The organism is Catenulispora sp. EB89 (assembly GCF_041261445.1).
Lineage (GTDB): Bacteria > Actinomycetota > Actinomycetes > Streptomycetales > Catenulisporaceae > Catenulispora.
Map to the genome: position 1 here is coordinate 229,265 of NZ_JBGCCU010000002.1, position 115,343 is coordinate 344,607.

A 115,343-nucleotide genomic window follows, 5' to 3' on the forward strand; every position below is an offset into this window, starting at 1 on the left:
GCCGAGGAGACCGCCGAGCCGAAGCGCACGCGTTCTCGCAGCCGGTCGACCGTCGTGGTCGCCGACGCCGTCGAGGCGGGCGCGGGCGACGCCGTCAAGCCGAAGCGCACCCGCCGCGCGCTGGCCGACGCCGAGGGCCTGACCGCCACCGGCGTCGCCGTGACCGGCAACTACAACTCGTAGTCGCGCCAACTGATCGCACCAACTGATCGCACCCGCCGACGGCCCGAGACCTCTCACGAGGCTCGGGCCTTCGGCTTCTTACGGCCCGTCGATGTCCCCGGAGCCGCGACGCACCTGCGGTACCGCGTCGTGAAACCCTGAAGCCGCCGGGCCGTTCGGCCACGTTCTTGAGTGGTCAACTACGCTCATCCCCATGAGCACGCCGCCCTTCGTCGACCTGCCGCCCCACACCGTCGCGGTCCAGCTGCCGACCGCGGGCGGACCGCTCGCCGCGCTCCGCGCCACCCCGCCGGCCGGGACGGCGCGGAACGGAATCGCGGTGCTGGTGCCCGGCTACACCGGGTCGAAGGAGGACTTCATCGCGGTCCTGGCGCCGTTGGCGGAGGCCGGGTACGAAGCCGTCGCGATCGACCAGCGCGGCCAGAACGAGTCGGCGGGCCCTGAGGATCCGGACGCGTACACGCTCCCGCGGCTCGCCGCAGACCTCGCCGACGTCGTCGATGCGCTCGCCGGCGCCGACACCGCCTCGCTGCACGTCATGGGCCACTCCTTCGGCGGCCTCGTGGCCCGCGAACACGCCCTGGCGCACCCCGACCGCGTCCGCAGCCTCGCCCTCCTGGACTCCGGCCCCGCCGCGATCCCCGGCCGCTCCGCCGAGCAGGCCAAGCTCCTGGCGGCCGCCGCCGGCTTCATGACCTCGGCCGAGATCTGGGCCGAGATGCAGAAGATGGCCGCCGCCGAAGGGGCCCCGCAGCACCCGGACCCGGACGTCCGCGCCTTCCTGCAGCGGCGCTTCGAGAACAACGACACCGGCATGCTGGCCGGCATGGGCACCTCGATCCTGACGGCCACCGACCGGACCGCCGAGCTCGCCGCCGCCGGGCTGCCCCTGCTGGTGGCGGCTGGCGTCGGCGACGACGCGTGGCCGGTCCCGCTCCAGAAGGAGACGGCCACGCGCCTGGGGACCGACCTGGTCCTGATCGAGGACGCCGCGCACTCCCCCGCCGCCGAGAATCCCGCCGCCACCGCCCGGCTGCTGGCCGGTTTCTGGGCTCGGAACGACTGAGGCCGAATCAGACCGCGAACGCGGAACGCGGTATCAGAACGCCCTGCCAGAACGCGGTGTCAGAACGGCCGGGTCCCGCTCGACCGCGCCACGAGCTCCTCGTACACGGCCGGATCCGTGGTCTCGTCGCCGAGCCGGATGTTCGGCTTGCGCGACCCGTGCCAGTCCGACGAGCCCGTGGTCAGCAGTCCCAGCTCCTTGGCCAGCGCGCGCACCTGGTCGCGCTCCTTGGGCCCGTGGTCCGCGTGGTTCATCTCGATACCGTCCATCCCGGCCTCGGCGAACGCCGCGATGTCCGCCTCGGACACCACCGGACCGCGGCGCCAGGCCATCGGATGCGCCATCACCGTCACCCCGCCGGCCGCCTTGACCAGACCGATCGCGCGGACCGGGTCCATGTCCAGCTTCTCCACCCGCGCGCGGCCGCCCTCGCCGAGCCAGTCCGGCGTGAACGCCGCGTCGACCGAGGCCACCACACCGGCCTCGACCAGCGCCGAGGCCACGTGCGGCCGGCCGACCACACCGCCGTCGGCGATCTCCTGCACGTGCTCCCAGGTGATCGGCGCGCCCAGCTCCCGTGCCTTCTCGACCATCGCCTCGGCGCGGTGCGTCCGGGAGTCGCGGATCTCGGCGAGCGCCGCGGCCAGGTCCGGGTGCTCGGGATCGAACATGTACCCGAGCATGTGCAGGCCGATCCCGTGGATCTTGCAGGAGATCTCCACGCCGGGCACCACGGTCTGGATGTGCGACCAGACCCCGGCCTCGACGCCGTAGCGCAGCGCCCGACGCGCCTCGGACCAGCCGGCCGTGCCGTCGTGGTCGGTGATCGCGACCACGTTCAGGCCGGCCGCCTCGGCCATCGCGACCAGTTCGGCCGGTTCGTACGTCCCGTCGGACGCCGTGGTGTGGGCATGGAGATCGATACGCATGCCCTCACGCTACTCACCTTGTGATGGTGCCGCCGTCCACGACCATCGACTCCCCGTTGACGAACGACGCCTCGTCGGAGCACAGCCACACCGCCGCCTCGGCGATCTGCTCCGGCTGCCCCATGAATCCCCCGGTGTTCTCCCGGGCCTGCATGTTCACCGCCGGCCGCTCCTCGGCCGACGTGCGGATCATCGGGGTGTCGACGACCCCGGGGCAGATCGCGTTGATCCGCAGCCCGGCGTTCCGGTACTCGCGCGCCGCGGTCTTCGTGAGCCCGAGCACCCCGTGCTTCGACGAGCAGTACGGCGACAGGTAGGGCACCGCCACCAGCCCCGCCGCCGAGGCGATGTTCACGATCGTCCCGGCCTTGTTCGGCAGCATCGCGCGGATCTCGTGCTTCAGCGAGAGGAACACCCCGGTGAGGTTGACGCCGAGAACCCGGTTCCAGTCCTCCAGCGCAGTGTCCGCGATCTTCGCCCCGGTCCCGGCGACGCCGGCGCAGTTCACCGCCGCGTCCAGTCGTCCGTACTCGGCGAGCGCCGCGGCGACAGCCGCCTCGACCTCCGCCTCCACGACCACATCCGCGCGCACGAACAACGCCGTGCCGCCGGCCTTGCGGATCAGCTCGACCGTCTCCGGCCCCGAATACTCTCCGGTGTCGGTCCGGTCCACGACCACGACCGCCGCCGCGCCCCGCGCCGCGAACATCTCCGCGGTCGCCCGGCCGATCCCGCTCGCACCGCCGGTCACCATCACGATCTTCCCTTGAGCCACCATGGCCGCACGGTAGGTCAGAGGGCGCCAAGCGTCCATGCCCACAGCGGTAATACGCTGGTCGGCGTGGATCAGGACCTCCCCACCGGGGACGACACCAGGGCCGCGCACGTCTTCAACGACCACCGCAGGCTGCTGACCTCGGTCGCCTACCGCGTCCTCGGCCGCTGGAGCGACGCCGAGGACGTGGTCCAGGACGCCTGGCTGCGCTGGAGCGCCGCCGACTACGCCTCGGTCGAGGACCCGCGGGCCTTCCTGGTCACCGTCACCACCCGGCTGGCCATCGACCAGCTCCGCAAGGCCCAGACCCGCAAAGAGTCCTACGTCGGCCCGTGGCTCCCGGAGCCGGTGCTGACCCGGGACGGCGCCGACACCGCCCCGGACGCCGCCGACCGCGTGGTCCTGGACGACACCGTCTCGCTGGCCATGCTGCTGGTGATGGAGACGCTGTCGCCGCTGGAGCGCGCCGTCTTCGTGCTGCGCGAGGCCTTCGACTACAGCTTCGCCGAGATCGCGGCGATGCTGGACCGCACCGAGGCCGCGGTGCGCCAGCTGCTGGTCCGGGCCCGCAACCACGTGCACGACAAGCGTCCGCGCTACCCGCTGGACGACGTCAAGCGGCAGAGCATCGCCGAGCGCTTCCTCGCGGCCTGCACCGGCGGCGACGTCGCGCCGCTGCTGGAGCTGCTCTCGCCAGACGTCACGGTCATCTCCGACGGCGGCGGCGTGGTCACCGCGGCGACGCGTCCCGTGGTCGGGCTGGACCACGTGTCCCGGTTCCTGCTGGGCATCGTCCAGAAGTACGCGAAGTACATCGAGGACGGCATGGACATCCGCATCGAGATCGCCCCGACCGCGGTCAACGGCGACCCGGCGCTCATCGCGTTCGCCGACGACAAGATCCTCTACGTCTACGCGCTGGATCTGGACGAGGACGGCCGGATCCGCACGGTCTTCGCCATGGCCAACCCGGACAAGCTCAGCGGGGTCCGAGCGTTGGAGGACAACGCGGACTGAGCCCGCGGTACGCCCTGTGGCGCGGGTCACACCGACCCGTGTCACAGATCCGGGAGCGGGCCCGTCCTTGCGGTCGAGAGCGGCGCCAAGACAGCCGCCGAGCCGATCCCAAGGAGCTCACGATGCGTATCCTGCTCGCCGGTGCCAGCGGCGTCTTCGGCCGCGTCCTCACCCCGGCCCTGATCGACGCCGACCACGAGGTGGTCGGCATCACCCGCACCCCCGACGGCGTCCGCGTGATCGAGGGCATGGGCGCCGGCGCTGTCGTCGCCGACGTCCTGGACCGCGACCGACTGCTCGCCGCGGTGAGCGGCCGGCGCTTCGACGCGGTCATCAGCCAGCTGACCGCGCTGAAGAAGCCGCCGATGCGCAACAAGGACATGGATGTCACCAACGTCCTGCGCACCGTCGGCACCGAGAACCTGATGGCGGCGGCCGAGGCGACCGGCGCCACGCGCTTCCTGACCCAGTCGATGATCTTCGGCTACGGCTACGGGGACCAGGGCGCGACCCCGCTGACCGAGGACGCGTTCTTCGGGCCCTCGCCCCGCAAGGCGTTCGCCCGGCACGGCGAGGCGATGCTGCGCAACGAGCAGATCGCCTTCTCCGAGCCCGGCATCGACGGCGTCGCGCTGCGCTACGGCCTGTTCTACGGCGGCCCCGCGACGAACGCCTACGTGGACGTCCTCAAGGCCGGCAAGCTGCCGCTGGTCAAGGCCGGCACCAACGGCTTCGTCCACCTCACCGACGCGGCGGGAGCGACCGTGGCAGCCGTGGAACGCGGCAAGGGCGGCGAGGCCTACAACATCGTCGACGACACCCCGGCGCCGTTCGCGGACGTGGCCATGGAGATCGCGAAGGACTTCGGGACGAAGACCCCACGCGTCGTCCCGGCCTGGTTGACGAAGCCGATGCCCTACCTGAACGCCTTCATCACCGGCCGCTGGATCGTCAGCAACGCCAAGGCCAAGGACCAGCTGGGCTGGCAGCCGCAGTACCCGTCGTTCCGCGAGGGTGTGAAGGCGGACGCCGACGCCGCCGGAGTCTGACGCAGGAGATCCGGCAAGACATTCGATCAGGACTTCCGGAAAGGGAAGCGCCCCTGACCCGGTGAGGGAGTCGAGTCAGGGGCGAGCACGTTCTGGTCTGCGGACCGGGGTCGCTACAGGTCGATCCCGGTCAACACCAGTACGCGCTCATATGTGTAGTCCTCCATGGCGTACTTGACGCCTTCGCGGCCCACGCCGGACCCCTTCACCCCACCGTACGGCATCTGGTCCGCACGGAAACTCGGGGCGTCGCCGATGATGACCCCGCCGACCTCCAGATCGCGGTGCATCCGGAACGCGGTGTGCAGGTCGTTGGTGAACACGCCGGCCTGCAGGCCGAACTGCGAGTCGTTGACCAGGCGCACCGCCTCGTCCGCGCCGCTGAACGCGTGCAGCACCAGGACCGGGCCGAAGACCTCCTCGGTCACCACCTTGGAATTCGCCGGGGCGCCGGCGATGACGGTCGGCTCGTAGCTGGCGCCGTCGCGGCCGCCACCGGTGAGCAGCGTGGCGCCGGCCCCGACAGCCTCCTCGACCCAGGCCTCGACGCGCTCGGCGGCGGCGGTGCTGATCATCGGGCCGACGTCGGTCGCGCCGTCGGCCGGGTCGCCGGTCTTCTGCGCCTCGACGGCCGCGACCACCTTGTCCACCAGCCGCTCGTAGACCGCGCGGTCGGCGAACACGCGCTGCACCGAGATGCAGGACTGGCCGGCCTGGTAGTTGGCGAACGCGGCGATCCGCTGCGCGGCCCAGTCCAGGTCCTTCTCCGAGGAGTAGTCGGCCATCACCACGGCCGCGGCGTTGCCGCCGAGCTCCAGCGTGACGTGCTTGTGCGGCACCTCGGCCTGGATCATCGAGCCGACCGGGCCGGAGCCGGTGAAGCTGACCACCGGCAGCCGCGGGTCGGTGGTGAGCCCGGCCATCCGGTCGTTCGGCACCGGCAGCACCGACCAGGAGCCGGCCGGCAGGTCGGTCTCGGCCAGCAGCTCGCCGAGCAGCAGAGCGCTGAGCGGGGTGGCCGGCGCCGGCTTCAGCAGGATCGGCGCGCCGACCGCGATCGCCGGGGCGACCTTGTGCGCCACCAGGTTCAGCGGGAAGTTGAACGGCGCGATGCCCAGCACCGGCCCGCGCGGGAAGCGGCGAGTGATGGCGGTGCGGCCGGCGGCGTTGGCGTCGGTGTCCAGGCGCTGCAGCTCGCCGTTGAAGCGGCGCGCCTCCTCGGCGGCCCAGCGGAAGACCGAGACGGCGCGGCCGACCTCGGCCTTGGCCCACTTCAGCGGCTTGCCGTTCTCGGCGGTGATGAGCGCGGCGATCTCGTCGGCGCGCTCGGCGATGCGCCGGGAGACGTGGTCCAGCGCCGCCGCCCGGCGATAAGCGGGCTGGTCGGCGGTCTCCTTGGCCGCCTCGGCGGCCGCCGCCACCGCCTGCTCGACCTGCTCCTCGGTGGGCACCGAGACGGTGGCCACCAGGCGGCCGTCGTACGGCGAGCGCACCTCGTAGCTGTCGGTCCCCGTGACCTGCTTACCCGCGATCCAGAACGGCGTTGCCTGCTCAGTCATGGCACTCACAGTAGGCGCGGGCGGCCGGTTCCGCCGGTGTACGCGATGGCCAGTCGACGGCGGCGGCTACGCCGTTCGGGCCAGAATGCGGCCGGACCGGCCGTGACTGGCGCTCAAGCAGGTGCGAGACAGGGCCTCCAGCCCTCGACACGCCGGCCGCGCACGTCGCCGAGAGCCCCGGCGGGGTCACCGCGCGGCCGGCCACAGGCTGAACTCGTTGCCGTCGGGATCCAGCATCAGCACCTCGCCGCTGCCCGGTCCGACACCGACCCAGGTGGCGCCGAGCGAGACCAGCCGGTCGGTCTCCGTCTGCTGCGAACTCTCGGCGACGGCGAGGTCGAAGCGCAGCCGGTTCCTGCCGTTCTTCGGCGTGACGGGCGGACCGCCCCAGGTGATCTTCGGGCCGCCGTGCGGCGAGCGGATCGCCGTCTCCTGGTCCTGGTCCCAGACCAGCGGCCAGTCCAGGGCCCGGCCCCAGAAATACCCGACCTCCTGCGAACCGTCGCTCGCCAGCGCCCCGATGAACCCGCACTCGGCGAGGAACACGTTGCCCGCCGCGATGACGCAGAACTCGTTGCCCTCGGGATCGGCGAGCACGACGTGCGTCGCTTCCGGGCCCTGCCCGACGTCGTGGTACCGGCCGCCGAGTTCGAGCGCGCGGGCCACGGTCTCCTTCTGGGCCTCGGGAGAAGCGCTGGTCAGATCGAAGTGCATCTGGTTCTGCCGGACCTTCTGCGCCTCCGACGGCAGGAACCTGATCCGGAAGCCGGTGTCGTCGGCGGGGACGAGGGCGACACCGTCGCCCTGATCCTCCGCTCGTTCCCAGCCAAGAAGGCCGGACCAAAACCGGGCGAGCAAGAGCGGATCGTGCGCGTCTATACACAGCGCGACAAGCTGGGCACCCATCTCTCGACTTAACCACTTCGAGAACTGCGACGCGACTGCATTTCGGCCTCAATGCCCCGCGAACGGCCGGCTACTGCCCCTCGCGCACCCGCAGCGCGAACCACAGCTCCATGCGCGCGTCCGCCGAATCGGCGGCCGTCAGGTCCTTGCCCAGCAGCTCACCGGCCCGCGCGATCCGCGCACGCACGGTGTGCCGGTGCACCCCGAGCTCCGCGGCCGCCGAGTCCCACTGGCCGTTGTGCGCCAGCCAGGCGCGCAGCGTCGGCACCAGTTCCGAGCGGTCCGCCTCGACCAGCGGCCGCAGCACACCGGCCGCGAAGTCCCGGACGCCCTGGTCCGCGAACAGCGTCGCGAGCCCCGAGCCGGACTCGGCGAAGTACACGGCGGGCCGGCCGCTCTTGCGCGCCGTCGCCAACGCCTCGCCGGCCTGCCGGTAGGCACGTCCGAAGTCCACGTAGCCGACCGCGTCCGAGACGCCGCCGGTGAAGCCCTCGTAGTCGGCGGAGGCGACCAGCACCCGCTCGTTGTCCTCTTCGAGCACGAACACCCGGTCCGAGACCGCCTCGTCGCGGACCGAGTCCCGCGCGACCCGCACCGGCTCGGCCGGCAGCGGCACCCGCAGCTCCCCCGCGGCCTCGTACGCCGCGTCCACGTACCCGGCCAGCAGCAGCCGGACCACCGCGCGGCGCAGCGTCAGCTCGGCGACGGTGACGTCCTTGGTGGGCTGCTCGACCCCGAGCGTGAGCAGCGTGAGCGCGACGGCCAGGATCTGGCGGCCGGTGATGTCCGGGCTGCTCGTACGGCCCAGCACCCCGACGGCCAAGAAACCCATCACGCGCTTGCCGGCCCCGAGCGCGTGCACCTCGACGTGCCCTGATTCGGTGAGGATCGACGAGCTGCTGGGCAGCGTCCGGCCGCGCAGCCGGGCCAGCTCCGGCGCCAGGTCCAGGTGGGGCACCGGGCCCGCGCTGTGCAGCACCGAGCCGTCGGCCCCGGCCAGCACCGCCCACGCGCCGGGCCCGAGGCCGCGCACCAGAGAGCGCACCAGGGAGCGCTGCGGCTCGTGCGCGAGCGCCGACTTCACCAGGTCCTGCTGCGTCCGGTACCCCTCGGTGATGGCGCGGTACTCCTCGGCGGCCAGCGCCTTCGACACGGACTTCGCGATCGCGATGAACGGCGTGGCCTTGGGCACCTCCAGCACCGGGAGGCCGTGCGCCGAGGCCGCGGCGACGAACCGCTCCGGCACCGAGGCGTTGTTCAGCCCGACGCCGAACCCCAGGCCCGCGACCCCGGCGCGCACCAGCCCCGACAGGAAGGCCTCCAGGTCGAATCCCGGGTCGGCCAGGCGCAGCCCGGTGGTCAGGAGCAGCTCGCCGCCCTCCAGGAACGGCGCCGGGTCGTTCAGTTCCGTGGTGTGCACCCACCGCACCTCGCGCGCGGTGTCCCCGGCCGGGCCCTCGGAGGTGAGCAGTCGCAGGCCCAGAGGTCGGTCGGCGAGCAGGGAGGCGATCGTCGGCGGCACAGCCCCAGCCTACGTCGCCGGTCCGCGGCGCCATCGCCGCTGATCGCCCTTCGAACAGCGGTGCGCGCGCCCCGTACCATGGAGCACGCCATGACGACCACCACCACGCCGGCCGAGGCCGCGCCCTCCGCAGAGGCCCCGCTCCGCCTCACCACCGAGGCCCCGCGCACCCTCTCCTTCAGCGACCAGTCCGCGTTCTGGGCGAACCTGGGCGTCAGCCTGATCGGGTTCTCCTCGGCCGCGGTCGTGCTGGTCCCCACCGGCTACTCGCCGCTGCCGGTCCCGGCCTCGCTGCTGGCGCTCGCGCTGGGCACCGTGGCCGGCATGGTGATGACCGCGCTGGCCGGCGTGGTCGGCACCCGCACCGGCGCCCCGGCGATGACGGTGCTGCGCGGGCTGTTCGGCACCAAGCTGTCCTGGCTGCCGAGCCTGGCGAACATCTTCCAGCTGATCGGCTGGGGGGTGTACGAGATCACCGTCATCGTGCAGGGCGTGGACGCCATGACCGGCAAGGTCCCGCGGCCGCTGGTGGTGGTCGCGGCCGGGGCGTTGTGCACGTCGATGGCGATCTGGCCGCTGGCGGTGCTGCGCGTGCTGCGCAAGTACGTGACCGGCGCGGTCGCCGTCGCCATGCTCTACTTCACGGTCCAGCTGCTGCGGAACCCGATCCCGCACCAGAGCGGCACGTCCTGGAGCGGCTTCTTCCCGGCCGTCGACGCCGCGCTCGCGCTGTCGGTGTCCTTCCTGCCGATGGCCGCCGACTACATGCGGCACGCGCGCAGCTCCCGCCAGGCCGGCGGCGCGGCGGTGCTGGGCTACAGCATCACGCAGTTCTGGTGCTACGCGATCGGCATCGTGGCGCTCTTGCAGGCCCCGAACGCCGACGTCTTCCACACCATGCTCGGCGTGACCGCCGGCTGGCTCTTCTTCCTGGTGCTGGTGCTGCGCGAGTCGGACCAGTCCTTCGCGAACGTGTACTCCACCGCGATGTCGATCCAGAACCTGCTGCCCCGCGTCGACCGCCGGATCCTGGCCGGCGGGGTCGGCGTGCTGGTCACGGTGATCGCACTGTTCGTCCACGACCTCGGCGGCTTCGCGAACTTCCTCGGGCTGATCGGCTCGGTCTTCGTGCCGCTGGCCGCGGTGGTCGGCGTCGACTACTTCCTGGGCCGCGGCCGCCAGGGCCGCTGGGACCTGTCCGAGCGCTCCCCGGCGCGGCCCGCGATGCTGCTGCCGTGGGCCCTGGGCTTCGTGGTCTACCAGGTGCTGAACCCGGGCTCGGTGGACTGGTGGGCGCACGGCTGGATGCACGTCCAGGACTGGGTCCACGTGCACCCGGGCTGGTGGGCCTCGGCCTCGCTGTACTCGTTCGCGGTGGCGGCGCTGGTCACCGGTGCGATCGTGGCGCTGGACCGGCGGCGCGCCCCGGGAGTCTCGATCCCGGCGCAGGCCGAGGGCTCTGCGTGAGCGACGACGACTTCGTCTTCGGCATGGGGGCGGAATCGATCGTGCGGCGCGACTGGCCGAGCCTGGCCGCGGAGGAAATCGAGGCGGTGCTCGGCGAGGAGATCGCCGGGATCGAGTGGCGCAGCCCGCGTCCGCTGTCGACGACCGCGCGCATCCGCCTGCCCGACGGCCGGCGGCTGATCGTGAAGCGGCTGCCCTCGGCCCTGCGCACCCCGGAGGCGCTGGCCGAGGAACACGGCTTCATGGACCATGTCCGCGAGCGCGGCATCCCGGTCCCCGCCGCCTGGACCGCCGGAGTCCGCGGCGACTTCGTCTATGAAGTCCAGGAACTCGGGATCGGCGAGGACCTGTATCAGAGCACCTTCTCCTGGTCCCCCTACTCCCCGAGTTCCCACGCCGCTCCCGCCGGAGCAATGCTCGGCCGCCTCCACATCGCCGCCGAGGGCTATTCAGCCCCACCCCGCCCCTGGCGCCCCCTGAAATCCGGCTTCTCGCTCTTCGGCTCGGCAGACCCGATCGCGGCCATCGAGCAGATCGCCGACGAGCGCCCACACCTCGCCGACTTCCTGGCCGCCCGCGACTGGCGCTCCGACATCGAGCGGTTCCTACTCCCCTTCCACCGACGCCTGAGCCGCGACCTCAGTCCGCTCTGGACCCACAACGACTGGCACGGCACGAACCTGCTCTGGTCCGCCGACCGCGACGACCTGTCCGTCACCGCGGTCCTCGACTTCGGCCTCTCCGACCGCACCGCCGCCGCCTACGACCTGGCCATCGCGATCGAACGCTTCGCCGTGGACTGGGTCGGCCTGCGCGACGGCGGACCCGCCAACGTTCCCCAGCGCGAACTCCGGTCCTTCCTGCGCGGCTACACCTGGGTCCGACCGCTCAGCGCCGCCGAGTCCGCGGCACTCCCGAACCTCTTCCCGCTCTGCCACGCCGAATACGAGCTCTCAGAGATCGACTACTTCCTCTCGGTCGTCCCCGGCGGCAGCGAGAAGAACGCCGAGATCGCCTACCGCGACTGGCTCCTCGGCCACGCGAAATGGGCGGAGTCCGAGGAAGGACAAACCTTCCTCGGACTCCTCGGAGGGGACACGCCGGCCTGAGACCGGCCCCTCTCAGTGCCCCTCAGCCTCCTGGGTGTGCTTCGACATCGTGAACGCGACGGCCCAGGCGACCACCAGGATCGCCGCGCTGATCGCGAACACCAGGGTCGCGGCGGCCGGGACGCTGGTCATCATCGCGCCCGCCTTGTCGAAGAACACCGTGCCCAGCGCGGCGATCCCGAAGGCGCCGGCGAGCTGCTGCATCGCGTTGAGCAGGCCCGAGGCCGAGCCGACCTCGGCGTCGTCCAGGTCGCCCAGCACGGTGCCGAAGATCGGGCCGAAGATCAGGCCCATGCCCATCCCGGAGACCAGCAGCGGGACGATCAGGGTCCAGCTGGTGGTGGTCGCGCCGTAGGTGTGGACCAGCAGCGCGGAGATCACCGTGCCCAGGGACATGACCAGCATGCCGGCCTGGAGCGTGCGGCGCGGGCCGACCTTGGGCATCAGGGCCTGCGAGGCGCCCATGGAGACGATCGTGCCGATCGACCAGGGCAGCATCGTCAGCCCGGCGTGCAGCGCGCTGTAGTGCAGGCCGACCTGCAGGAACAGCGTGTAGACGAAGAACACGCCGCTCATCGCCGCCGCGAAGGAGAACAGCACGGCGATGCCGCTGACGAACGAGCGCTTGCGGAACACGGTCGGCACCACGAACGGGTCGCGGCCGAGGGCGTTGCGGCGGCGCTGGTGCAGCGCCAGCACACCGAAGGTGGGGACGGACGCGGCCATCATGGCGAACATCCACGCCGGCCAGCCCGCCTCGCGGCCCTGGACCAGCGGGTAGACCAGCAGCATGACGCCGGCGGTGGCCAGCAGCATGCCGACGATGTCGAGCTTGGGCTTGGCGCCGTCGGCGGCGTGCTCGTCCCGGGGCAGCACCTTGCTGCCGAAGGCCAGCGCGGCGATCCCGACCGGCACGTTGACCAGGAAGATGGCGCGCCAGCTGAGCCCGAACAGGTCGGCGCCGACCAGCCAGCCGCCCAGGATCGGGCCGAGGGTCGCGGCCAGGCCCATCATCGGGCCGAAGATGCCGAAGACGGAGTTCATCTTCTCCGCCGGCACCATGGCCCGCAGCATGCCCAGGCCCTGCGGGATCATCACCGCGGCGAAGGCGCCCTGCAGGATGCGCGCGCCGATCAGCTCGCCCGAGCTCTGCGCCACCGAGCACAGGACCGAGCCGACCAGGAAGCCGCTGATGCCGACCTGGAACATCCGCTTGCGGCCGAAGACGTCGCCGAGCCGGCCGCCGGTGGTCAGCATCACCGCGAAGGCCAGCGTGTAGCCGGCGACGATCCACTGCAGGGCCGAGGTGGAGGCGCCGAGGTCGGTCCGCAGGACCGGGCTGGCGATGTTCATGATCGTGGTGTCGAGCAGGTCCATGATGTCGGCGCCGATGATCGCGAACAGCGCGAGGATCACGGCCTTGCCGAGCTTGGACTTGGCCGGACTTTGGGCGTCTTGTGAAGCCTGCCCGTCCGGTGAGCCGGGAGGCGCGCCGTCGGAGTGGTCGACGGTCTGGTTCGAGGTGTCGATCGTGCTGGTCATGGTGGTCCCCCTCCGGGACGGATCCGCGGAGAGTGGTCCGCAGATGACGGGAAAATCTGGTTGAACGTTGTTCGAGACGAGCGAACGCCGTTCGGTGGGTTGCGTCATCACGATATATCTCGTGTGCCGGATGTCAAGCTATATCGCGAACCTCGGATCTGCGTCCGATGTCCTCACGAACGCCGTTCGTGGTTCTACGAACACCGTTCTACACGCGAACATCGTTCGAGTCAAACGCCGTTCGAGCTTCCGAACGCCGTTCGTCAGGCGTACAGTGTTCGGAAGAAGGAAGGGAGCCAGACCCGATGGCGAATCCAGCAGCACCGAACGAGACTCCGGAAGCGCCGGTCCCCCCGTGGGAGCGCACGCGCAAGGTCAAGGCGACCGCGCGCACGCCGCTGAGCCAGGAGGCGATCGTCGAGGCGGCGCTGCGCATCCTGGAGTCCGACGGCTACGACGCGCTGTCCATGCGCCGCGTCGCCGCCGATCTGGGCACCGGCGCCGCGTCCCTGTACGCGCACGTCGCCAACAAGGACGAGCTGCTGAAGCTGGCCATCGACCGGGTGTTCGGCGAGGCCGAGATCCCCGAGCCGGACCCCGAGCACTGGATCGAGCAGCTGCGCGACGCGATGCGCCAGACCCGGCGGATCCTGCAGGCCCACCCCGGCCTGGCCCGCTCCATGCTCGGCCGGGTGCCGATGGGACCGAGCGGGATCCGGCTGGTCGAGGGCTTCATGGGCCTGCTGCGGGCCGGCGACCTGCCGGACAAGGTGGCCGCCTGGGCCGGGGACGTCGTCTCGCTGTACGTGGTCGCCAGCGTCTTCGAGGACGACGTCCGGTTCTCCGTCCACGGCGAGACCTCGCAGGAGGACGTCGAGAAGTGGGCCGGCGAGATGAAGTCCTACGTCAAGTCCCTGCCGGTCGAGACGTTCCCGAACATGGTGGCGCTGGCCGACCCGATGTTCGAGACCGGGGGCCCGGACGGACGGTTCGAGTTCGGCCTCGACCTGATGCTGCGCGGTCTGGCCTCGCACGCTCGGCACTGACTCCCAGGCTCGATACAGATCCGGCGCACCGACAGCGAAAGCAGGCGCGGCCTGGCGAATCAGGCTTTTGTGCTTTTCAGGGCAGACATCTTCAAAAGGGTTACCTAGTCTCCATCTCAGCACACAGAGATTGGAGACACAGGATGTCTTCTCCCCGCCGCCGGGCCGCGGCCGCGATAGCGCTCTCCGGAGCGATATCCGCAGCCCTCATCTCCACTCCGGCAGCGTCTGCGGGCATCGTGGAGGGCACCGCGCTGGCCGCGCGGCCGGCCACCCCCGATCTGCCCGACAGCACCTCCGCGAACTGGGCCGGCTACGTCGCCACCGGCGGCGGCTACTCCTCCGTCAGCGCCGCCTGGACGGAGCCGGGCGTCTCCTGCCGATCGCAGACCACGTACGCGTCGTTCTGGATCGGCCTGGACGGCGACGGCAGCAACTCGGTCGAGCAGATCGGCACCGAGGCCGACTGCTCCGGCGGCCGCGCCTCCTACTCCGCGTGGTACGAGATGTATCCGAACGGCCCGGTCGACGTCGCGGGCCCGATCTCCCCCGGCGACGCGATCCACGCCTCGGTCACTTACAACGGATCCGGCCGCTTCACCCTGGTCATCGGCGACCGGACCAGGGGCTGGTCGCACACGTTCACGCCGCACCTGGACAACCCGGCCCTGGCCTCCGCCGAGGTCATCGCCGAGGCCCCGTCGGACGCCTCCGGCGTGCTGCCGCTGTCCGACTTCGGGGCGGTGGGTTTCACCGGCGCGAGCGCCGACGGCAGGGCGCTGGGCGCGTTCCGCCCGGACCCGATCACCATGGCCGACGGCGGGACCACGAAGGCCGCTCCCAGCCCGATCTCGTCGGGCGGGGACTTCACGGTGACGTGGCACGCCGGTTGAGCGGGGGCGGCGGCAGCGGCAGCGGTACCGGCGACAGCGGTCGCGGCGGCGGCGACCGGTCCGGCCGCCGCCGGCCGCGCAGGTTCAACCGCGCAGGTCGACCAGCACCGGCGGCGTCCGGAAGCCCTCGGCCGTGGCCAGCGACACCAGGGCGTGGCCGGTCGGGATCTCGTTGATGATCTCCGAGGGCGACCAGACGTAGCGCTCCACCGGCCGGGTCGCCACCGAGCGCTGCTGCGTCACCGACGAGCCGCCGGTCAGCGCCAGCAGCTGGCCGGGCCGCCGGGCGTTGCGGCCCATGGACTGCACGCTGCGGCGCCGCTCCGGCGGCCCGGTGATGGTGCCGGAGCGGGTGGTGTTCTCCTGGCCGGTGGTCACCGTGGTCTCGGCGACCCATTGTTTGCCCCAGAAATCGGCGATGTAGGAGGCGTCCTGCGGGTCGATGCCCGCGAAGACCGCCTTGCAGCCGGTATTGGCGAAGACCGTGGCCCGCAGGTCCTCGGGGAACTCGCGCATCGACTGGGCCAGCAGGATCAGGCCCGCGTTGGCCGCCCGGGCCCGCTGCAGGCCCTGGACCACGTACTCGTCGACGAAGCGGCCGGCGTCGTCGACGATCAGGCCCTTGAAGATCGAGCGGTCGACGTCCGGCGCGGACACGGTCTGCACGAACTGCGAGACCGCCAGCCGCGCCAGGATCCGCGCGGCCTGCGGGTAGGCGCCCTCCGGGAGGGCGATGCGGACCCGCATCGGCTTGTCGATCTGCCGCATCGAGAACTTCTGCTCGCCCCGGCCGTCGAACAGCTCGATCAGCGCCGGCCGGTCCAGCAGCCGCAGCCGCTCCACGAGCAGCCGGGGTCCGCGGCCCTCGGCCAGTTCGCCGATCAGCTCCTTGAGCGTCGGGTAGCGGCTCTCCCGCTCGCGGAACCAGCTCAGCGCGGCGTCCAGGGCATTGTGCGCGGCGGCGTCGGCCTCCGGCTCCACGCCCGGCGGCAGCAGCGCGCCGGCCAGCCGGTCGGCGGCCTCGGCCGGGTTGCGCGCGCCGCCGTAGAGGTCGAAGCCCCAGCGCGAGTCCGGGTCCAGTGGGTCGATGTCGACGTCGAAGAAGCCCGGCAGCGCGTAGTCGCCGTGCGGGTCGATGACCACCACCGAGGCCATGTTGGTCAGCGTCTGCAGGCCCAGCAGCTCCACGATGGGCCGCGCGAAGCTGCGGGTCTTGCCGCTGCCGGTGGGCCCTATCACCAGCAGCGAGGTGCGCAGGACCTCGGCGTCCAGGGCGAAGGTCTGGCCGGCGTGGGTCGCCGGGTTCTTCGCCGAGGACGACGCCACACCCAGGCGCACCTGTCCGGTCATCAGGTCGTGCTCGCCGAGCCGGGCCGGCAGGTCGCGCTGGCCGGAGGGGTGCAGCCAGGCGTGCGGACCGGCGTCCTCGATCTCGGCGGCCACCGCGGCGAGGCGGTTGTCGTCGCCGCGCGCCTGCCGGATCACCCGGACCACGCGGACATAGTCGACGTCGGTGAGCTCGCCGTGGTCGGCGGCGGAGTCCAGCCGGCTGGCGGCCGCGACGTGGCCGGCCTGGCGCAGGTCCACCCACATGTCGGGCTTGGGCGGCGGCGGGGCCTTGCGCTTCTTGCCCAGGCCGGGCAGGGCGCCGAGGCGGTCGCCGTGCTGGGCCCACAGCACCCGGCCCACCGGCACCCAGCCGCCGGCCCACCCGCAGGCGCCGAGCACGGCGACGAGGTAGATCAGCCACAGCAGCGCACCGCTCAGGCCGATCGAGGTGAGGACTATCGACGCGGGCACCGCGAGCACCACGCCGGCCAGCGGCGCGTAGAGCAGGTATCGCAGGGCCCGCTGCCGGGCCTCGCGGGTGACCCGGACGGCGGCGGCCGCCTCGGGGTCGCGGCCGTAGGCGAAGACCCCCGGCACGTCCACCAGCCGCGGGCCGTGGACCCAGGACTGCACGTCGGGCCGGGTGCGCTCGGTCCATTTGGTCCCGGTCCAGTAGCGCACCTGCGGTGCTCCGGAAGGGTCGGCGTACCAGCCGGGCGGCAGCGGGCCGGGGCCCTGGCCTTCAGTCGTCACACGTTCTGTGTATCAGAACTACGACGCGGTGAAAGGGAACGGCGCCCGGCTGCTTCGCGGACGCTCGCCCGACGCTTCCGGCACGGCCTCGGCGCGGCGTTCCCACTCGCCAATTCGGCTCAACCCCGCCACCGGACCCGCCACCGCGTCCTGTGCCGGGCCGTCACGGCGCGCTTAGGCTGCGAGGGAACCGCGCGACCGATAACCACCCAGGAGGCACAGGGACAATGAACGAGCTCAAGCAGGAACGGCGTCTCGTCACCGAGATCCCCGGCCCGAAGTCCCGCGAGCTGTTCGAGCGCCGCAACAAGGTGGTCGCGCGCGGCATCTCCACGACGCTGCCGGTCTTCGTCACCGACGCCGACGGCGCGGTGCTCCTGGACGCCGACGGCAACCAGCTGCTGGACTTCGGCTCCGGCATCGCGGTGACCTCGGTCGGGCACGCGGACGCCAACGTCGTGCGCCGGGCCTCCGAGCAGCTGGCGAAGTTCACCCACACCTGCTTCATGGTGACGCCCTACGAGTCCTACATCGCGGTCTGCGAGGCGCTGGCCGAGCTCACCCCCGGCGACTTCGACAAGCGCTCGGCGCTGTTCAACTCCGGCGCGGAGGCGGTGGAGAACGCGGTCAAGATCGCCCGCGCGTACACCAAGCGCCAGGCGGTCGTGGTCTTCGACCACGGCTACCACGGCCGCACCAACCTCACGATGGCGCTGACCGCCAAGGTCGCCCCGTACAAGGACGGCTTCGGCCCGTTCGCCCCCGAGGTCTACCGCGTCCCCATGGCCTACCCCTTCCGCTGGCCCACCGGCCCGGACAACGCCGCGGCCGAGGCCCTGGAGCAGACCAAGACCCTGATCGAGAAGCAGGTCGGCGCGCACAACGTGGCCGCGGTCCTGATCGAGCCGATCCAGGGCGAGGGCGGCTTCATCGTGCCCCCGGACGGCTTCCTGCCGGGCCTGGCCGACTGGTGCAAGGAGAAGGGCATCGTCTTCATCGCCGACGAGATCCAGTCCGGCTTCTGCCGCACCGGCGACTGGTTCGCGGTCGACCACGAGGGCGTGGTCCCGGACCTGATCACCACCGCCAAGGGCATCGCCGGCGGCCTGCCGCTGGCCGCGGTCACCGGCCGCGCGGAGATCATGGACGCCGCCGGCCCCGGCGGCCTGGGCGGCACCTACGGCGGCAACCCGGTGGCCTGCGAGGGCGCGCTCGGCGCCATCCAGACCATGAAGGAGCAGGACCTCCCGGCCCGGGCCCGCGCGATCGAGGCGCAGATGGTCGGCCGCCTGACCAAGCTGGCCGCCGCCGACTCCCGCATCGGCGAGGTCCGGGGCCGCGGCGCGATGATCGCCGTCGAGCTGGTGCAGCCGGGCACGAAGGAGCCGGACGCGGCGCTGGCGGCCGCGGTCGCGAAGAAGTGCCACACCGAGGGCGTCGTGATCCTGACCTGCGGCACGTTCGGGAACGTGCTGCGCTTCCTGCCCTCGCTGGTGATGAGCGAGGCGCTGCTGGACGAGGGGCTGACGGTGATCGAGGGGGCGTTCGCCGCGGTCTGAGATCACACAGCGCGGCGGCACCGCGGCCGGTACGGAATCCTCCGTACCGGCCGCCTCCTTTTGCCGCCCCTCCTCCGGACCACCCAGCGCGCGCGGCCCGATACGCGGCGTTAGCGTCGCGATGTACCGCCGCACGATGAGGGGAGCCCTGAGATGCCCGACCTGGGTCGCGGTTCCGGCTCCCCGCTCGGTTCCGGCTCCCCGCTCGCGCCGAGTCGGGAGGCGGCGGTCTGGCTGGCCACCACGCCCGACGGGACGGAGCTCTTCCTCCGCGAGTGGACACCGGCCCCGGCCATCACCCCGCGCGGCTCGATCCTGCTGGTCCACGGCCTCGGCGAGCACAGCGGCCGGTACCGGCGCCTGGCCGGGTTCCTGACCGAGAACGGGTATCGCGTACGGGCCTACGACCACGCGGGCTTCGGCCGCTCGGACGGAGCACGCGGGCACATCCGGCGTCCGCTGTCGCTGGTCGACGACCTGGCGACGGTCTTCGAGGACTTCGACGCCGTGGTGCGCGGCGAGGACGCCACCGCACCGCCGCCACTGGTCCTCGGGCACAGCATGGGCGGCTGCGTGGTGGCGCGCGCGCTGAGCGGCGGACGGCTGCACCCGACGGCGGCGGTGCTGGCGTCACCGGCGGTCGGCCAGCACGCGGCGGGCATGCAGAACGCGGCACTGCGCATGGCGGAGTTCCTGCCGGCTCGCCTCACGGTGCCGAACGGCCTCCCGAAGAGCGCCCTGTCGCACGACCCGGCGGTCGCGGCGGCGATGCGCGAGGACCCGTTCTGCCACGACCGCATCTCGGCGGCCCTCGCCCACTTCGTCTTCGACGAGGGCGAGCGCGCCGTCGCGGACGCGGGCCGCGTCCCCTGCCCGGTCCTGCTCCTGATCGCGAGCGCGGACCGCGTGATCGACCCGGCCGGCGAACGCCGCCTGGCCGCGGCACTCCCGGCCGCGACGACCCGCGTGGAGGAGTTCCCGGGGGCGTACCACGAACTGTTCAACGAAGCGGAGCCGACGCGCGCGTTCGCACTGGACGCGCTGCGCGGGTGGTTGGAGGGGCTGAAGTGAGCGTGCGAGAGACGGAGGCCGGCTGGTGAGGGTTCTGAGGGTTCTGATGGCGACGGCGAGCGCCCTGCCGCTGGCGGTGGCTGTGGCGACGGGTACGGCGATTCCGGCGCGGGCCGAGGACAAACCCGCCAACCCGACAGTCCAACCCAACCCGGCCACCCCCGGCACCCAGGTCTGGGTCTACGACGCCAACGAATGCACAGCCCCCAGCGGCACCGCGACCTCCCAGGCCCTGACAGCCCCCATCGCCCTGGTCCCCCTGGCCAACATGACCGGCGGAGGCGGCACACTCCGCCAAGGCCTGCCCGCGGGCACGTACACCATCACCCTGCACTGCGGCAGCACCCTGACAGCCACCCTCCACGTCGACACCCACGGCACCACACACACCGCGGCCACCCCCACCGGCGCCGCCGCAACCGGCGACGGCTCCGCCGAAGACCACCTCGGCATAGGCGACGCAGCAGTCGGCAGCGCATTCCTCATAGGCGGCCTCGCCTTCGCCACCGCCTCCTTCATCCGCCGCCGCCGCGCCACCCCGCGCGGATGAGCGAACCCCCGGTGGTCGGCATCCCGATCGGCGGCGCCGTTACCGACCAGCAGCCCAAGCCGAGCCCGCACCCGGCATCGCGCGCCGAAGATACGCCGAGCCATTCACCAGCCAACTCCCGACCACGGGTGTCCAGCACCGGCAGCGGCACCGCGAGCCGCCTCCTTGCGGCCGCGCGCAACACCGGCGATCCACCGCAAGCCGCCGAGCCGCCTCCCGACAGCAGCCTGGCGCGAAGCCCGGGCACGCTCGCAAGCACGGGGCTACCAGGCGATGCTTCTCCGCACATCTCGCCAACGGCCGCACAGCCTGCCGAGCCCGGACGCCGCCCGGCCCGAGACCCTAGCTCGCTTGCACACACCGGACTGCCCAACGACACATTGCCCGACAGCTCACCAGCAGCCGCACAGCCCACCGAGCCCGGACGCCGCCCGGCCCGAGACCCCAACTCGCTGGCAGACACCGGACTGCGCAGCGACACATCGCCCGACAACTCGCCAACGGCCGCACAGCCCGCCAAGACCGGACGCAACCTGGCGGGCAGCCCCGGCACACTCGCAGACACCGGACTGCCCGGCGATGCCTTGCCGGACGGCTCTCCAGCAGCCGAGCAGCGCGCCGAGCCCAGCCGCAGCCTGGCGGGCGGCCCCGGCACGCTCGCAGACACCGGACTGCCCAGCAACACATCGCCCGACAACTCGCCAACGGCCGCACAACCCACCGAGCCCGGCCGCGGCCTGGCGCGAGCAGCCAAATCTCCTATCGGCCCCGAGCCGCACGGCGCGGCTCGCCTCAGTCGGCTGCCGCGAACAGATGACTCATTCGCCGGACCATCCACCTTCGCCGGCGCTTCTGGCCGCACCGAGCTGCTGTGCCCTGCCGGTTCGTCGCCCGCGAACTTGCCGGCCGTCGGGCTCCCCCCATCAGCGCCGATCTTCCACACGATCGGCGAGCCCGGCCAGACCGCGGTGTCGGGCGCCGGTGTCATTGCACCCGGCTCGCACGTCGAGGTCGGCGTCCACGGCAGGGCGCGGCCGTCCGGCGGGGCACCCGCGCAGCTGGACTGTGCGGCGAGCGAGGTGCGGCATCCGGGGCGGGCGCTGGCTTTCGCGTCGGTGGTCGCCGTGGTCATCGGGTCCGGCTTCCTCATCCGTGCGCTGACTCTCGCCGATCCTGTGCCGCCGCCGTTGCCTCCGGCGTGGGCGGGGCGGGCTGTGGGTGCTGTCGGGCATCGGGCTGCGCCGCTGGGGTACGCGCGGCCGACGCGGGTCACGGTGGGGCGAGTGGGCATTCACGCCGATGTGCTCGCGGTGGGGTTGGCGCGGGATGGTGAGGTCGGGGTGCCGCCGGCTCGGGAGCCGTTGAAGGCTGCCTGGTACGACCGGGGTCCGGCGCCGGGGCAGGCGGGGCCCGCGGTGATCACCGGGCATGTGGATTCGCGGTTCGCGCCGGGGAATCGGGCGGCCTTCTACGAGCTGGGGGCGGTGCGGCCCGGGGATGATGTCGAGGTGGCTCGGGCTGATCGGCGGGTCGCGGTGTTCCGGGTGGACTCGGTCGCGCTGGTGCCGAAGACCGGGTTTCCGACGCGCGAGGTCTACGGCTCCACCGGCTATGCGGCGCTGCGCCTGATCACGTGCGGTGGCCACTACGACCGGCGGACCGGCTACGCGGACAACGTCATCGTCTACGCGCACCTCGTCGGGTCGCGCTGAGCGATATCGCGCCGGCGGCCCGATAAGGCACCGCCGCCGCGCCCCGCCCTGCCCGGCCGCGCCCGCCATGCCCCGCCCCGCCTCGACATGCGGCAGCGGCGGCCCCGGCATAGCGTCGGTTGCATCGATCTGTCGCCCAGGAAGGGACCGACATGGCATCGCCGTCGGAGAGTGCGACGACCCCGTCCCAGGGCGCCGAGCAGGCCGTCGAGGACACCGAATACGGCCCGCGCGTCAACCACGAGTGGATGATCCTCGGCGTGGTCAGCCTCGCGCAGCTGATGGTGGTCCTGGACGCGACCGTGGTGACCATCGCGCTGCCGTCCGCGCAGCACGACCTGGGGTTCACCAACGCCTCGCGGCAGTGGATCGTCACCGCGTACGCGCTCGCGTTCGGCTCGCTGCTGCTGGTCGGAGGGCGGTTCGCGGACCTGTTCGGGCGGCGGACCGCGCTGATCGGCGGGCTGGTCGGGTTCGGGGTGGCCTCGGCGCTGGCCGGGATCGCGCCCAACGTGGGCATCCTCATCGGCGGCCGCGCGCTGCAGGGCCTGTTCGGCGCGTTGCTCGCGCCGGCCGCGCTGAGCGCGCTGACCACGACTTTCACCCGGCCGGCGGAGCGGAACCGGGCCTTCGCCGTGTACGGGGCGGTCGCCGGTGCCGGCGGTGCCATCGGGCTGTTGCTCGGCGGGCTGCTCACCGAGTACCTGAACTGGCGCTGGACGCTGTTCATCAACCTGGTCATCGCCGGTGTCGCGCTGCTCGGCGCGCTGGCGTACGTGCCCAACCACCGGCCCGCGGGCCGTCCGACGCTGGACCTGCCCGGCACGGCCTACGCCTGTTCCGGGTTGTTCCTGCTGGTCTTCGGCTTCTCGCGGGCCGAGGCGAAGGGCTGGAGCTCGCCGCAGTCCTGGGTCAGCCTGGTCGTCGGCTGCGTCCTGCTCGTGGTCTTCGTGCGATGGCAGCGCCGCGCGACGCATCCGCTGCTGCCGCTGCGGGTCGTGGGCGAGCGCAACCGCGGCTCCTCGTACCTCGGCATGTTCATCACCGGCGCCGGGATCTTCGGCGTCTTCCTGTTCCTGACGTACTACATGCAGCAGATCCTCGGCTATTCGCCGGTCAAGACCGGCCTGGCCTTCCTCCCGATGGTCGCCGCGCTGATGGTGTCCGCGCAGATCGCCACGATCACGCTGCTGCCGAAGATCGGCCCGCGGCCGGTGGTGCCGCTGGGCATGCTGCTCGGCGGGCTGGGCATGCTGTGGCTGACCCGGCTGGACCTGAACAGCAGCTACGCCCCGCACATCCTGCCGCCGCTGCTGATCCTCGGCTTCGGCATGGGCCTGATCTTCGCCCCGGCGATGGCCATGGCCACGTACGGCGTGAGCGCCGACGACGCCGGCGTCGCCTCCGCCATGGTCAACACCTGCCAGCAGGTCGGCGGCTCCATCGGCGTGGCATTGCTGTCCACCCTGGCGGCGAGCGCGGCGACGAACTACGCCAAGGGCAAAGCGGCCTCGGCGCAGGTCACCGCGCAGGCCAACCTGCACAGCTACGCGACCGCCTACCGCTGGTCCGCCGCGTTCTTCTTCGTCGGCATGGTGGTGTGCTTCTTCCTCTACCGATGGGGCGCGCCGAAGGGCGATCCAGAGCTTCAGAGCAGCGTGCCAATGTAGGAACATCTCAGGACCCTCAATTCGTGTCGCGTCGGGTGACGATCAGCAAAGGCACGGCGATCGAGATCGCCAGGTACAGCAGGCACACGCCCCACGCCGCCCCCGCACCGAGCACGTAGTCCGCCGCCAACCGCGGCGTCGTGCGCGCCGGCGTCGCCATCGCCTCGCCGACCTTGGTGAACGTCAACCGCACCGCGTCGGCCCGGACCCCGTCCGGCAGCAAGGCGGGGATCACCCCCATCCCCACGAACACGATCCCGACGAACGTCGCCACGGCCGCCGTCGTCCGCTGCAACACCACCCCGACGCAGAACCCGAACATGCCCACGAAGGCCATGTAGAACCCGCATCCGAGCACCGAGAACGCCATGTCGTGATCGGCCAGCGAGAAGTGCGCACCGCGCCGTCCGCACAGGATCTGCGCGGCGAAGAACGCGGCGAACGACACCGCCTCCCCCACGACCACCAACACCGCGAACAGCAGTCCGGCCTTCGCCGCGATCACCACACGCCGCCGAGGAACCGTCGCGAACGTCGTCCGGATCAGCCCGGTGGTGTACTCCGACGACACCACCAGCACCCCGAGCACGCCGAACGCCAACTGCCCGAACACCGCGCCCTGCAACGCGTTCGTCGGCTCCACCTCGCCGGGCTTGGCGACCAGCGCGTACGTGGCCGCCAGCCCGATCGTCCCGGCCACCGCCACATACAGCGCGCACCACGTGGACCGCACGCTCCACAGCTTGATCCACTCCGACCTGATCACGACTCCGCCCCCTGATTCCCCCGATACTCGACCGCCGCGTCGGTCAGCTGCAGATACGCGTCCTCCAACGACGTCGCATGCCGCGCCACCTCCAGCACCAGCACCCCGGCGCCGTGCGCCAGCCGTGCCACCGCATCGCCGTCCAGCCCGACCACGCGCAGCGTGTCCGGACCCTCCGGCGTCACCCGGGCTCCAGCGGACGCCAGCACCGTGATCAACCGGCCGGGCTCGTCCGTCCGCACGCTCAGGAACCCGCCGCCGTACCGCTCGATCAGCTCGCGAGCGGGGAGGTCGGCGATCAGCCGCCCCCGCCCGATCACCACCAAGTGATCGGCCGTGTTCTCCATCTCGCTCATCAAGTGGCTGGAGACGAACACCGTCCGCCCCTCGGCCGCCAGCGCCTTCATCAGATCCCTGATCCAGCGGATCCCTTCCGGATCAAGGCCGTTGACCGGTTCGTCGAACATCAGGATCCCGGGATCGCCGAGCAGGGCGGTCGCGATCCCGAGCCGCTGCCGCATGCCGAGGCTGAACCCGCCGACCCGGTGCCCGGCCACGTCGGTCAGCCCGACCCGCGCCAGCACCTCGTCCGCCCGCCGCCCCGGCAGCTTCCCGGCGGCGGCGACCGCCCGCAGATGCTGCCGCGCGCTGCGCCCGGGGTGCACTCCCCCGGCGTCCAGCAGCATGCCCACGTGGGTCAGCGGCCGCTCCAGCGCGGCGTACGGCCGGCCGTCGACCCGGATCCGGCCTGCGGTCGGCAGGTCCAGGCCGAGGACGGCGCGCATGGTGGTGGACTTCCCGGCGCCGTTCGGCCCCAGGAACCCGGTCACACGCCCCGGACGCACGCTGAACGTCAGGTCGCGCACGGCGTATCTGTCGCCGTAGCGTTTGCTCAGGTCCTCGATGTCGATCATGTCTCAATGGTCGGCAATGCCCGGAGCGCGCGCATCGGAGCAGGGGATGATCTTTCGGCCTCCTCCCACGGTATGGTTTTCGGCCCGCGACGTTGATCACCGTCCGTCCGCAGGCTTACGGTCGGCCCATGGCCGACATCGCGGCGCACTCCGTTCCGCCGCCGACCCGGAAACAGCCCGAGCCCGTCTCGTTCTCGCGGCGGATACGCCCCTGGCAGTGGGTGACGCTGGACGCCTTGGTCGCGCTGATGTTCCTGGTGCCGTTCGGATCGAGCCGATCGCGCGCGCCGGCGCATCAGAACCCGTGGCTGTCGCTGCTGGTCCTCGGCGTCACACTGGCTTTCCTGGCCCGCCGCCGCTTCCCGATGACCGTCTGCCTGCTCCTCACGGCCGCGACCGTCACCCTGGCCACCTCCGGCGCACCGTACGACTCCTACGGCCCCTTCGCGATGATGTTCGCGCTCTACACCGTCGCGACGACCCGCTCCGGCCGTATCACCACCGTCGCCTCTGCCGCCGTCCTGGCGGCAGCCCTGGCCGTCCTGACCAGCCTGCACTACCCGCCCTCGGTCACGACGCTCAGCGGAGTCGCCATCGGCGTGGCGCCGTCCTTGACCGGCTACGCAGTACGCCAACAGAAGCAGTACCGCACAGCGATGGCCGCCGCACGCGCGCGCAAGATCGAAGCCGAAGTCACCTCCAGGATGGCCGACGAACGGCTGCGCATCGCCCGCGAACTGCACGACGTGGTGGCGCACGCACTCAGCTTGATCACCGTCCAAGCCGGAGTCGCCGTGTTCCGCCGGCACGAAGCCGACCAGATGCGCGCGACACTCGCCGCGATCGAGGAGACCGGCCGCAGCGCGATGATCGACATGCGCCAGTTGCTGGGGGTTCTCCGCGACACCTCGACTCCGACGCCAGACACCGACGAACTCCCCGCACCAGACCGAAAGCCAGACCGAAAGCCACGCCAAGAACCAGACCGAAAACCACGCCAGGAACCAGACCAAGAGCCAGACCGCGAGCCAGACCGAGAACCGGACCGAGCACCGGTCCCCGACCTGCCGGACCTCGGCACCCTCATCTCCCAGGCGGCCCAAGCCGGCCTGCGCATCACCCTCCAGGAGGAGGGCGAGCGCCGCGTCATCCCCGCAGCCATCGGCCTCGCGGTGTACCGCACCGTCCAGGAGTCCCTGACCAACATCCTGCGACACGCCCGAACCACCTCCGGCTCGGTCCTGCTCACCTTCGCTCCGCACCAGCTGGCGGTCACCGTCGCCAATCCCCCACCGCCCGACGGCCTGCCACCGGCCCCGGCCGGAACGCCAGGACACGGCCTGCGCGGCATGGCCGAGCGCGCCACACTGTTCGGCGGCACCTTCTCCGCAGGGCTTACGGCGGAAGGCGGATTCACGGTCACCGCGAGGTTCCCCGCATGAGCCGCATCCTCATCGCCGACGACCAGGCACTGCTGCGTGCCTCACTCCGGGCCCTGGTCAACGGCTACGACGGCTGCGAAGTCGTCGGCGAGGCGGAAAACGGCGCGCAGGCGGTCCGCCTGGCCGCCGATCTGAGCCCCGACTTGGTGCTGATGGACGTCCGGATGCCCGTCCTGGACGGCATCGAGGCCACCCGCCGGATCACCGCGGCCGACCCCGGCGTCAGAGTCCTGATCCTGACCACCTTCGACCTCGACGAGTACGTCTACGAAGGCCTGCTCGCCGGGGCCAGCGGCTTCCTGCTCAAGGACTCGCCGCCGGCCGACCTGGTCAAGGCGGTCGAGGTGATCCGCGGCGGCGAAGCCCTGCTCACTCCGGCCGCGACCCGCAGGCTGATCACCGAGTTCGTCCGGGGCCGCAAGGCGAAAGGCCACGCGGCGGCGACTCCGAACGCCGCCCCCGACCAGGCGACCCTCGACACCCTGACCACCCGCGAGCGGGAAGTCCTGACCCTCGTCGCGCGCGGCCTGTCCAACACCGAGATCGGCACCGAACTCTTCGTCTCGATGTCGACGGTCAAAACGCACATGTCAGCATTGCTGGCCAAGCTCGGCGCCCGCGACCGGGCCCAGCTGGTGATCCGTGCCTACGAGAGCGGCGTCGTGCGAGCGGGATGAGACCCCGCCCGCACACACGCCTCAGTTGCCCCCGGCCACCCGCAGCACCGCACCAGTGGTGAAACTCGCGTCATCGCTCAGCAGCCACGCGATGGCCGCCGCGATCTCCTCCGGCTCGCCGGGCCGACCGAGCGGAAGCATCGCGCCGCGCTTCTCGGCGCGATCCGCGTCTCCCATGTCGGCATGGATACGGGTCCGCGTGACCCCGGCCTGCACCGAGTTCACCCGGATCCCCTCGCCTCCCAGCTCCTGCGCCAGGCCCACGGTGATCGAGTCGACTGCGGCCTTGGCACCGGCGTAGTGCACGTATTCGCCCGGCGAACCCCGGGTGGCCGCACCGGAGGAGACGTTCACGATCGCGCCACCCCCGCGCTTCGCCATCTCCTTGGCCGCGCGCCGGCAGCACAGCAGATAGCCGATCACGTTCACGTCGACGACCCGTCGGATATCCGCCACGTCGGCGTCCACGAGGCGGGTCAGCGGACCGGTCACGCCGGCATTGTTGACCAGCCCGGTCAACCCGCCGAGCTCGCCGATCGCGGTGTCGAAGAGGCGCTCCACGTCCGTCTCGTCGGTGGTGTCCATCTTGACCGGCACGCAGCGGCGGCCGAGGTCGCGGACCTCCTTGGCCGTCGCCTCGGCGGCGGCGTCGTCGCTGAGGTAGCTGAAGGCGATGTCGTGGCCGTCCCGGGCCAGGCGCAGGGCGGTGGCGCGGCCAATTCCCCGACCGCCGCCCGTGATGATGGTGACGCGTTCCATACCGGCACGCTAGCCGTTCGCGTATGCGAGAGTTGGTCTTGATGACTGACGCGAAGATCGCCGACACCGGTCTCGGGGCTGGATCCGGTCCGGCAGCGGAGCCCGGCAGGCCGCGCACCAGCCGCTGGCAGGCACTGCGGCAGCCGGAAGCCCTCATCCCGCTGATCCTGGTCGGCGTCTTCCTCGTGATGTGGGTCCTGGTGCTGGCCCGTCCGACGTTCCTGACCTCGTTCGACCTCTGGGCCCGGAACCACATCCAGAACGTGTCGCACGCGACGCAGGGGAAGAACCGCTGGCCGGTCTTCAAGAAGATCGCCGACCTCGGCGGCGGCGTCACCGTCCAGGGCGTGCCGTTCCAGATCCAGGTGCCGATGGTCGCGATGGCCGTGGTCGGCGTCGGCGCGGCGCTGGTCCGCCGCAGCTGGCGCCCGGTCCTGGCGATGGCGGCCGGCTACGCGGCACTGCTGGTCGTGCTGTTCCTGAAGGCCGTCGGCGACCGCCCCGGCCCGAGCATGGCCGGCCAGGCGATGTCCGGCGGCCTCGGCTACTTCCCGTCCGGGCACACCGGCAACACGATGCTGGGCTACGGCACCGCGGCCCTGATCCTGGCGTTCGTGTTCACCGGGCACCGGATGCGGATCGCGATCACGGTGGCGATGGCGCTGTGGGCGCTGACCGTGGGCTTCTCGCTGGTGTGGATGGACTTCCACTGGGTGTCGGACGTGCTGGGGTCGTACGCGCTGTGCGGCGCGATGCTGTTCGGGGTCGCGCGGGTGCTCGGGTTCCGGATCAGCGCGGAAAAGGAGACTCAGTCTCCGTCGACCGACGGCTGATCACCGCCGCGGCGCCAGAGCTTCAAAGCCTGCAAAACCGTCTCCCCGCGGATGGCCTCGCGCTCGCCGGCCAGCCGCAGCTCCTCGGCGGACGACGCGCCCGGACCGCTATAGCCGACGTAGACCAGCCCCACCGGTTTTCCGTCCTGCTGCGTCGGGCCGGCCACGCCGGTGGTCGCCAGGCCCACATCAGCCCCGAGAAGACGCCGGACGCCCTCCGCCATCTGCCGCGCCACCTCGGGATGCACGGCACCCTCGCGGGCCAGCAGGTCGGCGTCCACACCGAGCACCGAGGCCTTGATATCGGTGGCGTACGCGGTCACCGAACCACGGAAGACCGCCGAAGCGCCGGGAACCGAGGTGATCGCCGCGGCCAGCAGCCCACCGGTGAGCGATTCCGCGACCGCCACCGTGAAGCCCAGGGCCGTCCCGTCCTCGACCAGCTCGGTCGCGAGCCGGCTGATCTGCTCGGCCGCTACCGCTTCGTCCCGCTCCACCGCAATCTCACCGCTCGCATCACGTAGTCCACCCCGGTCGCGACCGTCAGCACCAGCGCGGCGGCCATCGTCACCACGCTCACCCAGTGCCACCACGTGGCCGAGGTCGGAATCAGATAGAAGAGAATCGCAAAGCCCTGCAGGAAGGTCTTGAGCTTCCCGCCCTGGCTGGCCGCGATCACGCCGTACTTCAGCACCCAGAACCGCAGCAGCGTGATACCCAGCTCGCGGGCGAGTATCACGATCGTGATCCACCAGCTCAGCTCGCCGAGCGCGCTGAGGATCACCAGCGCGGTGCCCATCAGGGCCTTGTCGGCGATGGGGTCGGCGATCTTGCCGAAGTCGGTGACCAGGTTGCGGGCCCGGGCGACCTTGCCGTCCAGGGTGTCGGTGATGTTCGCGACCACGAACACCGCGCACGCCATGGCCCGCCACGCGGTCGAGCGGCCGTGGTCGTGGGCGAGCAGGAAGCCGAAGAACGGCACCAGCAGCAGCCGCACCATCGTGAGGATGTTGGCCATGTTCCACAGACCCGCCGGGGACGCCTCCAGCGTCAGCGGGTCCGGGGCGGCGGCTTTCACCCGACCAAGCTTAGGGGAGTGATCGCCACGGCGTGCAGATCCACCCCCTCACTTCCCACCACCTTCGCGGGCACGATCGCGCCGGGCACGAGCTCCACCGCCGGCGCCCCCGGCTCCAGCGCCGGGACCAGCATGACCGAGCCGTCGACCTCCGGGCCCTGGAACGCCGCGCGGCCCTCGGCCACGCCGTCGTGCGCCACGGATTCCACCAGCACGTCGATCCGCTCGCCGATCCGGTCCTCCGCGCGCTGCGCGGTCAGCTCCTCGGCCAGGCTCGTCAGGTGCGCCACGCGCTCGGCGATCTCGTCCTCGTCGAGCTTGTCGTCGTAGCCGGCGGCCTCGGTGCCGTCCTCGTCGGAGTAGCCGAACACGCCGATCGCGTCCAGCCGCGCCTGCGACAGGAACGTCTCCAGCTCCTCGAAGTCCGCAGCCGTCTCGCCCGGGAAGCCGACGATGAAGTTGGAGCGGACGCCGGCGTGCGGGACCCGGGTCCGGATGGTCTCCAGCAGCTCCAGGAACGACTCGGTGCCGCCGAAGCGGCGCATCCGGCGCAGCAGGCCGGGGGCGGAGTGCTGGAAGGAGAGGTCGAAGTAGGGCACGACGCCCTCGGTCGAGGACATCACGTCGATCAGCGTCGGGCGCATCTCGGCCGGCTGCAGGTAGCTGACCCGCAGCCAGTCCACGCCGTCGATCGCGGCCAGCTCCGGCAGCAGCGTCTCAAGGAGCTTGAGGTCGCCGAGGTCCTTGCCGTAGGAGGTGGAGTTCTCCGAGACCAGGACCAGCTCGCGCACGCCCTGCCCGGCCAGCCAGCGGGCCTCGTCGAGGATGTCGTGCGGGCGGCGGGACAGGTAGGAGCCGCGGAAGGCCGGGATCGCGCAGAACGAGCAGCGGCGGTCGCAGCCGGAGGCCAGCTTCAGCGGGGCCGAGGGGCCGTCGTCGAGGCGGCGGCGCACGACGCGGCGCGTCGGCGGGGCGACCGGGGACAGGGTCGGGTCGTCGGGGCGCTCCGCGGCGGCCTGGGAATCGGCGGCCTGCGAATCGGCGCCCTCAACTACGTCGGCAGCGATGTCAGCGGCGTCAGCGGCGTCGCCATGACCCGGCACCGCCACGCCGCCCTTGGCGGACTGCCGGTCAGCCGGCGACAGCGGCAGCAGCGTGCGCCGGTCGCGCGGGACATGCGAGATCGGGCGCTCGCCGTGCAGGATCGCGGTCAGCCGCGAGCTGATGTCCTGGTAGTCGTCGAAGCCCAGGACCGCGTCGGCCTCCGGCAGCGCCTCGGCGAGCTGCTGGCCGTAGCGCTCGGCCAGGCAGCCGACGGCGACCACGGCCTTGGGGCCGGCACCTTCGTCCTTGGCATCGGCGGCGGCGATCAGCGTGTCGATCGAGTCCTTCTTCGCGGCCTCGACGAACCCGCAGGTGTTGACCACCGCGATGTCCGCGCCGTTGGGATCCTCGACCAGGTCCCAGCCGTCGGCGGCGAGCCGCCCGGCCAGCTCCTCGGAGTCCACGTCGTTGCGGGCGCAGCCCAGCGTGACCAGCGCCACCGTGCGGCGCGGGGACGTGGGCGGAGTGGCTGGGGACAGGGTGCCGGACATGGCCACCAGGCTACAGCGCGCGGAATAGTTAGCCAGACACAACAGTTGTGTGCTAACAATGATTGCATAAACACAACCTTTTCTTCGGGAGGCACCGTGCCCGAGATCGCGCAGCGCCGTCGCTACCTGATCCTCGTCATCTGCTGCATGAGCCTGTTCATCGTCGGGATCGACAACACCGCCGTGAACGTGGCCCTGCCGTCCATCCAGCGCGATCTGAAGGCCCCGGTCTCGGGGCTCCAGTGGACCATCGACGCCTACACCCTGACCCTGGCCTCCCTGCTGATCCTGGCCGGCTCGCTCGGCGACCGGTTCGGCCGGCGCCGCGTGTTCATGACCGGCACCTCGTTGTTCGTCGTCGGCTCCGTGCTCTGCGCACTGGCGCCGAGTCTCAGCGCGCTGGTCGGCTCGCGCGCCGTCCAGGGCGTCGGCGGCGCGATGATGAACCCGGTCGCCATGTCGATCATCACCAACGTGTTCACCGACGCCAAGGACCGGGCCAAGGCGATAGGCGTGTGGTCGGCGGCGTTCGGGGTGAGCATGGCGGCCGGCCCGGTGGTCGGCGGTCTGCTGCTGAGCGCGACAAGCTGGCGGTCCATCTTCTGGGTGAACGTTCCGGTCGGGATCACAGCCGTGGTGCTGACCGGGATCTTCGTCCCGGAGTCCAAGGCGCCGACCGCGCGTCGCTTCGACCCGGTCGGGCAGGCGCTCGGGATCGCGTTCCTGGCCGGCATCACCTACGCGATCATCGAGGCGCCCCGCGTGGGGTGGCTGTCGGGACGCACCGTCGCGGTGTTCGTCGTGGCGATCGCGGCGGCGGCCGGGTTCGTGGCCTACGAGCTGCGCCGCGAGCAGCCGCTGATCGACCCGCGCTTCTTCCGGAGCCTGCCGTTCTCCGGCGCCACGCTGATGGCGGTCTCGGGGTTCCTGGCGCTGTCCGGATTCCTGTTCATGAACACCCTGTATCTGCAGAACGCGCTCGGCTACAGCGCGCTGAAGGCCGGGCTGCTGACGCTGCCGATCGCGGTGGCCAGCGTCATCGTCGGCCCGCGCTCCGGGCGGTGGGTCGCCAACCACGGGCCGCGGGCGCCGTTGATCACCGCCGGCGTGCTGCTGGCGCTCAGCGCCCTACTGCTGACCGGGCTGAGCGCCACGACGCCGGTGGCCCTGCTGCTGGTCGCCTACGCGATCCTGGGCCTGGGCTTCGGCACCCTGAACCCGCCGATCACCAACACCGCGGTGTCCGGCATGCCGCGGGCGCAGGCCGGGGTCGCGGCGGCGGTGGCGTCCACCAGCCGGCAGGTCGGGCAGACGCTCGGCGTGGCGATCATCGGCTCCGTGGTGGTGGCGCGGGCGACCGGCCCGGCCCGCACCGGACTGCCGGCGGCCAGCCACGCGGGATGGTGGATCCTCTTCGGCTGCGGCCTTGCAGTGTTCGTACTAGGTATGCTCACGACCGGTAAGCGCGCGGCGGCGACGGCCGCGCGGACCGCGGCGCGGCTCACGGAGCCGAGCGAGCGCACCGACCCGACCGAGCCGACGACCGAACCCGGGATTGCCGCACTGCGATGAGCGACCACCCCAGCCACGACGCCTACCGTGCGCACGCCGCGATGCAGAAGCTGGTCCTGCACCAGCGCGACATCCGGCGCTCCGTGGAGGACGCGACCGGCGTGAGCTTCGGCCGCGCCCGCGCCCTGCGCCGGCTGGTGCACGGGCCGCTGCGGATGAGCGAGCTGGCGGCCCGCCTGGGGTGGGACAAGCCGTACACCACGAACGTGGTCGACGACCTCGAGGAGCGCGGCCTGGTGACGCGCAGCGTGGCCCCGGACGACCGGCGGGCGAAGATGGTCGAGCTGACCGCCGAGGGGCACGCCGCCGCGGTGACCGCGATCCGGATCCTGGCCGAGCCCGCTCCAGGGCTTTCGCGGCTGAGCGACGAGGAGCTGGCTGTGGTGGCGGAGCTGTTGGAGAAGGCTTCGGACGAGAGCGAGTGCTGAGGTTCTGAACGGCTGAGGGCGGCGACCGTGATGGTCGCCGCCCTCAGCTCTGTCCGCCCGCCGCTCGTCCCGCGCCTCAGCCGGTGACCGCGCCGGTCGGGTTCAGCGTCACGTGCACGACCTGGCCGCTGCCGCCGGCCGCGCCGAGGTCCTTGCCGTTGAGCGTCATGTGCACGGCCGCGGCGTTGCCGAGGGTCACGCCGAGCTGCTTGGGGTCCTGGAAGTTCTGCGTGCTGCCGGCCGGCAGGAGGTTGTCGAACAGGACCTTGCCGTCGGGGCCGGTGACGTTCAGCCAGCTGTCGGAGCCGACGGCGGCGATCCGGACCGCCACGCCCTTGGGCGCCGGCGGTACGGCCGGGGGCGGCGGCTTGACCGCGGCGGCCTTCGGCGCGGGCGCCGGGACCGCGGCCGCGGCGGTCTTGCCGTCGCCGCCGTCGCCGATCAGCTGCACGCCGGCGAAGACCACGAGGCCGAGCAGGGCCACCAGCATCGCGGCGGTCCAGTTGGCCGACTTGGGGTGGCGCTCGATCTTGCCGGGGTCGTCCTTGCGGGCCGGCTGGGGCGGGCGGACGGAGCCGCCGCCCTTGCCGGCGGCGAGCGCCGGCTTGCCCGCGTTCGAGCCGCTGCCGTTGCCGTTGCCGCCGCTCTTGCCTCGACCCGCGGCGACGAGTGTCGCGCCCTCGGCGGCGGGACGGATGACCCGGCTGGGCGCGCGTCCGGCGAAGCGTGCCGCGTTGTCGCGGGCGGCGCTGGTCGGGACGGCGTTGGAGGACGCGGTGCTCGTCCGCTTGCCCGGCTCGGGGCTGTTCTGACCGGCCGCCGCCGAAGCGGGACCCGACGCGGCCTCGGCGCGCGGCGTCACCCGCGACCGCCCCCGCACCGGCAGGTCGCTCGGCACGAACGGCGGATGCTCGGCGAGCAGCGGCTCCGGATCGATGCCGACGACCTTGGCGATGGCGCGGACGTGGCCGCGGGCGTAGACGTCGCCGCCGCAGTGCACGAACTCGCCGGCCTCGATCTCCCGCAGCATGCCCGGCCGAATACGCGTGGCCGCGACGACGTCCTCGATGGACAGCCCGGCGTGCTGGCGCGCGAGCGACAGGCGGCGGCCGACGATCTGGGAGTCGGTGAGGTCGACCGGCTCCGCCGGCACCGACCCGGGCACAGATCCCGGAACCGACCCCGGCACAGAACTCGGCACCGATCCCGGCTCCGAAGCCGCGGCCGGCACCGCAGGCACTGCAGGCACAGTCGGCGCAGCCGCCGCGACGTGCGCCGACGCCACAGCGTCCGCGTCGACCCCGGCAGCCGCCGCGACCTCCGTCGCGACCTCGCCGACGACCTCGGTGGCGGTGCCGGCGCGCGCCGCAGTCCGCGCACCGACACCGCCCCCGACGCCCCCGGCTACCCCGCCGCCGGCCACCTCGTCCCCGACGAAGCGCTCGCCGCGCAGCGAGTCCGCCTCGTCGAGCCCGACGCCCACGCCGTCCCGCTCGTCCTCAGCCCGCTGACCGCCCATGCGACACCGCCTCGATTCACCTGACCCGTAAGCCCGCCGGACCTCCCGCCGCGCACACCCCCACACAGACGGCTATGCCCTAGATCGAGTGGATTGAGGCGAGCCAACGCATGGATTCGCCCATATGTCGTATTGATAGGGCGCGCGGACCAGTTCCGATCGACTTGTCGACAAGGGATTCGGGGCGCGACTGATCCCTGCGAGTGGAACACTCGCGCGGTCATTCCTTCAGCGGTTGACGGCCGTCCCAGTGCCGCATCAGGCAACCTTCGCCCTGCTGACGATCTGCGTAGGTGGGCCGCCGAGCTCTGCCTTCTGCGCTACTTCGCCGGCGGCTTCCAGATGTACGGAGTGGTCGTCGTCACCGAACTCATGCCGAGCCGCTCGAGAATGGGCCGGGAGTCCTCCGTGCAGTCCACCTGGAGGAACTCGTATCCGCGAGCGAGCGCTACCTGCGCTCGCTGCGCCACCAGGGCTTTGTAGACGCCCCTGCCGCGCCACTCCGGCCGAGTGCCGCCGCCCCATAGAGAAGCGAACCGTCCGGGACCGAACCGCAGCCAGCCAGAACACACCGCCTGGTCGCCCGCCTCGGCCAGAACGACGAGCGTGCCCGTCTCGACCTCGCTCACCAGGTAGTCCACCATGCCGGGGAACTTCTCGCCGAACGCCGCCAGGTTCAGCTCGTCGATCTTCTCCAGGTCCACCCGCTCGGTGACCTCACGCAGCCGCACGCCGTCCGGCGGTCGCGGCGTCACCGCCAGCAGTGCGGCCCGGCCGATCACCACCGTCTCCCGCTCCTGTGCCACGAACCCGGCATCGAGCAGCAGGTCCGGCAGTTCGGGCGGGGCGTCGTGGCCGTAGGTCTTCCATTCGAACGCCTCACCGCGCTCGGCGAAGAACGCGACCTGGCGCGCGATCAGCGCCCTCAGTTCCCCGCCCCGCAAGCCGCCAAGGTGCGGGTACAGGACGAAGTTGCCGTTCCCTGCCGCGCCGGCCCGGCGGAAGAGCGGACCGTCCCGGTCCACCGTGGACCCGGGACCCCCGTCCGGGCTCGCGGTTCGTACCTCCGAGTCGAAGGCGTGCCGGAGTTCGTCAGCTTCAGTCATTGTCGGCACAGTACCGGCGCGCCGCCGCGCAGCACAGGGATATATCGCCGTTCCCTACCCGGCCCCCGCCTCAGCGCGAATCGAATCCAGCAGCCCTTCCAAATCATCAGGCCGCACCAGCACGTCCCGGGCCTTCGCCCCCTCCGAAGGCCCGACCACGTTCCGCGTCTCCAGCAGGTCCATCAGCCGCCCGGCCTTCGCGAACCCGACCCGCAGCTTCCGCTGGAGCATCGACGTCGACCCGAACTGCGTCGACACCACCAGCTCCGCGGCCTGCAGCAGCAGGTCCAGGTCGTCGCCGATCTCCTCCTCGACGACCTTCTTCGAGCCCGCCTGCCCCGTGACGTCCTCGCGGTACAGCGGCGTGAGCTGGTCGGTGCAGAACTTCACCACCGCCGCGATCTCGGTCTCCGACACGTACGCGCCCTGGAGCCGCTGCGCCTTCGACGCCCCCATCGGCAGGAACAGCGCGTCGCCCTGGCCGACCAGCTTCTCCGCGCCCGGCTGGTCCAGGATGACGCGGGAGTCGGCCAGGGAGGAGGTCGCGAACGCCAGCCGGGACGGCACGTTCGCCTTGATCAGGCCGGTCACCACGTCGACCGACGGCCGCTGGGTGGCCAGCACCAGGTGGATGCCGGCGGCGCGGGCGAGCTGGGTGATGCGCACGATCGAGTCCTCGACGTCGCGCGGGGCCACCATCATCAGGTCCGCGAGCTCGTCGACGATCACCAGCAGGTACGGGTACGGCTGGTACACGCGCTCCGAGCCCGGCAGGGGCTTGAGCTTGCCCGCCCGGACCGCGGCGTTGAAGTCGTCGACGTGGCGGAAGCCGGAGTCGGCCAGGTCGTCGTAGCGCAGGTCCATCTCGCGGACCACCCACTGCAGCGCCTCGGCGGCCTTCTTCGGGTTGGTGATGATCGGCGTGATCAGGTGCGGGATGCCCTCGTAGCTGGTCAGCTCGACCCGCTTGGGGTCCACCAGGATCAGCCGGACCTGGTCCGGGGTGGCGCGCAGCAGCACCGAGACGATCAGGGTGTTGATGCAGGTGGACTTGCCCGCGCCGGTCGCGCCGGCCACCAGCATGTGCGGCATGCGCGTCAGGTTGGCCACGATGTGCCGGCCCTCGACGTCCTTGCCCAGCGCCACCATCATCGGGTGGGTCTCGCCGGTGGCCTCCACCGAGCGCAGCACGTCGCCCAGCGCCACGTTCTCGCGGTCGGCGTTGGGGATCTCGATGCCGATCGCGGACTTGCCGGGGATCGGCGACAGGATCCGCACGTCCGCCGAGGCGACCGCGTAGGCGATGTTCTTCGACAGCGCGGTGATCCGCTCGACCTTGACCGCCGGGCCCAGCTCGACCTCGTAGCGGGTGACTGTCGGCCCGCGGGTGAAGCCCACGACCTTGGCGTCCACGTTGAACTGCTTGAACACCTCGACCAGCGCGGCCACCACGGCGTCGTTGGCCTTCGAGCGGGTCTTCGGCGGCGCCCCGACCCGCAGTATGTCCGGCGGCGGCAGCTTGTACTCGGCGTCCGGGTCGACCTTGGCCGCGTAAAGCTCCATCGCCGCCTGGACCGCGTCCTTGGGCGAGGTTCCCGTGGCCGCCGCCGAAGCCCCGGCCTTCTTGCCGCCGGCCTTCCGGCTGCGCGGCACCGCGACCGGGATCGACACCTGCGTGCCGTCGTCGACCTCGGGCACCGCGTCCACCACCGCGTCCGGCGTGACGTCCCCGGCCTCGTCCAGCATCGGGATGAAGATCGTCGGCTCGTTCTCCACCGTCTGCTGCAGGCGCTGGTTGCGCACCTCGTTGTCCGAGGGGTCGTCCTCGGGGAGGATCCCGTACGGGTCGTCCTCCTCGTCGGCCAGCACGTCCGGGTCCTCGCGCTCGCCGAAGATCATCCAGTGCAGGAACCCGCCGGCGTGCCCGCGCCCGGCCCGGATCCGGTCCGGGATCCGGTACACCGGCGTGGCGGTGATCACCAGGACGCCGAACAGCAGCAGCAGGATCAGCAGCGGCACCGCCACGAACGAGGACACCGTGGCGACCAGCGGCGCCGAGATCGCGTAGCCGACCCAGCCGCCGGCGTTGCGCATCGCCGTCGCGCCGTCCGTGGGGTGCGGCATGTGGCCGGCGATGTGGATCAGGCCGACCGCGGCGACGGTGAAGGCGCCCCAGCCGATGGACATCCGGTTGGTGTCGGCGGCCTCCTCCGGCCGCCGGATCACGCGCACCGCGAGGCCGAAGACCAGCAGCGGGGTGAACGCGCCGACCCGGCCGAAACCGCCGGCCACGATCGCGACGACGGCCTGCGGCACCGCGCCGGGGAACCCGTGCCACAGCGACGCGGCCATCACTATGCCCAGGCCGATCAGCGCGAAGCCGAAGGCGTCGCGCCGGTGGTCCGGATGCAGTGCCTTGGCCCCCTGGGAGGCGCGCCCGGCGCCCCGGCGCGAGCCGGTGGCCAGCTTGCCGATGCCCTTCTCCAGGGGCCCGGCGTTGCGCGCGGAGCGGGCGCGGGGATTCTTCGGCGGAGGTGCGGCGGAGTTCGCCGTGTCGGAGGCGGCAGCCTTGCCGCGCCCCTTCCTGGCAGCGGCGCCCCTGGCCGCTCCCGCCGAGCCGGCCGACCCCGAGGTCTTCGACGACGAGGCCTTCGAGCCGGACTTGGACGCGGATGTGGCTGCCGTTGCCTTGCTGTTCTTGGAGGGCGTACGGGTGGCCATGATGACCAGGCTACCGGTGATGTCCCACCGGTACCGCCCGCCACACGCAAGTCATCTGAGCGTACGGACCCGCGGCCGCCCGGACCGCCGATTCCCGTCTCGGCCGCCGTTCAGGCTAAAGTGGTTCGGTCGGCCCCTTGTGGGTGCCGCGCACGTGCACGCGTACGCGCCCTTTCCCACGTGGGCCGATCCCCAATTCATCAGCTGGTTCGTCCGCGTCGGCTCGACGCGCCGGGACTATCGAGGAGGGCCGTCGTGGCCGGTGCCAAGAAGGAAAGCAAGACAGCACGCGCATCCGTGCGGGCCGGTGCCGGTGGTGCCGGCGGTGGGCGTGTCTTCGGTGACATGAAGCGGTTCACGCCGCTGGGCGGTGGCTTCTGCTACTTCGCCGCCGGCGACGGCAAGAACATGCACCTGAAGGTGGACTCCGAGGAGCTGTTCGGCCTCCTGTCCGCCATCGAGGGCGCGGACCGCACGAAGATCGACGCCGAGGTGGCCGAGCTGGCCGCCAAGTTCGGCGACAAGGTCCCGGCGTGGAAGGCCCTGGCGGAGAAGCTGTCCGCCGGCGACCTGGCCGAGGCCGCCGCCTGAGGCGACACCGCGTATCGCCCGTAGTACGCACAGCGAGCCCCTGACCCGACCGGGTCGGGGGCTCGCGGCGTATCATTCCTGCGAAGGCGGCCCGTGGGGCCGTCAGGGTGCTGCCACCCGCGCCGGACGGTTCGGTCCGGCCGCCGGACGGCTGGTATGGGGAGGAAGGAGCGAGGCTGCGTGGTCGGAATCCCCATGAGCAGCGCCGACCTGGCTCGTGTGGGCTTCGAGACCTCACCGCTGGTGAATCTGGTCCGCGGTCTGGACCAGCTGGGCTCGACCCGGCCGCTGCGCCCGGCGCACCGGCGCTGGCTGGCCAGCGCGCTGCGGAACATCCCCGAACGCTGCCGGCCGGTGATGGAGCTGCTGAACGCGGTCCCCAACTACGCCCCGGCCTTCCTCATCCCCGACCTGCCGCCCAGCGGGAACCTGCACCGCTGCCTGGACGAGGAGCTGGACGCGCTGCGCTCGGTCCGGGACAGCGAACTGGCCCTGGACTTCTCGATCTTCGACACCTGGGAGCGCCGCCCCTCCCGCGCCTACGACGCCCTGCGCGACCGCGGCGAGCGGCTGATCCCGATGCTCACCGACGCGATGCACGCGCTCTACACGGCCTGCCTGGCCGAGGACTGGCCGGACATCCGCCGCACCCTGGACGCGGACATCGGCCGCCGGGCCCGGCAGATGGCCACCGACGGCCCCGGTGCGGTCCTGAACGACCTGCACCCCAAGCTGCGCTGGGAGCCGGAGCAGCTCTCGCTGGCCGTCGCCAAGGTCCCGGACTGGCGCTACGACCTGCACGGCGACGGCGTGACGTTCACCCCGTCGGTGTTCGGCCACTACGTCGGCTCGCTGATCGCCCCCGGACGACGCTCGATCATGGCCTATCCGGTCTCCGACCTGGATGCCGCCGCCGCGCTCAGCACGGAGGGCCCGCCCCACGACGGCCTGGCCGCGCTCATCGGCCGGGCCCGCGCCGCCGCGCTGCGGGTCATCGGCGACGACCCCACGACCGGGGAGCTGGCGGTGCGGCTCGGCGTCAAGGCGCCCACCGCGTCCGCGCACGCCGCGGCGCTGCGCTCGGCCGGCCTGGTGGTCACCGAGCGGACCGGACGCAGCGTCCGGCACCGCCTGACCGGCCTGGGCGCGGAGCTGATAGCGGCGAACCGCCGGTAGCCCCCGCCGGCACCGGCGGTCCGTTCGAAGCGGGGACGCCGCGGTGGCTGTCACGGTGCCGATGAGAGCGCGTCGGGCCGCGCTCGGACATCGCATGGCCGGGACCATCCCGTCCGCCGGATGCGGACCGGCGATCCCGGCCACCCCCGTTACCCCCGTATCCCCGTTCCCCGTGTGAACCCCCGCCCCTGACCCCCCGGTGAGGTGCCGTGTTGCTTGGGTTCCCCCGGGCCGAGACGGCGGGCTCCGCCCCACGAAGGCCCCGCCTCGTCCCGATGTCCATTACAGCCCGCCGGGAAAGCGGCGGGCCATCCTTTCGCTTCTGCGGCGAAAGGATGGCCCGTGCCAGAGGCGCGAACGCGGTGGCCCGCGCGGATCAGACCTCGACGACCACCGGCAGGATCATCGGCCGGCGGCGCGTGGTGTTGGACACCCAGCGCCCGACCGAGCGGCGCACCAGCTGTTGCAGCTGGTGGGTGTCGCCGATGCCCTCGGCCGCCGCGTCCGCCAGCGCCGCCACGATCAGCGGCTTGGCCTGCTCCAGCGTCTGGTCGTCCAGACCGAAGCCGCGGGCGGTGATGACCGGGCCGGTGACGATGGCGCCGGTGTCGGCCGAGACCGCGACGAACACCGAGACGAAGCCCTCGTCCCCGAGGATCCGCCGGTCCTTCAGCGAGGCCTCGGTCACCGAGCCCACCGAGCTGCCGTCGACGTAGACGTAGCCGGCGTCGACCTTGCCGGTGATGCGCGCGACGCCGTCGACCAGGTCCACGGTCACGCCGTCCTCGGCGATCACCACCCGGTCGGCCGGCACGCCGGTCTTCATCGCCAGGTCGGCCGCGGCGCGCAGGTGCCGCCACTCGCCGTGCACCGGCATGAAGTTGCGCGGTTTGGCCAGGTTGAAGAAGTACAGCAGCTCGCCGGCCGCGGCGTGCCCGGAGACGTGCACCATGGCGTTGCCCTTGTGTACGACCGTGGCGCCCCAGCGGGTCAGCCCGTTGATCACCCGGTTCACGGCGTTCTCGTTGCCGGGGATCAGCGAGGACGCCAGGATCACGGTGTCCTCACCGGTGATGCGCACCTGGTGGTCGCGGTTGGCCATGCGGGAAAGCGCCGCCATCGGCTCGCCCTGCGACCCGGTGCACATCAGCACCACCTTGTCGTCGGGCAGATCGTCGATCTCCTTCAGATCGATGATCAGGTCCGCGGGCACCTTCAGGTAGCCCAGGTCGCGGGCCACGGCCATGTTGCGGACCATGGACCGGCCGACCAGCGCCACCTTGCGGCCGTGCGCGGCGGCCACGTCGCAGACCTGCTGGACGCGGTGCACGTGCGAGGCGAAGGAGGCCACGATGATGCGCCCCTTGGCCCGGCCGAACACCCGGTCCAGCACCGGCGTGATCTCCCGCTCGGAGGTGACGAAGCCCGGCACCTCGGCGTTGGTGGAGTCCGCCAGCAGCAGGTCGATGCCGGACTTCCCGAGCTCGGCGATGGTCGCCAGGTCGGTCAGCCGGTCGTCCAGCGGCAGCTGGTCCATCTTGAAGTCGCCGGTGTGGAACACCGTGCCGGCCGGGGTCTTGATCGCCACGGCCATGGCGTCCGGGATGGAGTGGTTGACGGCCACGAAGCGGCACTCGAACGGCCCGATCTGCTCCACGTCGCCCTCGACGACCTGCAGCGAGTACGGCCGGATCCGGTGCTCGGCGAGCTTGGCCTCGACCAGCGCCAGGGTCAGCTTGCTGCCGATCAGCGGGATGTCCGGGGCCTCCTTGAGGAGGTACGGCACGCCCCCGATGTGGTCCTCGTGGGCATGCGTCAGCACCACGCCGACCACGTCGTCCAGCCGGTCCCGGATGGAGCTGAAATCCGGCAGGATCAGATCGACGCCGGGCTGGGCCTCCTCCGGGAAGAGGACGCCGCAGTCGACGATGAGCAGTTTGCCGCCGTACTCGAAGACGGTCATGTTGCGACCGATCTCTCCGAGTCCGCCGAGCGGGGTCACTCGCAGCGCGCCTCGCGGCAGCGGCGGGGGTCCGGAGAGTTCCGGATGCGGATGGCTCATGCAGTTTTCCTTTGTGTTCCGCGGACCGCTGGTCCGCTCCTTGCTAGATCTTCACGCCGCCTTGGGCGAGATACGTCTTGAGCCGGGCCTGCTGCTCCTCGGTCGCCTCGACCAGGGGCAGCCGCACCGGGCCGCCGGGCAGTCCCAGCATGTTCATTGCCGCCTTGAGGGAGATCACACCTGGCAGACTTGTCACACCGGCGTGGACCGGCAGCAGTTCGGCGTGCAGGCGCGCGGCTTCGAGCACGTCGCCGGCCAGATACGCGGCGATCATCGCGCGGATGCGCGGCGCCGCGAGGTGCGCCGACATGCTCACCACGCCGACCGCCCCGACCGAGAGCCAGGGCAGGGTCAGCGGGTCGTCCCCTGAATAGTAGGCCAATCCGGTGGCCGCGATGACCTCGGACCCGGCGACCAGGTCGCCCTTGGCGTCCTTCACCGCGACGATCATGTCGTGCTCGGCCAGCCGCTTCAGGGTGTCGGTCTCGATGGCGATGCCGGCGCGGTGCGGGATGTCGTAGAGGACGACGGGGCGCGCGGTGTGGTCGGCGACCGCGGTGAAGTGCCGGTAGAGGCCTTCCTGGGTCGGCTTGTTGTAGTACGGGGTCACGACCAGGAGCGCGTCGGCCACTTCCGCGGCCCGCCGGGCCAGCGCGAGCGTGTGCTCGGTGTTGTTGGTGCCGACGCCGGCGATCACCGAGATCCGGTCCCCGACCGCCTCGCGCACCGCCCGGAGCAGGTCCGCCTGCTCGGCGTCGGAGGTGGTCGGCGCCTCGCCGGTGGTGCCGGAGACCACCAGGCCGTCGTTGCCCGCCTCGACCAGGTGGGCGGCCAGTTTCTGCGCACCGTCCAGGTCCAGGGATCCGTCCGGGTGGAAGGGCGTGATCATCGCGGTGATCAGCCGACCGAAGGGCGCCCCGGCGGACCACAGGTCGGGGGCGGATTCGGCGAGGTGCGCGTTCTCGGGCATGGCACAACGGTACCGGGCCGTGCAGGTGATCGAATAGCTGGCTTTGCTTACGTGAATCACGTAGCCGCGCTGAATGGACAGACCCCGTCTCCACCGCTCGGGGGTCCGGTGGGGACGGGGTCCACCGTGGTTAACAGACGCGCGCGGGGCGCGTTACGGGTCCGGCCGCGCCGCCGGTCGTTTTTCACTCTTTAGGACTACCAGGAGTGAGCACTTCGCGACTGAGGAGGATTTGCGCGGCCAATAGAAGCAGTGCCCGCTGTCGCCTTCTCGGGCCGAGGAGCCCCTATCTCCTCACCACTATTAAGGTGCGACCCGGCCATTCGCCTGCCACGCCGCGTAGGTCAGCGGCATCAGCTCGGCGAAATGCTGTTCCATCTTCTCCGCGACCATCTCGATCTCGCGCTGCGGGAACGACGGGAACGTCGCTTCCTCGTGCTTCGTCCGTAACGACAGGAAGTGCATCAGCGCACGGGCGTTGCACGTGGCGTACATAGAGGAGTAGATGCCGACCGGAAGTACGGTTCGGGCGACTTCCCGCGCGATGCCGGCGTCCAGCATCTCCAGATACGCCGCGTAGCTCGCCTCGCAGGACCGCCGCACCGTGTCCTCGACCGTCTTGTGCTGCTCGTCGGTGCCCGGGACGAACACGTACTTGCCGGGCTTGCCCTCCTGCACCAGCTTCCGGTCCGGTCCGGGTACGTAGAACACCGGGTCCAGCTTGCGGTAGCGCCCGCTCTCCTCGTTGTAGGACCAGACGCGATGCCGCATGAATTCTCGGAAAACAAAAATCGGCGCGGCGACCAGGAAGGTCATCGAGGAGTGCTCGAACGGCGAGCCGTGGCGGTCGCGCATCAGGTAGTTGATGAGGCCGCTGGAGCGCGCGGGGTCGGCTCCGACCTCGTCCAGGGACTGCTCGCCCTTGGTCGAGACCCGGGCCGCCCACAGGACGTCGTTGTCGGAGGCCGAGGCCTTCACCAGTTCCACGGTCATGTCCGAGCGGAACCGTACGCTCTCCATCGCATCGCTCACCGTCCGAGCCTACCGGCGTCTGACCTGTGACGACGCCGGTGCGGACGGTGTGGACGGCCGCGCGGACGGCGCGGACGGCACTGGCGGCCCGGACCGCCGGGGAACCGGGAACCCCGGTCCGCCGGTCCGCCGATCCGCCGGTCAGCTCCCGGTGCTGCTGCGCAGCGCGTCCGGCGGCATCATCGTGTCGATGTTGTAATACGGAGCCAGGTCCAGGCTCTGCATCAGGGTCAGTACGCGGTCCACGCGGTCGACGTTCACCGTGGTCGGGAACGTGCCGAAGCTGATGCTGGCGGCGACCGTGGAGTTGGCCATCGTGCCGTAGTGCGCCTGCATCTCGGTCATCGCCGTGGCGCGCTGCGAGGTGGCGGTCTTGGCCTGGTTCAGGGCCCCGGTGAAGGCCTTGAACAGGTTGGTCTTCTCGACCGCGAAGTCCTGCTTGGTGAAGTAGCCGCCCATCGGCATCGCCTGGGTCGAGCCGCGGGTCAGGTCCATGAGCTGGACCATCTTGTTGTTGTTCGTCGCGTAGCTGTAGTACGGCTCGGGGACGACGGCCGCCATGCTGGTGTCCGCGCTCCCGGACTTGGCGAACAGCTTCTCGCTCAGGTCGCCGGGGGCCATCGACTTCAGGTGCGCCGCGGAGTTGGCCGCCTTGATCCGGAAGCTGTTCGCCAGGTCCGGGAGCGAGGTCATGAGCATGATCGTCGGCACCGTGTAGGCGTCGTTGGCGTCGTTGGTGCCCGCGGTGGGGACCAGGAAGCCGCCGGCGGCGTCGAAGACGTTCTTGATCTCCTGGGCGTTCTTCAGGCCGGTGACCTTGCTGAGCAGCTCCACGCTGCCGTCGCCGGCGGTGTAGCCCTCGGCGACCAGCTGCAGCCGGTAGGCACCGGTGGACTGGGACAGGATCGCGTGCACGTAGTCGTCGTAGACCAGGTCGACCTTGCCATCGTTGAGCGCCTGCAGGGCGTCCTGGTAGGTCTGGTAGGAATCGTCGATCGTGACGTCGATCCCCTGGTCCTTGAAATAGCCCTTGTCGACGCCGGTGTAGATCGGCAGCGCGCCTATTTCGCCCTTGGGAATGCCTATTCGGAGCTGGTGCTGCTCCAGCGGGCCGTGGGCCGGCATCGCGACCGCCCCCGACGACGCCGTGGACGTGCTGCTGCTGCACGCCGTGGCCGCACCGGCGGACGCGGTGAGCACCACGCAAAGGACGATCGCCGAGGTCCTGCGCGAACGGGCTCGGGGTTTGGCTGATCGCACTGCGCTGCCCCCTGCAAAGGTTTCGATGAAGCCGGTCGGCGCATCGTAATACATGGGCCGCTGAGCCCCCTACGTCACCGTTGAGATCGACTAGCACTAATGCACGAGTAAGGATACGCACATACGCGGAGTCATCGCCCGGCTTATCCCCCTATAACGCACCGAATCGCCCCTCTGTCAACCCCCGCCCTTGGCCTCGCTCGCTCTCCTGTGCTGGAATGCGTTGCTTGAAACCTAGAGACCGCGAGCCTTGTGTGGCGCCCCACCCGCCGCAGTAGCGGCCCGGTCGCAAAGAAAGCTGTGAGGGCCAGTGCAGACTCGACCCGTGTCCCCGCGCCGTCCGCCGGCTCCTTTCCCGGAGCGCGGTGCCGGCGCGCCGCCGCCCGGCGGATCCATATCCGACGCGGCCGCCGGCCGCACTGCTCCCGGAGAGCTTCCGCGCGGGGCTCGGGATGGCGTGCTGCCAGGACAACGGCCGGTCCCCACCTCGCAGGAGACCGAGGGCAGCGGCGGGCACGTGCCCCCACCCCCGCCGCCCACCGCGTCCGCGAACCGCTTCGCCCCCCGCAACTGGCGCGTCCGCACCCGACTGGTCGTCCTGGTCATCGTGCCGCTGGTGGCCACCATCTTCGGCGCCGCGGCCCGGATCGTGCAGCAGGTCGGCAACGTGCAGACCTACGACCACGCCAAGACCATGGCCGCCGCGGCCAGCCCGCTGTCCGACCTGATCGACTCGCTGCAGGACGAGCGCGACGTCAGCATCGAGATGATGGCGTTCCGGGCCCCGACCGGCAACACCGACTCGGCGACCCTGACCAACCTGACCACCAGGATGGCCACGCAGCGCAAGACCACCGACCGCGCGACCGCCGTGATGCAGCCGGTGCTCAACAAGATCGACGGGTCCTACCCGGCGGACACGCTGGCCGCGATCGCCGACGCCAAGGCCAACATGACCGGCGTCCCGGCGCTGCACCAGGCCGTGGACGGCGCGTACTCCAACCCGCTGAGCGTGTTCGACCAGTACAACAAGGTCCTGGACAGCCTCGACGGGCTCTACGAGTTCGTCGCCGCCGACGCCGGCGACCAGCAGCTGATCAACGACGCCCGGTCGCTGGCGGACCTGGGCAAGATGACCGAGACCACCTCGCGCGAGCGCGGCTTCCTCACCACGCTGGCCGTCAGCATCGACCCCAACCAGAACCAGGACAACCTGGCCCGGTTGCAGGGACTGATCTCGGACCTGGCCTCCACGCGCTCGGAGTTCAAGACCGTCGCCACCGCGCAGATGCAGCAGTCGCTGAGCGACACGGTGGACGTCGGCGACACCTTCACCGGCGCGAACCAGTACCTGACGACGATCGACGACAAGCTGGCCAACAACGACGTCAGCGACGCCGGGGACCAGCTGGTCCCCGGCAGCGTCTACCTGCAGTACAACGAGTTGCTCGGCCGCTACAAGCAGGTCCGCACCGAACAGGCGGCAGCCCTGGTGCAGCGGGCCGACTCGCTGGCCAACAGCGCCCGCAACACCATGTACCTGAACATCGGCATCATCATCGGCGTCCTGCTCGTGGTGTCGGTCGCCACCGCGCTTATCGCGCGCTCGCTGGTGCGCCCGCTGCGGGTGCTGCAGAACACCGCCCTGGAGATCGCCGGCAACCGGCTGCCGGAGATGGTCCGCCGCCTGCGCGACGCGGACGGCAGCGAACCGATCGAACCGATCTCGCCGATCGCCCTGTCCAGTACCGACGAAGTGGGCCAGGTGGCCCGCGCGTTCGACGAGGTCCACCGCGAGGCGGTCCGGCTGGCCACCGAGCAGGCCATGCTGCGGAACAACGTCAACGCGATGTTCACCAACCTCTCCCGCCGCTCGCAGTCGCTGGTCCAGCGCCAGCTGCGGCTGATCGACGAGCTGGAGAACGCCGAGCAGGACCCGGACCAGCTCGCCTCGCTGTTCAAGCTGGACCACCTCGCTACCCGTATGCGCCGCAACGGTGAGAACCTGCTGGTCCTCGCCGGCGAAGAGCCCGGCCGCCGCTGGTCCCAGCCGGTCCCGCTGATCGACGTGCTGCGCGCCGCGGCCTCCGAGGTGGAGCAGTACGAGCGGGTCACGCTGCGCGACCTGCCGACCGTCGAGGTCGCCGGCCGCGCCGTGAACGACGTCGTCCACCTGGTCGCCGAGCTGCTGGAGAACGCGACGTCGTTCTCCGCGCCGGAGACGAAGGTCTCGGTCACCGGCAACCTGCTGAACACCGGCGGCGTGATGCTGGAGATCGAGGACTCCGGCATCGGCATGACCCCGGAGGAGCTCGACGACTCCAACGAGCGCCTGGCCAACCCGCCGGTCGTGGACGTCGCGATCTCCCGGCGCATGGGCCTGTTCGTGGTCGGCCGGCTGGCCACCCGGCACGGCATCCAGGTGCGGCTGCGCCGTTCGGCCACCGGCGGCATCACCGCGCTGGTGCTGGTCCCGGCGGCCCTGCTGGCCGGCAACCTGTCCGACGCCCCGGCGGTCGGCGGCAACCGCGGCACGTTCGGCGACATCGCCGACACCGGCCAGCTCCCGCAGCTCACCTCGACCGGCCTGCCCCGGCGGCCGGCCGGCGCGGTGCGCGCCGAGCAGCGCGAGCTGGCTCCGGGCGCGGACCTGCCCCAGCAGGCCCCGCCGGCCCAGCCTCCGGCCCCGTTCTCACCGTTCGGCGGCGAGCGGGCCCCGGTCGGCGGCGGCGACGGGGACGGGTGGGAGGACGTGAGCGCGGCGGCCCCGCCGTACCGGAACACCGACGCCACCCCGCCCGGACTCGCCGAACTGCTCGCCGAGACCGAGGCCATGACGCACGGCGTGACCCCGGTCATCCGCGAGGGCGACCCCGGCGACCCGGGCAGCAGCGGTGCCTTCGACCGTCCCGAGTTCGTACTGCCGGAGCCGGAACTGGACGGCCGGCTGGCCGAGGCGCTGGACGGGACGGCGACGTACGACTTCCGTCCGAACCAGGCGCCCAGCGGTCCGCCCGCGCCGCCGGCGGACCCGGAGAACACCGGCCAGTTCCGGATCAGTGCCGGCAGCGACGACATGCGGCTGGACTTCCGGGTCGGCGACGGGGGCCCGGCGATGCCGCCGCCCCCGGCCCCGCCGGCCCAGCCCGCGCCGCTGAACTTCTCCTCCAGCTTCGACGATCTGCTCCCGAACATCCCGGACATGGAGCACACCGGCGAGTTCGCGGCCTACCGCGAAGCCCAGCAGGAGGAGCGCGACGACCTGCTCCTCCCGCCGCCGGCGGGCCCCTTCGCGACCCCCGGCCAGCCCTCGCTGGGCTCGTCCTCGGGCGGCTTCAGCACCAACCCCGACTCGCTGTCGGCAAGCGGCCTGAACAACGACCTCGGCGCCGAACTCGCGGCGGGCGACCCCTACGCCGCCCCCGGCGAGGTGCGCATGACGCCGTTCGGCGGGCACCTGGACAACGGGTTCGGCAACCCGCAGCCGCCGAACCCCGTGGTCCCGCCCGGCGCGCCGGTCACCGACGCGCCTGTCGAGCCCCCGCGGTACGGCGGTCCGAGCGGGTTCGACCCCGGCGCCTCGGGCCAGTTCGCCGCACCGCCCGCACCGCCCGCACCGCCGGCGCCGACCGGCACCGGCTACGGGAACGACGCCCCTTCCTTCGGCCGCCGTCCGATGGGCGAACCGCTGAGCGGCCCCGGCTTCGAAGCTCCGCAGTTCGAGGCCCCGCAGTTCGAGGCCCCGCAGTTCGAGGCTCCCCAGTTCGAAGCCCCGCAGTTCGAGGCCCCGCCTGCCCCCCCGGCGCCGACCGGCACCGGCTACGGCAACGACGCCCCCTCGTTCGGCCGCCGCCCGATGGGCGAACCGCTCACCGGCCCCGGCTTCGAAGCCCCCGCGGCGTTCAACCCGAACGCCCCGGCGGACAACGACCCGAACGACCCGATGGCAGGTCTGAGGAACCCGTTCGCGGCGGCGCCCGAAGCCCCGGCGAACACCGGAACCGGGTACGGCAACGACGCGCCGTCCTTCGGCCGCCGCCCGGTCGGCGAGCCGCTGTCCGGCCCCGGCTTCGAGACCCCGCAGTACCAGCCGCCGCAGTACGACGCTCCGCAGTACGAGACCCCGCAGTACGGCGAGCAGCCCGCCGCCGACCTGTCCGGCTCGGGCTTCCACACGCCGCTCGGCACCAACGCACCGGGCAACGGCATGGGCGACACCACCGGCTACGCCCCCCCGGTCGGCGAACCACTCGCCGGTCCCGGCGCGCCGGACCCGCTGTCGTCCTCCGGCACCAACTACGCCGACTACCCGGACCCGCTCACCGCGCCGATCGAGTCGATCCCGATGGACCCGGCGGCGCACAACACCTCGATCTTCAACGCGATCGAGTCCGAGTGGTTCCGGGTGCGGGCCGGCGAGGGGACCGCCGTTCCGCAGAACGCTCTGGAGGTCGGCACCGTGCGTCCGGCCGAACCGGTCCGGCCGGCCGTGCCGGGACCGCGTTCAGAGCCCGCAGGAGACCCGCTGGCGGGCTCCGGCACCGGGTACCCGGCCGAGGCCCCGCAGGCCCCCGCCGAGCCCGTCCAGGCGGCTCCTGCCGCGCCCACCCCGGCCCCGCCGACCGCCCCCGAGGCCGGTCCCGGAGCCCCGACCCCGCCGGCGCCGTCGGCCGCCGACTCCGCGGTCGGCGGGGCGGCCCGGCCCGCCGCACCGCACGAGGAACCCAAGGAGCCCATGAACGACGACCAGAGCTCCGCGGGACAGGCCTGGCAGTCGCCGGGCGACGACGGATGGAAGGCCGCCCAGGTGGTCAGCAAGCCGGTCGCGGCCGGGCTGACCCCCAAGGGCCTGCCCAAGCGCGTCCCGCGGTCCAACCTGGTGCCCGGCTCGGCGGACGGCAGCGGCGCCGCCAAGACCGCGCCCTCGCCGATCCCGGCGCGCTCGGCCGAGGCCGTGCGCTCCCGCCTGGCCAGCTTCCACAATGGGCTGCGCCAGGGCCGCGACGCCGCCGGCACCCCCGGCGAGTCGCAGCCCGCCGATCCCGCCAACCCCACCGCGTCCGACGGCCCGGCCGCCTTCGGTGCTCCTGAGCCAGGAAAGCAGGACTGAGCTACCGTGAACGACCCGAACCTGACCCAAGCCGCCAGGAATCTGAACTGGCTGATCACCAATTTCGTGGACCGCGTCCCGGGGGTCGCGCACACGGTGGTGGTCTCCTCCGACGGCCTGCTTCTGGCGGTGTCCGACGGATTCCCCCGGGACCGCGCCGACCAGCTGGCGGCCGTGGCCAGCGGCCTGTCGTCGCTGACCCAGGGCGCCGCGCGCATCTTCGAGGGCGGCGCGGTGACGCAGACCGTCGTGGAGATGGTCCGTGGTTTCCTGTTCGTGATGGCCATCTCCGATGGTTCGGCCCTGGCCGTACTCGCTTCCTCGGATTGCGACATGGGCCTGATCGGCTATGAAATGGCCCTGCTCGTCGAGCGGGCCGGCGACGTCCTGACGCCGGCACTGCGTGCCGAGCTCCAGTCGTCGCTGCCGCGCTGAGAGGACGCCCGGTGACCCCCCTTCCCCAAGCCGAGACGAGCGACAGGAGCACGCGGCCGTGAGCAGCGCGCACGATTCCTCGCCCCTCGTCCGCCCCTACGCGCTGACCCGGGGCCGCACGCGGGCCCGTTACCAATTGCCCATCGAGGCGTTGGTATCCACGACGGACAACGGACGATCGCGCCTTCCCGGCCGGGAGCCGGAGCACCAGCGCATCTGCGAGCTGTGCGTCGAGCTGAAGTCGGTCGCGGAGGTCGCGGCGCTGATGCGCATGCCGCTGGGGGTGGTCAGGGTGCTGTTGGGCGACATGTCGGACGCCGGCCTGGTCACCATCCAGCAACCCGGCGAGACCGATTCCGGCCAGCCCAACCTCGCGCTCCTCGAACGAGTCCTCATCGGGCTCCGCAATCTGTAGAAAGGAGGCCGTGCAGTGAACTACTCCCCTTACGGACAGGAGCCCGAGCCGCAGCCCGCGGTGGGCCCGACCACGTCGGTGAAGATCGTCGTAGCCGGCGGCTTCGGCGTCGGCAAGACCACCTTCGTCGGCGCGGTCTCGGAGATCGCCCCGCTGACCACCGAGGCCGTCATGACCGCCGCCTCCGAGGGCGTGGACGACCTCACCGTGGTGCCGGGCAAGGTCACGACCACGGTGGCCATGGACTTCGGCCGCGTGTCCCTGGACCGCGAGCTGATCCTGTACCTGTTCGGCACGCCGGGCCAGAACCGCTTCTGGTTCATGTGGGACGACCTGTGCCGCGGCGCCATCGGCGCGGTGGTGCTGGTGGACACGCGGCGGCTGGCGGACTGCTTCTCGGCCATCGACTACTTCGAGGACGCCGGCCTGCCGTACATCGTCGGTGTGAACTGCTTCGACGGCATGCTCACCCACGAGGTCGCCGACGTGCGCGAGGCGCTGTCGATCCCGCCGGACGTGCCGGTGGTCACCTGCGACGCCCGCAGCCGGGAGTCCACCAAGCTGACTCTGATCCGCCTGGTGGAGCACGCCATGTCACGCTTCGCAGCGGCGGCGGCATCCTAGGTAGGCGACGATCGCGTAACGCCGAGGGCGGCACCGGGTTCCGGTGCCGCCCTCGGCGTTTACGCTCCTTGCATCCACTGATGTCCGCCAGTGTCCGAATCAGGCAGGTCCAGCATGTCCGGAACGATAGCCCTCACCCGCCGCAGCGGGTTCCAGCTGCGTCCGCGGCCCTACCGGGTGTGGATCGACGGCGTCGCCGTCGGCCGGCTCGCACAGAACGGCGCCGCCGAGTTCGCCGTGGACTCCGGCGTGCACATGGTCGAGCTCTCCCTGGACGGCATGTACTCCAAGAAGGTCTCTGTAGAGGTCCGCGAGGGCGCCACGCGGCGGCTGCACTGCGGCGCGCACGGCCCGGTGGCGTTCAGCGCTTTCGGGCTGCTGCTCCCGGGTCTGGCGATCAGGCTGACGCTGACCCACTGAGCGCGGGCTCGGCACCGGCACCGGCACCGTTCGTCACCGGAAGGTTCCGCAGGGTGTGCGGCATCTTCCAGCCGGCGGCCAGCCGCGAGGCGTGCACCGGCCGCCCGCCGCCGAAGAACTCGCAGAACTTCATGATCAGCGGGTCCCACGCCTCCGGGTCGATGTAGTGCGTCCCCGGGATGACCAGCTTCTCCTCGACATGCGTCCGGAGCACTTCCACCTCGAACGCCGTCAGATGTCCCTCACCGCCGACCGGATGCGCCGTGGTCAGCCGGCACTCCATCTGGATCGGGCACTCCAGGATCCGAGGCGGGGAAACCAGTTCTGAAGGCTGCTCGGTCAGCCCGGCCAGGCCGAACTTGTCGCGTTCGGTCCGGTAGCCCTGCTCGACGCGGTACGGCGAGATCTCCTTCCGCGCGGTGGTCATGGCGATGCGGTCGACGTACTCGACCATGTCGGAAGAGGGCAGGTTCAGAACGCACTCGCCCTCGCGGGCGATGTTGGCGGAGGTCTGCGAGGAGTTGCCCAGCCCCAGCACGGCGTTTCCGTCGAGCCACCAGGCCGAGGACATCGGGGCGATGTTGGGGGTGCCGTCCTCGTTGCGGGTCGTGATCAGGACGACGGGGGTTCCGAAATACAGGACTTTGATACCTGGAACGGTGTGCATGCATCAATCGTCCGCCGCCGCACCCGTCCCCACCGGCGGATTCCGGACCTGTCACCGATCAAGCGCGGCGACCCTGAGGAGCTCCAGAAACGCCGCGACCGCCGCGCTGTCCTCCACCCCTTCGGGGGTCGCGACGAAGACCGACCGCGGGGTCACTTCCTGAGGATCCAGCGCTACCACGACCACGTCCGACCGCACCGAGGCGGCCGCCAACGTCGGGACCAGCGTGACGCCCAGTCCGGCCGCCACGAATCCCTGCTTCGCGGACCATTCCAGGACCACGTAAGGGATCTGCGGCCGGAAGTCCGAGTCCTGCACTCCGGCGATCAGCGTGTCCTGCGTGCGCGGCTGGCCCGCGATCCAGTTCTCGCCCTCGAGATCGGCCAGCGACAGCATGTCCCGGGCCGCCAGGCGGTGGCCGAGCGGCAGCGCCACCGACAAGGCGTCGTCCATCAGCTTGCGCAGATGGACGCCCTCGAAGGCCGGCTCGGGATGCGCCGTCCCGACGACCGCCAGGTCCAGATCCCCTTCGCGGACGTCCACGACCAGCCCGCGGGTGAGCCCTTCGGTATGCGTCACGACGACCGCCGGATGCGCCCGCCGGAACTTCGCGATCGCCCGCGGGATCAGGGCCATGTCGGCCGTCGGGATCGCGCCGATCCGGAGGCCCCCGCCGCCCAACGTCCGGACGGCCCGTACATCGGCCACAGCGGCCCGCAGACGGCCTACGACGGCCGTCGCGTGCGGCACCAAGGCCCGGCCTTCCTCCGTCAGCCGTACGCCCCGTGGGAGGCGGTCGAACAGCGGGCCTCCGACCGACGACTCGAGCACGGCTATCTGACGCGATATCGCCGACTGCGTGTAGCCGAGCGAACCGGCCGCCGCGGTGAACGACTCGCGCCGCGCGACCTCCAGGAAGACTTCGAGCAATGCGGTGTCCATGGCGAGCCATGCTAGTCGGGCATGGGATTCATGCCGACTATTCGCTTCTGGTATCACGGCTCGCGGACATAGCTTCGCCCCATGACCGCTTTCACTCTCGACAATCCCGCCGGCGTCCCCAGTTCGCAGCACAAAGCCTTCTCCAACGTCGCCGTGATCCCGCTCGGCGACCGCACCCTGCTGATGCTCGCCGGCCAGGTGGCGTGGGACGACGACCACAAGATCGTCGGCGGCGGCGACCTGCGCGCCCAGACCCGCCGGGTCATGGACCTGATCGTCCAGCTGCTGGCGGCGCACGGCGCGACCCTGGCGGACGTCGTCAGCCTCCGGACGTTCCTGACCGACATCTCGCGCATCCGCGAGTACGGCGACGTGCGCGGCGAGTACTTCCAGGGACTGCCCGCACCGACCAGCACCACGGTCGAGGTCGCGTCGCTGTTCCTGCCGGAGGCGCTGATCGAGGTCGAGGCGACCGCCGTCATCTGAAACCATATCGAGGCCGTTTTCTCAGGTCAGCGGCCCACAACGGGCCTATCCTGGCTGGGTGCCAACGGTTCGAGTCGGCGACATCGACGTCTACTACGAGATCCACGGCGAGGGCCCGCCCCTGGTGTTCATCGGCGGCCTCGGCGTGGATCTGACCGTGTTCGCACCCTTCACCGACCTGCTGGCGCGCACCTTCCGCGTGCTCACCTTCGACAACCGCGGCGCGGGCCGCACCGACAAGCCCGACGCGCCGTATTCGATCCCGATGATGGCCGACGACACCCTCGGCCTCATGGACGCCCTCGGCATAGCCCGAGCGAACGTCGTCGGCGTATCGATGGGCGGCCGCATCGCCATGGAACTCGCCGCCGAACACCCGTCCCGCATCGACCGCCTGGTCCTGATCTCCACAGCCGCCACCGGAACCGGCCGATTACGCATGTCGCTCCCGGCCCGGATCCTGGGCCTCGCGAAACGCCTGCACCTCCTGCGCGCGGAGGGAGAGACCCAACGCCAACCGCACTACGCGCACCACCACCAACTCACCGCCAGCACCACCTACGACGGCACCGACCGCCTCCCCGCCATCAGCGCTCCCACCCTGATCCTGCACGCCCGCCGCGACCGCAGCATGAAGCCCGCCGCCGCCCTCGCCACCCGCGTCGGCATCCGCGACTCCGAGATCGAGTTCTTCCGCGGCGGCCACATGTTCTTCCTGCTGACCCAGCGCGACGCCGTCGCGGCGCGGGTCGAGGACTTCCTGCAGGACTGGCGGGACCGACGGTGGCCGTCGACGCTGGCGGAGATCTAGCGAACCAACCCCACAGCCGCGCGCAACCCCTTCACAAACCGCGCCGGCTCGTACCGCCCCGGATCGGTCAGCACCAGCCGAGCCGCCATCTCCGCGAGCGTCACCACCGTGTGCGCGATCAACTCCGGGTCCAGATCGGCCGGCGCGTCGAACGTCCGCGTGATCCACCGCCCCAACTCCTGCGCCGAGGCCAGCACCAGCCCCCGCGTCTCCTCGCGCGCCGCGTTGAACTGCGGGGGCATGTCGGCCATCGGCAGCACGATGCAGGACCACCGCTCCGGCGCCGCCCGGACCGCGGCCAGGAACCCGTCGAGCGCGTCGGCCAGGACGTCCGCGGGATGCGCTCCGTCCTTGAGACCTTTGCGCAGCCCCGGCAGCAACTCCACCAACTGCTCCAGCGCGGCCCCCTGCTCCCGCTGCAGCAACTCCCCCAGCAGCGCCTCCCGGTTCGGGAACACCCCGTAGACCACGGGCTTGGTGACCCCCGCGCCCGCTGCCACCGCTTCCATAGTCACCGCCGCGTGCCCGTCCCGGACGACGATCCGCAGCGCCGCGTCCAGCAACTCCCTGCGACGCTGCTCGATCGGTACCCGCGGCGCGTACTCGCGCCGCCGCCGTCCGTTCTCCGCCACCACCGGCCCCTTTACAAAGCTACTCCCGCGTAGCATATTGCTACGCGCCGGTAGTAATTCCGGCTCCCACTGTAGAGGAGGCACACAAGATGCCCCACCCCACCGCCGAGGAAGTCCCCGTCTCCCCCGACCGCGGACCGCTACGCAGCCTCGACAACGGCTTCTTCGGCCCGGACTCGGTGAGCTGGCGGGTCTGGACGTCGCCGACCTCGCTGATCGGGTTCCAGCGCGCCGTCGTGCTCGAGCACTTCGACCCTCCGCTGGCCGCGGCGGTCGCCGACAGCGGCGGCATCTACGAGGACCCGCACGGCCGCCTCGACCAGACCCTCGCCTACTTCCTCACAGTGGCCGTCGGCGACAGCCGCACAGTGGTTCAAGCCTCGGAATTCCTCATGCGTGTCCACGCCAAAGCCACCGGTGTCGAACCCATTACCGGGAAACGCTATAGCGCCAACAACCCAGAGTCCCAACTGTGGATCCACCTAACGGGATGGCACAGTGTTCTGAAGTGTTACGAGCTCTATGGCCCCGGCCGCTTGTCCAAGGCCGACGAGGACCGCTACTGGGCCGAGTGCCGCATCGCCGCCGAGCTCCAGACCTGCGACCCCGCCGACGTTCCGCGCAACCGCGAAGAGGTCAAGGCGTACTTCGAGAAAGTGCGTCCGCAGTTGAGCTCTTCAGAGCGTGCGCACCGCGGAATGCACTACCTGCTCTACCCGCCGCTCAAGAAGGTCGGCTTCCGGATCTGGGCCGCGTCCCGCTTCACCGCGATCCTGAGCATTCACTCGCTGCCGAAATGGATGCGCCGTACAGGCGGGTTCCACCAGTGGCGGCTTATAGACCTCGGCATACGTATAGCGCAGCCATTCATCCGTATAGGGACGCGCATCGCAAAGGTGCCGCGCATCGGTATCACGGTCATCTCACCGGTCGCCCCGGTAACCGGCAAGGTTCTGCGCCAGCACTACAGATCCGCGCCGCCGCAGACCCCCGCGGTCCTCAGCCCCGCGCAAGCCCGCGAACTCCACGGAACGATGGGCTCACGCCGCGCCGATCAGCAGAAGCAGGCCGTATCCCCGAACGGATAGCCCGCTCAGGCCTGCTGGCGGTCCAGTTCGATAGCCCTGCGCAGCGCCTTGCGCGCACGCGACCGGTCCCGGGCGTCGTTGTAAGCCAGCGACAACCGGTACCACCCGCGCCAATCCTCCGGATCGGCCTCGACCTCTGCCTTGCGCTTCTCGAAGATCTCGTCGGCGGCCTTCAGATCCGGCCGCCCCGAGGGCCGGCGCGGGATCTCCTCGGTCGGCCACAGGCCCTCGGCCTCCAGCCGGGTCCCGAGGCGCGAGGAGGCATTGCCCATCCGCACCTCGGTGACCACGAACCAGGCCCCCACCACCGGCAGCATCAGCACGCCGAGCCCGAACACCACGAGCACCGGCTTGCCGGTCGCCATCAGCCACACCCCGCGCTGGACGGCCAGCAGCAGGTAGAAGCACAGGATGACGACCAGGATCAGGGCCGTGGTGCGGTTGCGCATGAGGAGAAACGGTGCCTATCGGGGTTCGCAGTGTTCTATCGCGTTCAGATGTCCAGCAACGCGTCCAGGCCGACGGTCAGGCCGGCCGGGAGCGTCCCGGTCTTCTTGCAGGCCAGCACCACGCCGGGCATGAACGAGGCGCGGTCCAGCGAGTCGTGGCGGATCGTCAGCGTCTCGCCGACGCTGCCGAGCAGCACTTCCTGGTGCGCGATCAGGCCGCGCAGCCGGACCGAGTGCACGGGGATGCTCTCGACCACCGCGCCGCGCGCACCGTCCAGACCGGTCTTCGTGGCATCGGGCATCGGCGCGCTCCCGGCCGCGGCGCGGGCCTCGGCGACCAGCTCCGCGGTGCGGGTGGCGGTGCCCGAGGGCGCGTCGACCTTGTCCGGGTGGTGCAGCTCGACGATCTCCACGCTCTCGAAGTACGGCGCCGCCGTCGCCGCGAACCGCATCATCAGCACGGCGCCGATGGAGAAGTTCGGGGCGACCAGAACCCGCACGTCGGTGCCGTGCAGCAGCGCGCGGACCTGGTCCTGGCGGGCCTCGTCGAAGCCGGAGGTGCCGACCACCACGTTGATCCCGTTGCGGACGCAGAACTCGATGTTCTGCACGGTCACGCCGGGGTGCGTGAAGTCGACCGCGACCTCGGCGCCGGCCTCGACCGCGCGCTGCGGGTCGTCGTCGGCGTCGATCTGGGCGACCAGGTCCAGGCCCGGCGCGTCCAGCACGGCGCGGCAGACGGCCTGCCCCATCCGGCCGGCCGCCCCGAACACCGCGACCTTCACCACCGACTGGCCCAGAGCCTGCGTCACACTGGTCATCCCAGGGCCCCTTCGAACGATGAAGCGTCCTCGTAGTCGCCGATGACGGCGATCGCCTGGGGACGCCGCAGGAACTCCTCGGCGACCTCCTTGACGTCCTCCAAAGTCACCGACTCCACCCGCTCCAGCAGCTCCTCGATGGTGAGGTGCTCGCCGTAGACGAGTTCGTTCTTGCCGATCCGGGTCATCTGCGAGCCGGTGTCCTCCAGCGAGAGCACCGTGGAGCCGCGCACCTGGCCGATGCCGCGGCGCAGCTCCTCCTCGGTGACGCCGCTGTCGGCGACCTTGGCCACCTCGTCGCGGCAGATCTTCAGCACCTCGGTGAAGTTCTCCGGCTGGCAGCCGGCGTAGACGCCGAACATGCCGCAGTCGGCGTGGTGCGTGGAGAAGCTGTAGACCGAATAGGCCAGACCGCGCTTCTCGCGGACCTCCTGGAACAGCCGCGAGGACATGCCGCCCCCGAGGATGGTGGACAGGATGCCCAGCGGGTAGCGGCGGCGGTCGTTGCGGGCCACGCCCGGCACGCCGAGCACGACGTGCGTCTGCTCGGTCGCCTTGGAGACCAGGCGCAGGCCGGAGTGCGCGGTGCCGCAGTCGCCGCCGATGCGCGGGACGACCGGCTGACGGTCGGCGTCCCGGTCACCGCGGGCCTGCGCGAACGCCGCGTCCACCAGCGCCACCACGACGTCGTGGTCGAGGTTGCCGGCCGCCGAGACCACCAGGTGGTCGTCGGTGTAGTGGGAGTGGTAGTACTCGGCGATCGCGTCCCTGGTCAGGGCGTTGACCGAGTCGACCGAGCCGAGGATCGGCCGGCCCAGCGGCGAGTCGCCGAGCAGGGCGAAGGCGAACTCGTCGTGGATCTGGTCGGCGGGCTCGTCCTCCGTCATCGCCATCTCCTCCAGGATGACGTTGCGCTCGGAGGCGACGTCGTCCGGACGGATGAGCGCTGAGGTGACCAGGTCGCAGATCACGTCGATGGCCAGCGGCAGGTCGGTGTCGAGCACGCGTGCGTAGTAGCACGTGTACTCCTTGGCGGTGAAGGCGTTCATCTCGCCGCCGACCGCGTCCAGGGCCGCCGAGATCTCCAGCGCCGACCGCTTCGCCGTGCCCTTGAAGAGCAGGTGCTCCAGGTAGTGCGTGGCGCCGGACTCGTCGGCGTGCTCGTCGCGCGAGCCGATGCCGGTCCAGATGCCGAACGTCACGGACCGAACAGATGGCATGGTCTCGGTGACCACGCGCAAACCGCCGGGCAGAACGGTACGGCGCACTGTGCCGTTGCCGTTCTGCCCGGCGATCAGGGTCTCGACCGGGTACAAGGCTGTTACTCCGCCTTGGCCTCGGCCTTGGCCTCGGAGCCCTCGGCGTCCGGCAGGACCGGGATCAGCGAGAGCTTGCCGCGGGAGTCGATCTCGGCGATCTCCACCTGCACCTTGTCGCCGACCTTGATCACGTCCTCGACGTTCTCCACCCGCTTGCCGCCGGCCAGCTTCTTCAGCTGGGAGACGTGCAGCAGGCCGTCGCGGCCGGGCATCAGGGAGACGAACGCGCCGAAGGTCGTGGTCTTCACCACGGTCCCCAGGTAGCGCTCGCCGACCTCCGGCATCGTCGGGTTGGCGATCTGGTTGATCGTGGTCCGCGCGGCCTCGGCGGCCGAGCCGTTGGCGGCGCCGATGTAGATGGTGCCGTCGTCCTCGATCGTGATCTCCGCGCCGGTGTCCTCCTGGATCTGGTTGATCATCTTGCCCTTCGGGCCGATGACCTCGCCGATCTTGTCCACCGGGATCTTCACCGAGATGATGCGCGGAGCGAACTCGCTCATCTCGTCCGGGACGTCGATGGCTTCCATCATGACGTCCAGGATGTGCAGGCGGGCGTCCTTGGCCTGCTTCAGGGCGGCGGCCAGGACCGAGGCCGGGATGCCGTCCAGCTTGGTGTCCAGCTGCAGCGCGGTGACGAAGTCCTTGGTGCCGGCGACCTTGAAGTCCATGTCGCCGTAGGCGTCCTCGGCACCGAGGATGTCGGTCAGCGCCACGTACTCCGTCTTGCCGTCGATCTCAGCCGAGACCAGACCCATCGCGATGCCGGCGACCGGGGCCTTCAGCGGCACACCGGCGTTCAGCAACGACATGGTCGAGGCGCAGACCGAGCCCATCGAGGTCGAGCCGTTGGAGCTCAGCGCCTCGGACACCTGGCGGATCGCGTAGGGGAAGTCCTCGCGGGCCGGCAGGACCGGAACGAGCGCACGCTCGGCGAGGGCGCCGTGGCCGATCTCACGGCGCTTGGGCGAGCCCACGCGGCCGGTCTCACCGGTGGAGTACGGCGGGAAGTTGTAGTTGTGCATGTAGCGCTTGCGCGTCTCGGGGTTCAGCGTGTCCAGCTGCTGCTCCATCCGGAGCATGTTCAGCGTGGTGATGCCCAGGATCTGGGTCTCGCCGCGCTCGAACAGCGCCGAGCCGTGGACCCGGGGCACGACCTCGACCTCGGCGGACAGCGGACGGATGTCCCGCACCCCGCGGCCGTCGATGCGGACCTGGTCGCGGATGATGCGCTCGCGGACCAGCTTCTTGGTCAGCGCGCGGAACGCGCCGCCGATCTCCTTCTCGCGCCCCTCGAACTGCTGCGCGAGCTTCTCCACGACCAGCGCCTTGACGCGGTCCAGCTCCTCCTCGCGCTCCTGCTTGCCGGCGATGGTCAGCGCGTTGGCCAGCTCGTTCTTGGCGGTCGCGGTCACCGCCTCCAGGACGTCGTCCTGGTAGTCCAGGAAGCGCGGGAACTCCGCGGTCTCCTTGGCGGCCTGCGCGGCCAGCTCCTGCTGGGCCACGCACAGCGCCTTGATGAACGGCTTGGCGGCCTCCAGGCCGTCGGCGACGACCTCCTCGGTCGGGGCGGTGGAGCCGCCGGCGACCAGGGCCACGGTCTCGCTGGTGGCCTCGGCCTCGACCATCATGATCGCGACGTCGCCGTCGTCGAGCACCCGGCCGGCCACGACCATGTCGAACACGGCGTCGGCGAGCTCGGTGTGGGTCGGGAAGGCGACCCAGCGGTCCTGGATCAGGGCGACGCGCACGCCGCCGATCGGACCGGAGAACGGCAGGCCCGCCAGCTGCGTGGAGGCGGAAGCGGCGTTGATCGCCACGACGTCGTAGAGGTGGTCCGGGTTCAGCGCCATGATGGTCGCCACGACCTGCACCTCGTTGCGCAGCCCCTTCGCGAAGGAAGGACGCAGCGGCCGGTCGATGAGCCGGCAGGTGAGGATCGCGTCCTCACTGGGCCGGCCCTCACGCCGGAAGAACGAGCCGGGGATACGCCCCACGGCGTACATGCGCTCCTCGACATCCACCGTCAGCGGGAAGAAGTCGAGAGAGTCCTTGGGGGACTTCGAAGCGGTGGTCGCCGAAAGGACCATCGTCTCCTCGTCCAGATACGCGACGACGGACCCGGCAGCCTGACGGGCCAGCCGGCCCGTCTCGAAGCGCACGGTGCGCTGGCCGAACGGGCCGTTGTCGATCAAAGCCTCAGTGGTGAAAACACCCTCGGACAAGAGGTACTCCTCAGTTCGTATGCGGCGGACTGAAGAGGACGCGTTTGTCGTGGGCCCACGCCGCCGTGTGGCGGCCCGGTCTTCGATCGAAGCCCCCGGGTGCGTTACATCCCGAGGGCCACTACCGAAGATCGGCGCCCAACCGGCCACTTCGACGCGAGCCACGTCGCGCAGTGCCTCTTCAGTTCCCTAAAACGTATTGAACTTTTCCGCTACCCACTCTAACCGGAAAAGTCGCCAGCTTGGTCCGGCCCGGCACACAGCGGGTACACGACAGGAGCGGTCCGTGACGAACGGACCGCTCCTGCTCACAGCATGTGGCTGGGAACCGACTAGCGGCGCAGCCCCAGCTTCTCGATCAGCGCACGGTAACGCACAATGTCGGTCTTCTGCAGGTACCCCTGCAGCCGCCGCCGCTGCCCGACAAGCAGCAGCAGCCCCCGCCGACTGTGGTGGTCGTGCTTGTGGAACTTCAGGTGCTCAGTGAGCTCGTTGATCCGGTACGTGAGCAGAGCGATCTGCACCTCCGGGGAGCCCGTGTCGCTCGGCCCGGTCCCGTAGTCCTCAACGATCTTCTTCTTCGTAGCTGCGTCCAGGGACACCTGTGACTCCTCGTAAGATTGTGGTCGCTGAGCGCCCCTGGTCGTCTCCACAGGGAACCACACCAACTCGCGGCCGACTGCCAACGGTACCACCCCCGCACCCGCCCCACCGCCACACCCCGGGGAGGCCCCACACCCCATGAGCAGCACCACCCACACCTTCCGCATCTGCATGGACCACCTGTCAGCCCTCCGCAAAGCCCTCGCGGACCTGGAAACCACCCTGGGCGCAACCCACGCCCACCACTGGCCCACCATCGACCCCACACTCCACACAGGCCCCGCGGCGTGGCGCGTGGAGAAAGACGACAGCGCCACATATGTATATGGACTGCTGAACGAAGCCAGCCCCCTAGGCGACACCCACGCAGACGTAGTCCGCCGCCTGGAGGCCTGGTACCACCGCATCCACGAAACGGTCACCGCCATGACGACATACGCCGACCAGACGCGCGAGAGGTACAGCGCAGCCGATGAGGCGGTCGCGGCTGCCATTTTGCGGGTGGCTGAGGGCGGGAGCGCGAGTCCTGGCGGGGGCGCGGGCACGGGTGCCGGCGCGGGCGCGGGCGCGGGTGTCGGCGCGGGCACCGCGAGCACGGCTGGCGGCGGGATCGGAGGCGGGGCGTTCGAGCGCGCCGTCGGTGGAGGTGAGGTCGCGGCTGACGCGGGTGGAGGGACGCCGTGAGCGAAGGTCAGTTCGCCTACAACGGCTTCACCCTCGACGAACTACGCAGCCTGGCATCGTCACCCCAGGTCGGAACGATGCAGGCAATGCCGCAGTCCTTCCGCGCACTAGCCGAGCGCGTCGGCGAGGTAGCGGATCTCCTGACCCACGCCCAGGCCGACCTGCCCAACTGGTGGAAAGGGCCTGCCGCGGAGCAGGCAGCGGCCACGCTGGGACGCGCCGCTGCGGAGGCGCGAGAGTTTCACGACAGCGCAATGGGCGCAGCCACCGCCGTCGGCCGATGCGCCCGAGTCGTCGCAGAACAACAGCATCAGATGATGAACGTGCCGGAGGTTCCAGAACCCGGCATCACCGATGTGGTGCAGCGCCCCAAGACACCCTTCGAAGCACTCGAAGCTGCACGGCAGGACGCCAGCTACCAGGCTGCGCACGAGCAGGCAGTCCAAGTCGTCAATGGCATCGCCGCCCAGTACGTAGAAACCCGCGGACAACTTTCAAATATTTCCTTCAAATTTGGCGAGAACTTCACCCCAGCGCGGGAATCGAACCCGCCCTCGCCGCATTCGACACCACCCCAAGATGCCGACTATCAAATCACGGCACCGCCAATCAAGGGCTCACGGCTCGACGGGACTCCACACCTGCCACCAAAAAATGATATAAGCGACCACGCCGCTACGCCGATCACAAATCGACCGTCGATACCGGCAGAATCGCTCAGCATCCGACCCCCCGAGCCCAAATCAGCGGACCCTTCAACCTTCGAGTCTACGCTTCAGAGAACTGCCACCCGCAACACACTCGAACAGGCTTCCGCCGATACCACCTTTACATCAACCGATTCCCCCGCTACGCCCGAAACATCTAGAGCTAAGCAAAGCATCAAGCACGAGGCCCCCGGCATCATCAGCGATGCATTTCTCGACGTCGAAGAAAGTCCGATACAGCACTATCGGGCCCATCTCTCTTCGACCACCAAAAAGGCCTTCAGCCAAGAAGCCCAAGCGGTCATCGTCGATAATGGCCATCGCAACACCGCGAGCGTTCGAAATTCGCGGCAGGTAGTCTCGAGCGACCAGCCGAGCCGCGCAGCAGAGCCAACAAGCGATAGCTCTTCTTCCACCCCTCCCCAAGCTACGCACGAACTTCAACTCGACGGAACCAACAGCGAAAACGCCGAAATAATCCCTCCTTATAGCAGCCCAGGATCCTTACACCGCGCACGCGAAGAGCGAAATCCTCGTCCCGCATACCTCAAAGAACGAAAGAGCGCATGGCTTCCCGACACAGCGGCGGCGCCAGCGGACGGCGTCATCAGTCCCGATTGGTTCGAGCATCTTTAGCTATTATCTTGCCTTTAGTGCCAGCCAGCCTTGCTAGCGCATCAATCGATAACCAGTGGGCTCTTCGCTACCTGCAGGCCGACAAGGTCTGGGGAGTTACACGTGGGTCAGGAATCGAAGTAGCAGTAGTAGACACTGGCGTTCAAATGAACGTCGATGTCTCCAGTAACCTACTTCGCGGCGCAGACTTTTCCGATCCGAGCGGCATTAATGCCGGCAGCGGCCATCTCGATAGAGACGGCTACGGACACGGCACTGGCGAAGCCACTATTATTGGCGGATCTGGCATGAAAACTCTCGGACTAGCCCCAGACTCGAGCATTCTTCCAGTGCGAGCCACAGACGGGTCCGACAATGGACTAATTTTTGGCGTTGCCCCTGGAATTAATTTTGCTGTCGCTCAAAAAGCGCGCGTTATCAATTTGGCTTTAGGATATGAGCATGACGATCCTGATATTCATCGCGCTGTTCAGGATGCGCTCGACCATGATGTCGTCGTTGTCGCGGCCGTGGGGAACGATGGCAGCTCGCAGCAGTATTACCCTGCGGCATGGCCTGGGGTGGTTGGGGTGGGGGCGATTGACAGTTCCGGGGCGGTGTGGAGTCAGTCGAATAGTGGGGCTGACGTGGCTTTGGTGGCGCCCGGGGTTCATATCTTGCGGGATGACAATCAGGGGCGGGTGGGGTATTCCGATGGGACGTCGGAGGCTACCGCCTATGTTTCCGCTGCGGCTGCTTTGGTGCGGAGTGCGCATCCTCGGTGGACTGCCGTGCAGGTGGTGGCGGCTTTGGAGAGTACGGCCGACAAGCCTGCGGCTATGCGGGGGGCCGTTCGGGACGACCGGTATGGCGCGGGGATTCTGGATGTGTTGGCGGCCGTTCGGCTTGCGGAGCCGCCGGTGGTTGGGGGGCCGGCTGCGGTGGCTGCGCGGGGGGCTGGTGGTGGGTGGGGGTGGTTGGTTGTTGGTGGGGGTGCGGCGGGTGTTTGTCTGATCTTCTTGGGGGTGTGGTGGAGGGTGCGGCGGGGCTGAGTGGGTCGGCGTGGGGATCATGTCTGCGGGCTGGCATTCGGTAAGGCTTGTGCTGATTATACGAATAATGCGATCTGGGTGATTTGCCCGCCGTAGACCACTTCCATCAGATACCGTAGATCGTGTCAGAACAGGCGTGCGGGGAACACGTCGAAGGGACACGACGATGGTCGACCCGCTGAGCCAGCTCACTGATGCGACGGCCTGCCTTGCCGCGCTTGATCCGCTCGCTTATGACACTGCTGGGAGCCTTGCGGTCGCTCGGGCTGCGGAGCAGGTTTCGCGCGCCGCTGATGGGGTGCTTGTGCGGTGTGTGCGGACGTGGCATGACCGGGGTGATCCGGTGCAGACGCCGGAGACCACGCGGGAGGAGTTGTCGTGGCGCGCCACTGATGCTGCGCGGAAGGCCCTGATCGTTGATCTGGGGTGGACGCGGGGTGATGCGGGGCGGCTGATCGCTACGGTCAGGGCTTTGCGGAAGGATCCGCCGACGGAGGAGGCGTTGCGGACCGGGGACATCTCGGCGCCGCAGGCTCGGATTATTGCCGAGGCGCTTGCCGCGATGGTGCATCAGCCGGATGAGGTTGTCGGCGAGGTTCGTAAGGCGCTGATCGCCAGGGCGATGGCGGAGGGGGCCGAGAGTCTGCGGGAACATGCGGAGGATGCTGCTCATCGTGTGGCGCCGACGACTGTGCTCAACCGGGCGCGGGCCGCTGAGGCCAAACGGGGGTTTCATATGACTCCGGTGCTCGACGGATATGTGCCTGGTGGGTGGCTTTCGACTACGGGTGGCGATGCGTTGCTGACGGCGTTGGATGCACTCTCTGACCAGCGCTCGAAGGATGCGGACGAGCCGGCCGACGGGAGTGACGAGCTCGGCAGGGCGCGGGCTGATGCGCTCGTGCAGCTGGCCGAGGATCGGCTTCGGGCCGGAGAGCTGCCGCAGCGGCACAACGGCCCGACGACGATGACCATCGTCATGCGCGCTGACACCGCTCAGGCCCTGCCGGGGGCGCCGGCTGCGCGGACGGGACGTGGGAGGGCCGTGCCTGCGGCGGAGGCGCACATGTTGCGGTGTGAGGCCGCGCTGCGAGCCGTGCTGGTGGATGGCGACGGCGAGGTCCTGTGGCAGGGGCGCAAGCGACGGCTCGCGACGCGGGCCCAGTACGAGGCCATGGCCGTGCGCGATGGGGGTTGTACGGCGCCGGGGTGCCAGCGGCCGCCGCGGGAGTGCGACGCGCACCACGACGTCCCGTGGGCCGCGGGCGGTCACACCGACGTCGACCAGATGCGCCTGTTGTGCCGCCGGCATCATCGCGAGCTGCACGACGAACTCTGGCAGCGCCAGCACGGGTGGCAGGAGGCAGAGATCAGGGCGAGCAACGAGAAGCGACGCTTCGAGCAGCCGCGCACTCCCTGGTACGCCGATACGCCTGCCTGGTATCCGGGGCCGAGTCCGTGGCGGCCCGAGGGGTCGGAAGGCGGCGCGCCGGAGCACGTCGGGGGTGAGGTGCGATGACCGGGGTCATCCAGCGGGTGTGGCAGTCAGCCCTTCAGGTTGCGCACCTGGCCGTACACGCCGAGCACGGCCATCAGCACCGGCAGCACCGCGAGGAAGATGACGCTCTCGACCGCGTCGACGGCGCGGGCCCAGCGCGGCGGCATGATCGGCTCGGAGGTACCGCGACGGGGACGGATCGAGGCCAGGCCGAGGGCCAGGAGCGCGACCACCACCAGGAGCGGCGCGAGCCAGACCGCCCGGAGGTTCGGTTCGGCGTTCCGGGCCATCGCGCCGAAGGCGATCACCAGGCCGGTCAGGCCGCTGATGGCCACGGCGAGGACCTGGGCGCGCTCCCGGAACAGGCGGGCGCGGCAGAGCATGACGCCGGAGACCAGGATGGCGAGCGCCTGCTCCCACACGGTGTGCGGGCCGGCCGGAGCGGTCTGCATGGCGTCGATCGGGACGACGAGGAGCGCGACGCAGAGCACGAGCAGCGTGCCGACTCCCGCGGTGAGGCCGGTCAGCACGTCGAGGGTGCGGGCCACACGCAGGCCGACCACATAGTTGTTGACCGGCGAGCCCTCGAAGTCGCCGGGTTCGACGCCGCTGGTCGGCGGTTCGATGACGAATCGGGCGGCGGCCATGGCGGCGAACGGCAGGAGCTCGACGGCCAACGCGCAGACCGCGGCGACGATCGCGATTCCGGCCGCCGGGCTGGCCTTGGTCAGCAGCAAGCCGACGCCGGCGCAGGTGGCGACCAATCCCACCGCCGCGCCTGCCACCGGCACCGCGATCCGGCGGCCGAGACCGATGATCGCGACGAGTGCCACGACGAGGACGGCAGCAGCACCGGCCGTGAAATGGACGCGGCCCAGGCCGTGTCCGGCGGCGAGGTTGGTCGGGAGCAGCCCCGTGCCGGCGATGAAGGCATAGGGCAGCGACGCCGCCGACAGGACGGCCGCCGCGGTGTAGTCGCGCTGCTGCTGCGCGCCGGTCGCCCAGGCCATGGCTTCGGCAACGGTGGGCCAGGCCGCGAGGCTGCCGAGGCCGCCGTCGCGGACGCTGTTCGCGGCCCGGGTCGCGGTGGCGGCGCTGACGGTGCGGGTCGCGGTGCGGCGGGTGTCCGGCCCCTCGGAGGCGAAGGACGCGAGGTCGAAGCTGGTGGTCGTGTCGGTGACGTCAGAGTCCGGATCGTCGCCCGGGTAGCCGTGGCCGGCGCCTTGGGGCTGGTCGTAGTAGGTGCCGGAGCGTGGCTTCGGAGTGTGGCGAGACTCGATGTCGCCACGTGGTGGACCGAAGCTCGACGTCGGCGCGTGACCCGGATCGGCGTCGCGATGATTCACTCGATCGTGTCTGTCGCGCAGTCGGCCTCGGCCGCCGAATCCTCGGGGCCCGCCGCGGAAACCGTGCGGAGGCCGGGGAGCGGCGGCCGATCCCGCAGTGTCTCCGTACCCGTAGTAGCTCCCGCGACCGACGGCGGACGGGTCGTACCGTGCCCGCCAGATCGCCATCCCGAGCAACAGGAGGGCGATCGCGCCCGCGATCAAGCCCTTCCAGTCGTGGAATGTCCCGGTGTTGGAGAACCAGAGCACCACCGCGCCGAGCGTCGAGGCGACGGCGACCACCGCCAGGGCCGTCGCGCGCAGGGCGGTCGTGCTCCACTGCGAGCCGCCGGCGATGACCGCTTCGGCGACGACGTCCGCGATGTCGTCGTGGACCGCGGCCTCCGGGACATCGCCGATCGGGTGCAGGCGGAGGACGCCGCCGTGGAGCACGCCTTGTTCGGTCAGGGACGCCGCGGTGTCCAGCGCCTCGCCGTCGGCGCCGGTCAGGACGTAGCCGGTCAGGGCCGCCGCGACGGCGCTCGGGGTCGGAAGCGGGTCGCCCACGAGCCGGAGGAGTTCCGGAAGCAGCTCGGCGACCGGGACGTCCTCCGGCAGGGCCACGTCGACGCGGCGGGTGGGCGCGACGACGGTGACACGGCAGTGGCCGCCGGTCACGCTGGGTCGGCCGGCGACCCCGGAACCTGCAGTCATGCCGTAATGGTAGCCAGCCGGTCACTGCGAATACCCTTCACGAATGAGCACGACCTCTGTCAAACGCGGACCGCGTCGCCCGGCGCCGGAAATGCCGAGCGGCACCGTGGTCCTGCACCCGCCGCCGGAGGTGCCGCGCGGTGGCGGGGATGGACACTGGGCGCTGAACCTGCTGCCGATGGTGGCCGGCCTGGGTTCGGTCGTGTTCTTCTTCGTGCCGGGTGCCAATGCCCTCATGATGATCGTCGGGGGTCTGACGTTCGCCTCCAGCCTGGTGTTCGGAGCGGTGACGGCGGTTCGGCAGCGAAGCGGGGGCAAGGGCAGGCTCGTCGACGCGCGCCGCGACTACCTGAGGCATCTCGCGAATGTCCGCTCCGAGGTGACCGCTGCGGCGCGGGCCCAGAAAGTGGCGACGCGCTATGCGAATCCGGACCCGGACACGTTGTGGAGCCTGGTCGCGCTGCGCGAACGACTCTGGGAACGACGGCAGTCCGACCCCGACTTCCTGACGGTACGGATCGGTCGGGGCGCCGCACAGCTCGCGACGCACCTGGTGCCGCCGGAGACCGCTCCGATGCAGGAGCTGGAGCCGATGTGCGCGGACGCGTTGCGGCGCCTGCTCGCCGTCCACGGGACGCTGCCCGATCAGCCGGTGGCGATCCCGCTCCGGTCGATCGCGCGCCTCGCGGTCAGCGGTGCGCCGGGCGCGTCGGCGGTGTGCGCGCTGCTGGCGCAGCTCGTGACGTTCCACTCCCCCGACGACCTCAAGATCTGCGTGGTCGCGGACAGCGACCGGATCCAGCACTGGGACTGGTTGAAGTGGCTCCCGCATGTCGAGCACCCGAGCGCGCTGGACGCCGCCGGGCCGCAGCGGATGATCTACGACGACAGGACGGACGCCGAGGCGGGACTCGAGGAACTGCTGGCCGAGCGGCCACGGTTCACGCCGATCGTCTCGCTGATCGACCGGCCGCACGTGATCGTCATCTTCGACACCGCGTCGGCAGCATCATCGGACTCGTATACCTCTGCTTCCACGTCCTCTTCGATGGGAGCCGGCTCGCCGACGGCATCGACCGGGCCGTCCGCGCCGCTGATCTCCGACGCCGGCCTGCTCGGCGTGACGATGGTGGAGATCGACGCCGAGCCAGCTGGCGCGCGCCCGAAGCGGCACCGGATGGGACTGCACATCGCGAACGACCGGACCGCGACGGTCGAGATTCCGGACGGCCGGTCCGGTTCCGACGACCGCGCCTTCCCGATCCGGATCGACACCCTGTCTCTGGCGCAGGCCGAAGCTCTGGCCCGCCAACTGGCGCCGTTGCGATTGTCGGCGGGAGGCGGAGACGAGCCGCTGTTGTCGGCGCTGGACTTCACCGACCTGCTCGGGATCGAGGACGCGGCCGAGATCTATGCGCCGAGCTTGTGGCAGCGTGGCTCAGCCTCGCCGCACGACCGGCTGCGCGTGCCGATCGGAGTCGGCGAGGACGGCCAGCCTGTCGTGCTGGACCTGAAGGAAGCCGCGCTCGGCGGCATGGGCCCGCATGGCTTGTGCGTGGGAGCGACCGGCTCGGGAAAGTCCGAGCTCCTGCGAAGCCTGGTCGCGGCTTTGGCCCTGACGCACTCGAGCGAGCAGGTGAACTTCATCCTGGCCGACTTCAAGGGCGGGGCGACGTTCGCCGGGTTGGCAACCCTGCCGCATGTGGCAGCGGTGATCACCAACCTCGCGGACGACCTGACGCTCGTGGACCGGATGCATGATGCGCTGACCGGCGAGCTGAACCGCCGCCAGGAGTTGCTGAAGCGCGCCGGGAACGTGAAGAACGTGCACGACTACGAGAAGGCACGCGCGGGCACCGCGGATCTGGTGGCACTGCCCTCGCTGCTGGTGGTCGTCGACGAGTTCTCCGAGCTGCTGACCGCGCGGCCGGAGTTCATCGAGATGTTCCTGCAGATCGGCCGCATCGGGCGATCGCTCGGCGTCCATCTCTTGTTGGCCTCACAACGATTGGAGGAGGGACGGCTGCGCGGACTGGACACGTTCCTGTCCTACCGGCTGGGGTTGAAGACGTTCTCGGCCGCCGAGTCGCGGGCCGTGCTGGGCGTATCCGACGCCCACAGCCTGCCCAGCGTGCCCGGCTCCGGATATCTGAAGTTCGACAACGAGACGATGACCCGCTTCAAGGCCGCGTATGTGTCAGGGCCTTACGGCAAGGACAAGGCCCTCGCGGTCCCGGCGGCACGCAGCCCGCTCCACCGGCGGCCGGTCTGGTTCACCGCGCTGCACCAGGCGCCGGTCGTCGCGTTGCGTACCGACGTGGCCGAACCGGACCCGAGCGATACAGCGGCAGCCGCACAAGAGGCGGTCGCCGAATATCAGAAGTCGTCCGTGACCGTGCTCGACGTGATCATCGACCGGCTGACCGGCTTCGGCCCGGCGGCGCACCAGGTGTGGCTGCCGCCGTTGGCCGAGTCGCCGACCGTGGACGAGTTGCTGCCCGGCATCATGGTCACCGCGGACCGGGGGCTCTCGGCAACGCGCTGGCGGGCGAACGGTCAGCTGCGGGTGCCGGTCGGCATCGTCGACCGGCCGGCCGAGCAGCGGCAGGATCCGCAGGTGCTGGACCTGTCCGGCGCCGGCGGGCACGTGCTGGTGGCCGGCGGGCCGAGGTCGGGGAAGTCGACGACGCTGCGGACGCTGCTGTTCGCGCTCGCGCTGACGCACACGCCGGCCGAGGCGCGCTTCCTGGTCGTGGACCTCGGAGGCGGGACACTCGCGCCGCTCGGCAGGATGCCGCACGTCTCGGCGATCGCGGGCCGGGCGAATCCCGATCTGGTGCGGCGGATGGTCGCCGAGGCGATCGGGGTGCTCGACCGGCGGGAGGCCGCAGGCGGGACGGCGGCGGGCGGAACGGCGGCGGCCGGGGTGGACCAAGGACATGTGTTCCTGGTCATCGACGGCTGGTCGGCGTTCCGGGACGAGTTCGAGGCGTTGGAGCAGGACGTCGTGGACATCGCACGGCGAGGGCTCGGATTCGGCGTGCACCTGCTGGCGTCCACCGGCCGGTGGGCGGATGTGCGGGCGCAGCTGAAGGACGCCGTCGGGACCCGGCTGGAGCTACGTCTCGGCGATCCGATGGAGTCCGAGATGGACCGGCGGGCCGCGGCCGAAGTGCCGCAGGGCGTGCCGGGGCGAGGCGTGACGCGTCAGAAGCTGCACACGCTCGGGGCGGTGACGGACGAGCCGCCGGAGGAGTTGGCGTCGGCGATCGCGAGGGCCTGGCAGGGCCCGCCGGCGCCGCGGGTACGGATGTTGCCGTCGCAGGTCGCTTATGGCGAGCTGGTCTCGCATCGGCGACCGGGCACGCGGCCCGGCGCGACGGTGGTGATCGGGATCGAGGAGGCTCGACTGCTGCCGGTGGCGCTGGATTTCGAGGCTGAGCCGCATTTCGTGGTGTTCGGCGAGGGCGAGGCTGGGAAGTCGAACTTCCTTCGGCTGCTGGCCACCGGGTTGGTCGAGGAGGTCGCGGCGGGGCGGCTGGAGGCGCGGTTCATGGTCATCGACTACCGCAGGAGCCTGATGGGGGTGGTACCGGAGGAGTTCAGCGCCGGGTACGCCGTCGCCGGGCCTGCGGCGCAGTCGATGATGTCGCAGTTGGCGGAGGCGTTGCGGGACCGGTTGCCGGGGCCGGAGGTGACGGCGGAGCAGCTGCGGACGCGAAGTTGGCGGACGGGGAAGGACGTGTACGTGTTCGTCGACGACTACGACCTGGTGGCGTCTCCGACGGCGAATCCGTTGGCGCCGCTGGTGGAGTTGCTGCCGTACGCGCGGGATGTCGGGTTGCATGTGGTGATCGCGCGGCAGAGTGGCGGGGCTGGTCGGGCGATGTTCGATCCGGTGCTGCAGAAGCTGCGGGATTTGACCACGGCAGGGCTGTTGTTGTCCGGCGACCGGGATGAGGGGCCGCTGGTGGGAGCCGCGCGGCCGAGTCGGCAGCCGGTGGGGCGGGGGCAGTTGGTGCGGCGGCGGGGTGGGACGGTGCTGGTGCAGACCGCTTTGGTGCCGGAGCCGCGGTGGGATGAGGACGAGGACGCCGGTGGCGTAGGCACGGACGTGCTGGAAGGCAGTCGGGCCGGTCCTGCGGCGGGCTAGAACGCAGTTCAGCCCGACACGGCCGAGGCCGTGTCGGGCTGTTCCGTCTCACGGCGCGGGATCAGGGGGCTGAGGCGCTCGACGACGGCTGGGCCGGCGAGGAGACGGGGATGACGTACCCGGACTCGGGTGCCGGACCGCCGCCGACGGCGGGAGCGGGAGACGCGTGGCCGCCGCCTGCGCTGATCGTGCTGGTCGCGACGAGGAGGCCCGTGAGTGCCAGCAGTCCGGCGGCACCGACGCCGGCGATGATGGCCAGCGATACGCGGGACGCCGCGGGTCCGGGGCGGAGGTGCGCGCGGTTGACGAGGTACACGGCGGTCGCGGCCGGGGCGGCGAGGATCAGGACGACGGTGGTCGCGGCCAGCCAGCCGGGTGGGTTCCAGCCGGTATGGGTGGTGACGCAGTGACCCAGGCCGTCGCAGTTGGTGTAGGAGCCGGAGTCGTCCGTGGCGGCGAAGGCGAGGAGGCCACCGGCGATGCCGCCGGGGAGGATGAGGGTGCCGATCAGCTTCTCGAGGCGGGACCAGCGCGGGGAGGTCCAGAGGAGGACGGCGCCGATGAACCAGCCGATGCCCGCGAGGAAGCCGCCGAGGAGAAGGAGGGTGACTGCGCAGACGTCGAGGGTGCCGAGGGGGTAGGGCGGCCCTTGGAGCACTGGTTGCGGCGCGGGCGCGGGATACCCGGGCGCCGGGGGCAGGGGCGGCGGATAGTCGGCGAGGGCGGCGGCGACGATTTCGCTGGGGTCGCCGAGAGCGGCGAGGATCGCGCGGACTTGGGTGAGCTCGTCGGCGGGTGAGAGGGAAGGCGTGGCAGCCCCGGCCGACCCAGCAGCGCCGTTGGGAGCCACATCAGCCGAGCCGGTGCTCGGATCGGCGGCGCCGATGACATCGCCAGCCAGCGAGCCAGCCACGTCGTCGGAAGACGCGGCATCGCCGCCGGACCCGCTGGCACCCGGACCAAAAGCGCCGGTGCCCGAGCCAGCGCTCAACCCAGCGACGCCGCCGTCGGATTCACCGTCGCCGACATCCCCCGCCCCGCCCCCGCGCGCCGCCTCCCGCAGCTCGGCGAGTGCCACCTCGATGTGGCTGCGCACGTCCTCCAGCAGCTCGGTGCGGGCGTGCCAGGGGAGGCGGGACGCCTCGCGTTCCAGGTCGGTCAGGTAGGCGGTGATCAGTTCGTCTGTGGCCGTGCTCATTCCCCCACGCTCCCGTCTTGGGAAAGGAAGTACTCGACGCCGTCGCGGAAGCGGCTCCACTCGGCGGTGAACTCGTCCAGGGCCTTCACGCCGTCGGGGGTCAGGCGGTAGTAGCGGCGGGGTGGGCCGGTGGGCGATTCCTGCCAGGCGGTTTCGACCAGGTGGTCTTTGCGGAGGCGGGACAGCAGGGGGTAGATCGTGCCTTCGCTGGTGACCAGGGCGTCGACTTCGCCGAGTTCGCGCAGGAGTTCCACGCCGTAGCGTTCGCCGTCGCGGAGCAGGGCCATGACGCAGAACTCGAGGACGCCCCGCCGCATCTGGCTCACCGCCTTCGCTGCACCGCCAGGTTCCATGCGTCACAAGGTACTCGGTGTCGCAGGGATCGACAACCCGTTCGGGGAGAAGCGAAAGAAGGAGCAGAAGGGGTAAGTCAGGGTGCCGGTTCGGCGGGCTGGCCGGCCTTGACCGGGTCCAGCGGCGGCCCCAGCGGCACCAGCCGCAGCCACTCCGACGGCACCTCCGACGAGGCGATCCCGTCGTACCCCAGCCGCTGCGCCGCCACGCCGACCAGCTCGTAGCGCAGGCCGGTGTCGGTCACCAGGTAGTCGGGCGCCGTCGCGGGGTCGCTGCCGGACTCGCGCACGATCGTCCCGTGCCCGGACCGCACCACCACCATCTCGCCCCCGGTCCCCAGGGACTCCGGCAGCGACGGCCGCACCGCCACCGCCATGTGCGCACGCCCCTGTTGGTCGAAGACCCCGGAGAAGGTCGCGCACAGGACCGCGGCGGCGCCGGCGGCGCTCTGCGAGGCCGTCGAGAAGTGCGGCGGGACGGCCGGCCAGGACAGTGTCTGCGAGGCCGCCGTCGTCACCAGCATGTCCGGCGTCACCTTGTCCGCGGTCAGCGTCGTCTCGGTGAACTTGTACTCCGCCAGCCGCGGATCGCGCCGGTAGAGGTCGTACATCGTCGGCGTCACCGCCGCGATGCCGTCGCCGGTCACCAGGTAGTACGCCGACACCGCGCCGCCGGGGCCGAGGGTCCGGCCGAACATGCCGATCCGGTTGAAGTTCGGGGGTGCGGGGCGCGGGTCGGGGCCGCCGTAGCGGCCGGAGACGGTCGGGACGCCCAGGACGTCGCCCGCCGACAGGCCGCCGAGCCAGGCCGACGGGACCCGCCGCGGCTTCACCGAGGAGGTGCCGAAGGCCGCCGCGACCGACGCCCGGTCGCCGACCCGGTACTTCAGGCCGTCCTCGATCACCCACTGCTCGCCGGACTCGTCCTGGACCAGCAGCGCTTCGGGGTCCGACAACACGCCCGGGGCGGTCGGGCCGCCGACCGGGAAGCCGATCTCGACCGCCGCCTTGCCGGCCGGGGTCACGCAGGCCGTCCAGTCCTTCAGGTCCAGGTTCGCGACGGCCGGCGGGGAGCTCGGCACCTTCGGCAGCCCGACCGCCGGCCCGACGTGCTGCAGGTACGGCGCCAGCTGCGACGGCTTCGGCTGCGAGACCTTGGGCTGCGGGCCCAGCATCAGCTGCGCCGAGGTGGAGTTCAGCACCGGATGCAGCCGGCCGTCGAGCATCACGTACTGCGTGCCGGTCCCGTCAGCGATCAGGTCCTTCTGCCACGCGACCTTCGCCCGCGGATGCAGATACCCGACGACGCCCGCCGTCCCCAGCGCGACCACGACCACGATCGCCGCGACGAACAACGTCCGGAACGGCCGCGGCACCCCCTCGCCGACCCCGCCCGCACCCGGCCGCAACAGCGCCCCGATGACCCGGCGCCGCGAGAACTCGGCGGCGGTCAGCTGCTCCTTTCGCGTCGCCATTCCCCGTACGATACGTCCTCATGCGGACCTTCGCAGGCATGGGTCTGGCGCTGGCCGCCGAAGTCGCCGCGGCGGGTGGCCTGGCCGCCGCCTGGCGCCTGCGGACGCGCCGAAAGCAGCCGGTCACCGCGGCCGCCGACCCGACCGCGGTGGCGTTGAGGCTGGGCCGCGCGGGCATCGCAAAGCAGGAAGATCAAGACCTGGACAAAGGTCGGGACAAGGGCGCCAGGACCCCGGTCCCCGACCACGTCAGCGCGGTCCTGGAAATCGAGCCCCTGGACGCCGTCCTGCCCTCGGCCGACCCGCCCGCCCCGATCCCCTCGCACATCCTGACCGGCCTGCGCGCCGACCCGCTGCTCGGACTGGCCGACGTCCGCCTGGTCCAGCACGTCCAGCCGACCGGCGCCGGGCTTCCCGAGCGCTCACAGGCCGGCGCGTCGTACCAGACCCTCAACCACGACGTCGCCCGCCGCCTCGGCACCGAGCCGATCCCGGCCGCATGCCTGACCTGGCTCGCGTTCCGCCTGGAGCTGCCCGGCAGCCACCGCCACGCGCTGGCCGCGCGCGCCGCCGGACCCATCCTGGCGCGCGGCGGCGGCATCACCGGAGCGCAACGCACGCTCGACAAAGCCGCCCGCACCGCGTCGGCGAAGCTGGCCCTCGCCGGCTACCGCACCATCACCCTCGCCGACGACGACTACCAACCCGGCTTCCGCAGCGACCTGGTCGAGACACACGAACGCCTCAATGAGGACACCGACCAAGCCCCCGACGCAGCCACAGCGGCCCCCGGCGGCGTCCTGATCGGCGTCGACCCGGCACACCGCCCGGTGACCCTCGGCCTCTTCCGCCGCACGACCCTGAGCGCCGCGGTCGTCGGCAGCCTGCACCTGGCCCAGATACTGGCTCTCCGCTGTGCCGCGGTCGGAGCCCGGGTGATCGTCGAGACCGCTCGCCAAGACGAGTGGGACCCGGTTCTCCTGCACTCCGGCCTCGACGCGGCGCGCCTGGCCGTGCAACCGGTCGGACGCCCGGTCGGCAATCCCGGATGGCCCGCGCCGAGCATGGCCAACCCGCTGCTCGTCCTGCGCGACTGCGGCGCCCGGCCGCCGTACGCGACGGTGCCGCGCGGGCCGTGGACGGCGATCGTCACCCTGCTCCCCTACTTCGATCCGCGCACCGCCGGTTATCTGCGCGACGCCGATCTCGTGGGCCTGCAACGGATGCCCCGCGAGGAGGCGGCGATGGCGCGGCACCTGCTGGCCCTGCCCGACAAGGACACCGCCGCGCTGCCGGACCTGCCCGATCCGATGGTCCTGTGGCGTTCCCGGAAGCGGACCGTGCGCTTCTGTGAGCTGGCCTCGACAACGTGGGAGGAAGCTTTTCTCGGCGAGCCCGTGCGCTGAAAAAAGCCCCTTCCAGCCCGGTCCGGGCGAAGATCCGGCAGCGTAGGGTTGGAGCATGACGAGCACCGCGGACCCCGAAGAAGTCCCCTACGGCGAGGTCGTCGGCTTCCTGCGCGACCTCATCCGGATCGACACCTCGAACCCGGTCAAGCCCGAGCGCCCGGCGGCCGAATACGTGGCCGAGAAGCTCGCCGAGGCCGGCCTCGACCCCCAGATCTTCGAGTCCGAGCCGGGCCGGGCCAGCGTGGTCGCCCGGATCGAGGGCTCCGACCCGAGCGCCGACGCGCTGCTGCTGCACGGGCACCTGGACGTGGTGCCCGCCGACCCCGCCGACTGGACCTTCGACCCGTTCGCGGCCGAGGTGCGCGACGGCATGGTGTGGGGCCGCGGCGCGGTCGACATGAAGGACATGGACGCGATGATGCTCGCCGTCACGCGCCGCATGCTCCGCGAGGGCCGCAAGCCGCGCCGCGACGTGGTGCTGGCCTTCCTGGCCGACGAGGAGGCCGGCGGCAACTACGGCGCTAAATTCCTGGCCAAGGAGCACCCCGACCTGTTCGACGGCGTGTCCGAGGCGGTCAGCGAGGTCGGCGGCTACTCCTTCGAGGTGTCGCCGGAGCTGCGCTTCTACCTCATCGAGACCGCGCAGAAGGGCCTGGCGTGGATGCGCCTGCAGGCCCGCGGGCAGGCCGGGCACGGCTCGATGATCAACGACGACAACGCGGTCACCGCGCTGGCCGAGGCCGTGGCCCGGATCGGCCGCCACGACTGGCCGGTCACCCTGACCCCGACCGTCACCACCTTCCTCACCGAGGTCACCGAGGCGCTCGGCGTCGACTTCGACCCGAAGGACCCGGCCTCGGCCCGGGCCGCGGTGGCGAAGATCGGCCCGCTGGCCCGGTTCATCGGCGCCACGCTCCAGCACACCGCGAACCCGACCAAGCTGGAGGCCGGGTACAAGGTGAACGTGATCCCCGAGCGCGCCTTCGCCGAGGTCGACGGACGTTTCCTGCCGGGTCTGGAGCAGGAGTACTTCGCCGAGATCGACAAGCTGCTCGGCCCGGACGTCACCCGCGAGTTCTCGCACTACGACATCGCGCTGGAGGCGCCGTTCGAGGTGCCGCTGGTGGAGAAGATGATGGCCTCGCTGCAGGCCGAGGACCCGGCGGCGCGGATCGTCCCCTACTGCCTGTCGGCCGGCACCGACAACAAGACGTTCGGCGTGATGGACATGGGCCGCGGCCTGATCCGCGGCTACGGGTTCGTGCCGCTGAAGCTGGACCCGAGCCTGGACTTCGCGGCGATGTTCCACGGCGTGGACGAGCGGGTGCCGCTGGACGCCCTGGAGTTCGGCAGCAAAGTGCTCGACCGGTTCCTGACAGTAGCCTGATTCCCGTGAAACATTGACCGATGATCGGCCGAAGGCCCGGCCCCGTAACGCGATTCGGGGCCGGGCCTTCGCTGTGGTCTCAGTCGTGGTCGTGGTCGGGGGAGAACAATCCGTCGACCTTCTGCGACCGGCGCCGTACCGGCTCGTCGGGTTCGGGATCGGTCAGCGCCAGATAGCCGCTGCCCGGCTGGAACGAGCTGAGCTGCTGGGTCCGCGTGTTCGGATCGGCGACCAAGGACGGCACCTGGACCGTGCGCCGGTGCTCCTCGTCGAGCGCCTTCGGGTCGATGCCCGACTCACCCAGCGCGCGGCGGCTGGCCTTCTCGTAGAGGTTCACGTAGCCGCAGCGGACCGTCAGGCACTTGGCGAGCCGACCGGTGATGCTCTCGAAGAAGTCCTTGCGGTAGGCCTCGTCGGTGACTGCGGAGACCGCGAAGAAGAACGCGGAGAAGGTGGTCAGCAGGATCGCGGTGCGCAGGAGCGGCTCGGAGAAGAAGAGCTGGGTACCGGGGACCCGCGCCGGGAAGCCGAAGAGCCTGCCGGGTTCGATGATCTTGTACCAGGCCTTCGCCTGCTCTTCGTCGAAACCACAGAGCCGCTGGATGGTGCCCAGGTCATGTTTCGGCAGAGCGACCTTGCACTCCGGCGTCTTCAGCCAGTCCGCGATCTGCCCATCCGTCACCGCGAGCTTGCCCAGGGTCACGAAGTAGAGGAAGACCACCACCGACAACAGCAGGATCTGGATCACCTGCGTGAAGGCCAGCACGAACAGCATGTTGACCCGCTGCCGCCGGTCGGTCCGCAACTGCGGCAGCTCGTCGTCGAGCTCGCCGACGTGCTCGTGCAGCGGTGTGTCGGCGGACGCGGCGACCACGGCCTCCAGGTAGTAGTCGCCCTGCAGGTCCTTGATCTCGCCGGGCAGCCGCACCATCAGGAACAGCAACGTGATCGCGGCGAAGAACAGCGCCGTATACCAGAGCTGGCTGCGCTTGTCGAAGGACGAGGCTATGTGCCACATGTCCACGTTCAGGAACAGGAACGTCCCGAACAGTGCGAGCATCGGCAGCGCCTTGCTCGCCAAATTGCCCAGGTTCCCCAGCTCTTCGAACGAGTGCCGTAGCGCCCACTTGAGCACCGGCAGGATCGCGTACGCGACCAGCAGGTATGCCAGGCCCAGCACCCCGATGTTGGCGGCGAAGTCCGCTACCACCGCACCCCAGCCGGCCCCCGACAGCTTGCCGACCACCGGCCCGAGCAGCACCAGCAGCGTGATCTCCAGCGGCCCGATCTTGCGCGGCCACCGGTACCAGCGCCGGGGCTGCCGGACCAGGTTGGCGACCAGCATGATGACCAGCACCGCCGCGAGGCCGATGGCCCCGCCGATCAGCCGGTCCTTCCAGGTCACCGTCTTGCTGGTGAGCTCCAGCCCCATCTGGAGGACGACCAGGACGACGAACAGCGGAAGCGCGCGCGTGAAGACGTCGTCGGTGGCCTTGTAGTTCTCGATGAAGTGCGGCAAGCCGCGTTTGATGAACCATTTCTCGACGTCGTCGAGGTGCAGGTGCGCGTCGGCCAGAGCGCGGCGTTCGTCGCGCTTGGCCGCCATGGCACGCGCGCCACGGGACATGGTGGGCGTACTCACGGTCCCCCCGGAGAGTGAGGCTGTTGAGGTGTGCTGGATGAAGACCCGCCGATCCTAGAGCATGCCAACCCCCTGTCACACCAGGGCAGAACCCTGCCTCAACGCCTCGGGAGCCGCGCGGCCCGGACCCTGTTACTCGGCCTCCAGCGGTACCACCAGTTCAGGGCCGTTGTTCCGCACAGAGTTCACCGCCGAGGAGACCGGATAGGTGTCCAGGTGCGGATCGCGGCCGGCGTCCAGCAGACCGAGCAGGGCGTCGGTGTCGCCCTCGCCGGAGCCGTAGTCGGGGTCCAGCCAGGTGTCGAAGTGCGCGCGCGGAACGATCACCGGCATCCGGTCGTGGATCCGGTGCAGCCCGCCGACCGAGGCGGTGGTGAGGATCGTCGCCGACCAGAGCCAGGCCGCCGGGTCCTCCTTGTCCTCGATCTCCGGGTCGCGCCAGAGCTCGTACAGACCCGCGAAGGCCAGGGCGTCGCCGGACGCGTCGTGGATGAAGAACGGCTGCTTGACGGGCTTCTCACCGGCCGGCTTGTACCACTCGTAGTAACCGTCGGCCGGGATGATGCAGCGGCGCTTCATGAAAGCGCGTTTGAACGACGCCTTCTCGGTGATCGTCTCGATGCGCGCGTTGAACATCTTCTGGCCGATCTTGCGGTCCTTGGCCCAGGACGGCACCAGGCCCCAGCGGACCTCCTTGAGCTTGCGCACGGCTTCGGCGCCGGGCTCGGCGTCCCGGGGGCGCCGCTCGATCGCGGCCACGACCGGATCGGTCGGGGCCACGTTGTAGTTCGGCTCGAAGGTCTCGACGACCTGCTCGAACATCTCCGGCTGCCCGATGCCGAGCTGGTCGGCCAGCTGCGAGGGATCGGTCTTCAGCACGTAGCGTCCACACATGTACCGAGCTAATCACGGGATGCCCACAGGAACCTCCTCCTCCGGCCCGGAAGCGGTGGCGAAAACGCGCGCCCCGCACGGGGCAACCGGCACGCGACACCCCCAGCGGTGATCGGGCGCACCGACTAGCCTTGACCCATGACCTCCGCCGAGAAGACCCTGTGGTCCGCGCCGTCCGCCAGCCGTCCCGTGACGGCGAACGTCCGGGTCCCCGGGTCGAAGTCGGCGACCAACCGCGCGCTGGTGCTGGCCGCGCTGGCCGACTCGCCCTCGACGATCACCGGCGGGCTGCGGGCCCGGGACTCGGTGCTGATGGTCGGCGGGCTGCGCGCGCTCGGCGTCGAGGTCGACGCCGGCGAGAAGCTCGACGCCCCGGTGTGGCGGATCACCCCGCCGAAGCGGCTGCGCGGCGGGGACGTCGGCGACGTGGCCCGGGTCGACGTCGGCCTGGCCGGCACCGTCATGCGCTTCCTGCCGCCGGTCGCGGCGCTGGCCGACGGCCCGATCTACTTCGACGGCGACGTCTACGCGCGCTCCCGTCCGATGGGCACGCTGCTGCAGTCGCTGCGCGACCTCGGCGTGCGGATCGACGACGGCGACCGCGGCACCTTCCCGTTCCTGGTCGAGGGCACCGGTACGGTCCCCGGCGGGCTCGTGGAGCTGGACGCGACCGCCTCCTCGCAGTTCATCTCGGCGCTGCTGCTGGCCGGCTCCCGGTACGAGCACGGGGTCGAGGTGCGGCACGTCGGCGGCCCGATCCCGTCGCAGCCGCACATCGACATGACGGTGGAGTTCGTCCGCGCGGCCGGCGGCACCGTGGACGCCTCCGAGCCGGGGCGCTGGGTCGTCACCCCTTCGGTCCTGCGCGGCCGCGAGTGGAGCATCGAGCCGGACCTGTCCAATTCCGCTCCGTTCCTGGCCGCGGCCCTGGTGACCGGCGGGACGGTGACGGTCGCCGACTGGCCGGCCGCGACCACCCAGGCCGGGGACGCTTTGCGGCACCTGCTGCGGGAGATGGGTGCCCGTGTGGAACTCACGACAGCGGGGCTGACCGTCTCCGGCGGGGCCGGCGTGCACGGCCTGGAGGCCGACCTGCGCGACGTCGGCGAGCTGACGCCGACCCTGGCCGCGATCGCGGCGCTGGCCGACTCGCCGTCCCGGTTCACCGGCATCGGCCACCTGCGCGGCCACGAGACCGACCGGCTGGCCGCGCTGGCCCGGGAGATCAACGGCCTCGGCGGCGACGTCGTGGAGGAACCGGACGGCCTGCTGATCCGCCCGGCGAAGCTGCACGCCGGCGTGTTCGCCACCTACGACGACCACCGGATGGCCACCTCCGGCGCGGTGCTCGGCCTGGCGGTGCCCGGCGTGGAGGTCGAGAACATCGCCACCACCGGCAAGACGCTGCCGGACTTCCCCGCGATGTGGGCCGCCTTGCTGGACGGCGACACCGACGGCGACGGCGCCCAGGAAACCCCGGCCCCGACGGGAGCCCACAGCTGATGGCCGGCGCCGGCCGGAAGCTCGACAGCTACGACGAGAGCGACGTGCGGGTTCGAGCGAACCCGAAGGGCAGCCGGCCGAGGACCAAGAGCCGCCCGGCGCACGAGGACGCGGCGACCGGCATGGTGGTCACCGTCGACCGCGGCCGCTACACCTGCCTGGTGCCGGACAAGAAGAAGAACCGCGCCGTGACCGCGATGACGGCGCGCGAGCTGGGCCGCGAGCGGATAGTGGTCGGGGACCGGGTGGGCCTGGTCGGGGACCTGTCCGGCTCGCCGGACTCGCTGGCCCGCATTGTGCGCGTCGAGGAGCGGCGTACCGTGCTGCGCCGGACCGCCGACGACACCGACCCGGTGGAGCGCGTGCTGGTGGCCAACGCCGACCAGCTGGTGATCGTCACCTCCTTCACCGACCCGGAGCCGCAGCCCCGGATGATCGACCGCTGCCTGGTCGCCGCCTACGACGCCGGTATGACGCCGTTGCTCTGCCTGACCAAGGCGGACCTGGTCATAGCGTGGGAAGAGGACGCGCTCCTGGATATGTACCGGCCGCTGGACATCCCGATAGTGGTGTCGGCGAACGCCTCCGGGGCCAAGGACCTCGCGGCGCGGCTGGCCGGGCGGACTTCCGTGCTGGTCGGCTCCTCGGGCGTGGGGAAGTCCACGATCTTCAACAAGCTGGTGCCGACGGCGTTCCGGGCCACCGGCCGGGTGAACGCGGTGACCGGGCGCGGCCGGCACACGTCGTCCTCGGCGCTGGCGCTGGAGCTGCCGGGCAAGGCCGGCGGCTGGGTGATCGACACGCCCGGTGTGCGCTCCTTCGGGCTGGCGCACGTGGACGTCAACCGCCTGATCGACCACTTCCCGGACCTGGCCGAGGGTACGGAGAACTGCCCGCGCGGCTGCCAGCACGACTCGCTGGCGCCGGAGTGCGCGCTGGACGCGTGGGTGGCCGAGGGGCACGCCGACCCGGCGCGGCTGAACTCGCTGCGACGGCTGCTGGACGCGCGGCTCGGCGCGGAGGCGTGGGGTGCGTCGACCGGGTTGGCCGAGTCGGGCGAGTCGGCAGAGAGCTGATCGAGGCAAGGCGCAGAGCCGGGCACGGAGAAAATACCGCCGTGCTCCGCACTCCCGTTCGCGTATCGTGAACCGGGCCGGTCGCGGGACTTGTGACGCGACTTCCGGAACCTGCCTTTGGAGCAACGATTCGCAGCTCGCGCCTTCCTTCCCCGACCGGCACCAAGGCGTATGGGCGCGATGTGGTGGCGGCGGAGGACGTGCTGCTCTTCGTCAACGCGGCGACCGCCTCGACCGGACAGCGGGAGTTCTCGGAGAACGCCGAGCAGCAGTCGATATCCCTGTCCTTCCTGCACGAATACATGCGCGTCAACTACCGCGAGCTGTATGCCGCGACACTCGCGCTCGGCATCAACGACCACAACGCGATGCTCGCGGTCCGGGGTCTCCTGGGGAACGCGCGGGATGTCTCTGCAGAGCAGAAGGCTATAGAGGGGCGCCTCATAGCGGCGACTCTTATGCGGCTGCCTCCGCCGCGCGTGTTCCGTCTCTTCAAGGCGCTCCAGCGTGACGGCGTCAACAACCGGCGGACGCGCGCGATCATCCGGGACTGGATGACAGCTCTCGACAATCCTGCGTATCACGCGGTCAAGTACCGCAACGGGTTCAAGGCCGGGCTGAAGCACGCGCACGTCGACTTCGGCGACGGGGAACTCCGTGACTTCCTGTTCGGGCCGCTTCAGCGCAAGCCGTATGCGACGCCAATCCTGGAGACGTGGCGGCAGGCGCACTACGACCGGAACATCCTCTACAAACTCCCCTATACGGTTGCCGAGGGCTTCGCGGCTAAGCACGGCATCAAGCGTGAGGTCTTCTTAGAGCGCATCGGCACGCAGATGACGCCTCTGGAGAAGCTGCGGACTGACAAGGATCCAGCGGACCGGGTGGATCCGCTCGCGCTGCTCGACAACTACGCCAAGTACTGCGGACCACAGCAGATCCCGTGGCTGACCCGGCTCGCCGTCCGCATCCTCGCGCTGCCGCTGGACGAGCGGGCCGCGCGGCGTGCCGAGCTCACCGAAGGCCTGCGCCGCTTCGCGCGGGTGGAGGCCGGGGACCTGCGCGGGACCTGGGGGCGCGTCACCGCGGTGCTCGACGACAGCTTCTCCTCGTTCGGGTCGCCGGTGAAGCGCCGGCGTCCGCTGGCGGTGGCGCTGGCGACGCACTTCCTGCTGGAGGCGCTGGCCGCGCCGGGGCAGTACACGCCGCTGTGGGTGTCCGGGCGCGACGATCCGCTGCTGTCGTATCCGAGCGGCGCGACGCCGCTGGGGACGCGGCTGCTGGACGCGTTGGAGACCTCGCCCGAGCGCATCGTCGTGGTCTCCGACGGCTGGGACAACAGCCCGCCGGGACTGGCCGGGGAGGTGCTGCGGGTGTGGCGGACGCGGCTGGATCCGGCGCGGCGCGTCGACATCGTGCACGTCAACCCGGTGTTCAACGCGGAGGGCCTGGATGTGCGGGCGCTGAGTCCGCTGGTGCCCTCGGTCGGCATCCGCGACGCCGAGGACCTGGTGCTGCTGGTCGAGCTGGCGCAGTTCGCGCAGGGCCGGGTCGGGCTGCCGGAGCTGCTGGCGTATCTCGACGACCGGGTACGGAGGTTCCTCGGTGCGGATTGATCTCGGCGGGCTGCGGACCGGGCCCGCGCAGACCTGGGGTGCGATCCGGCTGGTGCCGCTGCTGCGGGACCGGCCGGTCGAGGGCCTGCGGCTGCACCGGATCGCGTACTCCGAGGAGCCGCGGTGGAGCGCGGTGCGGCTGAGCTCGAAGCTGTCCTACTATTCGTACGTCCCGCACGGCTTCGTCGCCGACTGGGACCGGGACGGCGGCGACGGCGGTCAGTCCGCGGCGTTCGGGACGCAGATCCTGGACGAGAGCAAGGACAAGCGCGGCAGCGTGCTCGGCATGCCGATGCAGGTCCACCGGCGGATGACGCAGAAGCTGGGCAAGCGGCGGGCGCGGTTCCTGCCGCTGCACTTCGCGATCGAGGGCTACCTCACGCTGCACTTCGGCGGCCCGGACATCGCCTGGCGCGAGTGGTCGGACCGGGTGCTGCGGCACGGGCTGTCGCCGCGGATGGAGGCCTCGTACCGCGGCACGGCGGTGGCGGATCTGCAGGACGCGCTGAAGGTGTTCGAGATCCACGAGGGACAGTGCGGCGTGCTGCTGTACGCGGCCGACGCGCTGGCGGCGGCGTTCGCGGTGCCGCATCCGGACGACTACCGCGAGCTGCATCCGACGCTGATGCTCGACCACTACGGCGAGCTGATCTACCAGTACGCGCTCATGATGCCGCCGGTGCAGGAGTTCCGGGCGCGCATCGCAGAGGACGTGGACACCCTCGCGGAGCTGCGGGACGCCGCCGAGGAGCAGAGCGCGCAGTGGGCTGAGTTCCACGACCGGGTGATGGCGAACGCGCTGCTGGACCGCGACTACACCGCGGAGCGCGGCTACGTGATGGGCGACTTCGAGCTGGCGCGGTTCCGGCCGCAGTTCAAGCCGGGCGAGGAGAACCACATCGGGGAGGCGATCACCGACCGGGACGGCGCGGTCGCGTACCTGAAGACCTACCGGCTCTCGGAGGCGCAGGTCCGGCGCGGGTACCTGCTGGAGACGCTGGCGGCGAACGGCTGGCGGCTGTCGGCGGCGGCGAAGGCGATCGGGACGACGGCGGAGGACCTGCGGGGACGGATTCGGGCTGCCGGGTTCGAAATGATCTTGCGGCAGAAGGAGACGGCGGCTGCGGAATGAGGCAGGACCGCGCGGGCGTTGGCGCAGCCATGCCATCGATCGACGTGCACGCCGCCGCAGACCTGTTCAGTGAGAAGGACGAGAGCACGCTGGCCAGGGAGTTGGCCGAGGCGGCGCTCCGTGCCGAAGGGCTGGAGCCGTCGCCCTTCCTGCTCTCGAAGTCATGGGTGTTCTTCCATCGTCACCCGACCTCGGCCATCCTGGCAGGCGACGGATCAAGCGCGACGGGAGCCGTGCGGATCAGCATCCTGGCGCCGCCCGGGCGGCTGACGGCCGAAGCTCGTTCGGGGTTGGTCGAGCAGGCGACGCGGATCGTGGCGCGGGTGGTCGGGGATCCAGAGCAGGCCGAGCGCACCTTCGTGCTCATCGGCGAGACCGGCGACGGCGGTTGGGGGCTGGCCGGACGGACCGGCGCCGAGCTTGTCGAGTGGGCGGTGAAACGCGCCGCCTCATGACCTCGACAACAGCAGCCTGACAGCGCGAAAGCACCAGCCCACCGCCGGCACCACAGCACCACAGCACCACAGCACCACAGCACCAGCGTGACAGGCCCAGCCCGGCGGCTCGGCCACCCGCCAGCCGCCGGCTCCCCGCACCGCGCAGAACGGCCGGGACACGCCACCGCGTGTCCCGGCCGCCGGCCGCGAAAAGCCGCCGCTACATCGACGTGGCCCGCAGTATGGCGCTGATCGTGCGCATCGCGACCGACAGCGTCGCCAGGTCGTACGTCTCCGTCGCCATGATCTCCTCCAGCACGGTCCGCGAGCGCTCCACGGCGGCGCGGTCCTTGTCGAGCCAGGCCTCGTAGCGCTGCTCCGGGTTGTCGTCCTCGGCGCCGGAGGCCAGGAGGGCCGCGGTCAGGCCGGCGTGGGAGGCGTAGAGCTCGTCGCGGAGTGCGGCGCGGGCCATGGTCTGCCAGCGGTCGCGGCGCGGGAGGTCGACGATCTTCTGCTGGATGGTCGCGATGCCCATGCGGTCGGCCAGGTCGAAGTAGACGTCGGCGACGTCCAGGACCGGCTTGCCGGTGGCGCGGGCCGTCTCCACGATGTCCAGGGCGCCGAAGATGGACGACATGCCGGCCACCGCCGAGGCCAGCTCGCCGGGGACGCCGGCGATGATCAGGTCCTCGCGCTGCTCCTGGTAGCGAGTCAGGTGCGGGCCCTTGAGCAGCTTCGGCAGGTGGGCCGCGATGTCGCGGACGCCTTCGCGCAGCTGCTCGATCTGCGCCGGGATGTCCAGCGGGTGCCGGCGGTTCTGCAGGAACCAGCGGGACGCGCGCTGCGTGAGGCGGCGCACCTCCATCCGCATCGCGGTCTGCACCGCGGCCGAGACCTTGTTGTCCAGGTCCTCCACGGCGGTCAGGTAGCCGCCCATGTCGAAGACCTCGTTGGCGGCGCTGTAGGCGCGGGCGATCTGGTCGGCCGCGGCCCCCGACTCCTCGCGCATGCGGAAGGCGAAGCTGATGCCGGCCGCGTTCACCAGGTCGTTCACCACCTGGGTGGTGATGATCTCGCGGCGCAGCGGGTGCGAGTCCATCAGGCCGCGGTAGGTCTCGCGCAGCGGCGTCGGGAAGTAGTTCGCCAGGCGCGTGACGTAGTACGGGTCGTCCGGGAGCGAGGAGGCGAACAGCTCGTCGGCCAGGACGATCTTCACGTACGCCAGCAGCACCGACAGCTCCGGCTGGGTCAGGCCCCGGCCGGCGGCGCGGCGCTCGGCCAGCTGCTTGTCGTTCGGCAGGAACTCCAGCTCCCGGTCCAGCAGGCCGTCCTTGACCAGCCGGCGCATCAGCCGGCCGTGCGCCTCGATCAACTCCGGCGCCTGCCACTGGGCGTTGGCCAGCGCGATGTTCTGGTCGATGTTGTCGCGCAGGACCAGGCGCGCGACCTCGTCGGTCTGCTCGGCCAGCACCTTGTTGCGCTGCTTGACCGTCAGGTCGCCGGCGTGGACCGCCTGGTCCAGCAGGATCTTGATGTTCACCTCGTGGTCGGAGGTGTCCACCCCCGCGGAGTTGTCGATGGCATCGGTGTTGATCTTGCCGCCGACGTTGCCGGGGCCGCCGGAGGCCGCGTACTCGATCCGGCCCAGCTGGGTGAAGCCCAGGTTGCCGCCCTCGCCGACGACCCGGGCGCGCAGCTCGGCGCCGTTGATCCGGATCGCGTCGTTGGCCTTGTCGCCGACCTCGGCGTGGCTCTGCGAGGAGGCCTTGACGTAGGTCCCGATGCCGCCGTTCCAGAACAGGTCGACCGGCGCCTTCAGGATCGCGTTCAGCAGGTCGTTCGGCGCCATCCGCAGCACCGAGGACTCCAGCCCCAGCGCCTGGCGCACCTGCGCCGAGACCGGGATCGACTTCGCGCTGCGCGGGTACACGCCGCCGCCGGCGCTGATCTTGCCGGTGTCGTAGTCGGCCCAGGACGAGCGCGGCAGGTTGAACATCCGCTGCCGCTCGGCGAAGGAGGCCGCCGCGTCCGGATCCGGGTCCAGGAAGATGTGCCGGTGGTCGAAGGCCGCGACCAGCCGGATGTGCTCGGACAGCAGCATGCCGTTGCCGAACACGTCGCCGGACATGTCGCCGACGCCGACCGCGGTGAACTCCTCGCTCTGGGAGTCCACGCCGAGCTCGCGGAAGTGGCGCTTCACCGACTCCCACGCGCCGCGCGCGGTGATGCCCATGCCCTTGTGGTCGTAGCCGACCGAGCCGCCGGAGGCGAAGGCGTCGCCGAGCCAGAACCCGTAGTCGATGGCCAGGCCGTTGGCGATGTCGGAGAAGGTCGCGGTGCCCTTGTCCGCGGCCACCACCAGGTAGGTGTCGTCGCCGTCGTGGCGCACCACGCCGGCCGGCGGCACCACCTCGCCGGAGACCAGGTTGTCGGTGATGTCCAGCAGACCGCTGATGAAGGTCTTGTAGCTGGACACGCCCTCGGCCAGCCAGGCGTCGCGGTCCACCGACGGGTCCGGCAGGTTCTTGGCGTAGAACCCGCCCTTGGAGCCGACCGGCACGATCACCGAGTTCTTCACCATCTGCGCCTTGACCAGGCCCAGGATCTCGGTGCGGAAGTCCTCGCGGCGGTCGGACCAGCGCAGGCCGCCGCGCGCCACCTTGCCGAAGCGCAGGTGCACGCCCTCGACCTGCGGGGAGTAGACCCAGATCTCGAACTTGGGCAGCGGGGCCGGCAGGTCCGGGACCGCGTGCGGGTCCAGCTTGAAGGACACGTACGGCTTGGGCTCGCCGTCGGGGCCGGTCTGGAAGTAGTTCGTGCGCAGCGTGGCCTGGATGACCTTGAGCAGCGAACGCAGGATGCGGTCCTCGTCCAGGGACTGCACGTTGTCCAGCGCGCCCTCGATCTCCTCGACGATGCTCTCCCACAGCTCCGGCGTCTCGTGCGAGTACGCCGGGGAGAACTTCGCCTCGAACAGCTTCACCAGCAGGCGGGCCACCCGGCGGTTGTTCGCGACCACGTTCTCCACCAGCTCCTGGCTGGAGGTCATGCCGCCCTGGCGCAGGTACTTCACGTAGGCGCGCAGGATCACCACCTGCCGCCAGGTCAGACCGGCCAGCGGGACCAGGGTGTTGAAGCGGTCGTTCTCGGCCCGGCCGGTCCAGATGGCGGTGAACGCCTCCTGGAAACGCGTGCGCGCGGCCTCGTCCATGCCGTACTCGGCGATCGAGCCCGGGTCGCAGCGCAGCCCGAAGTCGTAGATGCGCGAGTCCGGCTGGTTCGGGGTGTCGATCTCCAGGTCGTACGGGAACTCGTCGACGACCTCGACGCCCATCCGCTGGAACACCGGCAGCACCTCGGCCAGCGAGACCGAGGAGCCGACGCGGTAGATCCGGAAGCGGCGGTCACCGGGAGCCGAGTCGACCTCCTCGTACAGCCGCACCGCGCTGCCCTCGCCGGAGGTCTTGAGCCCTTCCAGGACCTTGACGTCGGCGACGGCCATCTCGGGCCGCTCCTCGGCCTTGTACGACTCCGGCAGCGCCGCGCCGTAGGCCTCGCGCAGCTCCCGCGCCTGCGCCTCGCCGAAGTCGCCGAGCAGCGCGTCGGCGAAGTCGTCGTCCCAGGTGCGGGTGGCGGCGGACAGCTTGGCCTCGATGGCGTCGGCGTCCGCGTCGACCAGCGTGGTGCCGGGGGCGACGCGCACCACGAAGTGCAGACGGGTCAGCACCGACTCGGTGTTGCGCACCGTGTAGTCGATGACCGCGCCGTTCAGCTCGCGCATCAGGATGTCCTGCATGTGCAGCCGGGTCGAGGTGTCGTAGCGGTCGCGCGGCAGGTACACCAGCGCCGAATAGAACCGGCCGTAAGCCTCCTTGCGCAGGAACAGCCGCAGCCGGCGGCGCTCCTGCAGCTGCGAGACCGCGATCGAGATCTCGGCCAGCTCCGGGGTCGGGATCTGGAACAGCTCGTCGCGCGGGTAGGTCTCCAGGATCTGGAGCAGTTCCTTGCCGGAGAAGGAGTTCTGGTCGAACCCGGACTCGGCGATCACGGCGCGCACCTTGCGCTGCACGACCGGGATGCGCAGCACCGACTCGGTGTAGGCGGGGGCGGCGAACAGGCCGAGGAAGCGGCGCTCGCCGACCACGTTGCCGTCGGCGTCGAACTTCTTCACGCCGACGTAGTCCAGGTAGGCCGGGCGGTGCACGGTGGACCGGGTGTTGGCCTTGGTCAGCACCAGCAGCCGGGGCTCGCGGGCCTTGGCCCGGGCGTCCGGGCCGAGCTTGGAGAAGCTCTGCGACATCGGCTGGTCGGCGCGCAGGATGCCCAGGCCGGTGCCGGGGACGGCGCGCAGGGTCTCCTCGCCGCTGTCGTCCGTCGTCAGGTCGTACTCCCGGTAGCCCAGGAACGCGAAGTGGTCCTCGGCCAGCCAGCGCAGCAGGTCCGAGGCGTCGGACAGCTCCTCGGTGCGCACCGGCGGCTTCTGCTGGTCCGAGGCCGGGTGCAGGTCCTCGGCCAGGGACAGCGCGGTGGCCCGCATCTTCGGCCAGTCCTCGACCGCCTCGCGCACGTCGCGCAGCACCCGCTGCAGGTCGGCCTCGATCTCGGAGTACCGCGTGCCGTCGGCGTCCTCGCGCGGGGACAGCCGGTCGATCTCGATGTGGATCCAGGACTCGACGGTCACGTCCGGACCGGACTTGTCCTGGTCCGGGGCCAGGATCTCCAGCAGGTCGCCGGCCAGGTCGCGGCGGACGTGCATGACCGGGTGGATGATCACGTGGATCCCGCGGTCCTGCCGGGAGAGCTCGGAGGTCACCGAGTCCACCAGGAACGGCATGTCGTCGGTGATGATCTCGACCACGGTGTGGCCGCTGGACCAGCCGGTGGTCTCCACGGTCGGGGTGTGCGCCCGCACCTTCGCCGTGCCCTGCGGCCGGGACGCGGCCAGCGCCGCGTGCGACAGCGCCGCCGAGCGGATGTCCTTGGCCGCGGTGCCGATCAGGTCCTCGGGGGCCGCGTGGCGGTAGTACTCGTCGAGGTAGGCCTCCATGGCGCCGTCGCCGCGAGCCGGCATGAGGACCGCCGCGGAGGCGCCGCCCCCGGCGTCGGTGGCGGGTTTGGCCGCCTGGCTCAACAGGTCGGCCTTCGCCTGATCCAGCTTGCCCAGTTTCGCACCCGTATACGTGCTCTGCATGGCCGTGTGAACTCTATTCTGTCGCGCGCCTTTGCGTGACTAAGTGGTTTCCGAGGGGACTCGCGGTACTACGTGTGAATTTGTCGGGCTGAACCGGCGCGCGAGTGGTCACACACAGAGTGACGACAGACACGCCGAAAGGTCACGTCACCGTCTAAAGGAAACTTCTGAGCTCCCACAGGAGCGGGAAGTAGTGCAGGCCCAGACGGGAGCGGAGGTAGGGGGCGCCGGTCGAGCCGCCGGTGCCGGACTTGGTGCCGATCTGGCGCTCGACCATGGTCACGTGCCGGGCCCGCCACAGCGCGGCGGCCTCGTCGTGGTCCAGCAGCGCTTCGGACAGCTCCCACAGCTCGCCGTACCCGTCGCGGTCGCGGGCCACCTTGACCAGCGAGTCGCGCAGTTCGTCCTCCGAGGAGGCAGGCAGACCCGTGGCGGCGACGGCGTGCACGAAGCCGTCCCACAGGCTCGGCGCCTCCAGCCGGGCGGCCAGCCGCTTCTGCTCGGCCTCGGTCAACCCGCGGAAGCGCTTGAGGTAGGTCGGGTCCTTGGCGCCGGAGGCGAACTCCAGCTCGCGGAACTGCGCGGACTGGAAGCCGGAGGCCGGGGACAGCAGCTCGCGGAAGACCAGGAAGTCCTGCGGGGTCATGGTCTCCAGGACCGCGATCTGCTGGATCAGCACGTCCTCGATGGTCGCGACGCGCTTGAGGAGATGTTTGGCCCACCACAGCCGGCCGCCGAACATCGCCTCCGTGGCGGCGTCGACTTCGTGCAGGAGCTGTTTGAACCACAGCTCGTACACCTGGTGGATGGTGATGAACAGGAGTTCGTCGTGTGCCGGCGGATCCGACTCCAGGACTTGGGCGGACAGCAGCTGCTCCAGCCGGAGGTACGAGCCGTAGGTCAGCTTCGCCCCCTCCTCGCCGAAGTGGTGGCTGGTGACCGTCTCGTCACCGAAATCGGAGGATGCGCCCACAGGACAGCCGACGACGCTGTCGGCTGACGGTTCTTTCGTCACGCCTGCCAGGCTACCGCCGCGCGGGTGGGGCTCACGGCCGGTTTGAGATGACAGAAAGGCAGCTGTTCGGCAATCTGCTGTACACCTTGGCCAGACCTGCCGGGTCTCCACACCAAAGCGGCGGGACTTGCCACCCGGCGGCGGTTCGGCCCGATGGTGTCAAGTCCGGGGAAGTCCGGACGGCCGGGAGAATCCGGACCACGCGGAAGCCCGGACGGCGACGCAGCGCGGCGCGGCCCCGCCGAAGCGAAGCCGCGCCACCCCCCGATCCCCGTGTCCCCCCGATCCCCCGATCCCCGTGCCCCCCGATCCCCCGATCCCCGTTCCCCCGGCTGCGAGCGGTACGAGGCGTCAGCCGTCGGCCGCGATCGCCCGCAGCACGTTCATCCGCGACGCGCGGAGCGCCGGGGCCAGGGCGGCCAGCAGACCGACCACCGCGGCTCCCAGGAACACCGCCACGATGGTGCCGACCGGGATCGCCAGGGTGCTGATGCCGATCCCGGACAGCACCCGCTGGGCGGCCACGCCCCAGGCCAGTCCCAGGCCGACGCCCAGAGTCGCGCCGAACAGCGCTATCACCACCGACTCCAGGCGGATCATGCGGCGGGTCTTGCGGCGGCCCATGCCGATCGCCCGGATCAGGCCGATCTCGCGGGTGCGCTCCACCACCGACAGCGCCAGGGTGTTGACCACGCCCAGGATCGCGACCACGATCGCCAGCCCGAGCAGCCCGTAGACCATGTTCAGCACGCCGCCGACCTGGTCGTGGATCAGCTGCTTGTAGTCGGTCTGGCTCTTCACCGTCACCTGCGGGAAGGGCGCCAGGTCGGCCTTGAGCGCCGCGTAGGCCGCGTCCTGCCGGCCCTTGTCGGCCTTGGCGAACAGCAGCTCGGAGGCCGGCTGCGCGGCCGCCGGCAGCGACTTGCCCAGCGTGTCCAGCGAGACGTAGCCGTCGCCGTGGTTGAACACCGTCTTGTCGCTCAGGATGGCCAGGACCGGCAGCTTGAGCGGCGTGCCGCCGTGGAAGGCGACGGTCAGGACCGAGCCGACGGTCGCGTTCCGGGTCTTGGCCTCGGCCGCCGGGATCGCGATGCCCTCCTTGGTGAACACGTCGGACAGCGAGCCGGCGGTGGTGGCCGCGTCGAAGTCCTGGGTCAGGGTCGGCGAGGAGGCCGAGATCACGATCGTGCCGCCGGCCTTGCCGTCGCCGGCGGCGTCCGACACCGCGGCGTTCACGAACTTGTTCTCGGTGACGTGCGCCAGCCCGGGCGTCGCCTGGGCCTTGGCCAGCACCTCCGGGGTGATCTCCAGACCGCCGTTGGTGGTGATGATGTAGTCCGCGCCGACGCTCTTGTCCATCTCCGAGGTCGCCGAGGTGACCAGCGAGGAGCCGACCACGGCCATCCCGGACACCAGCGACAGCCCGATCATCAGGGCCGCGGCGGTGGCGCCGGTCCGGCGCGGGTTCCGCAGGGCGTTGCGCTGCGCCATGGTGCCGACCGAGCCGTAGGCCGCCGGCATCCAGACCCCGAGTACCCGGATCACCACGCCGGCCAGCAGCGGGCCGAGCAGGATCGCGCCGATCAGGGTGACCAGCACCCCCAGGCCCAGCAGCAGTCCCCCGGTCGCGGTGGCGCCGTTGACCGCGCCGCCGACCAGGGCCGCCGCGCCGCCGCCGGCGATCGCCAGACCGATGCCGTTGCGCAGCCAGGAGGCCCGGCGGTCGCCCGGGGTGCCGGCCTCGCGCAGCGCCGCCATCGGCGTGACGCGGGCCGCGCGGCGGGCCGGGATCCAGGCCGCGAGCAGGGTGACCAGCACGCCGACCGCGTAGCCGGCGATCACCGAGGTGGCCGTCACCGACATGTCCGAGGCCTGCAGGTTCATGCCGACGCCGTTCATGATGGCGATCAGGCCGTAGGCCAGGCCCGCGCCGGCGGCGATGCCGACGGTGGCGCCGATGACGCCCAGCATCAGCGCCTCGAGGCGGACCGAGCGGTTGATCTGCCGGCGGCTGGCGCCGAGGGCCCGCAGCAGGCCCAGCTCCCGGGTGCGCTGTGCGACGAGCATCTGGAAGGTGTTGATGATCAGGAACGCGCCGACCATCAGCGAGATCCCGGCGAAGCCGAGCATCACGTACTTCATGAAGCCGATGAAGCCCACGCTGTTGCGGCCGTCGGCCTCCTGCTCGGCCCTGGTCTTCACGTCGTAGCCGGCGCCGAGCTTGGCCGACACCTCGGCCTTGAGCACGTCGTCGGAGGTGCCGGGCTTGGCGTCCAGGTCGACCCCGGTGAACGCGCCGGTCCTGCCCAGCAGCTTGGTCTGCGCGGTGTTCGTGTCGAAGTAGAACAGCGTCTCGCCGGGGTTGGTGGTCCGGAAGGTCGCGATGCCGCTGACCGTGACCTGGAAGGTCCCGGCGTCGGTGCCGGTCACGATGCGCAGCGGCGAGCCGAGCGTCAGGTGCTTCTTGGCGGCGGTGTCGGCGTCGACCACCACGTCGGTGGGACCGGCCGGCGGCCGGCCTGCCGTCAGGTTCACCGCCGGGTGCGGCGTGACGTACCAGTTGGCCCCGATGGTCGGGCCGCCGGAGGAGTTGGAGATGGCCTTGTCGTCCGCGCCGACCACGGCCAGCCGGTCGGTGGTGATGTCGCCGTAGACGGCCTGCACGCCGGGCAGCGCCTTGACGGTGTCGAGCACCGAGGTGGAGACGGTCTGCTCCGGAGCGCCGGGCAGCGCGTCCTTGTCGGCCTTGGCCGAGACCGCGACGTCCGAGGCGGTGGTCGCGAACAGCCGGTCGAAGGTGGTGGTGATGGTCGAGGTGAACATCAGGGTGCCGGTGACGAACGCCACGCTCAGCACGACGGCGATCAAGGACAGCGAGAGCCGGCCCTTGTGCGCGAAGAAATTACGGCGCGATGCCTTCCACATGATCGATACCCCCCGGCCCGGCTCAGCGCTGACCGGCGGCGTCGCCGCGCAGGTTCTGGTCGTGCGCAGCGTGGCCGTGGCTGTCGAACTGCCGCATCCGGTCCAGGACCTTGTCGGCGGTCGGCGCGGCCATGTCGTCGACGATCCGGCCGTCGGCCAGGAACAGCACGCGGTCGGCGTAGGCGGCGGCGGACGGGTCGTGGGTGACCATCACGAAGGTCTGGCCCAGCTCGTCGACCGAGCGGCGCAGGAAGCCGAGGACCTCGGCGCCGCTGCGGGAGTCCAGGTTGCCGGTCGGCTCGTCGCCGAAGATGATCTCCGGCTGGCCGGCCAGGGCGCGGGCCACGGCCACCCGCTGCTGCTGACCGCCGGACAGCTCACTGGGGCGGTGCTTGAGCCGGTCGGCGAGCCCGACGGTGCCGATCACCCGGTCCAGCCAGGCCTTGTTCGGCTTGCGGCCGGCGATGTCCATCGGCAGCGTGATGTTCTCCGCCGCGTTCAGCGTCGGCAGCAGGTTGAACGACTGGAAGATGAACCCGATCCGGTCCCGGCGCAGGTTCGTCAGCTCCTTGTCCTTCATCGCGGTGAGCTCGCTGGCCACGCCGTCCCGGCCGTAGATCCAGATCTTGCCCGAGCTGACCGCGTCCAGGCCGGCCAGGCAGTGCATGAGCGTGGACTTGCCGGAGCCGGAGGGCCCCATGATCGCGGTGAACCGGCCCCGCTCGATGTCGACGTCGACCTGGTCCAGGGCGGTGACCGCGGTCTCTCCCTGGCCGTAGCGCTTGGACACGGCCTGGGCTCGGGCGGCGGTGCCGACGGTGCGGTGGGTGACCGCGGCCTGTGCTGCCGTTGTCATGATCTTCCCCTCAGGTGGCTTTCAGCGGTGCTGGGTCGGTGTCGATCGACGTCACTAAGGCTGCCAGCCGCCCCCGGGGCGTCGCCACGGAGCCAACAGGTGTCCGGCGGTAGGGCTAACCCCACCGCTGCGCTACCGGCCTGCTCTTAGGGTACGGAAGCCCGCACTGGCCAGACGCTTGGTTCGCGTTGCGAACAACATGCGGGGCGAGGTACGGTTCGTGACGCGAACGATTCTGTTCGTCTCACGAACAACTGCGTGCGGCAGCCCGGCGCGCCGCCGCGAGGGGACGGCTTCCATGCGTAAGAAGGTTGCGATAGTCGGCGGCGGCTACGGCGGGGTGAAGGCCGCCAAAGCCCTGGACACCGACCTCGACGTGGTGCTCATCGACCCGAAAGACGCCTTCGTGCACAGCGCGGCGGCCCTGCGCGCACTGGTCCGTCCGGACTGGGCCGAGAACATCTTCTTCCCGTACGAGACGCTGATGGAGAACGGCACCGTGGTCCGCGATCGCGCGCTCGGAATCGATCCGCGCGGCGTATCCCTGGCTTCCGGCGGCCGCGTGGACGCCGACTATGTGGTGTTGGCCTCAGGGTCGACCTACGCGTTCCCGGCGAAGATGCACACCGATGCCGCCGCCGACGCCCTGGCCGCACTGCGCCGCGCGCACAAGGAACTGGCCAACGCCGGCCGGGTCCTGATCCTCGGCGCCGGGCCGGTCGGCCTGGAGCTGGCCGGGGAGATCGCCACGACCTGGCCCGACAAGCGGGTGACGGTCGTCGACCCGGCCGCCGAACTGCTGCCCGGCTTCCTCCCGGAGCTGGTCGCCGACCTCCGGCAGCAGCTCGACGAGCTGGGGATCGAGCTGCGGCTGGGCTCCGGCCTGGCGGCCGATCCGGAGGTCGCGCCGGGCGTCGCCGAGGAGTTCGCCGTCACCGACCGCGCCGGCGAGCGCATCACCGCGGACATCTGGTTCCGCGCCCACGGCTCCCGGATCCACACCGAGTTCCTGGCCGGTGCGGTGCCGCGCAACGAGGCGGGCCAGGTGAAGGTCACGGAGCGGCTGACCGTCGAGGGCCACGACACGATCTACGCCCTCGGCGACATCACCGACCTGCCCGAGGCCAAGATGGCCGGCTGGGCGATGCGGCACGCGGAGGTCGTCGCGGCGAACATCACCGCGCACGCCAAGGGCGAGGAGCCGGCCGCCGTCTACGCCACGCTGCCGGTCAGGGTGGGGCTGATCCCGCTGGGCCCGGCCGGCGGCGTCGGGCAGTTCCCGAACGAGCAGGGGGCGGCGTTCCAGGTGCCGAGGGAGACCGTGGTGCGGATGAAGGGCGCGGAGATGATGCTCGGGCACTTCCGGGAGCTGTTCAACCTCTGAGCGGAGGGGGACGGGCCCGGCCGGCACCAGCCGTCCGGGCCTACTGGCGCCTACTGGCGCCTACTGGCGCCTACTTCGTGCCGGCGCCTACTCGTGGTCGGGCTTCTCGCAGGTGAAGTCGTCCCCGAACACCACAGGCACCTGATTCGCCAGCACCAGCCGGCCGAGCAGCAGCGCGAGCTGTGCCTGCTCCTCCTCGGACAACATGATCGGGAGCTCGGCGACGCGCAGAACCGTCTCGTTGTAGAACTCCTCGGCAAGCTTGTCGCCTTCTTCGGTGAGGAACACGCGAACCGCACGACCATCGCTGATGTCCGCCTCGCGCCGGACCAGCCCGCGGCGCAGCGAGCGATCCACCAGGCCGGTGAGGCTGGACTTGGCCAGTCCCAGGATCCGCACCAGTTCGCCCATACCGAAGCCCTCTACGGGCCTGCCCATCAGGACACAGAGCAACTGCCCCTGTTGGGAGGTGAGTTGGTGTTTGCGGGCCACGTTCTCATAGGTGGCATCCACCAAGAACGCTGACCGTACGAGAGCAGTGACCACGCTCATATCGGGTTCTGGTTCGCGACCCATATAAAGGCTCCTGCATAAAGAACGCGGGGCCCCTCAGATTCTGAGGGGCCCCGTTGGTAGCGGGGACAGGATTTGAACCTGCGACCTCTGGGTTATGAGCCCAGCGAGCTACCGAGCTGCTCCACCCCGCGCCGTTTTGCTTCTCCTCTACTGTAACACCACTTTGCTACCGCCAGATCGCATTATTAGCCCGGCCTCCCACACTGAAGGCGGCAATTGTGGTGCCGCGCCCCATTGCCAGGCAGGTCCGGAGCGGGGAATCTGGCGGGATGCGACAGAGTGCGGAGCTCAATTTTCCCTCAGGCGCGGGTTCGTACGCTGTGACTCGCTGGTCAGGACCTGACGTAGCCGGGTCGGCACCGACGGTGATCGCCGCGCACGGCATCACCGCCAACGGACTGGCCTGGGCCCCGGTCGCCGAGGCGCTGCCGGAGGTCGACTTCGTCGCCCCGGACCTGCGCGGCCGCGGACGCTCCCGCGATGTCGGCGGCCCGTACTCGATCGGCGCGCACGCCGACGACCTGATCCGCACCCTCGATCACCTCGGGGTGGAGCGCGCGACGCTGATGGGCCATTCGATGGGCGGCTGGGTCGCCGCGGTGGCGGCGGTGCGGTACCCGGAGCGGTTCAGCGGTGTGGTGCTGGTCGACGGCGGTCTGGGATTCCCCCTGCATGCCGGCACGGACCTGAACGAGCTGCTCGACAATCTGCTCGGCCCGGCGATGGCCAAGCTGCGCACCGTCTTCGCCAGCCGGGACGAATTCCTCAAGCCGTGGCGCACGCATCCGTCGTTCCAGGACGGCGGATACACGGCCGAGGTCGAGGCGTACCAGCTGCGGGACCTCGTCGGCACCGAGCCCGAGCTGCGCTCGGCGTGCGTCCTGGACGCGATCCGGGGCGACGCGGCCGACCAGCTGCAGAACCCTGACGTGGTCGGCGCGATCCACCGGCTGCCGCTGCCCGCGACGTTCTTCTACGCCGAGCGCGGGCTGCTGAACGAGCCCGTCGGGCTCTACTCCCCCGAGGTCGTGGCCGCGGCGAAGCTCGCCGACGCCGGGGTGGACGTGCGCTTCGTCCCCGGTACCAACCACTACTCGATCTTGCTCGGCGACCGCGGGATCGCCGCGGTCGCCGAGGCGGTCAGGGCACTGCTGTAGCTCACTGCCCCGCTCCTGATCGGAAGGCCGGGCACGGGTTCGAACCCGCGCCCGGTGCGGACGCCCTCAGCGCACCTGCCCCCGATCGAAGTACTCGGCCAGCTCCGGGTCCAGCGGCGGGACCTGGAACGGCGTGCCGCCGTCGCGCAGCGAGAGCGTGGCCATGTAGCCGGCGGCCACGCTCATCCGCGCCGCGACCGGCGAGGTGTCGGTGGTCCCGCCGTCGCGGACGAAGCGGGCGAACTCGGCCATGATCGCGCCGTCCGCGCCGCCGTGGCTGCCCGAGGCGTCCGGGACCCGGTAGGCGATGTCGGCGTCGCCCCGGTAGCCGGTCGGGCCGGTGTTCCAGACCTTCACCAGGTCGCCGGGCGAGTCGCCGAAGTTCTCCAGCCGGCCCTCGGTACCGATCACCGTGTAGTTGCGGAAGTAGTCCGGCGCGAAGTGGCACTGCTGGTAGGCGGCGATGACGCCGTTGTCCAGCGTCATGTTCATCACCGAGACGTCCTCGACCTCGATCCTGTGGTTGAGGTCGCGGCGCGCCGTCGGCGGCCAGTCGAACTCCTTGAGCCAGCCGGCCGGCCGTGGCGTCCCCTCCGCGCGCCGCGGCAGGTCGCCGTAGACCATCAGGTCGCCGAAGGCGCTGACCCGCGCGGTGAAGCCGCCGGCCAGCCAGTGCACGACGTCCAGGTCGTGCGCCGCCTTCTGGAGCAGCAGGCCGGTGGTGCGGTCCCGCTCGGCGTGCCAGTCCTTGAAGTAGTAGTCGCCGCCGTAGGACACGAAATGCCGGACCCAGACCGTCTTCGGCTCGCCGATGTCGCCGCGCGCGATGATGTCGCGCATCGTGCGGACAACACCCATGTGCCGCATGTTGTGGCCGACGTAGAGCCGGGTCCCGGTCTCGTAGGCGGCGCGCAGGATCGCGTCGGAGCTCTCGATGGTGATGGCCATCGGCTTCTCGAGGTAGACCGCCTTGCCCGCGTGCAGGCACTCGACGGCGATCGCCTCGTGGGTGTCGTCCGGCGTCATGATGATGACGGCGTCGATGTCCGATCGGGTCAGCAGCTTGCGATAGTCGTCGACGGTGTCGGTGACCCCGACGCGCTCGACGGCTTTGGCGAGCGCGGCGGAGTCGGTGTCGCACAGCGCCGCGACCTCGAAACCGCGGTCCGGCTGGTGCGCGGCGACGGCGAGAGAGGTGCGCAGGCCCAGGCCGATCACACCGAAGCGCAGGTTGCTCACAGGAGAGGGTGCCTTTCTGAAAAGTCTTACTTGGTGCCGGTGAGAGCGATGCCCTCGGTGATGCGGCGCTGCGCGGCCAGGAACAACACGATCATCGGCAGGCTGGCCAGCAGCGAGCCGGCCATCAGCAGCGGGTACTCGGTGAGGTGCTCGCCCTGCAGCGTGGACAGGCCCACGGTGAGCGGCATCTTGGAGTCGTCGTTCACCACGACCAGCGGCCACAGCAGGTCGTTCCACGACCACAGCACCGTGAGCACGCCCATCGAGATCAGCCCGGGCTTGGCCAGCGGCAGCATCACGGACCAGAAGATCCGGAACGTGCCGGCGCCGTCGAGCCGCGCGGCCTCCTCAACCTCGTTCGGCAGCGACATGAAGAACTGCCGCAGCATGAACGTGCCGAAGGCGCTGAACAGTCCGGGCAGCACCACGCCGGCCAGGGTGTTGAGCAGGCCCATGTTCTGCACCAGCTGGTACTGCGGGAGCAGATACACCTGGCTGGGCACCATCAGGACCGCGAGCATGAGCAGGAACAGGGCGTTGCGGCCCGGGAAGCGCAGCCGCGCGAAGGCGTAGGCGGCCATCGAGCAGAACAGCACCTGGGCCAGGACTCTGACGACGGTCTGCAGCACCGAGTTCACGAACTGCTGGGCGAACTTGGTGTCGTGGAAGACCTGGCTGTAGTTCGACCACTGCCACGAGGGCAGGAAGTGCGGCGGCACGCTGGTGGTCTCGCCGGTGGTCTGCAGCGAGGTGATCAGCTGCCACAGGAACGGGGCCACCATCGCCGCCGCGCCGATCGCCAGGATCACGTGGACCGGCCACAACCGCTGCCTGCCGCTACCCATAGTGGACCCACCTCTTCTGCAGCCGGAACTGGAGCGCGGTCAGCACCAGCAGCACCAGCGTGAGGACCACCGCGATCGCCGCGGCCAGGCCCTGGTTGCCGGTGACGAAGGCGTCCTCGTAGAAGAGGTACGCGATGGTCTTGCTGCCGGCCAGCGCCGGATTGGTCTTGCCGAGCATCATCAGGACCATGTCGAACATCTGCAGGCCGCCGATCACCGACAGCACCGAGACGAAGAAGATGCTGGGGCTCAGCAGGGGCAGCGTGATCGAGAAGAACTGCCGGATCCGGCCGGCGCCGTCCAGCGAGGAGGCCTCGTAGTACTGGCGCGGGATGTTCTTCAGGCCGGCGGCGAAGATGATCATGTTGTAGCCCAGCGAGCTCCAGATGCCCACCAGGCCCATGGCCCAGACCGTGTACCGGTCGTCGGACACCCAGTGCGGGCCGTGGATCCCGACCAGCGACAGCAGGTAGTTGATCAGGCCGTAGTCGCCGTTGTAGAGCCAGCGCCAGATCATCGCGACCGCGGCCGGCATGGTCACCACGGGGATGAAGTACAGGACCCGGTACAGGCTCGCGTACTTGCCGCTGACCTGGTTCATCAGCGCCGCGAAGACGATCGACAGCGGGATGCCGGCCAGGATGATCAGCGAGTACTTGACGGTGTTCCAGGCCGCGCGCGGCAGCTGCGGATCCGACATGAACGAGCTGTAGTTCTGGAAGCCGACCCACTGCTGGCCGCCGAAGACGCCCCACGAGGTGAAGCTGAAGTAGGCGGACTGGACGATCGGCCAGAGGTAGAAGATCACGAGCCCGAGGAAGAGGGGCGCGATCATCGCGTAGCCCCAGGCCCATTCCTTCAAGTGCGCTTTGGAGAAGCGGGGGCGGCGGCCGGCGACGGGCCGTTGGGCCGGCCCGCGCTCCGGGCCAGCCCCCACCGCCGCCTTGCGGGCGGCGATGGAGGGGGATTCAGTGGCTGACACCCGCTACTCCTTGGCCAGTTCGGCGTTCATCTGGTCCGCTATCTGCTTGGCGCCGGTCTGCAGATCGAGCTTGCCGCCCCAGATCTGGTCCAGGGTGGCCTGCATGGGGGTGGTCCAGGCCGCGGTGTTCTTCGACACCGGATACGGCACGGCGTCGTTGAGCTGGTCGATGAAGGACTGCAGGTGGTACTGCGGAGTCGAGGCCACCCAGGTCGCGGACAGGCCGTTGTAGGCCGGGATCACGGTGCCGGTCTTGGCCTGGATCTCGTTGGCCTCCTTGCTGCCGAGGTACTGCACGAACTCCCAGGCCGCCTGCTGGTGCTTGGTCTTGGCGTAGATGACGTTCGCCAGGCCGTTGATGACCGTCGCCTTCTTGCCGTCCGGGCCGGCCGGCAGCGGCGCGACGTCCGCGTCCAGGCCGGTGGCCGCCTTGTACTCCGGCATGTCGTAGTCGCCGTCGGCGAACATCGCCACCTTGCCGGAGGCGAACAGCTGGTCCGGCTGGGTGTCGGTCATCTGCTGCGCGGTCGGCGAGACGTGGTACTTGGTGATGAAGTCCAGCGCGTACTGCAGGCCGGCCAGGCTCTTGGGGTCGTCGAACCCGGACTTCTTGTGGTCCGGGGTGATGGCCTGGCCGCCGGCCTGGAGCATGGTGTTGAACAGGTTCTCCTGCGTCCAGTCCGGGGAGGCGATGCCCCAGACGCCCTTGCCGGGGTCGTTCAGCTTCTGGGCCGCGTTGATGACGTCCTGCCAGGTCCAGCCGGCGGTCGGGTACTTCACCCCGGCGGCGTCGAAAAGCTTCTTGTTGTACCAGAGCCCGACGGTGTCGAAGTCCTTCGGCATGCCGTACTGCTTGCCGTCGAGGGTGTAGACGTCGTTCAGCGACTTCGGGAACGGGCTGTTGTCGAAGCCGGGCTTGTCCGACAGGGACAGCAGCTGCTTCTGGCCGGCGTAGAGGCCGATGCGCGTGGTGCTCATCCAGAAGACGTCCGGGGCGGTGCCGGAGGCGGCCGCGGTCTGGAGCTTGGTCCAGTAGTCGGCGTTCGGCGTCAGCTGGATGTCGATGGTGATGTTCGGGTGGGACGCGTGGAAGGCGTCGGCGATCTCCTGCATCGCCGGCTTCTGCTTCGCGTCCCAGATGCCGTAGGTCAGGGTGACCGGGCCGGATTCGGCCTGTCCGGAAGACGACTTCGAGGAGGAACAGCCGGTCGCGGCCAGGGCAAGCGCCCCGGCTCCGGCCAGCACCAACGCCTTTCGGAACATCCGCGTCTCCCAACGTTTTCGTAAGCCGCCGACGGCGTCGCCGCCTGTCAGAGGCCTGATGAGGGTGAGGGGCGGGAGGCGGGGCCTCCCGTGGTCCGGGACACTAGCCGCCGTTTTTGCTTGAGACCAGTGTTAATCGAGCACGGTCACGCACGAGACGCGAAAAAGTACTCGTTCCGAGACCGGGCCGTGATCTGGTATCCGGACGAGTCGGACATCTTTACGACAGTGATCGTCATAAATACCGGGCGTACCGAGCTCCCCCGGCCTAAGATGACCGCCATGCGACGGACCAGCGGCGACGGCAGCTTTCTGCGGAGCCTGAACGAGGTGGCGGTGCTGCGCGCACTGCGCGAGACCGGGACGCCGACCCTGGCCGAGGTCGCCCGGGCCGCGCAGCTGTCCCGGGCCACGACCGAGGTCATCATGGACGCGCTGCAGCGCAACGGCTGGGTGGTGGAGGCCGAGGCGGTGGCCGACGGCCAGCGCGGGCGGCCGGCCCGGCGCTACGCCTTCCGCGCGGCCGCGGCGCACGTCGCGGGCGTGGCGATCGGCGGCTCCGGGATCACCGCGATGGTCGCCGACCTGGACGGGGCGGTCGTCGGGCGGGCGGTGGAGCACCTGAGCCCGGAGCTGTCGGCGCCCGGGCGGCTCGACGCCGTCCAGCGGGTGTTGGGGCACGCGGCCGGGGCAGCCGACGTGCCGGCCGGGCGGTTGGCCGCGGTCGGCGTCGGCACCACCGGGGTCATCGACAACGAGGGCCGGGTGCTCAAGAGCGTCGCGCTGGCCGACTGGTCAGGGGTGGACCTGCGGGCGGAGCTGGCCGCGCGGGTGCCGGTCCCGGTCGTGATCGAGAACGACATGCGGCTGGCGGTGCTGGCCGAGCACTGGTGCGGGGCGGCGTCCGAGCACGACAACGTGCTGTATCTGCACACCGGCCGGCGCATCGGGCTGGGGCTGCTGTTCGACGGCGTGCCGTACCGCGGTTCGCACGCCGCCGCCGGCGAGCTCGGCGGCCACCCGAACAGCCGGTGGGCGGCGTTCCAGCACGTCATGGGCTACGCGATGGCGGTCGACCCGGGCGAGCTGCGGGCGCCGTCGCAGGCCGCGTTGTTCGCGATGGAGCGGGCCGACGCCGGCGACGACCGGGCCGCCGCGGCCTTCGACGCCTTCGCCCGGGGCCTGGCCGAAGGGCTGGTCAGCCTGGTGACGCCGCTGGACCCGGGGCTGGTGGTGATCGGCGGCAGCCTGGCCCAGACCGGCGAGCGTCTCACCGAGCCGATCAGGGCCCTGCTCCGCGAGGTCTGCATGTATCCGCCGGACGTGAAGGTGTCAGAGCTCGGAGGCGACGCGGTCGGGATGGGGGCGGTCCGGCTCGCCCTCGACCACGCCGAGCCGGTGCTGTTCGCTTCGCTGTCGTCGGGGGCCGGCTCCTCCTCCGCGGCGTAGCCGGCGCACCCGGTTCGGCAGCGCGGCGAGCCCGCCGGGGACGGCGTAGACCACGAGCACGAACAGCACGCCGAGCAGCACCAGCGGCTGCGACAGCGGGATCCGCAGGACGGCGGGCAGGCCCGCGACCGAGTCGGAGGTGGCGACGGCGCCGAGCCGGTGGTCCAGCAGCGTGTAGAGCACGCCGCCGAGCACCGGGCCCCAGCGCGTGCCGGACCCGCCGAGCACCACCATCACCAACAGCGCGAGGGTGAAGTCGGTGGTCGTGGTCTCCGGCGTCGCCCCGGCAGTGACCAGCAGGTGCACCACGCCGCCGGCCGCGCCGAGCGTCCCGGCCAGCACGAAGGCGCCGAGCTGGTAGCGGAACGGGTTCAGGCCGAGGACCTCGGCTCGCCGCTCGTTGTCGCGGATCGCCTGCCACACCCGGCCGACCCGGCTCCCGGTCAGCCACCAGACGACGCCGCAGACCAGGACGAGGTAGGCGAGCGCGAGCCAGTACAGGTTGACGGTGTTGACCACGCCGACGAACGCCGCGGGCACCTTCTCAGTGCTCAGCGGCAGCCCCTCCTCCCCGCCGGTGGTCTTCGGATCCCGGCCGACCAGGATGGACCCGGCCTGCGCGAACGCCAGGGTGACCATGGCGAAGCCGACGGTCCCCAGGTTTTCGCCGCCCAGCTTTCCGACACCTTTCAGGGAAACTGCGCCCAGCAGGGTGCTGACCGCCGCACCGATGACGATCGCGAGCACCGCGGCGGTCGCCAGGGGCAGGTGCATGTCCTTCATGGCGAGCTCGGCGCTGTACGCGCCGATCGCGACGTAGAGCGCGTGGCCGAAGGACATCAGGCCGAGGCGGCCGAACAGCAGGTCGTAGCCGACGGCCAGGCCGGCGAAGAGCAGGCAGAGGGCGAGGAGCTGGAGCGAGCCGGGGGTGTTGACGGCGCCGTCGAAGACGCCGGGGATGCTGAGCGTCGAGTAGGGCAGGGTGAGCAGGACGGCGAGGACCGCTGCGGGTATCAGGTTCTTAATTTTCAACTTACCGTCGCGCTTCACGCGGTCCTCCGGATGAGCCGCTGGATGCCGTCCCGGTTGCCGCGGGCGAGCAGCACGACGGCGAGGATCGCGACCGCGGCGAAGTCGCCGAGACCCGAGGCGGCGTAGTAGTTGGTGAACTGCTGGATCAGCCCGACAGCCGCCGCGGCGAGCGCGACCCCGTCGGTCCGCCCCATCCCGCCGATCACCACGACGACGAACCCGAACACCAGCAACGACGTGCCCTGATCCGGCGACACACTGCCGAAGTACACACCGCCGAGCGCCCCGGCCAGCCCCGCGAGCGCACCCCCGATCGCGAAGACGAGGGTGAAGGCCCTGCGCACGTCGATACCGAGGGCGGTGACCATCGCACGATCCTCGACCCCGGCGCGCACGACGAGGCCGTAGCGCGTCCGTCCGAGGAAGAGCTTGAGCGCGGCGAGCACTGCCAGCGCGGCGGCGATGAGGACGAAGCGATCGGTCGGGACCTTCGCCCCGAGAAGGCTGACGGTCCCGGCAAGCTGCCGGGGCGGCTGGAGCTGGCGCGCGTCGGCACCCCAGATGCCCTGCACGAGAGCGGGCAGCGCAAGGCCGAGCCCGACGGTGACGAGGATCTGGTCCTTGGGGCGCGAGTAGAGAGGCCGGATGAGGACGGTCTCAATGAGCGCGGCGAGGACCGCGCCGGTGGCGACGGCCGCCGCGACGGCCAGCGCGAACGGCAGGTGGCCGGTCAGGCGCCAGGCCGCGTAGGCGCCGGCGGTGACGAGGGCGCCGTGGGCGAAGTTGAGGACGTCCATCAGGCCGAAGATGAGGGAGAGGCCGCTGGCGATGAGGAAGTAGAGGGCGCCGAGGCCCAGGCCGGTGAGGGTGAGGAGGACGAGGGTGCTCACGGCGCGTCCGATCGGGTGGATTCCGCGGCCGACACTTCTTTCGGCGGTTGACGGTGGTTGACAATTGACTGAGGGTGGGTTGTCCCCCTGGAAGGGGCGGGGTGTGAGGATGGGCGCGCGTTTTCGCCGCGCGCCTGACCCACGCCCAGCAACTCCCGCGTCAGCGCAGCATCCGCCAGCAACTCGCGCACCGGACCCCGGTGCACCACCTGGCCCGCCGCGAGCACCACGCCGTCGCCGGCGAGGCGGCGCACCAGCGCCAGGTTCTGCTCGACCAGGAGCATCGGTACTCGCTCGGCGGCGCGTTCCAGGACCTCGGCCACTTCGGTCACCACCTTCGGGGCCAGGCCCTTCGTTGGTTCGTCGACCACGAGGAGGCGGTTGTCGTTGAGGAGGGTGCGGGCGATGGCGACCATCTGCTGCTGGCCGCCGGACAGGGTGCCGGCGGCCTGGGCGCTGCGGGCCTTCAGTTCCGGGAAGAGTTCGTAGACCAGGTCGTAGGCGTGGGCCGTGCCTCGGCGCTCGGCGAGGGTCAGGTTCTCCGCGACTGTCAGCTTTGCGAAGACGCAGCGGTCTTCTGGTGCGTAGCCGATGCCCTGGCGGACGATCTCGTGGGTACGCAGCCGGTGGACCGGGGTGCCGGCGAAGGTGATGCGGCCGGTGCGGGGGACCAGGCCGAGGATGGCCTTGACCGTCGTCGTCTTGCCGACGCCGTTGCGCCCCAGCAGGGCCGTCACGCCGGTCGGCGCTACGGTGAACGAGACGCCTTGCAGGATGTGCGAGCCGCCGAGGGTGACGCGGACGTCGTCGAGTTCGAGGATCACAGTGCGTCCCCCACGTATGCCTCCTGGACGCGCGTGTCGGCCATGATGCGCTGCGGTGTGTCGATCGCGAGCAGGGCGCCGTGGTGCATCACCGCGACGCGGTCGGCGAGGCCGAGCAGGACCTCCATGTGGTGCTCGACCATCAGGACCGTGCGCCCCTCGTCGCGGTGCAGGGTTCTGATGACGTCGACCAGTTCGGGGACGTCGCCGGATGCGACGCCGGCCATCGGTTCGTCGAGCAGGAGCAGGCGTTCGGCGCCGGAGGCCAGGAGCATGGCGAGTTCGAGCTTGCGCTTGTCGCCGTGGGAGAGGTCGGCGGCGCGGGCGCCGGACTTCTCGGTCAGGCGGACGCGCTCCAGGGGGTCGGAGGCGACCCCGCGCCGCTGCTTCGCCGCGACCTGCTGCGCGAGCGCCACGTGCTCGGCGACGGTCATGGTCGGGAAGACGCTGGAGGACTGGAAGGTGCGGCCGATGCCGCGCCGGGCCCGCTTGTGCGGCGCCTCGGTGGTGATGTCGGCGCCGTCGAGGCTGATGCGGCCGGCGCTGGTCCGGTTCAGGCCGCTGATCAGGTTGAACAGCGAGGTCTTGCCGGCGCCGTTGGGGCCGATGACCGCGACGAACTCGCCCTCGCGGACCGCGAGGTCCACGCCGGACAGGATCGCCGAGCCGCCGACCGTCCAGGAGAGCCCCGCCAGAGTGAGCACGTCGGGCGTGTCGGGCACGTCGGGCACGTCGGGCGTGCGGTCGCCGGGCGCCGCCGGGCCCGAGGTGAGTCCGCGGCTCGATGCGAGTCCGTCGCTCATCGTCAGCTCGCCGGGAAGCTCTTGGCCGGCGGCGCGACCTCGTTCGGGTCCAGGGTCTTCACCACGGTCGGCGTCGTGCCGTTCAGCTTGGCCTGGAACATCGGCTGCAGCAGCGCGTGGTCGGAGGCGCGGATCGTGTAGGCGCCCTTGATCCCGTCGAAGCTCCAGCCCTCCAGGTTCTTCACCATCGCGTCCACGTCGGTGTCGCCGTTCTCCGCGGCGTGCACCACCATCTGCGCGGCGGTGAAGCCGTCGGGGCTGAACAGGTCGGACTGCTCGCCGTGCGCCGAGAGGTAGGCGTCCATCGCCTTGGCGGCGTCGTTGCTGGTGCCGTCGGGGACGTAGTGCGCCAGGAAGGACACCTTGCCGCCGGTGGCGGCGAACACCGGGTAGGAGGCGCGCACGTCCAGGCCGGTGACGGTGGTCGTGGCGTCCAGGACGCCCTGCTGCGACAGCGCGGTCCACAGCGCCGAGGCCGTGGTGCCGGCCCAGGCCACGAACAGCAGGTCCGGCTTGGCGTTCTTGGCCTGGGTGGCGAACGGGGTCAGGTCGGTGGCGCTCGGCGGGGCCAGGACCGAGTCCACCTTCGCGCCCTTGGCGCCCAGCACCGCCTTCACCGCCTCGACGTTCGCCTGGCCGAAGGCGCTGTCCTGGGCCAGGACGGTGACGTGCTTGTTCGTCAGGTCGCCGAGGAAGGACGCGGCGGTGGCGATGTCCTGGTACGTCTCGCGGCCGGACCGGAACGTGTACCTGTTCAGGCCGGTGACCGCGTCGGTGGCGGCCGGGCCGGAGATGAACAGCACCTTGTTCTGCGCGGCCAGCGGCGCCACCTGAAGTGCCACGCCGGAGGCGGTGGAGCCGGCCAGGATGCGGTAGCCCTGGCCGATCAGGTCCTTGGCGGCGCCGACCGCCTTGGTCGGGTCGCCCGCGTCGTCGCGCTGCGTCACCTCGATCTTGTGGCCGTTCACGGCGTCGGTGCCGTGCGTGGCGTAGTCGAGGCCGGCCAGGAAGCCCTGGTAGTAGTCCTTGCCGTAGTCGGCGAGCGGTCCGGTCTCGGAGTAGACGAGCCCGACCTTGATCGGCGCGCCGGACCCGCCGGAGGACGCCCCGCCCCCGCCCGACGACCCGGCGGTCGCCTTGCTCGGGCTCCCGCACGCGGCCAGCGCCGCGATCGACGCGGCGGCCATGGCTGCTGCTACATACCGGGCGCTGTATCTGCGCAGGATGCTGGTGGAATGCATGGCCGGAACGTTAAGTGCGCGTTACGGGCCCCGAAATGTGGGCCATCGCCACATCGAGGGGCGCTCCGGTGTTGGCCACCACCTCCTCGACCGTGACGCCCGGCGCCAGCTCGACCAGCCGGAAGCCGGCCGGCGTCACGTCGAGCACCGCCAGGTCGGTGATGACCCGGTCGACGACGCCCTTGCCGGTCAACGGAAGCGTGCATTCCTGGAGCAGCTTCGGGGAGCCGTCCTTCGCCGTGTGCTCCATGACCACCAGCACCCGGCGTGCGCCGTGCACCAGGTCCATCGCGCCGCCCATGCCCTTGACCAGCTTGCCGGGCACGGTCCAGTTCGCCAGGTCGCCGGCGGCCGAGACCTGCATCGCGCCGAGCACCGCGGTGTCGATGTGGCCGCCGCGGATCATGCCGAAAGAGGTGGCGGAATCGAAGAAGCTTGAGCCCGGCCGGACAGTGACGGTCTCCTTGCCCGCGTTGACGAGGTCGGGGTCGACGTCGTCCGGAGCCGGGTAGGGGCCGAGGCCGAGGATGCCGTTCTCCGACTGCAGGACCACCTCGACGCCGGGCGGCAGGTGGCCGGGGATCAGCGTCGGCAGGCCGATGCCGAGGTTGACGTAGGAGCCGTCGCGCAGTTCGCGCGCGGCGCGGGCCGCCAGCTGGTCGCGGGTCAGGGGCATGTCAGACTGCTCCGTTCTCAGAGGTGGTAACCGTGACGGTCCGCTTCTCGATGCGCTTCTCCCGCTGGTCCGCCGGAACCGCGACCACGCACTGCACGAAGACGCCCGGCAGATGGATCTCGTCCGGGTCCAGCTCGCCGGGCTCGACCAGCTCCTCGACCTCTGCGACGGTCACCCGGCCGGCCATCGCCACCACCGGGTTGAAGTTGCGGGCCGAGGCGTGGAAGACGAGGTTGCCGTGGCGGTCCCCCTTCGCGGCGCGGACCAGCGCGAAGTCGGCGGTGATGGCGCGTTCCAGCAGGTATTCGCGGCCGTCGATGACGCGCGTCTCCTTGCCCTCGGCGACGCTCGTGCCGACGCCGGCCGGCGTGTAGTACGCGGGGATGCCCAGGCCGCCGGCGCGCAGGCTCTCGGCCAGCGTGCCCTGCGGGAGCAGTTCGACCTCGAGCTCGCCGGCCAGGTACTGGCGCGCGAACTCCTTGTTCTCTCCGACGTACGAGCTGGTCATCTTGCTGATGCGGCCGGCGTTCAGCAGCAGGCCCAGGCCCCAGTCGTCGACGCCGCAGTTGTTGGAGACCACGGAGAGCCCGGTCGCGCCCTGGTCGAGCAGGGCCGCTATCAGGGTGCTGGGGATGCCGCAGAGGCCGAAGCCGCCCACGGCGAGCGTGGCGGCCGAGGGGATGTCCGCCACCGCGTGGGACGGGGTCGGGGCTGTCTTGTCCATGGGGATGGACCGTATGAGTGGCCTGCGTCTTTTGATATGTCTTCGAGCACTACAAGATCGCGTACGGCTATGCCTCAGAGCCCCATCACGCGCCGGACCTGGAGCGCCAGCTGGATCTCCAGGCTGCGGCCGGGCTCCTGCCAGTCGGGGCCGAGCAGGCGCGCGGTGCGGTCCAGGCGCTGGGTCACGGTGTTGACGTGGATGTGCAGCGCCTCGCCGGTGCGGCCGAGGCTGCGGCCGCAGGCGAAGTACTGCTCGACGGTGCCGAGCAGGTCGGTGCCGCGCTTGGCGTCGTAGTCGACGAGCGGCCCGAGGGCCTTGCGCACCACGGTGCCGGGGTCGCCGCCGCCCAGGACGAGCGCGAGGAAGCCGAGGTCGGAGGGGGCGGCGGCACACCCGGCGCGGCCAAGGGCGTGCAGGGCGCCGAGGCAGCGGACGGCTTCGGCGTGCGCGTCGGCATAGGCCGCGACATCGGACTTCGGGCCGCCGGCACCGACGGTGACGGGATGCGCGAGGCCGCCGCGGAGCGCCGCCAGGACGCGCTGCGCCGCCGGGGCGGGGTCGTCGCCGGGCAGCAGGAGGACGATGCGGCCTTCGTGGGAGCCGGCCAGGCCGCCTTCGGACTTGGCCAGGCGGCCGGCGGCGAAGTGCGCGCGGGGACGGTCGGCGGGAGCGGCGTCGGCGGCCACGACGATGTGCGGCCGGTCGAGGTCCACGCCGACGCGGCGGGCACGCTCGGCCAGGGTGGAGGTGTGGCGGACGGGGACGGCGAGGAGGTCGTCGAGAAGATCGCCGCCCAGCCGCTCAGCAGCCTCCGCTTCGGAACGGCGCATCAGCAGATGGAGCGCGACGACGAGCGCCGCGCGTTCGAGGATGCGCTGGTCGACGTCGCTGAAGGATTCGGGGGCGCGGAGGATGAGGGCGCCGAGGGGTTCGGCGGCTGCTGCGACCGCTGCGACGACCAGGTCGCCGGAGCGCACGGCGTGGCCGGTCGCCGCGGAAGTGGCGATCAGGCCGGTCGCCGACGCGGCAGTGCTCAGCGGCCCGGATCGCACCACGCCGGCGATGACATCGATGGCCGCATCGGCACCAGCACCAGCGCTAGTACCAGTACCAGTACCAGCACCGGCGCCAGCTCGACCGGCAGCCGCCGCACCGGATCCGGCGCGCCGGCCGGCCCCAGCGGCATCAAACCCCGAAGTCTCTCCGGCGACCGCCGTCACCACCCCCTCCGCGTCGACCACCACCAATCCCCCGCCGACCGCCTCCGCCACCGCCGCCGCGATCCCCTCCACATCCCCGCCGCGCAGCACCAGGTCCGCCAGCTTGTCGTGCACCGCGGCGGCCCGCTCCACCGACTCGCTGTGCGCGCGCACCAGCTCGTTCGCCGAGCGGAGCTCGCTCAGCGCGTCGCGCGTGGCCTGCAGGAGGCGTGCGTTGTCGATGGCGACCGCGGCGTGCGCGGCCAGGGAACTCAGCAGCGTGATCTCGTGGCGGGCGAAAGGCCGTGCCGAGCGGTTCGCCGCGAACAGGACGCCGATCACCCGGCTGCCCAGGACCAGCGGGACGCCGAGGATCGCGGTCAGCCCCTCCTCGCCGACGCCTTCGTCGATCTCGTTGGTGTGGCGGAAGCGGCTGTCGCGCGGGTAGTCGGAGGTGACGTACGGCTTCGCCGTCTGTGCGACCAGGCCGCCGAGGCCGGCGCCCATCGGCAGGCGCAGGGACTGGAAGCGGGCCGAGACCGAGCCGTGGGTCACGCGCATGTAGGTGTCGCCGCGGTCCGGGTCGTCGAGGGTCAGGTAGGTGACGTCCGCGCCGATCAGCGTGTGCGCGCGGGTGACGATCGCCTTCAGGACGGCGTCGAGGTCGCGCAGCGCGGCCAGGTCGCCGGCGGTCTCGAAGAGCGCGACCAGCTCCGCCTCGCGGCGGCGCGAGCGGGCCAGCGTGGCGCGGACTTCCAACGCCACCCGTTTGGCCGCCTCCAGCTCCGCCAGCTCCTCGGCGCCCGCGCCGGCCACCCGGGCGGCGACCACCGGGCCGTCGTACTCGATGGCGGCGGCGTCGCGGGCCAGCAGGTCGAGGAACACCGAGGGTGGGCGATGCGCGGACATGGCGCCCAGCATCACGCGCTCCTCACCGCGCTGTCCAT

At 70.8% G+C, this 115,343-nt stretch carries 95 protein-coding genes and 1 tRNA gene (2 of these 96 running past the window's edge); 43 read left to right on the plus strand and 53 right to left on the minus strand.

Annotated features, from left to right (window positions below; genetic code table 11):
• Positions 1 to 183 carry the final stretch of a DEAD/DEAH box helicase gene (locus tag ABH920_RS04605; RefSeq protein WP_370347119.1) on the plus strand. It extends 2,079 nt beyond the left edge of the window, so only the last 183 of its 2,262 coding nucleotides appear in the window; its start codon lies off the left edge, out of view; the stop codon is at positions 181 to 183.
• Positions 184 to 376: 193 nt separating this feature from the next.
• Positions 377 to 1,249: an alpha/beta fold hydrolase gene (locus ABH920_RS04610; RefSeq protein WP_370347121.1), complete on the plus strand. Its 873-nt coding sequence runs from the start codon at positions 377 to 379 to the stop codon at positions 1,247 to 1,249.
• 59 nt (positions 1,250 to 1,308) lie between these two features.
• On the opposite strand, the gene ABH920_RS04615 is transcribed toward ABH920_RS04610, so the two are convergent.
• Together ABH920_RS04615 and ABH920_RS04620 are read right to left on the minus strand one after the other, a co-directional pair.
• The gene (locus ABH920_RS04615) at positions 1,309 to 2,178 is read right to left on the minus strand and encodes a PHP domain-containing protein (protein WP_370347124.1); all 870 of its coding nucleotides are present in this window, start codon (positions 2,176 to 2,178) and stop codon (positions 1,309 to 1,311) included.
• 13 nt (positions 2,179 to 2,191) lie between these two features.
• Positions 2,192 to 2,956: an SDR family oxidoreductase gene (locus ABH920_RS04620; RefSeq protein WP_370347126.1), complete on the minus strand. Its 765-nt coding sequence runs from the start codon at positions 2,954 to 2,956 to the stop codon at positions 2,192 to 2,194.
• Positions 2,957 to 3,019: 63 nt separating this feature from the next.
• Here ABH920_RS04620 and sigJ point away from each other — a divergent pair, with 63 nt between their 5' ends.
• Both sigJ and ABH920_RS04630 read left to right on the plus strand, forming a co-directional pair.
• Positions 3,020 to 3,970, plus strand: coding sequence for an RNA polymerase sigma factor SigJ (sigJ, locus tag ABH920_RS04625; protein ID WP_370347128.1), 951 nt, complete (start codon positions 3,020 to 3,022; stop codon positions 3,968 to 3,970).
• Between the two features lie 122 nt (positions 3,971 to 4,092).
• Complete coding sequence (locus ABH920_RS04630) at positions 4,093 to 5,019, plus strand: NAD-dependent epimerase/dehydratase family protein (protein ID WP_370347130.1); 927 nt, start codon at positions 4,093 to 4,095, stop codon at positions 5,017 to 5,019.
• A gap of 113 nt (positions 5,020 to 5,132) precedes the next feature.
• On the opposite strand, the gene ABH920_RS04635 is transcribed toward ABH920_RS04630, so the two are convergent.
• The 3 genes from ABH920_RS04635 to ABH920_RS04645 all read right to left on the minus strand — a co-directional run bounded on the left by ABH920_RS04635 (position 5,133) and on the right by ABH920_RS04645 (position 9,006).
• Complete coding sequence (locus ABH920_RS04635) at positions 5,133 to 6,578, minus strand: aldehyde dehydrogenase family protein (RefSeq protein WP_370347132.1); 1,446 nt, start codon at positions 6,576 to 6,578, stop codon at positions 5,133 to 5,135.
• A 186-nt stretch (positions 6,579 to 6,764) separates the two neighbouring features.
• The gene (locus tag ABH920_RS04640) at positions 6,765 to 7,484 is read right to left on the minus strand and encodes a VOC family protein (RefSeq protein ID WP_370347134.1); all 720 of its coding nucleotides are present in this window, start codon (positions 7,482 to 7,484) and stop codon (positions 6,765 to 6,767) included.
• Positions 7,485 to 7,554: 70 nt separating this feature from the next.
• Positions 7,555 to 9,006, minus strand: coding sequence for a PucR family transcriptional regulator (locus ABH920_RS04645; RefSeq protein ID WP_370347136.1), 1,452 nt, complete (start codon positions 9,004 to 9,006; stop codon positions 7,555 to 7,557).
• A 90-nt stretch (positions 9,007 to 9,096) separates the two neighbouring features.
• Here ABH920_RS04645 and ABH920_RS04650 point away from each other — a divergent pair, with 90 nt between their 5' ends.
• Positions 9,097 to 10,473, plus strand: coding sequence for a cytosine permease (locus tag ABH920_RS04650; RefSeq protein ID WP_370347138.1), 1,377 nt, complete (start codon positions 9,097 to 9,099; stop codon positions 10,471 to 10,473).
• Positions 10,470 to 11,582, plus strand: coding sequence for a phosphotransferase enzyme family protein (locus tag ABH920_RS04655; RefSeq protein ID WP_370347140.1), 1,113 nt, complete (start codon positions 10,470 to 10,472; stop codon positions 11,580 to 11,582). The genes ABH920_RS04650 and ABH920_RS04655 overlap by 4 nt, the downstream gene beginning before the upstream one ends.
• Before the next feature lie 12 nt (positions 11,583 to 11,594).
• Here the strand turns inward: ABH920_RS04655 and ABH920_RS04660 are convergent, their stop codons facing one another.
• A complete protein-coding gene (locus ABH920_RS04660) occupies positions 11,595 to 13,124 on the minus strand; it encodes a DHA2 family efflux MFS transporter permease subunit (RefSeq protein ID WP_370347142.1) in 1,530 nt (509 codons plus the stop codon).
• A gap of 305 nt (positions 13,125 to 13,429) precedes the next feature.
• On the opposite strand from ABH920_RS04660, the gene ABH920_RS04665 reads away from it, so the two are divergent.
• Entirely contained in the window at positions 13,430 to 14,170 is a 741-nt protein-coding gene (locus tag ABH920_RS04665; RefSeq protein WP_370347144.1) for a TetR/AcrR family transcriptional regulator, read from the plus strand.
• Positions 14,171 to 14,313: 143 nt separating this feature from the next.
• Complete coding sequence (locus ABH920_RS04670) at positions 14,314 to 15,063, plus strand: G1 family glutamic endopeptidase (RefSeq protein WP_370347146.1); 750 nt, start codon at positions 14,314 to 14,316, stop codon at positions 15,061 to 15,063.
• Between the two features lie 84 nt (positions 15,064 to 15,147).
• On the opposite strand, the gene ABH920_RS04675 is transcribed toward ABH920_RS04670, so the two are convergent.
• The gene (locus ABH920_RS04675) at positions 15,148 to 17,145 is read right to left on the minus strand and encodes a DUF2510 domain-containing protein (protein WP_370347148.1); all 1,998 of its coding nucleotides are present in this window, start codon (positions 17,143 to 17,145) and stop codon (positions 15,148 to 15,150) included.
• A gap of 227 nt (positions 17,146 to 17,372) precedes the next feature.
• Here ABH920_RS04675 and gabT point away from each other — a divergent pair, with 227 nt between their 5' ends.
• The 5 genes from gabT (at position 17,373) to ABH920_RS04700 (ending at position 23,707) form a co-directional block, all read left to right on the plus strand.
• On the plus strand, positions 17,373 to 18,704 hold the full coding sequence (gene gabT / locus ABH920_RS04680; RefSeq protein WP_370347150.1) for a 4-aminobutyrate--2-oxoglutarate transaminase: 1,332 nt from the start codon (positions 17,373 to 17,375) through the stop codon (positions 18,702 to 18,704).
• A gap of 153 nt (positions 18,705 to 18,857) precedes the next feature.
• A complete protein-coding gene (locus ABH920_RS04685) occupies positions 18,858 to 19,775 on the plus strand; it encodes an alpha/beta fold hydrolase (protein ID WP_370347152.1) in 918 nt (305 codons plus the stop codon).
• Between the two features lie 25 nt (positions 19,776 to 19,800).
• Positions 19,801 to 20,325 carry a hypothetical protein gene (locus ABH920_RS04690; RefSeq protein ID WP_370347154.1) on the plus strand — a complete coding sequence of 175 codons (525 nt, stop codon included), beginning with the start codon at positions 19,801 to 19,803 and terminating at the stop codon, positions 20,323 to 20,325.
• An 899-nt stretch (positions 20,326 to 21,224) separates the two neighbouring features.
• Complete coding sequence (locus ABH920_RS04695; protein WP_370347156.1) at positions 21,225 to 22,037, plus strand: class F sortase; 813 nt, start codon at positions 21,225 to 21,227, stop codon at positions 22,035 to 22,037.
• 152 nt (positions 22,038 to 22,189) lie between these two features.
• Positions 22,190 to 23,707, plus strand: a complete 1,518-nt coding sequence (locus tag ABH920_RS04700) for an MFS transporter (RefSeq protein ID WP_370347158.1) — start codon at positions 22,190 to 22,192, stop codon at positions 23,705 to 23,707.
• A gap of 16 nt (positions 23,708 to 23,723) precedes the next feature.
• On the opposite strand, the gene ABH920_RS04705 is transcribed toward ABH920_RS04700, so the two are convergent.
• Positions 23,724 to 24,473 (minus strand): hypothetical protein, encoded by a 750-nt coding sequence (locus ABH920_RS04705; RefSeq protein WP_370347160.1) that lies wholly within the window; start codon positions 24,471 to 24,473, stop codon positions 23,724 to 23,726.
• Entirely contained in the window at positions 24,470 to 25,387 is a 918-nt protein-coding gene (locus ABH920_RS04710) for an ABC transporter ATP-binding protein (RefSeq protein WP_370347162.1), read from the minus strand. Before ABH920_RS04710 ends, ABH920_RS04705 begins: the two co-directional genes overlap by 4 nt.
• Before the next feature lie 128 nt (positions 25,388 to 25,515).
• On the opposite strand from ABH920_RS04710, the gene ABH920_RS04715 reads away from it, so the two are divergent.
• Complete coding sequence (locus ABH920_RS04715; protein ID WP_370347165.1) at positions 25,516 to 26,829, plus strand: histidine kinase; 1,314 nt, start codon at positions 25,516 to 25,518, stop codon at positions 26,827 to 26,829.
• The gene (locus ABH920_RS04720) at positions 26,826 to 27,506 is read left to right on the plus strand and encodes a response regulator (protein ID WP_370347168.1); all 681 of its coding nucleotides are present in this window, start codon (positions 26,826 to 26,828) and stop codon (positions 27,504 to 27,506) included. Before ABH920_RS04715 ends, ABH920_RS04720 begins: the two co-directional genes overlap by 4 nt.
• 21 nt (positions 27,507 to 27,527) lie before the next feature.
• Here ABH920_RS04720 and ABH920_RS04725 read toward each other — a convergent pair whose 3' ends face one another.
• Positions 27,528 to 28,265 carry an SDR family oxidoreductase gene (locus ABH920_RS04725; RefSeq protein ID WP_370347170.1) on the minus strand — a complete coding sequence of 246 codons (738 nt, stop codon included), beginning with the start codon at positions 28,263 to 28,265 and terminating at the stop codon, positions 27,528 to 27,530.
• A 41-nt stretch (positions 28,266 to 28,306) separates the two neighbouring features.
• Here ABH920_RS04725 and ABH920_RS04730 point away from each other — a divergent pair, with 41 nt between their 5' ends.
• Positions 28,307 to 29,098 (plus strand): phosphatase PAP2 family protein, encoded by a 792-nt coding sequence (locus ABH920_RS04730; RefSeq protein ID WP_370347172.1) that lies wholly within the window; start codon positions 28,307 to 28,309, stop codon positions 29,096 to 29,098.
• Here ABH920_RS04730 and ABH920_RS04735 read toward each other — a convergent pair.
• Genes ABH920_RS04735 through rimO form a run of 3 tightly spaced genes read right to left on the minus strand, consistent with a single transcriptional unit; the run spans position 29,074 to position 31,771 of the window.
• Positions 29,074 to 29,562 (minus strand): CinA family protein, encoded by a 489-nt coding sequence (locus ABH920_RS04735; RefSeq protein ID WP_370347989.1) that lies wholly within the window; start codon positions 29,560 to 29,562, stop codon positions 29,074 to 29,076. The genes ABH920_RS04730 and ABH920_RS04735 overlap by 25 nt on opposite strands.
• A gap of 11 nt (positions 29,563 to 29,573) precedes the next feature.
• On the minus strand, positions 29,574 to 30,176 hold the full coding sequence (gene pgsA, locus ABH920_RS04740; protein ID WP_370347174.1) for a CDP-diacylglycerol--glycerol-3-phosphate 3-phosphatidyltransferase: 603 nt from the start codon (positions 30,174 to 30,176) through the stop codon (positions 29,574 to 29,576).
• Complete coding sequence (gene rimO, locus ABH920_RS04745; RefSeq protein WP_370347177.1) at positions 30,173 to 31,771, minus strand: 30S ribosomal protein S12 methylthiotransferase RimO; 1,599 nt, start codon at positions 31,769 to 31,771, stop codon at positions 30,173 to 30,175. The genes pgsA and rimO overlap by 4 nt, the downstream gene beginning before the upstream one ends.
• Before the next feature lie 96 nt (positions 31,772 to 31,867).
• On the opposite strand from rimO, the gene ABH920_RS04750 reads away from it, so the two are divergent.
• Entirely contained in the window at positions 31,868 to 33,343 is a 1,476-nt protein-coding gene (locus ABH920_RS04750; protein ID WP_370347179.1) for an MFS transporter, read from the plus strand.
• Positions 33,340 to 33,771, plus strand: coding sequence for a MarR family winged helix-turn-helix transcriptional regulator (locus ABH920_RS04755; protein ID WP_370347181.1), 432 nt, complete (start codon positions 33,340 to 33,342; stop codon positions 33,769 to 33,771). Before ABH920_RS04750 ends, ABH920_RS04755 begins: the two co-directional genes overlap by 4 nt.
• A 76-nt stretch (positions 33,772 to 33,847) precedes the next feature.
• Here ABH920_RS04755 and ABH920_RS04760 read toward each other — a convergent pair whose 3' ends face one another.
• From ABH920_RS04760 to ABH920_RS04770, 3 genes are all read right to left on the minus strand, one after another.
• Complete coding sequence (locus tag ABH920_RS04760) at positions 33,848 to 35,290, minus strand: helix-turn-helix domain-containing protein (RefSeq protein WP_370347183.1); 1,443 nt, start codon at positions 35,288 to 35,290, stop codon at positions 33,848 to 33,850.
• A 320-nt stretch (positions 35,291 to 35,610) separates the two neighbouring features.
• Positions 35,611 to 36,396: a GNAT family N-acetyltransferase gene (locus ABH920_RS04765; protein WP_370347185.1), complete on the minus strand. Its 786-nt coding sequence runs from the start codon at positions 36,394 to 36,396 to the stop codon at positions 35,611 to 35,613.
• A gap of 54 nt (positions 36,397 to 36,450) precedes the next feature.
• Positions 36,451 to 39,117 carry a DNA translocase FtsK 4TM domain-containing protein gene (locus ABH920_RS04770; protein ID WP_370347187.1) on the minus strand — a complete coding sequence of 889 codons (2,667 nt, stop codon included), beginning with the start codon at positions 39,115 to 39,117 and terminating at the stop codon, positions 36,451 to 36,453.
• 345 nt (positions 39,118 to 39,462) lie between these two features.
• Between ABH920_RS04770 and ABH920_RS04775 the strand changes: the two genes are divergently transcribed.
• Both ABH920_RS04775 and ABH920_RS04780 read left to right on the plus strand, forming a co-directional pair.
• Positions 39,463 to 39,708, plus strand: a complete 246-nt coding sequence (locus ABH920_RS04775) for a hypothetical protein (protein ID WP_370347189.1) — start codon at positions 39,463 to 39,465, stop codon at positions 39,706 to 39,708.
• Positions 39,709 to 39,888: 180 nt separating this feature from the next.
• Positions 39,889 to 40,884: a DUF5937 family protein gene (locus tag ABH920_RS04780; protein WP_370347191.1), complete on the plus strand. Its 996-nt coding sequence runs from the start codon at positions 39,889 to 39,891 to the stop codon at positions 40,882 to 40,884.
• 376 nt (positions 40,885 to 41,260) lie between these two features.
• Here the strand turns inward: ABH920_RS04780 and ABH920_RS04785 are convergent, their stop codons facing one another.
• The 4 genes from ABH920_RS04785 to ABH920_RS04800 all read right to left on the minus strand — a co-directional run bounded on the left by ABH920_RS04785 (position 41,261) and on the right by ABH920_RS04800 (position 46,151).
• The gene (locus ABH920_RS04785) at positions 41,261 to 42,946 is read right to left on the minus strand and encodes a ribonuclease J (RefSeq protein WP_370347193.1); all 1,686 of its coding nucleotides are present in this window, start codon (positions 42,944 to 42,946) and stop codon (positions 41,261 to 41,263) included.
• Positions 42,947 to 42,989: 43 nt separating this feature from the next.
• The gene (dapA, locus tag ABH920_RS04790) at positions 42,990 to 43,916 is read right to left on the minus strand and encodes a 4-hydroxy-tetrahydrodipicolinate synthase (RefSeq protein ID WP_370347195.1); all 927 of its coding nucleotides are present in this window, start codon (positions 43,914 to 43,916) and stop codon (positions 42,990 to 42,992) included.
• Positions 43,917 to 44,219: 303 nt separating this feature from the next.
• Entirely contained in the window at positions 44,220 to 44,936 is a 717-nt protein-coding gene (gene thyX / locus ABH920_RS04795) for an FAD-dependent thymidylate synthase (RefSeq protein WP_370347991.1), read from the minus strand.
• A gap of 153 nt (positions 44,937 to 45,089) precedes the next feature.
• Complete coding sequence (locus ABH920_RS04800; RefSeq protein ID WP_370347197.1) at positions 45,090 to 46,151, minus strand: ABC transporter substrate-binding protein; 1,062 nt, start codon at positions 46,149 to 46,151, stop codon at positions 45,090 to 45,092.
• 382 nt (positions 46,152 to 46,533) lie between these two features.
• Here ABH920_RS04800 and ABH920_RS04805 point away from each other — a divergent pair, with 382 nt between their 5' ends.
• The 5 genes from ABH920_RS04805 to ABH920_RS04825 all read left to right on the plus strand — a co-directional run bounded on the left by ABH920_RS04805 (position 46,534) and on the right by ABH920_RS04825 (position 53,212).
• Positions 46,534 to 51,318 carry a nitrate- and nitrite sensing domain-containing protein gene (locus ABH920_RS04805; protein WP_370347199.1) on the plus strand — a complete coding sequence of 1,595 codons (4,785 nt, stop codon included), beginning with the start codon at positions 46,534 to 46,536 and terminating at the stop codon, positions 51,316 to 51,318.
• A 21-nt stretch (positions 51,319 to 51,339) separates the two neighbouring features.
• Positions 51,340 to 51,753 (plus strand): roadblock/LC7 domain-containing protein, encoded by a 414-nt coding sequence (locus ABH920_RS04810; protein WP_041543529.1) that lies wholly within the window; start codon positions 51,340 to 51,342, stop codon positions 51,751 to 51,753.
• A gap of 58 nt (positions 51,754 to 51,811) precedes the next feature.
• The gene (locus tag ABH920_RS04815) at positions 51,812 to 52,168 is read left to right on the plus strand and encodes a DUF742 domain-containing protein (RefSeq protein WP_015796412.1); all 357 of its coding nucleotides are present in this window, start codon (positions 51,812 to 51,814) and stop codon (positions 52,166 to 52,168) included.
• Between the two features lie 15 nt (positions 52,169 to 52,183).
• Complete coding sequence (locus ABH920_RS04820; protein WP_370347201.1) at positions 52,184 to 52,792, plus strand: ATP/GTP-binding protein; 609 nt, start codon at positions 52,184 to 52,186, stop codon at positions 52,790 to 52,792.
• A 114-nt stretch (positions 52,793 to 52,906) separates the two neighbouring features.
• Positions 52,907 to 53,212: a hypothetical protein gene (locus tag ABH920_RS04825; RefSeq protein WP_370347203.1), complete on the plus strand. Its 306-nt coding sequence runs from the start codon at positions 52,907 to 52,909 to the stop codon at positions 53,210 to 53,212.
• On the opposite strand, the gene ABH920_RS04830 is transcribed toward ABH920_RS04825, so the two are convergent.
• Positions 53,190 to 53,879 carry a flavin reductase family protein gene (locus ABH920_RS04830; RefSeq protein WP_370347205.1) on the minus strand — a complete coding sequence of 230 codons (690 nt, stop codon included), beginning with the start codon at positions 53,877 to 53,879 and terminating at the stop codon, positions 53,190 to 53,192. The genes ABH920_RS04825 and ABH920_RS04830 overlap by 23 nt on opposite strands.
• A gap of 51 nt (positions 53,880 to 53,930) precedes the next feature.
• Positions 53,931 to 54,821 carry a LysR family transcriptional regulator gene (locus tag ABH920_RS04835; RefSeq protein WP_370347207.1) on the minus strand — a complete coding sequence of 297 codons (891 nt, stop codon included), beginning with the start codon at positions 54,819 to 54,821 and terminating at the stop codon, positions 53,931 to 53,933.
• 81 nt (positions 54,822 to 54,902) lie between these two features.
• On the opposite strand from ABH920_RS04835, the gene ABH920_RS04840 reads away from it, so the two are divergent.
• Both ABH920_RS04840 and ABH920_RS04845 read left to right on the plus strand, forming a co-directional pair.
• Positions 54,903 to 55,307: a RidA family protein gene (locus ABH920_RS04840; RefSeq protein WP_370347209.1), complete on the plus strand. Its 405-nt coding sequence runs from the start codon at positions 54,903 to 54,905 to the stop codon at positions 55,305 to 55,307.
• A gap of 58 nt (positions 55,308 to 55,365) precedes the next feature.
• On the plus strand, positions 55,366 to 56,118 hold the full coding sequence (locus tag ABH920_RS04845) for an alpha/beta fold hydrolase (protein ID WP_370347211.1): 753 nt from the start codon (positions 55,366 to 55,368) through the stop codon (positions 56,116 to 56,118).
• On the opposite strand, the gene ABH920_RS04850 is transcribed toward ABH920_RS04845, so the two are convergent.
• The gene (locus ABH920_RS04850) at positions 56,115 to 56,750 is read right to left on the minus strand and encodes a TetR/AcrR family transcriptional regulator (protein WP_370347213.1); all 636 of its coding nucleotides are present in this window, start codon (positions 56,748 to 56,750) and stop codon (positions 56,115 to 56,117) included. The genes ABH920_RS04845 and ABH920_RS04850 overlap by 4 nt on opposite strands.
• Positions 56,751 to 56,839: 89 nt before the next feature.
• On the opposite strand from ABH920_RS04850, the gene ABH920_RS04855 reads away from it, so the two are divergent.
• Positions 56,840 to 57,838: an oxygenase MpaB family protein gene (locus tag ABH920_RS04855; RefSeq protein ID WP_370347215.1), complete on the plus strand. Its 999-nt coding sequence runs from the start codon at positions 56,840 to 56,842 to the stop codon at positions 57,836 to 57,838.
• A gap of 5 nt (positions 57,839 to 57,843) precedes the next feature.
• Here the strand turns inward: ABH920_RS04855 and ABH920_RS04860 are convergent, their stop codons facing one another.
• The 5 genes from ABH920_RS04860 to rpsO form a co-directional block, all read right to left on the minus strand.
• Complete coding sequence (locus ABH920_RS04860) at positions 57,844 to 58,287, minus strand: hypothetical protein (protein ID WP_370347218.1); 444 nt, start codon at positions 58,285 to 58,287, stop codon at positions 57,844 to 57,846.
• 44 nt (positions 58,288 to 58,331) lie between these two features.
• On the minus strand, positions 58,332 to 59,108 hold the full coding sequence (gene dapB, locus ABH920_RS04865; RefSeq protein ID WP_370347220.1) for a 4-hydroxy-tetrahydrodipicolinate reductase: 777 nt from the start codon (positions 59,106 to 59,108) through the stop codon (positions 58,332 to 58,334).
• Positions 59,105 to 60,424: a M16 family metallopeptidase gene (locus ABH920_RS04870; RefSeq protein WP_370347222.1), complete on the minus strand. Its 1,320-nt coding sequence runs from the start codon at positions 60,422 to 60,424 to the stop codon at positions 59,105 to 59,107. The genes dapB and ABH920_RS04870 overlap by 4 nt, the downstream gene beginning before the upstream one ends.
• 5 nt (positions 60,425 to 60,429) lie before the next feature.
• A complete protein-coding gene (locus ABH920_RS04875; RefSeq protein ID WP_370347224.1) occupies positions 60,430 to 62,649 on the minus strand; it encodes a polyribonucleotide nucleotidyltransferase in 2,220 nt (739 codons plus the stop codon).
• A gap of 332 nt (positions 62,650 to 62,981) precedes the next feature.
• Positions 62,982 to 63,251 (minus strand): 30S ribosomal protein S15, encoded by a 270-nt coding sequence (gene rpsO / locus ABH920_RS04880; protein ID WP_194919176.1) that lies wholly within the window; start codon positions 63,249 to 63,251, stop codon positions 62,982 to 62,984.
• Positions 63,252 to 63,390: 139 nt separating this feature from the next.
• Between rpsO and ABH920_RS04885 the strand changes: the two genes are divergently transcribed.
• From ABH920_RS04885 to ABH920_RS04900, 4 genes are all read left to right on the plus strand, one after another.
• Positions 63,391 to 63,936, plus strand: a complete 546-nt coding sequence (locus ABH920_RS04885) for a hypothetical protein (RefSeq protein WP_370347227.1) — start codon at positions 63,391 to 63,393, stop codon at positions 63,934 to 63,936.
• On the plus strand, positions 63,933 to 65,279 hold the full coding sequence (locus ABH920_RS04890; RefSeq protein WP_370347229.1) for a hypothetical protein: 1,347 nt from the start codon (positions 63,933 to 63,935) through the stop codon (positions 65,277 to 65,279). Before ABH920_RS04885 ends, ABH920_RS04890 begins: the two co-directional genes overlap by 4 nt.
• A complete protein-coding gene (locus tag ABH920_RS04895; RefSeq protein ID WP_370347231.1) occupies positions 65,210 to 66,310 on the plus strand; it encodes a S8 family serine peptidase in 1,101 nt (366 codons plus the stop codon). The genes ABH920_RS04890 and ABH920_RS04895 overlap by 70 nt, the downstream gene beginning before the upstream one ends.
• 166 nt (positions 66,311 to 66,476) lie before the next feature.
• Positions 66,477 to 67,829, plus strand: a complete 1,353-nt coding sequence (locus tag ABH920_RS04900) for a hypothetical protein (protein ID WP_370347233.1) — start codon at positions 66,477 to 66,479, stop codon at positions 67,827 to 67,829.
• Positions 67,830 to 67,855: 26 nt separating this feature from the next.
• On the opposite strand, the gene ABH920_RS04905 is transcribed toward ABH920_RS04900, so the two are convergent.
• Complete coding sequence (locus tag ABH920_RS04905) at positions 67,856 to 69,847, minus strand: EsaB/YukD family protein (protein ID WP_370347235.1); 1,992 nt, start codon at positions 69,845 to 69,847, stop codon at positions 67,856 to 67,858.
• 43 nt (positions 69,848 to 69,890) lie between these two features.
• Here ABH920_RS04905 and eccCa point away from each other — a divergent pair, with 43 nt between their 5' ends.
• Positions 69,891 to 74,000, plus strand: coding sequence for a type VII secretion protein EccCa (gene eccCa, locus ABH920_RS04910; RefSeq protein ID WP_370347237.1), 4,110 nt, complete (start codon positions 69,891 to 69,893; stop codon positions 73,998 to 74,000).
• A gap of 61 nt (positions 74,001 to 74,061) precedes the next feature.
• Here eccCa and ABH920_RS04915 read toward each other — a convergent pair whose 3' ends face one another.
• The 3 genes from ABH920_RS04915 to eccB all read right to left on the minus strand — a co-directional run bounded on the left by ABH920_RS04915 (position 74,062) and on the right by eccB (position 77,026).
• A complete protein-coding gene (locus tag ABH920_RS04915; RefSeq protein WP_370347239.1) occupies positions 74,062 to 75,198 on the minus strand; it encodes a hypothetical protein in 1,137 nt (378 codons plus the stop codon).
• The gene (locus ABH920_RS04920) at positions 75,195 to 75,551 is read right to left on the minus strand and encodes a PadR family transcriptional regulator (protein WP_194916875.1); all 357 of its coding nucleotides are present in this window, start codon (positions 75,549 to 75,551) and stop codon (positions 75,195 to 75,197) included. The genes ABH920_RS04915 and ABH920_RS04920 overlap by 4 nt, the downstream gene beginning before the upstream one ends.
• Positions 75,552 to 75,628: 77 nt before the next feature.
• Complete coding sequence (gene eccB, locus ABH920_RS04925; RefSeq protein ID WP_370347242.1) at positions 75,629 to 77,026, minus strand: type VII secretion protein EccB; 1,398 nt, start codon at positions 77,024 to 77,026, stop codon at positions 75,629 to 75,631.
• A gap of 20 nt (positions 77,027 to 77,046) precedes the next feature.
• On the opposite strand from eccB, the gene ABH920_RS04930 reads away from it, so the two are divergent.
• Together ABH920_RS04930 and ABH920_RS04935 are read left to right on the plus strand one after the other, a co-directional pair.
• Entirely contained in the window at positions 77,047 to 78,432 is a 1,386-nt protein-coding gene (locus ABH920_RS04930) for a hypothetical protein (RefSeq protein ID WP_370347244.1), read from the plus strand.
• A gap of 55 nt (positions 78,433 to 78,487) precedes the next feature.
• Positions 78,488 to 79,822, plus strand: a complete 1,335-nt coding sequence (locus ABH920_RS04935) for a M20/M25/M40 family metallo-hydrolase (RefSeq protein ID WP_370347246.1) — start codon at positions 78,488 to 78,490, stop codon at positions 79,820 to 79,822.
• 79 nt (positions 79,823 to 79,901) lie between these two features.
• Here ABH920_RS04935 and ABH920_RS04940 read toward each other — a convergent pair whose 3' ends face one another.
• The gene (locus ABH920_RS04940) at positions 79,902 to 81,464 is read right to left on the minus strand and encodes a hypothetical protein (protein ID WP_370347248.1); all 1,563 of its coding nucleotides are present in this window, start codon (positions 81,462 to 81,464) and stop codon (positions 79,902 to 79,904) included.
• Positions 81,465 to 81,596: 132 nt separating this feature from the next.
• On the minus strand, positions 81,597 to 82,358 hold the full coding sequence (locus ABH920_RS04945) for an SOS response-associated peptidase (RefSeq protein ID WP_370347250.1): 762 nt from the start codon (positions 82,356 to 82,358) through the stop codon (positions 81,597 to 81,599).
• A 138-nt stretch (positions 82,359 to 82,496) separates the two neighbouring features.
• On the opposite strand from ABH920_RS04945, the gene aroA reads away from it, so the two are divergent.
• The 5 genes from aroA to ABH920_RS04970 all read left to right on the plus strand — a co-directional run bounded on the left by aroA (position 82,497) and on the right by ABH920_RS04970 (position 88,140).
• A complete protein-coding gene (aroA, locus tag ABH920_RS04950) occupies positions 82,497 to 83,861 on the plus strand; it encodes a 3-phosphoshikimate 1-carboxyvinyltransferase (protein WP_370347252.1) in 1,365 nt (454 codons plus the stop codon).
• Positions 83,861 to 84,937 (plus strand): ribosome small subunit-dependent GTPase A, encoded by a 1,077-nt coding sequence (gene rsgA, locus ABH920_RS04955; protein WP_370347254.1) that lies wholly within the window; start codon positions 83,861 to 83,863, stop codon positions 84,935 to 84,937. Before aroA ends, rsgA begins: the two co-directional genes overlap by 1 nt.
• Positions 84,938 to 85,119: 182 nt before the next feature.
• On the plus strand, positions 85,120 to 86,553 hold the full coding sequence (locus ABH920_RS04960) for a hypothetical protein (RefSeq protein WP_370347256.1): 1,434 nt from the start codon (positions 85,120 to 85,122) through the stop codon (positions 86,551 to 86,553).
• Positions 86,543 to 87,685: a hypothetical protein gene (locus ABH920_RS04965; protein WP_370347258.1), complete on the plus strand. Its 1,143-nt coding sequence runs from the start codon at positions 86,543 to 86,545 to the stop codon at positions 87,683 to 87,685. The genes ABH920_RS04960 and ABH920_RS04965 overlap by 11 nt, the downstream gene beginning before the upstream one ends.
• A 29-nt stretch (positions 87,686 to 87,714) precedes the next feature.
• Complete coding sequence (locus ABH920_RS04970; protein ID WP_370347260.1) at positions 87,715 to 88,140, plus strand: 4-oxalocrotonate tautomerase family protein; 426 nt, start codon at positions 87,715 to 87,717, stop codon at positions 88,138 to 88,140.
• A gap of 202 nt (positions 88,141 to 88,342) precedes the next feature.
• Here the strand turns inward: ABH920_RS04970 and ABH920_RS04975 are convergent, their stop codons facing one another.
• The 4 genes from ABH920_RS04975 to ABH920_RS04990 form a co-directional block, all read right to left on the minus strand.
• Complete coding sequence (locus ABH920_RS04975) at positions 88,343 to 93,313, minus strand: NAD-glutamate dehydrogenase (protein ID WP_370347262.1); 4,971 nt, start codon at positions 93,311 to 93,313, stop codon at positions 88,343 to 88,345.
• Between the two features lie 154 nt (positions 93,314 to 93,467).
• Positions 93,468 to 94,328 carry a tryptophan 2,3-dioxygenase gene (locus ABH920_RS04980; protein WP_370347264.1) on the minus strand — a complete coding sequence of 287 codons (861 nt, stop codon included), beginning with the start codon at positions 94,326 to 94,328 and terminating at the stop codon, positions 93,468 to 93,470.
• Positions 94,329 to 94,679: 351 nt separating this feature from the next.
• Positions 94,680 to 97,253 carry an ABC transporter permease gene (locus tag ABH920_RS04985; RefSeq protein ID WP_370347266.1) on the minus strand — a complete coding sequence of 858 codons (2,574 nt, stop codon included), beginning with the start codon at positions 97,251 to 97,253 and terminating at the stop codon, positions 94,680 to 94,682.
• 22 nt (positions 97,254 to 97,275) lie between these two features.
• Positions 97,276 to 98,109 (minus strand): ABC transporter ATP-binding protein, encoded by an 834-nt coding sequence (locus tag ABH920_RS04990; protein ID WP_370347268.1) that lies wholly within the window; start codon positions 98,107 to 98,109, stop codon positions 97,276 to 97,278.
• A 298-nt stretch (positions 98,110 to 98,407) separates the two neighbouring features.
• Between ABH920_RS04990 and ABH920_RS04995 the strand changes: the two genes are divergently transcribed.
• Positions 98,408 to 99,493, plus strand: a complete 1,086-nt coding sequence (locus ABH920_RS04995) for an NAD(P)/FAD-dependent oxidoreductase (RefSeq protein ID WP_370347270.1) — start codon at positions 98,408 to 98,410, stop codon at positions 99,491 to 99,493.
• An 87-nt stretch (positions 99,494 to 99,580) separates the two neighbouring features.
• Here the strand turns inward: ABH920_RS04995 and ABH920_RS05000 are convergent, their stop codons facing one another.
• Both ABH920_RS05000 and ABH920_RS05005 read right to left on the minus strand, forming a co-directional pair.
• Complete coding sequence (locus ABH920_RS05000; protein WP_370347272.1) at positions 99,581 to 100,069, minus strand: MarR family winged helix-turn-helix transcriptional regulator; 489 nt, start codon at positions 100,067 to 100,069, stop codon at positions 99,581 to 99,583.
• 54 nt (positions 100,070 to 100,123) lie between these two features.
• Positions 100,124 to 100,200, minus strand: a tRNA-Met gene (locus ABH920_RS05005).
• Positions 100,201 to 100,434: 234 nt separating this feature from the next.
• Here ABH920_RS05005 and ABH920_RS05010 point away from each other — a divergent pair.
• Positions 100,435 to 101,226, plus strand: coding sequence for an alpha/beta fold hydrolase (locus tag ABH920_RS05010; RefSeq protein ID WP_370347274.1), 792 nt, complete (start codon positions 100,435 to 100,437; stop codon positions 101,224 to 101,226).
• Positions 101,227 to 101,292: 66 nt separating this feature from the next.
• Here ABH920_RS05010 and ABH920_RS05015 read toward each other — a convergent pair whose 3' ends face one another.
• The 4 genes from ABH920_RS05015 to ABH920_RS05030 are packed head-to-tail and all read right to left on the minus strand — an operon-like array spanning position 101,293 to position 105,555.
• Positions 101,293 to 102,465 (minus strand): Gfo/Idh/MocA family protein, encoded by a 1,173-nt coding sequence (locus tag ABH920_RS05015; protein WP_370347276.1) that lies wholly within the window; start codon positions 102,463 to 102,465, stop codon positions 101,293 to 101,295.
• A gap of 26 nt (positions 102,466 to 102,491) precedes the next feature.
• Positions 102,492 to 103,310 carry a carbohydrate ABC transporter permease gene (locus ABH920_RS05020; protein ID WP_370347278.1) on the minus strand — a complete coding sequence of 273 codons (819 nt, stop codon included), beginning with the start codon at positions 103,308 to 103,310 and terminating at the stop codon, positions 102,492 to 102,494.
• Positions 103,303 to 104,292: a carbohydrate ABC transporter permease gene (locus ABH920_RS05025; protein WP_370347280.1), complete on the minus strand. Its 990-nt coding sequence runs from the start codon at positions 104,290 to 104,292 to the stop codon at positions 103,303 to 103,305. Before ABH920_RS05025 ends, ABH920_RS05020 begins: the two co-directional genes overlap by 8 nt.
• A 3-nt stretch (positions 104,293 to 104,295) precedes the next feature.
• Positions 104,296 to 105,555: a sugar ABC transporter substrate-binding protein gene (locus ABH920_RS05030; RefSeq protein WP_370347282.1), complete on the minus strand. Its 1,260-nt coding sequence runs from the start codon at positions 105,553 to 105,555 to the stop codon at positions 104,296 to 104,298.
• 282 nt (positions 105,556 to 105,837) lie between these two features.
• Between ABH920_RS05030 and ABH920_RS05035 the strand changes: the two genes are divergently transcribed.
• A complete protein-coding gene (locus ABH920_RS05035; RefSeq protein WP_370347284.1) occupies positions 105,838 to 107,004 on the plus strand; it encodes an ROK family protein in 1,167 nt (388 codons plus the stop codon).
• Here the strand turns inward: ABH920_RS05035 and ABH920_RS05040 are convergent.
• The 9 genes from ABH920_RS05040 to ABH920_RS05080 form a co-directional block, all read right to left on the minus strand.
• Entirely contained in the window at positions 106,888 to 108,054 is a 1,167-nt protein-coding gene (locus ABH920_RS05040; RefSeq protein WP_370347286.1) for a branched-chain amino acid ABC transporter permease, read from the minus strand. The genes ABH920_RS05035 and ABH920_RS05040 overlap by 117 nt on opposite strands.
• Positions 108,051 to 108,926: a branched-chain amino acid ABC transporter permease gene (locus ABH920_RS05045; protein WP_370347288.1), complete on the minus strand. Its 876-nt coding sequence runs from the start codon at positions 108,924 to 108,926 to the stop codon at positions 108,051 to 108,053. The genes ABH920_RS05040 and ABH920_RS05045 overlap by 4 nt, the downstream gene beginning before the upstream one ends.
• Complete coding sequence (locus ABH920_RS05050) at positions 108,923 to 109,750, minus strand: ABC transporter ATP-binding protein (protein WP_370347290.1); 828 nt, start codon at positions 109,748 to 109,750, stop codon at positions 108,923 to 108,925. The genes ABH920_RS05045 and ABH920_RS05050 overlap by 4 nt, the downstream gene beginning before the upstream one ends.
• On the minus strand, positions 109,747 to 110,553 hold the full coding sequence (locus tag ABH920_RS05055) for an ABC transporter ATP-binding protein (protein ID WP_370347292.1): 807 nt from the start codon (positions 110,551 to 110,553) through the stop codon (positions 109,747 to 109,749). Before ABH920_RS05055 ends, ABH920_RS05050 begins: the two co-directional genes overlap by 4 nt.
• 2 nt (positions 110,554 to 110,555) lie before the next feature.
• A complete protein-coding gene (locus ABH920_RS05060) occupies positions 110,556 to 111,794 on the minus strand; it encodes a substrate-binding domain-containing protein (protein WP_370347294.1) in 1,239 nt (412 codons plus the stop codon).
• A 10-nt stretch (positions 111,795 to 111,804) separates the two neighbouring features.
• Positions 111,805 to 112,470 (minus strand): CoA transferase subunit B, encoded by a 666-nt coding sequence (locus ABH920_RS05065; RefSeq protein WP_370347296.1) that lies wholly within the window; start codon positions 112,468 to 112,470, stop codon positions 111,805 to 111,807.
• Position 112,471: 1 nt separating this feature from the next.
• Positions 112,472 to 113,194: a CoA transferase subunit A gene (locus tag ABH920_RS05070; protein WP_370347298.1), complete on the minus strand. Its 723-nt coding sequence runs from the start codon at positions 113,192 to 113,194 to the stop codon at positions 112,472 to 112,474.
• Positions 113,195 to 113,268: 74 nt separating this feature from the next.
• Entirely contained in the window at positions 113,269 to 115,305 is a 2,037-nt protein-coding gene (locus tag ABH920_RS05075) for a helix-turn-helix domain-containing protein (protein WP_370347300.1), read from the minus strand.
• A gap of 22 nt (positions 115,306 to 115,327) precedes the next feature.
• On the minus strand, positions 115,328 to 115,343 hold the 3' end of the coding sequence (locus tag ABH920_RS05080; protein WP_370347302.1) for a 3-hydroxybutyrate dehydrogenase. Its footprint extends 794 nt past the window's final position; 16 of the gene's 810 nt are visible here — the last part of the coding sequence; its start codon lies off the right edge, out of view; it ends in the stop codon at positions 115,328 to 115,330.

Excerpts from the sequence above, each read along its gene's own strand:
- ABH920_RS05035 (WP_370347284.1), top strand. The coding sequence starts at position 105,838 with ATGCGACGGACCAGCGGCGACGGCAGCTTTCTGCGGAGCCTGAACGAG.
- ABH920_RS04610 (WP_370347121.1), top strand. The coding sequence starts at position 377 with ATGAGCACGCCGCCCTTCGTCGACCTGCCGCCCCACACCGTCGCGGTC.
- ABH920_RS04900 (WP_370347233.1), top strand. The coding sequence starts at position 66,477 with ATGGTCGACCCGCTGAGCCAGCTCACTGATGCGACGGCCTGCCTTGCC.
- dapB (WP_370347220.1), bottom strand. The coding sequence starts at position 59,108 with ATGACCAGTGTGACGCAGGCTCTGGGCCAGTCGGTGGTGAAGGTCGCG.
- ABH920_RS05055 (WP_370347292.1), bottom strand. The coding sequence starts at position 110,553 with ATGAGCGACGGACTCGCATCGAGCCGCGGACTCACCTCGGGCCCGGCG.
- ABH920_RS04990 (WP_370347268.1), bottom strand. The coding sequence starts at position 98,109 with ATGACAACGGCAGCACAGGCCGCGGTCACCCACCGCACCGTCGGCACC.
- ABH920_RS04935 (WP_370347246.1), top strand. The coding sequence starts at position 78,488 with ATGACGAGCACCGCGGACCCCGAAGAAGTCCCCTACGGCGAGGTCGTC.
- ABH920_RS04710 (WP_370347162.1), bottom strand. The coding sequence starts at position 25,387 with ATGATCGACATCGAGGACCTGAGCAAACGCTACGGCGACAGATACGCC.
- ABH920_RS04630 (WP_370347130.1), top strand. The coding sequence starts at position 4,093 with ATGCGTATCCTGCTCGCCGGTGCCAGCGGCGTCTTCGGCCGCGTCCTC.
- ABH920_RS04885 (WP_370347227.1), top strand. The coding sequence starts at position 63,391 with ATGAGCAGCACCACCCACACCTTCCGCATCTGCATGGACCACCTGTCA.
- dapA (WP_370347195.1), bottom strand. The coding sequence starts at position 43,916 with ATGCCCGAGAACGCGCACCTCGCCGAATCCGCCCCCGACCTGTGGTCC.
- ABH920_RS04685 (WP_370347152.1), top strand. The coding sequence starts at position 18,858 with ATGCCCGACCTGGGTCGCGGTTCCGGCTCCCCGCTCGGTTCCGGCTCC.
- ABH920_RS04975 (WP_370347262.1), bottom strand. The coding sequence starts at position 93,313 with ATGCAGAGCACGTATACGGGTGCGAAACTGGGCAAGCTGGATCAGGCG.
- ABH920_RS04915 (WP_370347239.1), bottom strand. The coding sequence starts at position 75,198 with ATGAGCACGGCCACAGACGAACTGATCACCGCCTACCTGACCGACCTG.
- ABH920_RS04715 (WP_370347165.1), top strand. The coding sequence starts at position 25,516 with ATGGCCGACATCGCGGCGCACTCCGTTCCGCCGCCGACCCGGAAACAG.
- ABH920_RS04785 (WP_370347193.1), bottom strand. The coding sequence starts at position 42,946 with ATGAGCCATCCGCATCCGGAACTCTCCGGACCCCCGCCGCTGCCGCGA.
- ABH920_RS05065 (WP_370347296.1), bottom strand. The coding sequence starts at position 112,470 with ATGCCCCTGACCCGCGACCAGCTGGCGGCCCGCGCCGCGCGCGAACTG.
- ABH920_RS04835 (WP_370347207.1), bottom strand. The coding sequence starts at position 54,821 with ATGGACACCGCATTGCTCGAAGTCTTCCTGGAGGTCGCGCGGCGCGAG.
- ABH920_RS04970 (WP_370347260.1), top strand. The coding sequence starts at position 87,715 with ATGCCATCGATCGACGTGCACGCCGCCGCAGACCTGTTCAGTGAGAAG.
- ABH920_RS04620 (WP_370347126.1), bottom strand. The coding sequence starts at position 2,956 with ATGGTGGCTCAAGGGAAGATCGTGATGGTGACCGGCGGTGCGAGCGGG.
- ABH920_RS04855 (WP_370347215.1), top strand. The coding sequence starts at position 56,840 with ATGCCCCACCCCACCGCCGAGGAAGTCCCCGTCTCCCCCGACCGCGGA.
- eccCa (WP_370347237.1), top strand. The coding sequence starts at position 69,891 with ATGAGCACGACCTCTGTCAAACGCGGACCGCGTCGCCCGGCGCCGGAA.
- ABH920_RS04755 (WP_370347181.1), top strand. The coding sequence starts at position 33,340 with ATGAGCGACCACCCCAGCCACGACGCCTACCGTGCGCACGCCGCGATG.
- ABH920_RS04615 (WP_370347124.1), bottom strand. The coding sequence starts at position 2,178 with ATGCGTATCGATCTCCATGCCCACACCACGGCGTCCGACGGGACGTAC.
- ABH920_RS04985 (WP_370347266.1), bottom strand. The coding sequence starts at position 97,253 with ATGTGGAAGGCATCGCGCCGTAATTTCTTCGCGCACAAGGGCCGGCTC.
- ABH920_RS05060 (WP_370347294.1), bottom strand. The coding sequence starts at position 111,794 with ATGCATTCCACCAGCATCCTGCGCAGATACAGCGCCCGGTATGTAGCA.
- ABH920_RS04995 (WP_370347270.1), top strand. The coding sequence starts at position 98,408 with ATGCGTAAGAAGGTTGCGATAGTCGGCGGCGGCTACGGCGGGGTGAAG.
- ABH920_RS04725 (WP_370347170.1), bottom strand. The coding sequence starts at position 28,265 with ATGGAACGCGTCACCATCATCACGGGCGGCGGTCGGGGAATTGGCCGC.
- ABH920_RS04635 (WP_370347132.1), bottom strand. The coding sequence starts at position 6,578 with ATGACTGAGCAGGCAACGCCGTTCTGGATCGCGGGTAAGCAGGTCACG.
- aroA (WP_370347252.1), top strand. The coding sequence starts at position 82,497 with ATGACCTCCGCCGAGAAGACCCTGTGGTCCGCGCCGTCCGCCAGCCGT.
- ABH920_RS04670 (WP_370347146.1), top strand. The coding sequence starts at position 14,314 with ATGTCTTCTCCCCGCCGCCGGGCCGCGGCCGCGATAGCGCTCTCCGGA.
- ABH920_RS04720 (WP_370347168.1), top strand. The coding sequence starts at position 26,826 with ATGAGCCGCATCCTCATCGCCGACGACCAGGCACTGCTGCGTGCCTCA.
- ABH920_RS04650 (WP_370347138.1), top strand. The coding sequence starts at position 9,097 with ATGACGACCACCACCACGCCGGCCGAGGCCGCGCCCTCCGCAGAGGCC.
- ABH920_RS04945 (WP_370347250.1), bottom strand. The coding sequence starts at position 82,358 with ATGTGTGGACGCTACGTGCTGAAGACCGATCCCTCGCAGCTGGCCGAC.
- ABH920_RS04920 (WP_194916875.1), bottom strand. The coding sequence starts at position 75,551 with ATGGAACCTGGCGGTGCAGCGAAGGCGGTGAGCCAGATGCGGCGGGGC.
- ABH920_RS04730 (WP_370347172.1), top strand. The coding sequence starts at position 28,307 with ATGACTGACGCGAAGATCGCCGACACCGGTCTCGGGGCTGGATCCGGT.
- rimO (WP_370347177.1), bottom strand. The coding sequence starts at position 31,771 with ATGTCCGGCACCCTGTCCCCAGCCACTCCGCCCACGTCCCCGCGCCGC.
- ABH920_RS04825 (WP_370347203.1), top strand. The coding sequence starts at position 52,907 with ATGTCCGGAACGATAGCCCTCACCCGCCGCAGCGGGTTCCAGCTGCGT.
- ABH920_RS05000 (WP_370347272.1), bottom strand. The coding sequence starts at position 100,069 with ATGGGTCGCGAACCAGAACCCGATATGAGCGTGGTCACTGCTCTCGTA.
- ABH920_RS04840 (WP_370347209.1), top strand. The coding sequence starts at position 54,903 with ATGACCGCTTTCACTCTCGACAATCCCGCCGGCGTCCCCAGTTCGCAG.
- ABH920_RS04905 (WP_370347235.1), bottom strand. The coding sequence starts at position 69,847 with ATGACTGCAGGTTCCGGGGTCGCCGGCCGACCCAGCGTGACCGGCGGC.
- rsgA (WP_370347254.1), top strand. The coding sequence starts at position 83,861 with ATGGCCGGCGCCGGCCGGAAGCTCGACAGCTACGACGAGAGCGACGTG.
- eccB (WP_370347242.1), bottom strand. The coding sequence starts at position 77,026 with ATGGCGACGCGAAAGGAGCAGCTGACCGCCGCCGAGTTCTCGCGGCGC.
- thyX (WP_370347991.1), bottom strand. The coding sequence starts at position 44,936 with ATGGAGAGCGTACGGTTCCGCTCGGACATGACCGTGGAACTGGTGAAG.
- ABH920_RS05020 (WP_370347278.1), bottom strand. The coding sequence starts at position 103,310 with ATGGGTAGCGGCAGGCAGCGGTTGTGGCCGGTCCACGTGATCCTGGCG.
- ABH920_RS04660 (WP_370347142.1), bottom strand. The coding sequence starts at position 13,124 with ATGACCAGCACGATCGACACCTCGAACCAGACCGTCGACCACTCCGAC.
- ABH920_RS04700 (WP_370347158.1), top strand. The coding sequence starts at position 22,190 with ATGGCATCGCCGTCGGAGAGTGCGACGACCCCGTCCCAGGGCGCCGAG.
- ABH920_RS05030 (WP_370347282.1), bottom strand. The coding sequence starts at position 105,555 with ATGTTCCGAAAGGCGTTGGTGCTGGCCGGAGCCGGGGCGCTTGCCCTG.
- ABH920_RS04765 (WP_370347185.1), bottom strand. The coding sequence starts at position 36,396 with ATGACTGAAGCTGACGAACTCCGGCACGCCTTCGACTCGGAGGTACGA.
- ABH920_RS04930 (WP_370347244.1), top strand. The coding sequence starts at position 77,047 with ATGCGGACCTTCGCAGGCATGGGTCTGGCGCTGGCCGCCGAAGTCGCC.
- ABH920_RS04775 (WP_370347189.1), top strand. The coding sequence starts at position 39,463 with ATGAAGCGGTTCACGCCGCTGGGCGGTGGCTTCTGCTACTTCGCCGCC.
- ABH920_RS04895 (WP_370347231.1), top strand. The coding sequence starts at position 65,210 with ATGGCTTCCCGACACAGCGGCGGCGCCAGCGGACGGCGTCATCAGTCC.
- ABH920_RS04770 (WP_370347187.1), bottom strand. The coding sequence starts at position 39,117 with ATGGCCACCCGTACGCCCTCCAAGAACAGCAAGGCAACGGCAGCCACA.
- ABH920_RS04830 (WP_370347205.1), bottom strand. The coding sequence starts at position 53,879 with ATGCACACCGTTCCAGGTATCAAAGTCCTGTATTTCGGAACCCCCGTC.
- ABH920_RS04665 (WP_370347144.1), top strand. The coding sequence starts at position 13,430 with ATGGCGAATCCAGCAGCACCGAACGAGACTCCGGAAGCGCCGGTCCCC.
- ABH920_RS05070 (WP_370347298.1), bottom strand. The coding sequence starts at position 113,194 with ATGGACAAGACAGCCCCGACCCCGTCCCACGCGGTGGCGGACATCCCC.
- ABH920_RS05075 (WP_370347300.1), bottom strand. The coding sequence starts at position 115,305 with ATGTCCGCGCATCGCCCACCCTCGGTGTTCCTCGACCTGCTGGCCCGC.
- ABH920_RS04760 (WP_370347183.1), bottom strand. The coding sequence starts at position 35,290 with ATGGGCGGTCAGCGGGCTGAGGACGAGCGGGACGGCGTGGGCGTCGGG.
- ABH920_RS04860 (WP_370347218.1), bottom strand. The coding sequence starts at position 58,287 with ATGCGCAACCGCACCACGGCCCTGATCCTGGTCGTCATCCTGTGCTTC.
- gabT (WP_370347150.1), top strand. The coding sequence starts at position 17,373 with ATGAACGAGCTCAAGCAGGAACGGCGTCTCGTCACCGAGATCCCCGGC.
- ABH920_RS04640 (WP_370347134.1), bottom strand. The coding sequence starts at position 7,484 with ATGGGTGCCCAGCTTGTCGCGCTGTGTATAGACGCGCACGATCCGCTC.